This is a genomic window from Cognatishimia sp. SS12, from assembly GCF_028369055.1.
In the GTDB taxonomy this organism is placed as follows: domain Bacteria; phylum Pseudomonadota; class Alphaproteobacteria; order Rhodobacterales; family Rhodobacteraceae; genus Cognatishimia.
In genome coordinates this window covers 1-112952 of sequence record NZ_JAQNCZ010000006.1, presented here as the reverse complement: position 1 = coordinate 112952, position 112952 = coordinate 1, and the positions used below count along the sequence as shown (strand labels likewise).

General features: G+C 60.0%; 109 protein-coding genes (1 of these 109 running past the window's edge). 48 read left to right on the top strand and 61 right to left on the bottom strand.

Translation table 11 applies throughout. The features are described from left to right. Positions 1 to 1718, top strand: the 3' portion of a protein-coding gene (locus N6L24_RS13980) for an AAA family ATPase (protein WP_271845318.1). It extends 565 nt beyond the left edge of the window; the window shows 1718 of its 2283 coding nt (coding positions 566-2283); its start codon lies off the left edge, out of view; it ends in the stop codon at positions 1716 to 1718. A 7-nt stretch (positions 1719 to 1725) separates the two neighbouring features. Here the strand turns inward: N6L24_RS13980 and N6L24_RS13975 are convergent, their stop codons facing one another. From N6L24_RS13975 to N6L24_RS13945, 7 genes are all read right to left on the bottom strand, one after another. Beyond that, entirely contained in the window at positions 1726 to 2445 is a 720-nt protein-coding gene (locus N6L24_RS13975; protein ID WP_271845317.1) for a hypothetical protein, read from the bottom strand. Further along, a complete protein-coding gene (locus N6L24_RS13970; protein ID WP_271845316.1) occupies positions 2430 to 3209 on the bottom strand; it encodes a terminase large subunit domain-containing protein in 780 nt (259 codons plus the stop codon). Before N6L24_RS13970 ends, N6L24_RS13975 begins: the two co-directional genes overlap by 16 nt. Next, entirely contained in the window at positions 3199 to 3789 is a 591-nt protein-coding gene (locus N6L24_RS13965; protein ID WP_271845315.1) for a hypothetical protein, read from the bottom strand. Before N6L24_RS13965 ends, N6L24_RS13970 begins: the two co-directional genes overlap by 11 nt. Position 3790: 1 nt before the next feature. Beyond that, the gene (locus N6L24_RS13960) at positions 3791 to 4171 is read right to left on the bottom strand and encodes a hypothetical protein (RefSeq protein ID WP_271845314.1); all 381 of its coding nucleotides are present in this window, start codon (positions 4169 to 4171) and stop codon (positions 3791 to 3793) included. Further along, a complete protein-coding gene (locus N6L24_RS13955) occupies positions 4158 to 4760 on the bottom strand; it encodes a hypothetical protein (protein ID WP_271845313.1) in 603 nt (200 codons plus the stop codon). The genes N6L24_RS13960 and N6L24_RS13955 overlap by 14 nt, the downstream gene beginning before the upstream one ends. A gap of 519 nt (positions 4761 to 5279) precedes the next feature. Next, the gene (locus N6L24_RS13950) at positions 5280 to 5561 is read right to left on the bottom strand and encodes a hypothetical protein (protein ID WP_271845312.1); all 282 of its coding nucleotides are present in this window, start codon (positions 5559 to 5561) and stop codon (positions 5280 to 5282) included. A gap of 243 nt (positions 5562 to 5804) precedes the next feature. Next, positions 5805 to 6194 carry a MerR family transcriptional regulator gene (locus tag N6L24_RS13945; RefSeq protein WP_271845311.1) on the bottom strand — a complete coding sequence of 130 codons (390 nt, stop codon included), beginning with the start codon at positions 6192 to 6194 and terminating at the stop codon, positions 5805 to 5807. Positions 6195 to 6358: 164 nt separating this feature from the next. Here N6L24_RS13945 and N6L24_RS13940 point away from each other — a divergent pair, with 164 nt between their 5' ends. Together N6L24_RS13940 and N6L24_RS13935 are read left to right on the top strand one after the other, a co-directional pair. Continuing rightward, a complete protein-coding gene (locus tag N6L24_RS13940) occupies positions 6359 to 6607 on the top strand; it encodes a hypothetical protein (protein WP_271845310.1) in 249 nt (82 codons plus the stop codon). A gap of 7 nt (positions 6608 to 6614) precedes the next feature. Further along, entirely contained in the window at positions 6615 to 6830 is a 216-nt protein-coding gene (locus N6L24_RS13935) for a GDCCVxC domain-containing (seleno)protein (RefSeq protein WP_271845309.1), read from the top strand. A gap of 726 nt (positions 6831 to 7556) precedes the next feature. Here N6L24_RS13935 and N6L24_RS13930 read toward each other — a convergent pair. The 12 genes from N6L24_RS13930 to N6L24_RS13875 all read right to left on the bottom strand — a co-directional run bounded on the left by N6L24_RS13930 (position 7557) and on the right by N6L24_RS13875 (position 21605). Then, on the bottom strand, positions 7557 to 10016 hold the full coding sequence (locus tag N6L24_RS13930) for a TOTE conflict system archaeo-eukaryotic primase domain-containing protein (protein WP_271845308.1): 2460 nt from the start codon (positions 10014 to 10016) through the stop codon (positions 7557 to 7559). A gap of 106 nt (positions 10017 to 10122) precedes the next feature. Beyond that, a complete protein-coding gene (locus N6L24_RS13925) occupies positions 10123 to 10368 on the bottom strand; it encodes a helix-turn-helix transcriptional regulator (RefSeq protein ID WP_271845307.1) in 246 nt (81 codons plus the stop codon). A gap of 199 nt (positions 10369 to 10567) precedes the next feature. Continuing rightward, positions 10568 to 11779 (bottom strand): tyrosine-type recombinase/integrase, encoded by a 1212-nt coding sequence (locus tag N6L24_RS13920; protein WP_271845306.1) that lies wholly within the window; start codon positions 11777 to 11779, stop codon positions 10568 to 10570. Between the two features lie 300 nt (positions 11780 to 12079). Then, a complete protein-coding gene (locus N6L24_RS13915) occupies positions 12080 to 13009 on the bottom strand; it encodes a formylglycine-generating enzyme family protein (RefSeq protein WP_271845305.1) in 930 nt (309 codons plus the stop codon). 10 nt (positions 13010 to 13019) lie between these two features. Continuing rightward, on the bottom strand, positions 13020 to 15248 hold the full coding sequence (locus tag N6L24_RS13910) for an arylsulfatase (protein ID WP_271845304.1): 2229 nt from the start codon (positions 15246 to 15248) through the stop codon (positions 13020 to 13022). Between the two features lie 89 nt (positions 15249 to 15337). Next, positions 15338 to 16282, bottom strand: coding sequence for an ABC transporter substrate-binding protein (locus tag N6L24_RS13905; RefSeq protein WP_271845303.1), 945 nt, complete (start codon positions 16280 to 16282; stop codon positions 15338 to 15340). A 25-nt stretch (positions 16283 to 16307) separates the two neighbouring features. Next, on the bottom strand, positions 16308 to 17099 hold the full coding sequence (locus tag N6L24_RS13900; protein ID WP_271845302.1) for an ABC transporter ATP-binding protein: 792 nt from the start codon (positions 17097 to 17099) through the stop codon (positions 16308 to 16310). A 2-nt stretch (positions 17100 to 17101) separates the two neighbouring features. Further along, positions 17102 to 17932, bottom strand: a complete 831-nt coding sequence (locus tag N6L24_RS13895; protein ID WP_271845301.1) for an ABC transporter permease — start codon at positions 17930 to 17932, stop codon at positions 17102 to 17104. Between the two features lie 4 nt (positions 17933 to 17936). Further along, on the bottom strand, positions 17937 to 18653 hold the full coding sequence (locus tag N6L24_RS13890) for an ABC transporter permease (protein ID WP_271845300.1): 717 nt from the start codon (positions 18651 to 18653) through the stop codon (positions 17937 to 17939). 98 nt (positions 18654 to 18751) lie between these two features. After that, complete coding sequence (locus tag N6L24_RS13885) at positions 18752 to 19729, bottom strand: aldo/keto reductase (RefSeq protein WP_271845299.1); 978 nt, start codon at positions 19727 to 19729, stop codon at positions 18752 to 18754. A 23-nt stretch (positions 19730 to 19752) separates the two neighbouring features. After that, a complete protein-coding gene (locus tag N6L24_RS13880; RefSeq protein WP_271845298.1) occupies positions 19753 to 20868 on the bottom strand; it encodes a zinc-binding dehydrogenase in 1116 nt (371 codons plus the stop codon). 2 nt (positions 20869 to 20870) lie between these two features. Next, complete coding sequence (locus N6L24_RS13875) at positions 20871 to 21605, bottom strand: SDR family NAD(P)-dependent oxidoreductase (protein ID WP_271845297.1); 735 nt, start codon at positions 21603 to 21605, stop codon at positions 20871 to 20873. A 147-nt stretch (positions 21606 to 21752) separates the two neighbouring features. On the opposite strand from N6L24_RS13875, the gene N6L24_RS13870 reads away from it, so the two are divergent. Beyond that, positions 21753 to 22751, top strand: a complete 999-nt coding sequence (locus N6L24_RS13870; RefSeq protein WP_271845296.1) for an aldo/keto reductase — start codon at positions 21753 to 21755, stop codon at positions 22749 to 22751. Between the two features lie 27 nt (positions 22752 to 22778). Further along, a complete protein-coding gene (locus N6L24_RS13865) occupies positions 22779 to 23498 on the top strand; it encodes an alpha/beta fold hydrolase (protein ID WP_271845295.1) in 720 nt (239 codons plus the stop codon). On the opposite strand, the gene N6L24_RS13860 is transcribed toward N6L24_RS13865, so the two are convergent. After that, positions 23495 to 24016: a MarR family transcriptional regulator gene (locus tag N6L24_RS13860; protein ID WP_271845294.1), complete on the bottom strand. Its 522-nt coding sequence runs from the start codon at positions 24014 to 24016 to the stop codon at positions 23495 to 23497. The two genes, N6L24_RS13865 and N6L24_RS13860, sit on opposite strands and share 4 nt — an antisense overlap. Before the next feature lie 765 nt (positions 24017 to 24781). Between N6L24_RS13860 and N6L24_RS13855 the strand changes: the two genes are divergently transcribed. The 7 genes from N6L24_RS13855 (at position 24782) to N6L24_RS13825 (ending at position 32922) form a co-directional block, all read left to right on the top strand. Then, on the top strand, positions 24782 to 25795 hold the full coding sequence (locus tag N6L24_RS13855) for an ABC transporter substrate-binding protein (protein ID WP_271845293.1): 1014 nt from the start codon (positions 24782 to 24784) through the stop codon (positions 25793 to 25795). A 10-nt stretch (positions 25796 to 25805) separates the two neighbouring features. Further along, a complete protein-coding gene (locus tag N6L24_RS13850) occupies positions 25806 to 26618 on the top strand; it encodes an ATP-binding cassette domain-containing protein (RefSeq protein WP_271845292.1) in 813 nt (270 codons plus the stop codon). Further along, entirely contained in the window at positions 26608 to 27831 is a 1224-nt protein-coding gene (locus tag N6L24_RS13845; protein WP_271845291.1) for a sugar ABC transporter permease, read from the top strand. The genes N6L24_RS13850 and N6L24_RS13845 overlap by 11 nt, the downstream gene beginning before the upstream one ends. Positions 27832 to 27842: 11 nt before the next feature. After that, positions 27843 to 28292, top strand: coding sequence for a gluconate 2-dehydrogenase subunit 3 family protein (locus N6L24_RS13840; protein WP_271845290.1), 450 nt, complete (start codon positions 27843 to 27845; stop codon positions 28290 to 28292). Between the two features lie 22 nt (positions 28293 to 28314). Continuing rightward, complete coding sequence (locus N6L24_RS13835; RefSeq protein WP_271845289.1) at positions 28315 to 29934, top strand: GMC family oxidoreductase; 1620 nt, start codon at positions 28315 to 28317, stop codon at positions 29932 to 29934. Positions 29935 to 30212: 278 nt separating this feature from the next. Continuing rightward, on the top strand, positions 30213 to 31220 hold the full coding sequence (locus N6L24_RS13830) for a class 1 fructose-bisphosphatase (RefSeq protein WP_271845288.1): 1008 nt from the start codon (positions 30213 to 30215) through the stop codon (positions 31218 to 31220). A 73-nt stretch (positions 31221 to 31293) separates the two neighbouring features. Then, positions 31294 to 32922, top strand: coding sequence for an alpha-D-glucose phosphate-specific phosphoglucomutase (locus N6L24_RS13825; protein ID WP_271845287.1), 1629 nt, complete (start codon positions 31294 to 31296; stop codon positions 32920 to 32922). A gap of 5 nt (positions 32923 to 32927) precedes the next feature. Here N6L24_RS13825 and acnA read toward each other — a convergent pair whose 3' ends face one another. Next, positions 32928 to 35519, bottom strand: a complete 2592-nt coding sequence (gene acnA, locus N6L24_RS13820; RefSeq protein WP_271845286.1) for an aconitate hydratase AcnA — start codon at positions 35517 to 35519, stop codon at positions 32928 to 32930. Between the two features lie 101 nt (positions 35520 to 35620). Here acnA and N6L24_RS13815 point away from each other — a divergent pair, with 101 nt between their 5' ends. The 4 genes from N6L24_RS13815 to N6L24_RS13800 all read left to right on the top strand — a co-directional run bounded on the left by N6L24_RS13815 (position 35621) and on the right by N6L24_RS13800 (position 40546). Next, the gene (locus N6L24_RS13815; protein ID WP_271845285.1) at positions 35621 to 36286 is read left to right on the top strand and encodes an IclR family transcriptional regulator; all 666 of its coding nucleotides are present in this window, start codon (positions 35621 to 35623) and stop codon (positions 36284 to 36286) included. A gap of 104 nt (positions 36287 to 36390) precedes the next feature. Further along, positions 36391 to 37272, top strand: a complete 882-nt coding sequence (locus N6L24_RS13810; RefSeq protein WP_271845284.1) for an isocitrate lyase/PEP mutase family protein — start codon at positions 36391 to 36393, stop codon at positions 37270 to 37272. Positions 37273 to 37491: 219 nt separating this feature from the next. Further along, on the top strand, positions 37492 to 39627 hold the full coding sequence (locus tag N6L24_RS13805; RefSeq protein ID WP_271845283.1) for a glycosyltransferase: 2136 nt from the start codon (positions 37492 to 37494) through the stop codon (positions 39625 to 39627). A gap of 46 nt (positions 39628 to 39673) precedes the next feature. After that, entirely contained in the window at positions 39674 to 40546 is an 873-nt protein-coding gene (locus N6L24_RS13800; RefSeq protein ID WP_271845282.1) for a Stf0 family sulfotransferase, read from the top strand. On the opposite strand, the gene N6L24_RS13795 is transcribed toward N6L24_RS13800, so the two are convergent. Further along, complete coding sequence (locus tag N6L24_RS13795; RefSeq protein ID WP_271845281.1) at positions 40476 to 41276, bottom strand: ABC transporter permease; 801 nt, start codon at positions 41274 to 41276, stop codon at positions 40476 to 40478. The genes N6L24_RS13800 and N6L24_RS13795 overlap by 71 nt on opposite strands. Positions 41277 to 41374: 98 nt before the next feature. Between N6L24_RS13795 and N6L24_RS13790 the strand changes: the two genes are divergently transcribed. After that, positions 41375 to 42562, top strand: coding sequence for a capsule biosynthesis protein (locus N6L24_RS13790; RefSeq protein WP_271845280.1), 1188 nt, complete (start codon positions 41375 to 41377; stop codon positions 42560 to 42562). Positions 42563 to 42564: 2 nt separating this feature from the next. After that, positions 42565 to 43224, top strand: a complete 660-nt coding sequence (locus tag N6L24_RS13785) for an ABC transporter ATP-binding protein (protein ID WP_271845279.1) — start codon at positions 42565 to 42567, stop codon at positions 43222 to 43224. 7 nt (positions 43225 to 43231) lie between these two features. Here N6L24_RS13785 and N6L24_RS13780 read toward each other — a convergent pair whose 3' ends face one another. Next, positions 43232 to 44191, bottom strand: coding sequence for a glycosyltransferase (locus N6L24_RS13780; protein ID WP_271845278.1), 960 nt, complete (start codon positions 44189 to 44191; stop codon positions 43232 to 43234). A gap of 170 nt (positions 44192 to 44361) precedes the next feature. Between N6L24_RS13780 and N6L24_RS13775 the strand changes: the two genes are divergently transcribed. Next, the gene (locus N6L24_RS13775) at positions 44362 to 47022 is read left to right on the top strand and encodes a DUF4214 domain-containing protein (protein WP_271845277.1); all 2661 of its coding nucleotides are present in this window, start codon (positions 44362 to 44364) and stop codon (positions 47020 to 47022) included. Here the strand turns inward: N6L24_RS13775 and N6L24_RS13770 are convergent. Genes N6L24_RS13770 through gmd form a run of 3 tightly spaced genes read right to left on the bottom strand, consistent with a single transcriptional unit; the run spans position 47019 to position 51276 of the window. Beyond that, positions 47019 to 47771 (bottom strand): sulfotransferase family 2 domain-containing protein, encoded by a 753-nt coding sequence (locus tag N6L24_RS13770; RefSeq protein WP_271845276.1) that lies wholly within the window; start codon positions 47769 to 47771, stop codon positions 47019 to 47021. The genes N6L24_RS13775 and N6L24_RS13770 overlap by 4 nt on opposite strands. A gap of 2 nt (positions 47772 to 47773) precedes the next feature. After that, a complete protein-coding gene (locus N6L24_RS13765; RefSeq protein WP_271845275.1) occupies positions 47774 to 50257 on the bottom strand; it encodes a glycosyltransferase in 2484 nt (827 codons plus the stop codon). After that, positions 50257 to 51276: a GDP-mannose 4,6-dehydratase gene (gmd, locus tag N6L24_RS13760; RefSeq protein ID WP_271845274.1), complete on the bottom strand. Its 1020-nt coding sequence runs from the start codon at positions 51274 to 51276 to the stop codon at positions 50257 to 50259. The genes N6L24_RS13765 and gmd overlap by 1 nt, the downstream gene beginning before the upstream one ends. A gap of 182 nt (positions 51277 to 51458) precedes the next feature. On the opposite strand from gmd, the gene N6L24_RS13755 reads away from it, so the two are divergent. After that, positions 51459 to 51770: a helix-turn-helix domain-containing protein gene (locus N6L24_RS13755; protein WP_271845273.1), complete on the top strand. Its 312-nt coding sequence runs from the start codon at positions 51459 to 51461 to the stop codon at positions 51768 to 51770. Beyond that, positions 51763 to 53031, top strand: coding sequence for a type II toxin-antitoxin system HipA family toxin (locus tag N6L24_RS13750; RefSeq protein WP_271845272.1), 1269 nt, complete (start codon positions 51763 to 51765; stop codon positions 53029 to 53031). The genes N6L24_RS13755 and N6L24_RS13750 overlap by 8 nt, the downstream gene beginning before the upstream one ends. Here the strand turns inward: N6L24_RS13750 and N6L24_RS13745 are convergent. Next, positions 53028 to 53894 (bottom strand): LysR family transcriptional regulator, encoded by an 867-nt coding sequence (locus N6L24_RS13745; protein ID WP_271845271.1) that lies wholly within the window; start codon positions 53892 to 53894, stop codon positions 53028 to 53030. The two genes, N6L24_RS13750 and N6L24_RS13745, sit on opposite strands and share 4 nt — an antisense overlap. A 120-nt stretch (positions 53895 to 54014) precedes the next feature. On the opposite strand from N6L24_RS13745, the gene N6L24_RS13740 reads away from it, so the two are divergent. Both N6L24_RS13740 and N6L24_RS13735 read left to right on the top strand, forming a co-directional pair. After that, positions 54015 to 55091, top strand: coding sequence for an SMP-30/gluconolactonase/LRE family protein (locus N6L24_RS13740; protein ID WP_271845270.1), 1077 nt, complete (start codon positions 54015 to 54017; stop codon positions 55089 to 55091). 143 nt (positions 55092 to 55234) lie between these two features. Continuing rightward, positions 55235 to 56860: an MFS transporter gene (locus N6L24_RS13735; RefSeq protein WP_271845269.1), complete on the top strand. Its 1626-nt coding sequence runs from the start codon at positions 55235 to 55237 to the stop codon at positions 56858 to 56860. A 95-nt stretch (positions 56861 to 56955) separates the two neighbouring features. Here the strand turns inward: N6L24_RS13735 and N6L24_RS13730 are convergent, their stop codons facing one another. Next, positions 56956 to 57909 (bottom strand): tripartite tricarboxylate transporter substrate binding protein, encoded by a 954-nt coding sequence (locus N6L24_RS13730; protein ID WP_271845268.1) that lies wholly within the window; start codon positions 57907 to 57909, stop codon positions 56956 to 56958. Between the two features lie 198 nt (positions 57910 to 58107). Between N6L24_RS13730 and N6L24_RS13725 the strand changes: the two genes are divergently transcribed. Together N6L24_RS13725 and N6L24_RS13720 are read left to right on the top strand one after the other, a co-directional pair. Next, entirely contained in the window at positions 58108 to 58890 is a 783-nt protein-coding gene (locus N6L24_RS13725; protein ID WP_271845267.1) for an HpcH/HpaI aldolase family protein, read from the top strand. 6 nt (positions 58891 to 58896) lie between these two features. Beyond that, the gene (locus N6L24_RS13720) at positions 58897 to 59796 is read left to right on the top strand and encodes a hypothetical protein (protein ID WP_271845266.1); all 900 of its coding nucleotides are present in this window, start codon (positions 58897 to 58899) and stop codon (positions 59794 to 59796) included. On the opposite strand, the gene N6L24_RS13715 is transcribed toward N6L24_RS13720, so the two are convergent. Both N6L24_RS13715 and N6L24_RS13710 read right to left on the bottom strand, forming a co-directional pair. Further along, positions 59793 to 60719, bottom strand: coding sequence for an ABC transporter substrate binding protein (locus tag N6L24_RS13715; protein ID WP_271845265.1), 927 nt, complete (start codon positions 60717 to 60719; stop codon positions 59793 to 59795). The two genes, N6L24_RS13720 and N6L24_RS13715, sit on opposite strands and share 4 nt — an antisense overlap. Before the next feature lie 61 nt (positions 60720 to 60780). Then, positions 60781 to 61587 carry an IclR family transcriptional regulator domain-containing protein gene (locus N6L24_RS13710; RefSeq protein ID WP_271845264.1) on the bottom strand — a complete coding sequence of 269 codons (807 nt, stop codon included), beginning with the start codon at positions 61585 to 61587 and terminating at the stop codon, positions 60781 to 60783. 152 nt (positions 61588 to 61739) lie between these two features. On the opposite strand from N6L24_RS13710, the gene N6L24_RS13705 reads away from it, so the two are divergent. The 3 genes from N6L24_RS13705 (at position 61740) to N6L24_RS13695 (ending at position 64051) form a co-directional block, all read left to right on the top strand. Then, on the top strand, positions 61740 to 62681 hold the full coding sequence (locus N6L24_RS13705; protein WP_271845263.1) for a DUF6282 family protein: 942 nt from the start codon (positions 61740 to 61742) through the stop codon (positions 62679 to 62681). A gap of 65 nt (positions 62682 to 62746) precedes the next feature. Then, a complete protein-coding gene (locus N6L24_RS13700; protein ID WP_271845262.1) occupies positions 62747 to 63757 on the top strand; it encodes an NAD(P)H-quinone oxidoreductase in 1011 nt (336 codons plus the stop codon). Positions 63758 to 63901: 144 nt separating this feature from the next. Further along, positions 63902 to 64051, top strand: coding sequence for a hypothetical protein (locus N6L24_RS13695; RefSeq protein ID WP_271845261.1), 150 nt, complete (start codon positions 63902 to 63904; stop codon positions 64049 to 64051). Positions 64052 to 64136: 85 nt separating this feature from the next. Here the strand turns inward: N6L24_RS13695 and N6L24_RS13690 are convergent, their stop codons facing one another. From N6L24_RS13690 to N6L24_RS13680, 3 genes are all read right to left on the bottom strand, one after another. After that, entirely contained in the window at positions 64137 to 64622 is a 486-nt protein-coding gene (locus N6L24_RS13690; RefSeq protein WP_271845260.1) for an ImmA/IrrE family metallo-endopeptidase, read from the bottom strand. Continuing rightward, positions 64615 to 65037 (bottom strand): hypothetical protein, encoded by a 423-nt coding sequence (locus N6L24_RS13685; RefSeq protein ID WP_271845259.1) that lies wholly within the window; start codon positions 65035 to 65037, stop codon positions 64615 to 64617. Before N6L24_RS13685 ends, N6L24_RS13690 begins: the two co-directional genes overlap by 8 nt. A 73-nt stretch (positions 65038 to 65110) precedes the next feature. Further along, positions 65111 to 65866, bottom strand: a complete 756-nt coding sequence (locus tag N6L24_RS13680) for an IclR family transcriptional regulator (protein ID WP_271845258.1) — start codon at positions 65864 to 65866, stop codon at positions 65111 to 65113. Positions 65867 to 65993: 127 nt separating this feature from the next. On the opposite strand from N6L24_RS13680, the gene N6L24_RS13675 reads away from it, so the two are divergent. Together N6L24_RS13675 and N6L24_RS13670 are read left to right on the top strand one after the other, a co-directional pair. After that, positions 65994 to 67721: a thiamine pyrophosphate-requiring protein gene (locus tag N6L24_RS13675; RefSeq protein WP_271845257.1), complete on the top strand. Its 1728-nt coding sequence runs from the start codon at positions 65994 to 65996 to the stop codon at positions 67719 to 67721. Between the two features lie 71 nt (positions 67722 to 67792). Beyond that, complete coding sequence (locus tag N6L24_RS13670) at positions 67793 to 68770, top strand: helix-turn-helix domain-containing protein (RefSeq protein WP_271845256.1); 978 nt, start codon at positions 67793 to 67795, stop codon at positions 68768 to 68770. Here the strand turns inward: N6L24_RS13670 and N6L24_RS13665 are convergent. The 7 genes from N6L24_RS13665 to N6L24_RS13635 all read right to left on the bottom strand — a co-directional run bounded on the left by N6L24_RS13665 (position 68752) and on the right by N6L24_RS13635 (position 74932). After that, positions 68752 to 69474 carry an ABC transporter ATP-binding protein gene (locus N6L24_RS13665; RefSeq protein WP_271845255.1) on the bottom strand — a complete coding sequence of 241 codons (723 nt, stop codon included), beginning with the start codon at positions 69472 to 69474 and terminating at the stop codon, positions 68752 to 68754. The genes N6L24_RS13670 and N6L24_RS13665 overlap by 19 nt on opposite strands. Then, complete coding sequence (locus N6L24_RS13660; protein ID WP_271845254.1) at positions 69471 to 70181, bottom strand: ABC transporter ATP-binding protein; 711 nt, start codon at positions 70179 to 70181, stop codon at positions 69471 to 69473. The genes N6L24_RS13665 and N6L24_RS13660 overlap by 4 nt, the downstream gene beginning before the upstream one ends. Next, entirely contained in the window at positions 70181 to 71233 is a 1053-nt protein-coding gene (locus tag N6L24_RS13655) for a branched-chain amino acid ABC transporter permease (RefSeq protein WP_271845253.1), read from the bottom strand. The genes N6L24_RS13660 and N6L24_RS13655 overlap by 1 nt, the downstream gene beginning before the upstream one ends. Then, positions 71230 to 72099, bottom strand: a complete 870-nt coding sequence (locus N6L24_RS13650) for a branched-chain amino acid ABC transporter permease (RefSeq protein WP_271845252.1) — start codon at positions 72097 to 72099, stop codon at positions 71230 to 71232. Before N6L24_RS13650 ends, N6L24_RS13655 begins: the two co-directional genes overlap by 4 nt. A 66-nt stretch (positions 72100 to 72165) precedes the next feature. Beyond that, a complete protein-coding gene (locus tag N6L24_RS13645; RefSeq protein WP_271845251.1) occupies positions 72166 to 73422 on the bottom strand; it encodes an ABC transporter substrate-binding protein in 1257 nt (418 codons plus the stop codon). Positions 73423 to 73474: 52 nt separating this feature from the next. Further along, positions 73475 to 73870: a nuclear transport factor 2 family protein gene (locus N6L24_RS13640; protein WP_271845250.1), complete on the bottom strand. Its 396-nt coding sequence runs from the start codon at positions 73868 to 73870 to the stop codon at positions 73475 to 73477. A 171-nt stretch (positions 73871 to 74041) separates the two neighbouring features. After that, entirely contained in the window at positions 74042 to 74932 is an 891-nt protein-coding gene (locus N6L24_RS13635; RefSeq protein WP_271845249.1) for a LysR family transcriptional regulator, read from the bottom strand. A 113-nt stretch (positions 74933 to 75045) separates the two neighbouring features. Here N6L24_RS13635 and N6L24_RS13630 point away from each other — a divergent pair, with 113 nt between their 5' ends. Beyond that, the gene (locus tag N6L24_RS13630) at positions 75046 to 75675 is read left to right on the top strand and encodes a DsbA family protein (protein WP_271845248.1); all 630 of its coding nucleotides are present in this window, start codon (positions 75046 to 75048) and stop codon (positions 75673 to 75675) included. Positions 75676 to 75702: 27 nt separating this feature from the next. Then, entirely contained in the window at positions 75703 to 76560 is an 858-nt protein-coding gene (locus tag N6L24_RS13625) for an MBL fold metallo-hydrolase (protein ID WP_271845247.1), read from the top strand. Positions 76561 to 76618: 58 nt separating this feature from the next. Here the strand turns inward: N6L24_RS13625 and N6L24_RS13620 are convergent, their stop codons facing one another. Further along, entirely contained in the window at positions 76619 to 78205 is a 1587-nt protein-coding gene (locus tag N6L24_RS13620) for a GMC family oxidoreductase (protein ID WP_271845246.1), read from the bottom strand. A 226-nt stretch (positions 78206 to 78431) separates the two neighbouring features. Here N6L24_RS13620 and N6L24_RS13615 point away from each other — a divergent pair, with 226 nt between their 5' ends. Next, complete coding sequence (locus N6L24_RS13615) at positions 78432 to 79385, top strand: helix-turn-helix domain-containing protein (RefSeq protein ID WP_271845245.1); 954 nt, start codon at positions 78432 to 78434, stop codon at positions 79383 to 79385. 12 nt (positions 79386 to 79397) lie between these two features. On the opposite strand, the gene N6L24_RS13610 is transcribed toward N6L24_RS13615, so the two are convergent. From N6L24_RS13610 to N6L24_RS13590, 5 genes are all read right to left on the bottom strand, one after another. Further along, positions 79398 to 80798: a TRAP transporter large permease gene (locus tag N6L24_RS13610; RefSeq protein WP_271845244.1), complete on the bottom strand. Its 1401-nt coding sequence runs from the start codon at positions 80796 to 80798 to the stop codon at positions 79398 to 79400. Next, on the bottom strand, positions 80798 to 81442 hold the full coding sequence (locus N6L24_RS13605) for a TRAP transporter small permease subunit (protein ID WP_271845243.1): 645 nt from the start codon (positions 81440 to 81442) through the stop codon (positions 80798 to 80800). The genes N6L24_RS13610 and N6L24_RS13605 overlap by 1 nt, the downstream gene beginning before the upstream one ends. A gap of 93 nt (positions 81443 to 81535) precedes the next feature. Beyond that, complete coding sequence (locus N6L24_RS13600; RefSeq protein ID WP_271845242.1) at positions 81536 to 82546, bottom strand: C4-dicarboxylate TRAP transporter substrate-binding protein; 1011 nt, start codon at positions 82544 to 82546, stop codon at positions 81536 to 81538. Positions 82547 to 82656: 110 nt separating this feature from the next. Beyond that, positions 82657 to 83949: a sigma-54-dependent transcriptional regulator gene (locus N6L24_RS13595; RefSeq protein WP_271845241.1), complete on the bottom strand. Its 1293-nt coding sequence runs from the start codon at positions 83947 to 83949 to the stop codon at positions 82657 to 82659. Then, the gene (locus N6L24_RS13590) at positions 83946 to 85667 is read right to left on the bottom strand and encodes a sensor histidine kinase (RefSeq protein ID WP_271845240.1); all 1722 of its coding nucleotides are present in this window, start codon (positions 85665 to 85667) and stop codon (positions 83946 to 83948) included. Before N6L24_RS13590 ends, N6L24_RS13595 begins: the two co-directional genes overlap by 4 nt. Before the next feature lie 191 nt (positions 85668 to 85858). Between N6L24_RS13590 and N6L24_RS13585 the strand changes: the two genes are divergently transcribed. Beyond that, a complete protein-coding gene (locus tag N6L24_RS13585) occupies positions 85859 to 86341 on the top strand; it encodes a MarR family winged helix-turn-helix transcriptional regulator (protein WP_271845239.1) in 483 nt (160 codons plus the stop codon). A gap of 18 nt (positions 86342 to 86359) precedes the next feature. Here the strand turns inward: N6L24_RS13585 and N6L24_RS13580 are convergent, their stop codons facing one another. Genes N6L24_RS13580 through pobA form a run of 7 tightly spaced genes read right to left on the bottom strand, consistent with a single transcriptional unit; the run spans position 86360 to position 91941 of the window. Further along, positions 86360 to 87427 (bottom strand): 3-carboxy-cis,cis-muconate cycloisomerase, encoded by a 1068-nt coding sequence (locus N6L24_RS13580; RefSeq protein ID WP_271845238.1) that lies wholly within the window; start codon positions 87425 to 87427, stop codon positions 86360 to 86362. Positions 87428 to 87436: 9 nt separating this feature from the next. Beyond that, on the bottom strand, positions 87437 to 88291 hold the full coding sequence (locus N6L24_RS13575) for a 3-keto-5-aminohexanoate cleavage protein (protein WP_271845237.1): 855 nt from the start codon (positions 88289 to 88291) through the stop codon (positions 87437 to 87439). Then, entirely contained in the window at positions 88284 to 88889 is a 606-nt protein-coding gene (pcaG, locus tag N6L24_RS13570; protein WP_271845236.1) for a protocatechuate 3,4-dioxygenase subunit alpha, read from the bottom strand. The genes N6L24_RS13575 and pcaG overlap by 8 nt, the downstream gene beginning before the upstream one ends. Further along, positions 88889 to 89614, bottom strand: a complete 726-nt coding sequence (pcaH, locus tag N6L24_RS13565; protein WP_271845235.1) for a protocatechuate 3,4-dioxygenase subunit beta — start codon at positions 89612 to 89614, stop codon at positions 88889 to 88891. The genes pcaG and pcaH overlap by 1 nt, the downstream gene beginning before the upstream one ends. Further along, positions 89607 to 89990: a 4-carboxymuconolactone decarboxylase gene (gene pcaC / locus N6L24_RS13560; RefSeq protein WP_271845234.1), complete on the bottom strand. Its 384-nt coding sequence runs from the start codon at positions 89988 to 89990 to the stop codon at positions 89607 to 89609. The genes pcaH and pcaC overlap by 8 nt, the downstream gene beginning before the upstream one ends. After that, positions 89990 to 90772: a 3-oxoadipate enol-lactonase gene (pcaD, locus tag N6L24_RS13555; protein ID WP_271845233.1), complete on the bottom strand. Its 783-nt coding sequence runs from the start codon at positions 90770 to 90772 to the stop codon at positions 89990 to 89992. Before pcaD ends, pcaC begins: the two co-directional genes overlap by 1 nt. Beyond that, positions 90772 to 91941, bottom strand: a complete 1170-nt coding sequence (gene pobA / locus N6L24_RS13550) for a 4-hydroxybenzoate 3-monooxygenase (protein ID WP_271845232.1) — start codon at positions 91939 to 91941, stop codon at positions 90772 to 90774. Before pobA ends, pcaD begins: the two co-directional genes overlap by 1 nt. Before the next feature lie 90 nt (positions 91942 to 92031). On the opposite strand from pobA, the gene pcaQ reads away from it, so the two are divergent. Continuing rightward, positions 92032 to 92949, top strand: a complete 918-nt coding sequence (pcaQ, locus tag N6L24_RS13545; RefSeq protein ID WP_334312326.1) for a pca operon transcription factor PcaQ — start codon at positions 92032 to 92034, stop codon at positions 92947 to 92949. Between the two features lie 12 nt (positions 92950 to 92961). Here the strand turns inward: pcaQ and N6L24_RS13540 are convergent, their stop codons facing one another. Continuing rightward, entirely contained in the window at positions 92962 to 93816 is an 855-nt protein-coding gene (locus N6L24_RS13540; protein ID WP_271845231.1) for a helix-turn-helix domain-containing protein, read from the bottom strand. A gap of 146 nt (positions 93817 to 93962) precedes the next feature. Between N6L24_RS13540 and N6L24_RS13535 the strand changes: the two genes are divergently transcribed. From N6L24_RS13535 to N6L24_RS13505, 7 genes are all read left to right on the top strand, one after another. After that, a complete protein-coding gene (locus N6L24_RS13535; protein ID WP_271845230.1) occupies positions 93963 to 95201 on the top strand; it encodes an amino acid ABC transporter substrate-binding protein in 1239 nt (412 codons plus the stop codon). Positions 95202 to 95291: 90 nt separating this feature from the next. Then, the gene (locus N6L24_RS13530; protein ID WP_271845229.1) at positions 95292 to 96158 is read left to right on the top strand and encodes a branched-chain amino acid ABC transporter permease; all 867 of its coding nucleotides are present in this window, start codon (positions 95292 to 95294) and stop codon (positions 96156 to 96158) included. After that, positions 96158 to 97087, top strand: a complete 930-nt coding sequence (locus N6L24_RS13525) for a branched-chain amino acid ABC transporter permease (protein ID WP_271845228.1) — start codon at positions 96158 to 96160, stop codon at positions 97085 to 97087. The genes N6L24_RS13530 and N6L24_RS13525 overlap by 1 nt, the downstream gene beginning before the upstream one ends. Next, entirely contained in the window at positions 97084 to 97812 is a 729-nt protein-coding gene (locus N6L24_RS13520) for an ABC transporter ATP-binding protein (protein WP_271845227.1), read from the top strand. Before N6L24_RS13525 ends, N6L24_RS13520 begins: the two co-directional genes overlap by 4 nt. Beyond that, entirely contained in the window at positions 97805 to 98518 is a 714-nt protein-coding gene (locus N6L24_RS13515; RefSeq protein ID WP_271845226.1) for an ABC transporter ATP-binding protein, read from the top strand. The genes N6L24_RS13520 and N6L24_RS13515 overlap by 8 nt, the downstream gene beginning before the upstream one ends. A gap of 10 nt (positions 98519 to 98528) precedes the next feature. After that, positions 98529 to 99974: an aldehyde dehydrogenase gene (locus N6L24_RS13510; protein ID WP_271845225.1), complete on the top strand. Its 1446-nt coding sequence runs from the start codon at positions 98529 to 98531 to the stop codon at positions 99972 to 99974. Positions 99975 to 99996: 22 nt separating this feature from the next. Next, positions 99997 to 100764 (top strand): SDR family NAD(P)-dependent oxidoreductase, encoded by a 768-nt coding sequence (locus N6L24_RS13505; protein WP_271845224.1) that lies wholly within the window; start codon positions 99997 to 99999, stop codon positions 100762 to 100764. Positions 100765 to 100803: 39 nt separating this feature from the next. On the opposite strand, the gene N6L24_RS13500 is transcribed toward N6L24_RS13505, so the two are convergent. Beyond that, positions 100804 to 101928 (bottom strand): alpha-hydroxy acid oxidase, encoded by a 1125-nt coding sequence (locus N6L24_RS13500; protein ID WP_271845223.1) that lies wholly within the window; start codon positions 101926 to 101928, stop codon positions 100804 to 100806. A 283-nt stretch (positions 101929 to 102211) separates the two neighbouring features. Here N6L24_RS13500 and N6L24_RS13495 point away from each other — a divergent pair, with 283 nt between their 5' ends. Then, the gene (locus tag N6L24_RS13495; protein WP_271845222.1) at positions 102212 to 102745 is read left to right on the top strand and encodes a 2,4'-dihydroxyacetophenone dioxygenase family protein; all 534 of its coding nucleotides are present in this window, start codon (positions 102212 to 102214) and stop codon (positions 102743 to 102745) included. Between the two features lie 144 nt (positions 102746 to 102889). Continuing rightward, positions 102890 to 103870, top strand: coding sequence for a helix-turn-helix domain-containing protein (locus N6L24_RS13490; protein WP_271845221.1), 981 nt, complete (start codon positions 102890 to 102892; stop codon positions 103868 to 103870). A 16-nt stretch (positions 103871 to 103886) separates the two neighbouring features. On the opposite strand, the gene N6L24_RS13485 is transcribed toward N6L24_RS13490, so the two are convergent. From N6L24_RS13485 to N6L24_RS13465, 5 genes are all read right to left on the bottom strand, one after another. Next, positions 103887 to 104828, bottom strand: a complete 942-nt coding sequence (locus tag N6L24_RS13485) for a ketopantoate reductase family protein (protein ID WP_271845220.1) — start codon at positions 104826 to 104828, stop codon at positions 103887 to 103889. 10 nt (positions 104829 to 104838) lie between these two features. Continuing rightward, positions 104839 to 106191: a TRAP transporter large permease gene (locus N6L24_RS13480; RefSeq protein WP_271845219.1), complete on the bottom strand. Its 1353-nt coding sequence runs from the start codon at positions 106189 to 106191 to the stop codon at positions 104839 to 104841. Between the two features lie 3 nt (positions 106192 to 106194). Further along, entirely contained in the window at positions 106195 to 106716 is a 522-nt protein-coding gene (locus tag N6L24_RS13475; protein WP_271845218.1) for a TRAP transporter small permease, read from the bottom strand. 2 nt (positions 106717 to 106718) lie between these two features. Beyond that, positions 106719 to 107765, bottom strand: coding sequence for a TRAP transporter substrate-binding protein (locus N6L24_RS13470; protein WP_271845217.1), 1047 nt, complete (start codon positions 107763 to 107765; stop codon positions 106719 to 106721). Positions 107766 to 107947: 182 nt separating this feature from the next. After that, complete coding sequence (locus N6L24_RS13465) at positions 107948 to 108409, bottom strand: MarR family winged helix-turn-helix transcriptional regulator (protein ID WP_271845216.1); 462 nt, start codon at positions 108407 to 108409, stop codon at positions 107948 to 107950. A 136-nt stretch (positions 108410 to 108545) separates the two neighbouring features. On the opposite strand from N6L24_RS13465, the gene N6L24_RS13460 reads away from it, so the two are divergent. The 4 genes from N6L24_RS13460 to N6L24_RS13445 all read left to right on the top strand — a co-directional run bounded on the left by N6L24_RS13460 (position 108546) and on the right by N6L24_RS13445 (position 112590). Then, positions 108546 to 109802, top strand: coding sequence for a flavin-dependent oxidoreductase (locus N6L24_RS13460; protein ID WP_271845215.1), 1257 nt, complete (start codon positions 108546 to 108548; stop codon positions 109800 to 109802). Positions 109803 to 109829: 27 nt separating this feature from the next. Then, positions 109830 to 110150, top strand: a complete 321-nt coding sequence (locus tag N6L24_RS13455; protein ID WP_271845214.1) for an NIPSNAP family protein — start codon at positions 109830 to 109832, stop codon at positions 110148 to 110150. 161 nt (positions 110151 to 110311) lie between these two features. Further along, positions 110312 to 111529 carry an aromatic ring-hydroxylating oxygenase subunit alpha gene (locus N6L24_RS13450; RefSeq protein WP_271845213.1) on the top strand — a complete coding sequence of 406 codons (1218 nt, stop codon included), beginning with the start codon at positions 110312 to 110314 and terminating at the stop codon, positions 111527 to 111529. Then, positions 111526 to 112590, top strand: a complete 1065-nt coding sequence (locus N6L24_RS13445) for a hybrid-cluster NAD(P)-dependent oxidoreductase (protein WP_271845212.1) — start codon at positions 111526 to 111528, stop codon at positions 112588 to 112590. Before N6L24_RS13450 ends, N6L24_RS13445 begins: the two co-directional genes overlap by 4 nt. A gap of 9 nt (positions 112591 to 112599) precedes the next feature. Here the strand turns inward: N6L24_RS13445 and N6L24_RS13440 are convergent. Further along, a partial coding sequence (locus N6L24_RS13440) for a helix-turn-helix domain-containing protein (RefSeq protein WP_271845211.1) occupies positions 112600 to 112952 on the bottom strand: 353 nt, incomplete at its 5' end.

Genomic DNA, 112952 nt, shown 5'->3' with positions numbered 1-112952 from the left:
GATTGGCTGCGGCTCGCGCAGCCGATGCAATCCGGCAGCGTTCGGGATTTGCTCAATTAAGTTTGCCTGACTTCGACATTGAGGCAATCAATGACGTTCTTGGGCGGATGTTGGATGATCTACAATTAGACGCGGCAAATCAGGTTCGTGCTCACTTGGGATCATTGGCCGGCAATGGCGAAGCTTGGGTCTCTGAAGGTATGGCTCATACGGCAGCGGTTTCGCATGTAACTGGAAACGATACATGCCCGTTCTGCGCCCAAGATTTAGCCGGTTCGAGCCTTATCGCGCATTACCAAGCTTACTTTAGCGATGCCTACAAAGACCTAAAAGCAACAATCCGGAAAACTGGAATTGGTGTTCGGGACACCCACGGAGGTGATGTCCCCGCTGCATTTGAGCGCAGCATTCGCACCGCTGTGGAGACGCATGAGTTCTGGAAGGATTTTGCAGAGCTCCCCGAAATTTCGGTCGATACTGCTGCAATCTCTCGCGACTGGAAAGCAGCTCGAGAAGCAGTCTTGCAGACTTTGCGGGACAAAGCTGCATCGCCTTTGGAAGCGTTAGTTTTATCACCAGATACCGTGAGCGCGATCCAGACATATAGGCGCCGTATCCGCGAAATTACTGCGTTGTCAGATCAGCTTGTCGACTGCAATGAGGCGATTGATATCGTGAAAGAACAATCGGCAGCGGATGAAATCTCGGCCCTTCAAAATGATCTTGCCAAGCTGACAGCCCGCAAAGCTCGCTTTGAGCCTTCGGTAGTTGATCTCTGTGCCGAATACTTGAGCGAAAAAAGCGCCAAGTCGGCGACGGAAGGGCAACGAGACACAGCGCGGGCAGCGTTAGACAACTACCGCCAGCAGATTTTCCCGACTTATGAAGTCGCCATCAATGACTTCCTTTCGAGGTTCAATGCTTCATTCCGGTTAGGCAAACTGAAATCGGTCAATAGTCGCGCTGGATCATCTGCGTCCTATTGTGTCGTGATCAATCAGCAGGACGTGAATGTCACCGCTTCCAGCGGTCCGTCTTTTCGCAATACACTGAGTGCGGGTGATCGTAACACTTTAGCGCTGGCGTTTTTCTTCGCCTCACTGGATCAAGATCCTAATTTAGCACAGAAAATAGTGGTGATCGACGATCCGATGACGAGCCTCGACGAGCACCGTACACTCAGAACACGACAGGAAATGCGCAACCTATACTCGAAGGTAAAGCAAATGATCGTCCTCTCCCATTCCAAACCTTTCTTATGCGCGCTGTGGGAAGATGCTAGCACCAATGATCGTTCTGCTTATCGTCTTTCTCGGGCTGCTAGCGGCAGCGAAATTGTCGATTGGGACGTACGAAATGATAGCATTACCGAGCATGACAAGCGCTACGAACTGATTGCAGGATACGTTCAATCCGGCGGTGCAAATGTTGAGCGCAAGGTTGCTGAGGCGCTCAGGCCAGCACTGGAAGCTTTCATGCGGGTTGCATACCCAAGCGAGTTTCCGCCGGGGCAACTTCTGGGGCCATTCCTTGGTAGATGCGATCAAAGTCCGGGGGCAATCCTTTCAACGAACGATACAAATGAGCTAAGAGCTTTGAAGGATTATGCTAATCGGTTTCACCACGACGCTAACCCGGCTTGGGAAACGGAAACCATCAATGAAACCGAATTAACTGACTTCGCTGAACGTACAGTTCGGTTTATCTCAAGGCGCTGACATGATTTTAGCACCAACCTCGCAACGTACTGACAAGGATTTTCTGCGGCTTGAGGTATTGGGACGCGAATGCACCAACGATCAAGGCGATGCCGAGATCGCCGTGACCGGCGGCCGAACGTGACTGCGTGATGATCTGATTGCCAGCCGCCGTTGTGTGAACTGAAAACGAGGCGAGATCGGTTTCGATCTCGTCGCGCAGTGGCAGGTCGTGCGCGAACTTGATGTCGCCTGAGGCGAGCAGCACGGCTAGGTTTTCAATCATGAAAGTTTTGCCCGCGTTGACATAGCGAGAACTCTTTTTCGTCCAATCTTGTCCGCCCGTCATCTGCACCGCGTTGTGGCGGACGCCTTGGTCCCAGAGCATGTCCGATACGACCCGACCAATAGACGTGCCGTCGATGACAAGTTCCGACTTGCCGCCGAAGGGCGGGGCGTTGCGCACCTTGATCAGGTGGTCGACCACATCGACATAAGAAATACCACGAAACCGATCCGCATAGACGACTGTCCGCTGCCGTGGCCCAACGATCACCTTGCCGCTGTCCACAATCGGCAGCGCCTCGTCTTTGATCACGACGACCGCCGAATAGTCGTTCGCTTGCCCAAGGTCTGCTGCAACCCAATAGGTCGAAAATCCGGTAACGCGCTCTATTGCGGGGTCATTGTTGGTTTCGTTGATCACACGCCCGTCCGGCATGTAGGTCAGGTTTAGAGCTTCGGACATATTGCGCCCTCCTTGCTTGTCGCTTGTTCAATGATTGAAAGGTCGAAATACGCCTGACCGTCGGCCAGCATTTCGACCAAGATTTCCTGCCTGAATTTCGTCGCGGATAGCGTGCGGCGCATCCTTTCAACCTTCTCCGCCAGCCTCGGAATATCTGTCCCGCGCACGACGATGCGGTGGATGCCGTCACCGGGTTTTGCATCGAGGAACAACCGCGCGAAGTAGTTGTTCTTGCCAGCGGGCGTGCTGCTGAAAAACACCTGTCCGTTCTGCGTCAGCATCGGCAGTACAGACGAGATCAAGTCTTCGCCGCCACCTTCACCTTGAAGGAAGGCGCATTCGTCGATGATCAGCAGCGACACCGACGGATACCCACGGATTGTGTCCGACGTGGACGGCAGTGCGACAACGCGGGCACCATTCGACATTTCGAGTTCAGTCAGGGTCGATCTCGTGATGACCAAATCCGTACGCCGAAGTTGTTGCCCGATTTCGCGGGCAATGATCTTCGCCTGACGTTCCGCCGGTGCAACGCAGATGGTCAATGACTCAGGGACGTGCAATTCCTCGACGGCGCGCGCAGCGAGAACGGATGTCTTGCCCGCCTGCCTACCTACACGCAGTGCGATCTCGGACGACTGCGTTGTGAACGCCTCGATCTGCCACGGGTCAGGATCATGCCCGATCCAATGGGCGAGGCGCGCTGACGGGTTCAGATCGCGTTCGAGGCCAACGCACCAGTCATGTAGGGCGTCAAATGGCATCGCCGTTCTCCTGACTGACAGACAGAACATGGTGGCGCATCCGGCGCAGAAACGGTTCGCGGGCGTCGGGCACCTCATCGCAGACATCGCGGATGATTTGCTTGAGCGTGACCCATTCAGGTGACTCCGAAAGCGTGACCGACACAGACAGGTCAGTCGCCATCTTGCCGTGCATGGTCGCGATGTCGCGCAATACCTTGCGCAACCCCTCCATCGCGGCGAGCGCAAACCCGTCGTCTTCGTTTTCCTCGGCTTTGGTGATGAGCCGTTCGACCCGCCGCGCCAGTGACTCGTAGGTTCGAGCCACGTCCATGCGCTCGTCGTTCAGGATTTCGGTGTCAGCTTCGACCTTCTCAATCCGCGCATCGGCCAAGATCGCCCGCACCATTTCTTCGGTGATATGATCCTTGCGATATCGGGTGATCGTTTCAGGTGACAAGCCGATCCGGCGTGCTACTGCCGCCTTCGACATGCCTCCGGGCATGCCGTGTTCTCCGAGAACGATCTGCTTGATGATCGTCTTCTTCTCGGGGTGAATGTTGATCGTGTTGGGGCGACCGCTGCCCTTGTTGCCAGCCATTTCAGGACTCACCTTGAACTTCGGTTGAGGCGGGCAACGGTTCGCCCGTATCGTCGCCATACCAACGGATGCGGGCGCGGAGCGCCGCCCATTCCTCAACGGAGACATCGACCAGATGATCATGAACGCGATTTGCGAACTGTTCCCGCACGCCCGACCGCAGGAGGTCGTTGCGCAACTCTCCAAACCCGACGCCGCCAAGATGGAGCTTCATCATCTGGGCAAGCGTCGTGATAACGGCATCAAGCGGATTGCTTGACGGGTCGAACCGGTCAATTGAATCGACCATGACGCACGCGCCATCCGGTGTGACGTAGGCATGATCCAAGCCAAGCGCGACGTGGACCGCATATTGCAGGCAGGCGCGATCAGTGGGCGTCATGGGATTTCTCCATCAGCGCAAACTTCGTCTGCATATGCTGGGGCAATTCGTCCGGCTGATCCCATGAGACAGGCGTAAAACCGTCCTCACGAAGTTTCCGATACTGCGCCTGAAACTCGGACGATCCCATCATATCGCGGCGCACATAGGCGCGGCGTGTATCCTCGTCTTTGATAACCGTGGTGCGTGATGTTGCGGTGTCGGGACGGCCACGGCGATGTGCATCTTCGGGCGCATCCGGGTCGATGATTTGCAATGTCGCACCCGCTTTCTCGGCGGCCGCTTTGGCCTCGCGATACTTGTGCGGATCACGCGCCTCTGCGCGCGTCAGACTGTGGGTCGGGCCCGTTCCCTTGGGATACCAATTGCCGTCTGAACCCCGCTCTAAACCGAGCTTTTCCATCTCAGCGTCGGTCTTGCCATCAGGTTTGGTCGCGAGCTTGCGCTGCAGGTCTTTCTTTTCGTCCAAAATGCGGGTGTTGAAGTCGTGCAGGCCGTCGAGGCGTTTTGCCTGATCCGTCACCGTGGTGGTGAGGGTTTCGACCTGCTTGATGAGGGCTTGCAATGCAGCCGTGGTGTCGTCCGTCACGATCTCGTCCTTTCCAATAAATGAACGCGACGCTTTGGTGGGCGTCGCGCTCATCCGAATTGGATTAGACAGGAACGTCGCACACCGTTGCGTTCACATTCGAATTCAATGGGGCTGCCTCAGATCGCCGACCGGCAGAATTAGGTGGAGTGGGTTGTTTGGGCGGGTTTTTTAGGTACCGCCAGCGCGCGCGAATTGTCTCGACGGCTTGTGCGTGACGACTTCTGATCGCTGGCGTGCAGTCCGGTGAGATTGGAAAGTCGTCACCCTCCATCATGGCGCGAATGCGCTCAGCCAGAACATCGCCGTCCCAGCCGATCAAGCTGCATAGGTGATTGCGTTGCCGCGCGAGCGCACCCGTTCGATCCGTCAGGAAAGACATGGCCTGATCTTGGTCGGCCCGTCCTGTGAAGGATGAGGTTGCGTCTGTCCGAACGCTCATGAACAGGTCGCGGTATGCCTGCATAATGATTGCCGTCACAAGGGCCGCTTCGGGCGATTGTGGGCGTTCGCTCGGTATCATGCCCGGAGTTGTGAAACCACGTCGGTGATGCGCTGCCACGGGATCATGAACGTCCCGTCTCCGACCTTCACGACGCATCCACGGTCATTGGTCAGTACGGCGTAGGTGTCGCGGTATATGTTGCCTTGCCCGACGTTCAGTGTGGCGGCGATGTCGTCAGCCAAGTCGATGCCTTTGGGCACCTTGAGATCGAAGGTCGAGGCGTTGTTGGTGCCTTCAATCGTCACGGTGTCGTACTTGTCGATTGTGGCGCGCAGGGTCAGGTAGTGGGCGGGCATTTGGAACCTCTCTGTGTTGAGCGCGCACCCGGCAGGCAAGGCCGAAAGGAGGCAGCCCACTGGGTCACCGAGTGCGCGCGAGTGCGGCGCGTTTTCACCGGCACACCGCAAACCCAGCGACTATTGTGTATCACCTAGCTTTGGGGTGATGTTCCGAATAATTAGGTGGAGGGGTGGGGGATTTAGGTACTGACGATGCCAAATGGCAACCCGTGAATTTGGCAACGTAGGTCCAGACTACTTTTAGACCGCTCTTAGCTGGGAGAGCATTGGGCAAGAGACGTTCCCGCTGTCACAGTTGGCCGTAAGTTCAGTCAATGCCGCTTCCAAACGCCTAAGTTTTCTTATCTTTTCGCGTACATTGAGAACGTGGTGTTCGGCCAAGTCCTTAACGGATTGGCAATCCTCGCTATCGCCTTCGGACAGTCCAAGGAGCGTTTTCGCGTCGGCAAGCGGAAAACCCAAGTCACGGCACTTCTTTAGGAAGCAAAGCCGCCCAATATCGTGTGTGGAGTACATGCGTCGGTTATTTGATGCCCGCTCCGGCTTTGGCACGATCCCTTCACGTTCATAGTAGCGGATAGTTTCAATACCGACGCCGCTTTGTCGTGATGCTTCGCCAATCGCAAACATGTGAGATTTCCTACCTTGATCCTGTAGTCTGCTACAGGAGTTATAGATGATTGAACTGATGTGGCAACAATCACAACCCGAGGAATGAAATGCAGAAATACCTTAGCCTCAGTTACATAGGATCTCTGTCCGCGCTTGGCGTTGCGACGTGCTGTGTAATGCCCATGACAATGATGCTGCTAGGACTGGGCGGTAGCTGGTTAGCGATCTTTGGTAAGATTGCAGCAGCAAGCTTTTATGTGCTGGCGATTTCAACCGCACTTGTCGCGGTATCTTGGCTGGTGACTTATCAGCGCGGTTCATTGCCAAAGTTGAAATGGTGGCTTTGGGGAACGACCGCTATGACCGGATTGGCATGGGTTGTCGTGTTCAATGAGACCCGGATCAACGACTTCTTGATTATGCAGATGTGAGGCAAAGATGGACAAAACCGTAGTGCTTGAAAGCACGCTGACTTGCCCAAACTGTGGGCACAGCGAAACCGAAGAAATGCCAACAGATGCTTGCCAGTGGTTCTACGAGTGCAAGTCGTGCAACGCGGTGTTGAAGCCGTTGGAAGGTGACTGCTGTGTGTACTGCTCCTATGCCACGGTTCCGTGCCCGCCAATCCAGCTAGGTGATAGTTGTTGCGGGTAAGCGGAAAAGGTCAGTTTTAGCCTTCCGAGTCTGACCTTATCACTCACCAATTCGTCGGTGTTTGAAATAGCGTTTGAAACTTCCGCAGCAGTGCAGCCAAACCACTTGCTGCCATGACGCTGCTACCGGTAGCCCCACTGATATGGCATCAGTAGGACGGTAATTATCGGGCCAGTAGCGACCATCTCGCAACAAGCGGGCGGAGATTGCGACGGGAGATCACCCAGAGATGCCATGGCTCCCCCGCAACCCTTACAGGCAATGCAGCGATTACATGTGGTTTACTTTAGAGGGAAAAGTTAGTTGGTTGGTCGGCGACCGTATCCAACCAACCAACTAATGTTTTCAGACACCTACGCTGCCTTGTAATCCCTGCATTGCATGTATTTACCCTTGATTGCCTTCCTGCGGCGATCTACTTTGGCGGCAACTCGATCTTCGGTGGTCGGGGCAGGTTCGAATCCTGCGGCTGCGCTAGTTTTGGTCGCTCTTCTCAGCGTTCTACTAATTTTGAACGCAAATATAAGGAGGAACGCCATGATGAAATTGACTGAAGAAACGAAGTCCAAGTCCTGCGGAGCAAAGCGTGTACTGATGAAACTAACTATGAACTTAACCCATGTCTTCGAAACCATATGGGCGACGGGAGTTAGCGTAGCAGCAGCGATGGTTATCTCCACCCCGATCAATTCGTGCAGGGCGCAATAACGCCCTGCACATTCGCATCTAAGACACCATCGCAGTCAATTCCTCTGCGGTTGCCTCCGGTGGCGGGATCAACAGCCATTTCCTCGACTTTTTGTCGATCTGCCAACCTCGCTTCCGCAGTGAGGGCTTGAGCTGGTTTAACTCCCGGCTCAACGTGGCAGCTGTCTGCGGCAATCGACCAGAGTTGATGCCGAACGCCTCCGCTGACTGATGCATTTCCCCCAGAAGTTCCTGCGGCGTACCCCAAAACTTGCCTCTACGAATAATCGGCTCCTGCATGGCATTCAAAGCCTGCATCGTAGTTGAGTCATCGGCAGCTTCGTCCTGTGCGATGTCTTGTGCTTCGACCATCATCGCGATGAACCAGCCGGGTTCTTTTCCGAGAACGCGCGCTGTCGCCTCGCCAATGGCACCGAACTCGGCCAGTCGCACATTATCCGCGAACTCATGTGGGTCGATCTTAGGCAACAACTTCAACACTTCGACTACAAGGCCAACCGCTCCCATAAACATGCGCGGTGCGGTTTCGAATAGGCGTTGTTCGAACTCGGATTCGAGCATCCGTTTTTCTGGCTTTTCTAACTCGATCTCAACCATTCGCGAGATCAAGTCAGCAGCGTACTTCGACGGGTCGATGCCGTTCACAATAACAGGGCGACGCACCCAGATTGAAAACAAGTCACCGTTGGTAAACAACTGCCTCACCTCGAACCCCATGCCGGTGGTAATACCGCAGAGTGTGTCCGATAATTTCGTCAAGTCGGACATGTTTTCGAGAGTAAGAACGTAGTTGTGCCACGCGCGGATCAGTACATCGTCGGGCTTCTCACCGCCGGGTGCAACCATCGCAGAAACCGGGTCAATCAGAGACCGCAATACCCGCGTTGTCGATGTCTTTGCCGAGCCATATTCACCGATCAAGTTAACGATGGGAGATGGTGTGTCGGGGAAGAACATCTTCACGGCGCATGCCATAAAGACGACAAACTGGTCATCGTCCATGTTGACCATAGACCGAATGTCTTCAAGCGAGCCATCTGCCAGCGCTATCGGCAACTGACGCGAACGACGGAAGACAACTGCGCATTCGGTATCTCCTTCGATCAATTCAATGTCGTCGGCTGAGATCGCCAAGACACGGTCGTCAGCGTCGCAGAGATCGACGTAGATGCGGTCGCCCTTTCGAGCCACCCGTAGATGGACGTCTTCGACCGTTTCGTAGGCGTGCGCCCGAGCGATGCCCACGACTAGGTTGATCTGTTCCTGGCTGGGCGTAACACCGCTTGCATAAGCAGTGCGCCGCAGCCAATCCGCGAATTCTATCGAGTCGATCCGCATAATGCGCCGAGGGCCAACTCGAGCATATGCTGTGCCATCGGGATCGCGGAATAGTTTGAGTGATCCTACTACATCGTCGAGGATCACCTTCGTCTGATCCCCTTTGCGGTCGAGATGCACGTCGTCCGGTAAACCGCCCGAATACCCGCCCGCGCGCGCATATGCCCAGAACGGCGCCGAGCCGCACTTGCCCGACTTCGCGATGTCTGCCCACTTTTTGAGAACGTCTTTTTCGGAAACGAACCCGTCGGTTTCTTTGGAGTAGGTGAGCCAATGTTCGCGCCCATCTTCGCCGAATGCGCCGAAGATATTGAAACCCGCGTCGCTCCATTCCTTATAGCCGCCTCCGGGCCGCGCTTTTATGAATGCTAGCAATGCGGCATCTACGTCGATTGCCTTAGTGCGCTGACCGCCTTTTGGCCCTGACTTGCGCGGTTGTGCTTTGCGCAGAACGATCTCGCCGCCCTCATGGAATTGCATTGCACCTGTCTCGTCGATCTCCCTAGGCGTCAGCACAACGCTTTCGAGTGCCAGGGGCAACGCTACCACTGGCCGCTTACCACCCTTTGGTAATAGCTCGACATAGTGTTCCACCGTCGTGATGTCGGGTTTGTCAGGGAGTGGAACACGCTGCCAGATCTTGCCCGTGTCATGAAACATCCCTTTGCCTTGCCCATCGTCAGGCACAAATTTCTCGTGCGCCCATGGTGACTGACTCAGGATGCGGTTTGCGGCATCAAGCACGTCGCGCATCCGCGAACGGATGGTGTCCATTCGGGCAGCGTTCTCGAAGGCGACCCACAGATGATAACCCCTACCACCGCCAGACCGGACGACGAAGTAAGGCGTGCCCATATTGTTGAGCGCAGCAGCGATAAATCCTGCTCGCTTTCGCATAACGCTCGGCTCATATCTGCTGTCGTGGTCATCAAGGTCGAAAACGGCGAGATACGATTTGTCGTCTCCAATGTGCATGTTGACGCCGATAGGCTGAGTTCCGTTGAGATGAGCGCGGAGCACGTCATCTGTAATTTCGCCGTCGGTTGCAAAGTAGGCCTTCTTGCCGCCGCTTCGTTTCATCTTTGAATAGCCGGGACCGGCCAATTCAGTGATCTGCTTTAACTGCTGAATTTCGTCCATACCAAATCAGGTGGACCCGCATCATCGGTTTAGCGTAGCCAAAATCCCGTATATAAACGAGTTATTCCATCGACTTCGCGGTAACACCAAACCAATGGGGCGGGCCTTATGCCTGCCCCACTTTTTTAGATTGCGCCCATGCGATAACGTCGTCTCGGTCATACCGAACCGTTCTCTCCGACCAGTACATTGCAGGCGGGCTGTCTCCTGCCTGTTTCCGCATGTAGAATTGCCCTTCGGAAATCCCGAGGAATTCGCATACCTGCGGCGTGGTCATGATTTTGGGCGTTATGAGTTCCAACTCCAACGCTTCGATGCGCTCCTCGAGCGCGCGGATTGTCTGTACGGACATCGGCAACGAACCTCTCTGTCTGTCCAAATTCGAACAGTCGGGTTTCAGTTGCTACTGGCGACAATTTCCCCCTCAGCTTCGGGGGCATCGTCGCACGCGTCACCGAAGCATATGCTGTTGCCCCCGTCATGGGCGCGGCATTGACTGCCGCTGACGTTTCCGTCGGCGAAGATCAACGTAGTCAAACAGCCGCGCTGCATCAACCGGCGAAATTAGGTGTTGTTTTGATGCGTTCACTCATGACCGTTTCAACCATGTTTGGCGCGGACGTTCCAACGCGCGCCGTGTACTTCATCAGCATTTTCCCGTCGCCTTGGGTTGCCTTATCACCGCGCAAGTAGTGCATGACGTGGTCAGGCAGTAGCGCCTCGTTGCACGCCTCTTGAAAAAACTTGCGTGTGTCGTGAGGGCGGATCACCGCGACACGTTTGCCTTCGACCATTGCTTTGAGCGTGTCGAGACCATGGCCGCCACCGACGTACCCCGTCACGGAGTTGGCTGGAAACACCCACTCGCTATCCGAGTGTCGAACAGACAGCAGTGCGTTTGTCGCTATGTCGCCGATTGGCAATGCGCGGTTTCGCACACCCGATTTGAGCTTTGGAAAAACCAACTCTTTGCGTTGAAGGTCGACGAAACCGTGCCTGCCGTCCGCTTCCCAACGCAGTGAGCAAACGTCTTCTGAGCGAATGCCGGTGAACAACATCAGCAACCAAGCTGTGCCAAGGATGATGTTCTGTTCCCGTTTCTCCCAAATAGCTGCCCAAACAATTGAGAGGTCATCGGGATCAAGGTCGCGATGAATATCGCACAAGTCGTACCAAATCGGCGGGCGTTCATTTGCTTTCGGAACAGTGACGCCCTCGGCTGGGTTGCGAATGCTCAACCTATTGAAAGCGGAAGATAGCGCGACCCTGATGTGGCGCTTTGTGGCCGCTGAGTTATTGCCGCGACCTGTGTCGATGGCGTTGATGACTTTCTGGATCATGATGGTCGATACATCGGTCGGCGACTTATCGAGTATTTCTGATGCCCAACGTTCGAGTTTGCCTGTCATGTCTGCTTGATGCCGATCCGACATTTGGCTTGAAGCGCAATGGTGCATCCAAGCGTCGCGCACCGTTTTGATATCCGCCGACGCGCCATCCTTATGCATTTCGCCAAGCGCTTTGATCTTTGCGAATGCCTGCGCTGCCGTTGTGTCTGGAAAGGTGGCTTTTAATGCCTTCTGCTGTGACCGCCCATTCAGCCGACCTTTGAAGTACCAAGAGGCGCGGGTTTTGCCGACGCCCAAGTAAAAGCAGGGGTATTTGTCGCCATCATGAGCATACCAAGTGGTGCCCGCGTCGGGCTTGTTTCCTGCAACTTTACGCACTTGCGGAACGCTGTCGAAATTGATCGTCGGGGTCATGTCGGGCTCCGTTTTCAAACGCTTTTTCAAACGCACGACAACGCTTACATGGACTTTCCTGAGCTGTAAACCGGCTGATTATCGTTTTAAAAATCGCATAAATAGCTGAAATATATATCAAACTGAACTAACTTGAACCATCCTTATAAATCTATACTTCTGATTTGTAATCAGTAGGTCTGCGGTTCGAGTCCGTGTGGGGGCACCACTAACTTCCTGAAGTTACTATGTTTTGTTGATTGCGAGGCGTCGTCTGTCCGAACGTCCGAATCCGTCCGACTCGGAGGCGGAGCTGAGTGCCTAGGTGCTGGCATCAAGCGTCTTGATACAGCGGAATCCGAGGTGCGAGGTCGACGTATCCGAAGGTTGCGGGTGCCGTGCGGCGGGACGGTAGCGGCGGCAATAATTGTCTGCGCAGAGATGCGAGCCGCCTTTCATCACCCTCTCCAGATGGGGGGAGGATTGGTCCGGCGCCGCGCAGCAGGTCGCTCCCACGGACCCGGCGGCGCTTTGGAAGACATCTGTTGTCCATTCCCAGACATTGCCGATCATGTCATAGAGGCCAAAGCTGTTGGGCGGATAGGTTTGAATGGGCGATGTGCGCATAAACCCATCTGGGGAGGTGTTGTGCATGGGAAAGGCACCATGCCAGTAATTTGCCATCAATGCCCCGTTCGGTGCGCGGGTGTCGCCCCATGGATAGACGGTGTTTTCGCGACCGGCGCGGCAGGCGTATTCCCATTGCGCTTCGCTTGGAAGTGATTTTCCCGCCCACCCCGCATAGGCCAGCGCATCGCAATAGGCGATGTGCACAACCGGGTGGTCCTGCAGCCCGTCCAGAGTGCTGCCCGCTCCAGCCGGATGGCGCCACTGCGCGCCCCTCACATAGTGCCACCAAGAATTCGGCGCGAGCGCATCCAGCGAAGCTGGTGGCACAAAGACGAGCGATCCGGCGTGCAGCATTTCTGGCAGAATACCTGGGTAATCTTCGGCATTCGGGGGCCGCTCTGCCAAGGTGACATAGCCGGTGGCGCGCACAAATTCGGCGAACTGCCGATTTGTGACGGGCGCAGAGTCGATCAAGAACGGATCAACCTGCACCTCGCGCACCGGGGCCTCTTCCGGGTAGTGATCATTTGACCCCATGTTGAACGTGCCGCCGGGAACAAAAATCATGTCGTCAGCAAGCTCTGGCATTGCGATATCCGTTGGGGCGAGTGAGTGGGTCACACGCTGATCTTTATGTTGGGGCGAGTTTGATCGTCAAGCGCTCCACGCGCCCGGTAAAGCGGTCTGGCACTTGTTTCACCTCTATTAGGCCGGTGCCGAAACTGCGGCCGATGCCGATCCCTTCAGCCGGGAAAATATTGGGGATCGTGCGTTCTGCCCGGCCTTTGCCAACCACAGCGCCATCGACGCGCAAGACAACCGATATGCCGGAGCCGGGGGCCGCATCATCGGCGGTGATCTCTGCCGTGATGTGGTGGGTCCCTTCGGTCAACCTGCCTTCGGCGGTGATTTCAAAGATATCAAATTCAAAGGCACCCGCCTTATAGATGAAGCGCAGCTGGCCCTGCCTGCAAAACAGACCCCAACCGCCGAAAAAACCACCTTGGTTGATGATCACACCCTCGGCCGGTGTTGCCGTCAGCGTCACTTCGGCGTCTAGCGCCCAGGACCGTTTTTTCAGATCAGGAAAACCCTGATCCGGTATGCGGGTTTTGGTTTCGAAAAACTCAAACTCAGACCGCCCATTGGTGACATAAGGCCGCAAATCGCGGGTCATGCGCGGGCGCAAATCATTGTCCACGGGGTTGATGTTATGTGCGGCCGCGTAGGTTTCGAATTTCGCGCGCATCTCTTGCAGTTTCTCGGGGTGCTCTTGGGCCAGATCATCGGCCTGAGAATAATCGCGACTGAGATCGTAGAGCTCCCAATTGTAGTCGGCAACGCTGGGCGGGGGCTCCATGATCCATGGCAGTTTGCCGGGTGTGGTTGAGGCGATCCACCCATCTTCGTACCAGGCGCGATTGCCCACCATTTCGAAGTATTGGAACGTATGGCGCGAGGGGGCATCGGGCGCATCAAAGCTATAGGCAAAACTCGTGCCTTCCAGGGGCGACTGGTCAATGCCATCAACCTGCTCAGGCACATCGATGCCGATGATTTCATAAAGCGTCGAGGCCACATCAACGACATGCGAAAACTGTTGCCGCACGCCTCCGCGGTCTTTGATCCCCGCTGGCCAGGTCACGACCATGCCGTTGCGTGTGCCGCCAAAGTGCGACGCCACCTGCTTTGTCCATTGAAACGGCGTATTTGTGGCCCAGCCCCATCCGGTCGGGTAATTCTGGAACGTGGTTGGCCCGCCAAAATCTTCGAGACGGCTGTGCATATAAGACATCGGGATCGGACGCGGATTGAGCGTGTTCGCCAGCGACCCTTCCAGTTTGCCTTCGCCGCTGGCACCGTTGTCGCCCTGAATATAAAGGATCAGCGTATTGTCATATTGCCCGGTGCGCTTCAGCTCTTTGATAATCCGGCCGAGCTGATGTTCAAAATATGCAAGTTGCGCAGCAAAGCATTCCATCATCCGTGCCGCGACGTCTTTTGACTGATCATCAAGGCTGCTCCAAGCGGGGATCTCCTTGGGGCGCGGGGTCAGTTTGGTGTCGGGCGGTATCACGCCGAGCATTTTTTGGCGCGCGAAAATCTCTTCGCGCATGGCGTCCCAGCCCTGATCAAACTGGCCCTTGAACCGATCAATCCAGTCTTGCGGGGCGCGGTGCGGTGAATGCGCGGTGCCGGGTGCAAGATACAACAAGAACGGCGCATCCGGGGCTGCGATGCGCTGTGTGCGCAACCACTCAAGGGATTTGTCTGCAAGATCCCGATCCATGAAATAGTCTGGATCATCGGGTGTATCGAGCAGCGTGGTGTTCTCGACCAGTGCCGGGGCGTTCTGGTCGGCGGCCCCGCCATGGAAGCCATAAAAATAATCAAACCCCATGCCTGTCGGCCAGCGGTCAAACGGGCCTTGGGCGGTTAATTCCCAATCGGGTGTGTTGTGGTTTTTGCCGATGAAAGCGGTGCTGTAGCCGTTTTTCTTGAGCGTTTTGGCAAAGGGCGCGCAGCTGTCGGGAATGATGGAATCATACCCGGGTTCATCATAGCCAATATCAACCACCGAACCGGTGCCCACCGTGTGGTGATTGCGGCCGGTCAATAGCGCAGCGCGCGTTGAGGAACACATCGCTGTGGTGTGAAAACCGTTATAGCGCAGACCATCTTCGGCGAGCGCATCAAATGTGGGGGAGGGGACGGGGCCGCCGAAGGTACTGGAGGCCGCAAACCCAACATCATCGGTCATGATAATGAGGATATTGGGCGCGCCTGCAGGTGCGCGGGTCCGGTTGGAGGGGATAACCCCATACCGTGCGTTTGGTTCTGCTTTCTGTTGACCTGCCATTGTCGCCCATGCTCCGTCGTTAGTGTCTGCCCCTAGGGGGGCAAAAAACAGCAAGCGCAGGGCTGCGCTTGCTGAGTGTCATTCATGTCTCAGCGTGTTGGTGCGCCGGACCATACAAGTTCTTCCGCCGAAGGCGCACGTTTCAGCAGGCCGAATGTCACCATATCTTGGCCCAAACGTTCCAGCTGCTCGGTGACCAGATGGATGGTGGAGGGCACAACGCGGCGTTTGTCGATAAAGTCATGCGGCAGGCGCGTGTGCTTTTTGGTCGTTTCACGCACTTCCAGTTCGTTTTCATTGGCATAGGCATAGGCCCGTTCCAAAACGGAAATCAGCGTCTGGAGTTTATCGGCGTTCTCGTCAGCAAAGCGCTTGGTCGCCACATAGCTGATCGAGGGCAAGCCCACCATATGAGACGATGGTTCATCAATCGCACGGAAGTCCGGGTTCTCAAGTGCCAAACCATAGTACAATGACAGCGGAATGATCGCTTCGACATTACCGTTTTTCAGGTTTTCGATATGCGTATCATTGGGCAGGTTCTGGAACTCGATGTCGCCCTTTTCCATCCCATTGGCATACATGGAGCGCAGCATCATGATGGTGCCCTGACCCTGTGTGCCGAACATGCCGACACGTTTGCCCTTAAGGTCATTGACGGTGTGATACGGATCGCCGTCACGCACCACCAACCCACTGTTTGGAATTTCACTCGCAACCGTGGAACCGAACACGAATTGGATCGGAACACCGTTTGAAATCGCAGAGACACCGGGGATTGAGCCGGTGGCAGCAATGTCGATTTCGCCGGACAGCAAGCGGGCAATATCGTCTGAAGGGCGCGACCCGCGGATCAGTTCAACGTCAAGCCCGGCTTCTTTGAACCATCCTTTTTCTTGCGCGATCAGCAGGGGTTCAAATGAACCCACAGGCGCATAGGCAAGTTTAAAATCCTGCGCGGCGGCGACAATCGGCAGCGCCAGGGCGCTGATCACGCCGACAACGATGCCATTGATCATAGGTTTGAATTTCATCTTGGGTCTCCTCCTTGTTTATGGGCTAGGCGGCTTTTTTTAGTTTGATCTCGCCTAGAATACGGCTGCGATATTCTGCAAATCTCGTGTCAGCTTTGGTTTTGATCTGGTCGCGTTCCGGTCCCAGGTCGATCTCAACTGTGTCCACGACGGTGGCGGGTTTGCCGGACAGAACGATGACGCGATCGGACAAATAGACCGCCTCGTCGATGTCATGGGTGACGAGGACCACGCTGATCCCCATGGTGCGGCGCAGGTCCAAAATCAGGTCTTCCAGTTCAAAGCGCGTTTGCGCATCCAGTGACCCAAAGGGTTCATCCATCAAAAGGATACGTGCGTCATAGGCCAGCGCCCGCGCGATCGCGACACGTTGCTGCATGCCGCCTGAAAGTTCCCAGGGATACATGTCCCCGACATCCGGCAATCCAACGGCGGCCAGACATTGCTGCGCGCGCTCAAACCGTTCTTTGCGGGGCACGCCCTTGCCTTCCAGCGGCAAGGCCACATTGTCAGCAGAGCGCATCCAAGGCATCAGAGATCCGCGATAGTCCTGAAACACCAGGCCAATTTCTTCGAGCGGTTCGGTCACATGTTTCTCGCCCACACGCACGCCCCCCTCGCTGCAGGCCATGAGGCCAGACAAGCAGCGCAACAGCGTTGTTTTTCCGGCCCCCGATGGGCCGACGATGCAGACGAATTCACCGGGCTCGACCGTAATGTTCAGATTGTCGAGGATATGGGCCGCAGTGGCTCCTGACCCGTAGGTCTTTGACAGGTTTTCGACGACGAGCCGTTCAGCTGTTGGATGATTTGTCATTGTTATGTCCTCAAAAACGTTCTGGTCAGGCGACGCGGTGCAAGCCAGCGGCGCCGTGGGCGTGGGATTTCAAAGTACCAACCGAGCACCCGACGCTCGATCATCAGGAAACCCGCACTCAGCAGATAGCCGATGATGCCGACGAAAAAGGTGCCGGCCCAGGTTTCCGCAACCGCAAAGCGCTGGCTGGCGTCATTGATATAAAAGCCCAAACCTTTGTTTGCGGCGTAAAACTCTGTCACCATCATGATGGTGAGGCTCACCGCGAGCGCCAGTCGAATGCCCGCCATCAACTGCGGCAGGGAGGCCGGCAACAACACTTTGGTAAAGTAGACCCGCGGCGGCAACCTGAAGGCCTGGCAAGCATCGCGGATCGAGGGGCTCAGGCCGCGAATGCCGTCGATCACATTCAGCATGATGGGCCAGTTGCAGGCATAGGCGATCAAGATGATGCTGGGGATCGGGCCCGCGCCAAAGGCGACGATGACAATCGGAATGATGGCAACCGGCGGGATGGATCGAATGAAATTCACCAATGGCCAGACCGCTGAGCGCACACGTTCATTGGCACCGATCAAAATCCCCAGGCACACGGCCAAAAGGGTTGCGAAGGTGAGGCCGACCATCAGGTTAAGCAGGCTGATATAGGCCTGGGCAAAAAGCTCGCCGGATTTCAGACCCTCCCAGAGCATCTTCAGGATCTCGGAAAGGGGTGGAAAGAAGAAAGACGTGGATGATTTGGACGCAACATACCAGAGGATGAAGAGCCCAAGCGGCAGCCATGCCTGTTCAATGAGGGCGGGCAGCCGCGTTCGCGTAAGGAAAAAGCGCATCAAACTAAACCTCCCCTGAGCTTTGCAAATGCCAATTCAGCACCCGCTTTTCGAAGATGTCCGAGAACGCATTGACCGAAATACCCAAGATCCCGGCATAAACGGCGTAGGCAAAGGCGATGTCTGTTTCAAAATATCCGCGCGCAACGGACAGCTCGTGCCCCATGCCGCCCACGGGGCTGACAACGCCAATGCCAAAGGAAATCAGGATTGATTTCACGATGGCGATGCGCACGCCGGTGAAAATGAAGGGGCCCGCCGCCGGAAGCACAACGCGCCGAAACCTTAGAAACGGTGGCAGGCGATAGCATCTGACCGTGTCGCGGATGGTGCTTTCCAAGCGGCGCGCGCCATAAATGGCCTGGATGAGGATGGGGAAAAAGCAGGCGATTGATACCAGCGTGATGACCATTTTTGTTGTCGCCCCAAGCAGCAATAGCATGCCGGGGAACAGCGCAATCACCGGAAAGGACCTGCCAAAGTCGACAAGAAACCGTGTTGTGCGTTCAAGCGCAGGGACCATCCCGATGATCAGGCCCAGCACGATGCCGAGGACCGACGCGATACACAATCCGGCCAGCGCAGAACTGATCGTCAGCCAGACCGCTGGCAGGAATTCGGGGCGCCCCCAAAGTGTGAACATGGCCAAAAAGACATCTTGGACAGGGGGCAAAAGCGTCGGCTCGACCCACCCGGCTGTGGTGACAGCCCACCAAAACAACAGGGCCCCCATAAAGGTCAATATTTGCGCTCGACGGCGCGCGCTAACAAGCATGTTGCACCTCTTTGCTGGGGTGTGTGCGTGTGGTTCCGGTCATGTCATGGCCCCTTTGGGTCAACAACGCCCTGGTCTGCCCAAAGCGGTTCCAACGCCCCGCGCAGCTTGGCTTTCCCAATGCGGTCCACCAGCTCAACCGCCCGGAGCGCTTCGGCGAGATGCGCCGCTTTTGAGGCCCCAAACAGAGTGTTGACGATGTGATCATGCGTCATAGTGAACGCGATACAAAGCTGGGCGGGTGTCGTGCCAAATTCATCCGCAATGCGGCGCAGCGTCTTGGCCGAGGCCGCGATTTTTTCGCGGATGCCGCCCGGATCCTGGCCGATCATGCGATCAGAAGGCGCGTCTTTGACCAAGACCCCACCTTCCATGACATCAGAGGCCTGCAGTTTCAGACCGCGTTCGAACAACGCTTTGAAAGGGGCACCATCAACAATCGCGCGCCGCGCCGGGGAATACTTCAATTGCGCCATTGCTGGCGGATCGACGTTTTCGGCGGCGGCGATATCAAACAGCGCAGCAATGTTGCTGGCGGACCAATTGTTCACACCCCAAGCGCGAATAAGGCCACGTGATTTCAGATCCGCGACAGCCAGGACAAGATCTCGCATCTCAATTTGATTGTCGCGCACATCGCCCAACACAACGATGTCGGCATGATCCGTGCCGACGCGAAACAGCGCGCGCTCCAATTGCGGGCGAAAGCCTTGATCGTCGTCAAAGCCTTCAAGCCACAGTTTTTCAGAAAGAATATAATCCTCACGGCGCAACTTCGCCGCCCGCACGATGGCCGAGAAAATGATATCACTGGTCGGTATTTTTTGCGTGCGCTGGCCGTAGACCCCGATGTCGAACATATTCACGCCGGAGGCGAGGGCCTTCTGCACCATTGACACCGCTTCGTGAAAATCCATGCGATCATAGGTGTTCCATGAGCCCAGCGACAACGCCGGAATCTGAAACTCAGGCGCGACCAAAGTGTTCTTTGGGATCTGAATGCTGGTGGTAGTCATGTTCATTGCGTGTCTTTCTGGTCAGCGCTTTAGGGCAGTCGCGGGTCGATAACGGCTTTGATGGCGCGGTGTTCTGCCATTGCCAGGACGCTCTCTGCGGCGCCGCTCAGACCCACAGGTGCCTCAAAGAGTGAATCCCATGGCGCAGCCTCTGCATATTTTTCAAAGAAATTGATGGCGTTTTCATAGTCGGCGATGTCGCCATTCAGCGATCCGAGCACTGTCAGCTCTTTTCGCATGATCCCCCCCAACGGCACGGGGTAATCGGCCGGACCTGTCGCGCCGACAACCATGATTTTGCCGCGCTTGGCGGCCATTTGCACCGCCTCGCGGCCAATGGTTTTGGCACCGGCAAAATCAAACACATAGTCCGCGCCGCGTCCTTGCGTCATGTGCAAGACCTGCTCAGCGGCGCCGTCAGATCCGCCCGAGATATCAATGGTCTCATCGGCACCGAAGCGGCGCGCCATGGCCAGACGCTCTTCTGGCGCACCGATCGTTATGACGCGCCCGGCCCCAGAAATTTTCGCAACGGCCGTGGCAAATATGCCAAGGGCACCCGCCCCTTGCACGACAACGGTTGCCCCCGTGCAAAGGCCGCCCACGCGGTCAAAGGCGCGCAGGACGGTTTTGCCCGCGCAACACGCCATAGAAGCCCAGGTCGATTTGACCGCTGCCGGAATCCGCAGCTTGGCGGAGGCGGGTTTGACGTAGCAATACTGCGAAATGCCCGCCGCGGCATAAGGCGGCCTGTCGGCGCGCTGCTTGAATGAATAGCCGCGGTCTTCGCACAAGACAGGTTCGCGGTAAGACACGCAGCCCGCGCATTGGCCGCATGTCGATTCGGACCAGCCGATCCGATCACCCACGGACAGGGGGGTGCCATAAACGTCAGCTGCATCAGCACCCGTGGCCACAACTTCGCCCACCATTTCGTGCCCCAGCACCTGCGGCAGCATGTCTGGCATCCGCATCTTGCCGGACCAGATTTCGATGTCGGTGCCACAGAGGGTCGCGCAGACGATCTGCACGATCACCGCGCCGGGTTCGAGTGTGTCAGGCAGCGGCAAGGTCTGAACTTGCAGCGGTGCCCCAAATTCGGTCAGCACTGCGGCCTGTGTTTGGGTTGGTCTCACTTGGTCCATACTCATTTCAAAAGTTGCCCCCCATCAATGGTCAGGCTGGTGCCGGTAATGTGGCTAGCTGCCGCGCTCGCTAGAAAGAGGGCTGCAGGTGCGATTTGATCGACCTCGGCAATCGTCCCGAGCGGAATGCGCGCCTCCCAGGCGGCCCGCGCGTCGGGGTTTTCGACCAGACGCTGGGTCATTGGCGTGACAACGGGACCCGGCGCAATGGCATTGGCGCGGATGCCAAAGGGGGCCATTTCAATCGCGGTCGTGCGGGTGATGGCCTCAATCGCCGCCTTGCTGGCTTCGTAGTGGCCCATTTCTGGCGTCGGCTGACGGGCCCCAATTGAGGTGATATTGATGATTGTTCCCGCTTTGCGGGCCTGCATCTTGCGCCCAATGGCCTGCGTCACCGTCCAAGTGCCCAGAACGTTGACCGTGAGGGCCCGGCGCAAAACCTCAAGGTCAAGATCAACGACGCTGCCGCGCCCCCCGACGATGCCGGCATTATTGATCAGAACATCAACGCGCCCACTGTGTTCGAAGATGGCGCTGGCGGCCTCTTGGACAGAGGCTGCATCCGCAATATCCATCTGGACCGCGCGCCCGCCCAGAGCTTCGGCCACGGCATGTGCCGCGTCACCGTCAATGTCGGCCACAAAGACGAAATCGCCGTTCTGAGCGAAAGCAGTTGCAATTGATTTCCCGAGGCCGCTGGCAGCGCCAGTGACGACCACACATCGTTTGTCTGTCAAACCGATCCTCCCAATCAGTTTGGTGATGCGTGTACCGGCGAGGGGACACGCTTGCCCTTATGTTTGACAAAACTTTTTGTGTAGTCAATATTTATTTATATTGATAATTATCTACTATAAAAAATAGTGATTTGTTGGGGGGAGATCATGACCGAAAGCGATGTTGATCGTCGAAAACTCGATGCGACTGGCAATAAATATCCTTTGTTTTCATTGGGTTCATGGAACACTTGGGATCGGATGACGCCCGATAGCGCGGTTGAGCTGATCTGTCGCGCCCAAGCAGAAGGCTGCGCGTTTTTCGATGTCGCCCATTATAATATGGGTCCGCATTCTGAACATTCACAAACCGATATCTTGTTTGGAAATGCCTGGCGCGACAGCGGGCTGAAGCGTGAAGAGATTCAGCTTTGCGGCAAGCTTTGGCTTTGGAAGTATCCCGAGCTGAGCTTTCGTGAGCAAATCGAAACCAGTCTGGACCGGATTGGGACCGACCGGTTTGAAACGATTGTTCTGGGCGATTATTTTGAGCGGCTCGATATCCCCAGGGTCGTGACGGCGGTGAATGAATTGATTGCCGACGGGCTTGTTCAGTCATGGGGTATCAACAATTGGGTTCTGTCAGATACCCATGCGGCACTCGACTACGCGGCGCAAAGCGGGATGATTGGCCCGAGTTTTGCACAGCTCAAATACAGCCCTGTGCGCCGCTCGATGGCCGAAGGTGCCGGGTACGGCAGCCTGTTTGGATCCGGCAAATTGGCGCTTCAGGCGTCTGACTGTCTGGAAGGCGGTATCCTGGCGCTTAAGACGCCCAATCGCAAAATTGGTGCGGACCCCGGAGATATTCGCGCGCGCATTATTGCGGCCGCGCCCGAGATTGCGAAGGTCGCCCGCGACTTTGACGCGACCCCGGCGCAGGCGGTTCTGGCCTTTTGCTTGGCCAACCCGGCCACGGCTAATGTGTTATTCGGGGTCTCGCAGATGGCGCAACTCGAAGAGAACCTGGGCGCGCTGTCCCTGGCACGAACGCATGGCGCTGATATTCGCGCGCGCATGGCGCCATTTTGGCTCGACAAACATGTGCCCTCCGAAGGGCAGCGCGCCCGGCGACGCCCGCCCCAAGCAGATTTAATTACATATTAAGGAGGGAATGATCACATGGTCCCATTTATGCACCTTACCAGCACAGCGCCCGCGACAGAGGGCGGCGTTCCGATCGTATTTCTGCACGGCATGACCTCGTCCGGCGCGCGCGACTGGCCCGCGCAGCACTGGGCAGACATCTGCGTGCGCGGCGGACGCCCGGCGCATGTTTTTGACCTGCCTGCCCATGGGAACAGCGCAGAAGTCACCGCACCCGATGCGGTGTCGATAGAAAAAATTGTCGATCATGTGATTGCTTTGGCCGACGACGCGGGCGGCACAATCGATCTGGTCGGCTATTCGCTGGGGGCAAGATTGGCCTGGGCCTGCGCCGCGCGTCATCCTGCGAAAATCAGGCGGTTGGTTCTGGGCGGCATCAGCACGCGCGATCCGCTTGCGGTTGTGGATTATGAGGCGGCGCATCAGTTCATTGACACCGGGGTGACGCCTGCGGATCCTGTGACTGCGCGTATATCGGGCCTGGTTGCGGGCACTGACATGCCTCATTCTGTCTTGCATATGATGCAGGGCATCGGTGTCGATCGCTTTGATCCACAGGCGGAATCCCCAAAGGGAGAAACCTTGTTTGTCGCGGGGGAGGCTGATCCGATGTGCACACAGATCGAAGATCTCTGTGCGCTTGTGCCGGACAGCCAGCTTGTCAGGGTTCCGGGGGATCATCAGTCCGCCCTGAGAGCGCCTGAGTTCCAGCAAGCGGCTCTGCGCTTTTTGTCTGTGCAGGCTTAATCTGCGTTCTTGTCGCTCTCAGCAGTGTCGAGCAAAGCACGGTGCTGGTCAGGAAATTCGATCACGATTTTTAAAAGGCGGTGCAGTTCTTGAATGACGTCCTGATCAGTTTCCGCCGCGAGCAAGGTTGCCTTTTCTTCGATCTTTTGACCGATTTCAGCGCAGACCTCGCGCCCTTTCGGCGTCAGCGCGACGGGGGCGCGTCGTTTGTCGCGCTTGGCAACCAAACGCTTTGCGAGGCCGAGGTCGACCAACTCGCGCAAAACACGCGACACGTTTGGCGGCTGCATGAACGCCCGTTTGGACAGGACCTGCGGCTCGACCGAGGTTTCTTCGTAAAGGCTCCGCAAGATCCGCCATTGCGCCTCTGTGACCCCAGCATTTTTGAACAATGGGCGATAAAATTGCATCAACGCATCACGCGCGCGCAGCAGGCGGGCGGGCAGAGTTTCATTCAAAGGAACTCGTGGGGCCCAGTGTTTCACCAGGTCGTCATTGCCAAGGTCGTCTTCGGGCACCTGTTGCCTCGCTTGCCATTTCGATTTCTTGCCAACTTACGACGCCGCCCGAGTGACCACAATAACGAGTTGGCGTTTTGCCATTCGGTTGGGGCGTGGGCGCAAGCGACGAAACCCGCCTTGCCAGACGTTGGAATCGGCCAGAAGGAACTCGCGTGAGGCGTGCGTGATCCTCGCGCCAGCCACAGTAAAAGACCTTGTGCCCGCGAGTGGCATTCTCAACCCGTTCTGGAAATAAATGTCTGTAAATAAATAAGAATTTTTAAAGATCCGCGTGTCGAAAAAAAAGATGGACACAAAAAATGTAGTATGTTTAATTCATATTATGAATAAGTTGATCGACTGCCCGAATCAACTGAGGTGCCGCCTCTGAGAGCTTGCAGTCCATCAAAAATCAAAGCGTCCCGCGCCGCAGAAGTGCCGCAGGGCCGCGCGGAACACAGACACATGGGAGGCCGCAAGGCAGACAGAATATCATCCGAGGGACAAGAACGGTCGTCACTCTGAGCACCTCAGAGGGGTCTTTCCCACGGACATGAAATCGCTTGATGCGGCGCATTAGCCACGTGCCCAGGGCGAGATCTTATCGCGAATTCGACAGATGGGCGAATTACGTGATCTGCAGACTCTTTTTGATCTGCAACACAGTGAGCTTTGGAGGGCTCTACCCATCAAACAGATGCAAATTAAGCATCGAAACATCAGAAGGAGGAAATGATGTTTTCTAAAGTGACTAAATCCCTGCTTGCAGGGGGTGTAGCATCCATGGCTATTGCAGCCGCAACCACCACAGCTTCTGCAGATACAGTTGCCCTTTTGCTGCCTGAAAACGTGAATCCGCGTTGGGAGCAGCAAGATGCAGCCGCATTTGTTGAAAAGATGGCGGAAATTGCGCCTGATATCAAAGTCGAAGTCTTCAACGCCAATAACGACACATCCGTGCAGCAACGCCAGGCAGAGCAGGCGCTGACGCAGGGCGCGAAGGTGTTGGTTGTGATCCCGATCGACGGTGAAAGCTCTGCCATTATTGCAGACACAGCCGCCGAAGAAGGCGTTCCAACCATTGCCTATGACCGCATGATCAACTCCCCGAATACAAAGTTCTGGGTGCAGGCGGACATGTTCGCGACGGGTGCGGCGCAGGCGCAGCACGTTGTCGACAACACCAAGTCCGGCGATACGCTGGTGATGCTGAAAGGCTCTCCTACGGATCCGAACGCAGGTGTGATTGCGGCGGGGCAGATGTCTGTACTGCAGCCGCTGTTTGACTCTGGCGAGCGTGTGCTGGGCTATGAAAACTGGACCCCGGGTTGGGACCCTGCGATTGCCCGTCGCTCGATGGATCAGGCTCTGACGCAGCTGAACAACAATGTTCAGGGTGTTGTGTCGTCAAACGATGGGAACGCCGGTGCCGCAATTGCTTCGATGGAAGAGCAGGGCATGGCAGGCACTGTGCCGGTTTCCGGTCTGGACTGCACCATACAGGCACAGCAACTGATGCTGCTGGGCAAACAGACCCAGTGTGGCTGGCGTCCGTTGCATGAAATGGGTTGGGCCGCGGCAGAAGTTACGCTGCGTCTGATCAACGGTCAGGACACTTCTGATATCGCGACAGAAGTTGTGCAGAACGGCGTTGGTGCGGATGTCGCATTTGTGCCGGTCGACAGCTATTCAGCTGTGGGCGCGGAGGGCGTGTCTTATGTGATCGAAAACGATCCGACGGTCACGAAAGAGGCCGTGTGCCAAGGCGAAGCCGCAGCCACAGATTTCTGTAGCTAAGCACAGACCAATGACAATCGAAAAAATGATGGTGGGGCGTGATGCCCCACCACCGCATCTGAAAGTTGCGGGAATTAAGAAACGCTTTGGCGGAGTAGAAGCCCTGCGCGGTGTCGATTTTGAAGTCGCGCGTGGCGAAGTTATGGCCCTCGTTGGGGATAACGGTGCGGGCAAATCAACCCTGATGAAAGTTCTGGCAGGGGCTCATGTCGCGGACGAAGGCACCTTTTGGTTGGATGACCAGGAAGTGACCGTCAACAGCCCACATGATGCAGGCGGTTTGGGTATTCAGATTGTTTATCAGGACCTTGCACTTTGCGAGAACCTTGATGTGGCGGCTAATCTGTCACTGGGCGCAGAGCCGGTCAAACCCGGTTGGAAATTCTTGCCGCGATTCCTGAGGCCGATTGATGATCTGCGGATGGAGGTCAAAGCCCAGAAGGCGATTGATCGCCTTGAGGTGCGCACGCTGAAATCGGTGCGCGCGACGGTCGGCGGCCTGTCCGGTGGCCAGCGCCAAGCGATTGCGATTGCGCGGGCTGTGGGCGCAGAAAGCAGCGTTGTGATGTTGGATGAGCCGACCGCCGCGCTCGGCGTGGCCCAGACCCGGCAGGTTCTGAATGTGGTCAAACGCCTGCGCGAGACCAATCATGCCGTGGTTTATATCTCACACAACATGCGGGACATTTTTGAAATTGCGGATCGTATCTGCGTGATCCGTCACGGGGGCAATGTCGGCATCTGGAATACAAAAGACACCACGCCGGACGAGATCGTCGTTGCGATGACACGTGGTATAGATGAGGCAAAAAATGCAGTCTGAGGCTAAACTTACCTTCGTCGATCGTTTGCGCATCATGCGCGAAACCAAGTTCGGCGCCTTTGTCCCGGTATTGCTTGCGCTGGCAGCAATCTGGACATACTTCGGGCTTGCGGTCCCGCTTTTTGAATATTTCACCGATCCGTCAGTGGATGAGGTGCGTTTTGTCTTCCTTAGTCCGCGCAACATCTACAACCTGTTTATGCAATCCGCTGTGATTGCGACCCTCGCTGTGGGGATCACGATTGTTCTGTTGCTGGGTGACATTGACCTGTCTGCTGCCGCAACAGCCGGCGTTTGTGCTGCGCTTTTGGGCGTCATGGTGCTGGCGGGTGTGCCCGGCTGGCTGGCCTGCCTGATCGTCATGGGCGTTGGTGCCATCATGGGGGCGGCGCAGGGGCTGTTGGTGGCCTATGTCGGTATTCCTTCGTTCGTGGTGACGCTGGCGGGTCTGCTGGGCTATCAGGGCCTGATGCAGAAAATTCTGCCTACCGGCAATCTCAACGTCGGTGATCCGTTTGTTCGCGCGATTGCCCGCATTCTGATCCCTGATTTCTGGGGGCTGGTGATCGCGGCGCTGCTGGTTGTTTTCGTGGCGGCCATGGCCCTGCGGCGTCAGGCGCAGCGCAAGGCGCTGGGGCTAGAGCTCGACTCAACAACCGCGATCTGGGGCCAAGTTGCGTTTTTCGCGGTGCTGATCTTTGCCGGTGTCTTAACGATGAATGCCTATCGGTCGTTGCCGCTTTTGATCCTGCTCTTGATGGGTCTGACGGCCCTCATTGGCTGGATCACCACGTCAACGCCTTATGGTCGATCCCTCTTTGCGGTCGGCGGCAATAGCGAAAGCGCGCGCCGGGTGGGCATGGACGTCAAACGAATTCGTGTGTCGGCTTTTGCCTTGGTCGGGATTTTGGCCGCGATTGGTGGTATCTTTGGGGCATCCCGGTTTGGCTCTGTCTCATACACGGCGTTTGCGGGCGGCTCTCTCTTGCTGGAAAGCATTGGTGCTGCAGTGATCGGGGGCACGTCGCTCTTTGGCGGGCGCGGCTCTGTCTGGAATGCCATTTTGGGTGCGCTTGTTATCGGGTCGCTGGGCAATGGCCTTGATCTTTCAGGGGCCAGCGCTGCGGACAAATTGATGTTCTCAGGCGCTATTTTGCTGCTGGCTGTGGCGATTGATGCGCTGTCCCGTTCCGGCACTGGCACGGGTCGATAGGGAGTGTGACAATGTGGACGAAGGCGCAATCTGAACTGCTGAACGTCATTCTTGACCACCTCATTCCGCCGCGGGCCGATGGGTCGGCCCCCGGGGCGGGCGCGTTGGGGGTTGCCGAATTTCTCCCCACGGCAACCCCTTTCGCCGAAGATCCGGTTGGCACTGTCACCGCTGTTTTGGACCATGTGTCCAAAACAGCACCCGACTTCCTGAGCCAGAGCGCAGCAGCGCAGGTCGCGGTGCTCAAGGCGACGGAAGCCGCTGTCCCGGCACCCTTCGCCTGCCTCGTGCGCCTGACCTATATGGGCTATTACAGCCGCCCCGATACGCGACCGTATGTTGGTGTCGGGGCCCACCCGATCCATCCCGAAGGCTATCCTGTCCCGAGCGAAAGCGCCGAAAGCCTTGCCGAATTGACCGCTCCGGTCCGGCGGCGCGGACAAATCTACCGAAACGCCTAGGTGTTTTGAGAGAGGACGAAACATGAAAAATGAACCAGTAGACGTCTTGATCATCGGGGCGGGCGCATCAGGTGCGGCCATTGCATGGTCCCTGCTTGAAACACGCATGCGTATTCTGTGTCTGGAACAGGGCGGGCACCTGCAGGACAAGGATTTCCCCAGCCGGCGAGACGATTATGAACTGTCGCGCTACAGCTATTTTTCCGTCGATCCGAATGTGCGCGGCGCCAAAGAAGACTATCCGATCAACAACAGCGACAGTTGCATTGCGCCGGTGAATTGGAATGGGGTCGGTGGCTCCACCATGAATTTTCTGGGCCATTGGCCACGGATGAAGCCATCAGATTTCCGCGCGAAAACCCTGGATGGTGTCGCTGAGGATTGGCCCATTGATTATGCGACGCTTGAACCTTTCTATGAGGCCAATGATCGCAACACCGGCGTGTCGGGTTTGGGCGGCAACCCGGCTTATCCCGATTACACGCCGGACCTGCCGCCCATTCCCATCGGGACCCTGGGGCAGACCCTGGCCAAGGGCTTTAACGAAAAGGGCTGGCACTGGTGGCCGTCGGATGTTTCGATCCTCAGCCAGGACCATGACGGGCGGCAGAAATGCGTCAACGCAGGCACCTGTGATCTGGGCTGTGCGGCGGGGGCCAAGGGTGGCACGAATTTCACCTATTGGCCGATCCTTGAAAACGCCGGGGTCGAGTTGCGCACCCACGCGCGGGTTGCGGAAATTCTGGTGGATTCCGACACGGGGTTTGCCACCGGCGTTCTCTATTTTGACAAAGACGGGCAGCTGCATGAACAGCGGGCCGAGATGGTGGTTGTTGCCTGTAACGGCATTGGCACACCACGCTTGCTGCTCAATTCCAAGTCAAAGGCCTTTCCCGATGGTCTGGCCAATCGCTCTGGCCTTGTTGGCAAAAACCTGATGTTCCACCCGCTGACGGGTGTGGCGGGGGTCTTTGACAAACCGATGCGCGGGCACGAGGGGCCCATGGCCTGCTCGATCCTCAGTCAGGAGTTTTATGAATCCGATCCCGCGCGCGGGTTTGTGCGCGGCTACGGGTTGCATTCCGGTCGGTCGACAACGCCAATGACCTTTGCCCTGGGCGGCTATGGGATTGATAACCCGATCCCTTGGGGTCAGGAGCATCGGCGCATCATGGATGACGTCTACCCCTATCTGGCGGGGCTGACCGTGGTGACCGAAGATCTGCCCGAAGAGGTGAATTGCGTGACGCTTGATCCTGACCTCAAGGACAGTGACGGCATCCCTGCACCCAAAATCACCTATCGCCTGGGCGAGAACACCAAGAAAATGCTCAAGCACGGAGAAGAGAAAGCCAAAGAAGTGCTGCTGGCGGCGGGCGCAAAAGAAGTGCTCACCAAGGGCGATGACACAGTTTGGTGGCGCGCGGGCTGGCATCAGATGGGCACCTGCCGCATGGGCCATGATCCTGAGACTTCTGTGGTGAATGCCTGGGGGCGCAGCCATGATGTAAAGAACCTCTTTATTGTCGATGGCTCGATCTTTGTGACCTCTGCGGCGGTCAACCCGACTTCGACGATACAGGCCTTGGCGCTCTATATTGGCGATAGCATCAAGAACAACTTCGAAACGTTGTTCGATTAAATAAATCAAAACAGCATGTTATGGGATGCTCGCGCTGGTTGCCACCGCTAAAGCGATGAGGGCGGCACAGACCTTGCGTAGTGTAACGGTGCTGACGGCGCGGTCGCAGCGCCGGAGTCTGCATCTGCGCAAAATCTAAGCGGTTGCTGTCGTTTCGGTGGCAGCCGCAGCACGCTTGGGATCAGACATAAGAATGTCATGGCAATATGGTTGGCTCTGCCCGGCGGATGCCATAAACGCAGGGCATGACCGCACGTCAGCCGGCCAAAGGAAGACCCATGACCAAATCAGAGCACATCACGTTCCGCCAATTCATGCTGCAAGAGCATCGCCGCGTTGGCGTGACAAAAGACCTGATCTTTCTGCTCGAAGATATCGCCACCGCCTGTCGCATCATTTCGCACCAGATCCGCAGCGGCGCGTTTTCCGGCACGCTGGGCGCGACCGAAGACACAAATGTGCAAGGCGAAACGCAAAAGCAGCTTGATGTGATCGCCAATGATCAATTCATGCTGCATTGCGCCAATACCAGCCGTGTTGCGGCGCTGGTCTCAGAAGAGCTGGACAATGTGGTCTGGCAGAAAGACGCGCCGAAGAAAGGCGACTACATCGTCTATTTCGACCCGCTCGACGGGTCATCCAACCTTGAACTCAATATCTCGGTCGGCTCGATCTTTTCGATTGTCGAGCTTGAGGAGGATCTGTCCAGCACGGATGACGCTGCTGTATTGATTGCCGGGCAGAAACAGGTCTGCGCGGGCTATGCGCTTTATGGGCCGTCGACCTCACTTGTGGTGACGACGGGCGATGGGGTTAATGGCTTTACCCACCTCAATGGCACCGGGGAATTCTTGCTGACCTTCCCTAATATGACGGTGCCCGCCGCAACCAATGAATTTGCCATCAATGCCAGCCGCCAGAAATACTGGTACCCGCCGGTGGCCCGCTATGTCGATGAATGTCTGCACGGCAGTGACGGCCCGCGCGGCAAGAATTTCAACATGCGCTGGGTGGCCTCGATGGTGGCCGAAGTGCACCGCATTCTGACCCGGGGCGGGGTGTTCTTGTATCCCGTCGATACGCAGAACGCCGACATGGGCGGCCGTTTGCGCCTGCTGTATGAAGCAAACCCCATGGGGTTCATCATAGAACAGGCGGGCGGCAAAGCCTCTGTCGGTGGCAGCCGTATTCTGGACGTTGCGCCCAGCGATCTGCACCAGCGCGTACCTGTGCTGCTGGGGTCGTCCGAAGAGATTGATTTACTGGACGACTACCACAATTCTTAACCTACTAGGGCAGGGCCGGGGCGATGGCCCCGGATGTATTGACCCCCTGCCAGATGATGAGCAGGAGAGCCCAATGGCCAGCACCGAAACCTCGACCACGCCATTTGATGATCAGATCCCCGGCACCTCGGGGCTGCGCAAGAAAACCCGCGTGTTCATGCAGCCCGGGTATTTGGAAAATTTCGTTCAGGCGATTTTCGACGCCATTGGCGGGGCGCAGGGCAAACATTTTGTTGTCGGCGGGGATGGCCGGTTTTTTAACGCAGAGGCGATTCAGACCATTCTGAAAATCGCGGCGGCCAATGGCGCGGCGCAGGTGACGGTTGGGCAGGGCGGCTTGCTGTCGACCCCTGCGGCCTCTCATCTGATCCGCAAGCTTGGGGCCGATGGCGGGCTGATCCTATCCGCCAGTCACAACCCTGGCGGCATCGATGCGGACTTTGGCCTGAAATACAACATCGACAATGGCGGGCCAGCGCCAGAGGCGATCACCCGGAAAATCAGCGACAGTGCCGCCAGCCTCACCCGCTATCATATCGCGGAGGCCAAGGATGCGGATTTGGCGCAGATTGGCACCAGCGAGATCGCCGGAATGTTGCTGACGGTGGTCGACCCGGTTGACGATTACGCCGCTTTGATGGCCGAGCTGTTTGATTTTGACAAAATCCGCGCGCTGTTTGCGGGCGGGTTTTCCATGCGGTTTGATGCGATGCACGCTGTGACCGGCCCCTATGCGCGCCGCATTCTGGAAGAAGAGCTTGGCGCGGCCAGCGGCACGGTGATCAATGCCACGCCCTCGCCTGATTTTGGCGGTGGCCACCCGGATCCGAACCCGGTCTGGGCGCATGAGTTGATGAGCGAAATGATGTCAGATCGCGCCCCCGATTTTGGCGCCGCCTCTGATGGCGATGGGGATCGCAATATGATCGTGGGGCCCGGGCTGTTTGTGTCACCCTCAGACAGCCTTGCGGTGCTGGCGGCCAATGCGCATCTGGCCCCGGCCTACACGGCGGGCATTGCTGGGGTGGCGCGCTCTATGCCGACCTCGGCGGCGGTGGACCGCGTGGCCGAGAAATTGGGCGTCGCGCCATATGAAACGCCAACCGGGTGGAAGTTCTTTGGCAATCTGCTGGATGCGGGGCGCGTGACGCTCTGTGGCGAAGAAAGCGCTGGAACAGGCTCTGATCACGTACGCGAAAAAGATGGGCTTTGGGCGGTGCTGCTGTGGCTCAATATTCTGGCGGAGCGCGGCGAAAGCCTGCCGGCCATTATGCAGGATCATTGGCAGACCTTCGGGCGCGATTATTATGCGCGGCACGATTACGAGGCGCTGCCAAAACCCGTCGCCGAAGAGGTCATGTCGCAGCTGCGCGCGCGGCTTGGCGATTTGCCTGGCGAGAGTTTTGGGGCGCTCACGGTCAGTGCCGCGGATGAGTTTTCTTATGTCGATCCGGTGGATCAGTCGGAAAGCCATGCGCAGGGTCTGCGGGTCTATTTTGAGGGCGGCGCACGCGCCGTGCTGCGCCTGTCCGGCACCGGCACCGAAGGGGCGACCCTGCGGGTTTATTTGCAAAGCTACACGCCGGGGGATGGGGCGCTTAACCTTGATACCTCCGTCGCCCTTGCCCCGGTAGCGGCGGCCATTCATGCCATCGCCGGGTTGGCGCGCACCGGGCGCGACGCGCCCGATGTCATCACGTGATGTGATTACGCGGCCAAGAAATCGCGGAAGGCGCGCGGAAGCAGCCCGCCTGCCGCAAAAGTCGCGCGCTCTGCCGCATTGTAAAGCCGCAACTCAAGCGGGGTTTCTGTGGTGCTGCCATCCTCGCGGTGAATGATCAGCCGCGCGCTTTTCAGATCTTGGGCGAAATGAATGTCAAACTGCTCCGCCCCGGTCAGGCCAAGGATTTTGCGATCCACCCCGTCCGGGAAGCACAGCGGCGCGATGCCCATATTCACCAGATTTGAGCGGTGAATGCGTTCAAAGCTTTCGGCAATCACAGCCCGAATGCCTGCAAGCCAGGGCGCTTTGGCGGCGGTGTCGCGCGAGGAGCCGCACCCATATTCTTTGCCGCCGATGACCACCAGTTGCTGATCGCGCGCCTTGTAGGTTTCGATGGCCTCAAATACGCTGACCTCGCGGCCCTCGGGATAGAGGCAGGTCACGCTGCCTTCGCTGCCGGGCAGCATTTCGTTGCGCAGCCGGTAATTGGCAAAGCACGAGCGGATGATCACGTCTGAACAGCCGCGCCTTGTGCCAAATGAATTAAAATCAGCATGCGCCACACCTTGTGCCATCAAATACTGACCGGCGGCAGACTCGCGTGTGATGATGCCGGACGGGGAAATATGATCGGTCGTCACGCTATCGCCCAGAATGACCAGCGGGCGCAGCCCTGACAGCGGCTCGAGCGGCGCGGCTGTTGCTGTGATTGCGCGGATGAATGGTGGAAAGGACACATAGGTCGACGGCACCCAATCATAGCGGTCCGTGCTGGTCGGCAGGGCGGTCCAGCTGGGATTAACCGAGTCTATTTCAGCGTAATTGCGCTGAAACGCATCGGGCGTCACATGGGTCGTGATGATGTCGGCCACCTCTTCGGCCGTCGGCCAGAGGTCGGCCAGATAGACAGGTTGCCCGTCGCGATCATGGCCAAGCGGCGCGCCCGTCAGGTCGGTGTGAATGCTGCCCGCCAGCGCATAGGCAACCACATAGGGCGGGGCCGCGATCACGTTGCGGCCCGCAAGGGGGTGAATGCGCCCGGCGAAATTGCGATTGCCCGAAAGCACCGCGACCCCTTCGATATCCTGATCTTTGATCACCGCCTCATGCGCCGGGTGCAGCGGGCCTGACATGCCGTTGCAGGTCGAACAAGAGAAGGCGGCGATGTCAAACCCAAGGGCCGAGAGATCATCTTGCAGCCCGCTGCTTTCCAGGTATTTCGCCACCACGCGCGAGCCCGGGGCCAGCGAAGTTTTGACATGTGGCTTCACCGTCAGCCCCCGCGCGACAGCGTTGCGCGCCACGAGGCCAGCCAAGACCATATTGCGCGGATTGGCGGTATTGGTGCAGCTGGTGATTGCGGCAAGGATCACATCGCCATCACCCATATCGTGATCCATGCCCTCAACCGGCACGCGGCGGGCGCTGGCCTTGTCGTGGTTCGGCGCAAGCGTCGCCGCGGCAGCCCCAAGGTCAATGCGCTGTTCTGGCCGCGCGGGGCCCGCCACTGAGCGGCCAATTGCCGATAGATCGACAGAGATCACGGCGTCATATTCTATGGCGCTGGTGGCCCCGTCCGCCCAGAGGCCCTGCGTGCGGCAATAGGCTTCGGTGCGCGCCAGATGTTGGCCGCGCCCGGTCTCGCGCATATAGCGCAGCGTGTTGTCATCGACGGGGCAATTGACGATGGTACTGCCGTATTCCGGTGCCATATTTGCCAGCGTGGCGCGATCCGGGACTGACAGATTCGGATAGCCGGGGCCAAAGAGTTCCACGAACCTGTCAACCACGCCAAAGACCCGCAGCTTTTCGGCCAGCACCAGCGCGATATCGGTGGCCGTGATGTCATGGCTGGGGGTGCCGGTCAGCTCAACGCCGATCACTTCGGGCACATTCAGGGGCGAGGTTTCGCCAAAAAGCAAGGCTTCCGCCTCCAGCCCGCCGATCCCCCAGCCGAGACTGCCAAGCCCGTTGATCATGGTGGTATGGCTGTCGGTGCCCAGGCAGCTGTCGGGGGTCAACAACTGCGGGTTTTCGGCGGCGGGCAGGACAACCTGCCCGAGGTATTCCAAATTCACCTGATGGCAAATGCCGCCGCCGGGGGGCACAACACGCAAGTTCGGGAAGCGTGCCGCGCAGGCTTTGAGAAAGGCAAAGCGTTCGCGGTTGATTTCAAATTCCCGATCCATGTTCTTTTGAAGCGCAAAGCGGTCGGCCCAATGGTTGATCGACATGGCGTGATCAATGATCAGATCAACCGGCAGGCTCATGTCGACCGTTTCCGGGTCGCCGCCATGTGCGGCGATATGATCGCGCATCGCCATAATGTCGACCAGTGCCGGAATGCCGAGCATATCGTGCAGCAGCAGTCTCGCCGGGCGGAAAGGAATGGTGCCGCCGTCTCGCGCGGCCACAGTCAGCGCGGCTTCGCCGTGATCAGAATGACGCGCCGCGATTTCAGCCAACGCGCGCAACGCATAAGGCAGGCGCGCGCGCTGTGCGCCCAGCAGCGCGTCGATATCAATGGTCACAAAATCTGTGTTGGCGAGCGGTCTGGTGATGACGTTGCTATGCATTCGGGCCTCCGTGCGTTTCACGATGGCTAGACTTTCGTGGGCCAAGCGCGCAAGCTGGCGTTTGATTGATTTTACTAGAGAGAACGTAGGGGCCAGCGGTCATGGGGGCGAAACGGACAGAAAGCGTGGAGCGGGCGATGTCGATCCTATCGGCATTTTCGGCGCAAAAACCCACGATGTCACTGGCGGAGCTGGCCGAGGAAACCGGGCTGCACAAAAGCACGATCCTGCGCCTGACCACCAGCCTGGCGATTTACGGGTTTATTCAGCGCGACAGCGCAGGGATTTTCAGTGTGGGGCCTTCGGTCTGGCGGCTGGGCCTGATTTTCCGCCGTGAATTTGCCCGCCGCGAAGATGTGGCCCCGGCTCTGAGGCAACTTGTTGAATTTTCAGGGGAAACCGCGTCGTTCTACGTGCGTGCGGGCAATGATCGCGTGTGTCTTTATCGCGAAAACTCCCCCAATTTGCTACGCTTTCATGTGGAGGAAGGCATGCGGCTGAACCTGCGTACCGGCGCATCCGGGATGGTGCTGCGTCATTTCACAGGGGAGCCTTTGGCCGATCTGTCGGCGTTTAATCAGAATGGGACGGCGCAATCCATCGGCCAGACCAATCCGAATATTGCATCGGTTTCAACGCCCGTGTTTTCCGGGGGCGGCGATTTGCTTGGGGCGCTGACGGTATCGGGGCTGGTCAATCGGTTTGATGCAGAGGCGCGCGCCCGTGTGATCCCGTTGCTTGAAACCTTGGCCGCGGGTCTGGGATAAGATTTTGCAGAGGAGAACGTGCGCTCCCCCGTCTTGCGGCGGGTACGTGACCGGCGCTACCTATGCGGCAGCACGTCAGACCGCTTTTTGCGAAAGGATCCGCTATGTCCCAGATGATCAACAAGACATTCAAAGACCGCCTCGCCAAAGGCGGCGCTATTCTGATGCCCGGTGCCGCAAATGCGCTGGCAGCGCGGGTGATTGACGGGCTGGGGTTTGAGGCGATCTACCTTTCGGGCGCAGGGCTGACAAACACCTATTATGGCATGCCGGATCACGGCTTTGTGGCGCTGCCCGATCTGGTGCAGCATGTCAGTGCCATTCGAAATGTCACGGATCTGCCGTTGGTCGTGGATGCGGACACCGGGTTTGGCAACGCCGTCAACGTCCATCACAGCGTGCGCATGCTGGAAAATGCCGGGGCCAGCGCCATTCAGATCGAAGATCAGCGAATGCCCAAGAAATGTGGGCATTTTTCCGGTAAGGATGTGGTGGGTCTAAGCGAGGCGCGCAGCCGGATCAAAGCGGCGGTGGATGCGCGCAGGGATGAAAATTTTCTGATCGTGGCGCGCACGGATGCGCGGGCCACGCTGGGCATGAATGCCGCGATTGACCGCGCGGCCGCCTTTATCGAAGACGGCGCCGATATCACCTTTGTCGAAGCGCCGCAGGGCATGGATGAAATGCTTGCCATTCCAAGCCGCCTGCCCGGCGCGCCGCAGCTGATCAATCTGGTCGTGGGCGGCAAGACACCCATTGTGGATTTTGGCACGTTGGATCAGGCCGGTTTTGCCTTGGTGCTTTATGCCAATGTCGCCTTGCAAGGCGCGCTGCTGGGGATGCAGACGGCGCTGTCGAAATTGCAAGATCAGGGGCGTATGGATCTGGATGGCCCGTTGGCGAGTTTTGAGTTGCGCCAAAACAGCGTCAACAAAGGTCACTATGACGCGCTTGAAGCCGCCTATCGCCACGATGAGGAGAGCTGACGCAGCCGCGTTAACCAAAGCGCAGCACTCTGCCCCCTAGGGTCGATGGACCAATGGGTTTTGGGGGCGACGGATGCTGTGCAAATCTTTGCTTCATAGAAAAGGCGCGCTGTGATCAGACGCGTGTTTCGGCTGTATGGGCGTTACTGCGCGCAACACCGCAGCGCGGGAGCGCGCGCTTGGCTGTGGCCGGGGTTTGCGCTTCGGTTGGCGCGCGCGGTGCCGCAGATCTGGCGGGCACTATGTGGCCCGCAGGCTGGGCGCGCGGCGGCGCGGCGCGCTGTGCGCGATGCGCTTGGGCTGGCACCGGGGCATCTGGGCGACGTGCCAGAATTAGCACCGCTTGCCGATCAGCCACCGAAACCTGCACCGCCGCCCGCTGTGGTGATCCTGATGCCGGTCCACAATGCCTTTGTGGAAACAAAAGCCGCGCTCGACGCTTTGCTGCGGCACACGGAAGTGCCCTGGCATCTTGTGTTGGTGGAGGACGCATCAACAGAGGCATCTGTCCGGCCATACCTTCGCGTATGGTCGCAGCAGGTCAATCTTGGCCGCGCGAAATCGCTGGCCAGTGGACGGGTGACGCTGTTGGAAAACCCGCGCAATCTTGGGTTTGTCGGGGCGGTCAATCGCGGCTTGCGCGCGGCGCGGCGACAGGCGCAAGTGCTTCGTAGCCCCGCTGTGGTCTTGCTGAATTCAGATGCGCTGATGCCAAGGGGCTGGGCCAGCCGCCTGTTGGCCCCGCTGGCTGCCCGGACTGATGTCGCGAGCGTCACGCCGTTGTCAAACAATGCAGAAATCCTCAGCGTGCCCGCCATGTGTCAGTCGCAGCAAATGCCGCAAGACATGGCCAGCGCGCTTGATGACTGCGCGCAGAACCTGCCCGCTGGCCCGGCGGTGGCGCTGCCCACGGGTGTCGGGTTTTGCATGGCAATGTCTTGTGAATTTTTGGCGCGTATTCCGCAGCTGGATTGCGCGTTTGGGCGCGGATATGGCGAAGAGGTGGATTGGTGTCAGCGGGCGGCTGCCCTGGGGGGCGTGCACCTCGCGGCGCAGACTCTCTTTGTGTCCCATGCCGGTGGTGCCTCTTTCGAGCCGGCAGAGAAAGCGGCGGCGCTGGCGCGGGCGGGCCAGATATTGCAGCAGCGTTATCCGGGATTTGACACAGCGGTGCAGCAATTTTTGCGGCGCGATCCACTGGCGCGCCCGCGTATAACCTTGGCGCTGCGGTGGGCTGCCGAAACTGTCGCGGCGCGTGGATCTGGTGCTTTGCCCATCTATCTGGCGCATGCCTTGGGCGGCGGGGCCGAGATGGATTTGCAGCGGCGTATCGGTCAGCATGTCGCCCAAAACGGTGCGGCTGTGGTGGTGCGGGTCGGCACAGCGCGGGCCTGGCAGATCGAGGTGCATGGCGCCTTTGGCGCGTGCCGCGCAGCCACCGATGATCTGCGCCTGATCCGTCGCCTGCTTGCAGAGGCACCAAATCGCCGCCTGATCTATTCCTGCGGGGTTGGCGCGGCTGATGTCGCGGCGCTGCCGCGCGCCTTGCTGTCATTGCGCGGCGCCGGGGGGCTGGGCGTGTTGATCCATGATTACCTGCCGCTCAGCCCGTCTTATACCTTGCTTGGACCTGACGGGTGGTACAGGGGCGTCCCGGCAGATGAAAGCGGTGATCGTGCGCAGGGCTGCGGCGCGCTGCAGCCTGACGAATGGCGCGCCGCCTGGGGCGCTTTGCTGACTGCGGCGGATGCCATCGACGTCTTTTCCGAAAACAGTCGCGCGATTGTATCTCAGGCCTATCCGCATATCGCTGACAGGCTGCGGGTGGTGCCGCATGTTCCCTTGCAGCATATGCCTCGGTGCCCTACACCCGGTCCGGGCCAGCCGCGCAGGGTCGCGGTTCTGGGCAATATCAACCATCAAAAGGGCGCTGCATTGCTGCCCGCACTTTACAAAGGGCTGCGCGCCGCTGGTGTAGGGCTGGTCGTGATCGGGCAGGTCGATCCGGCGCAGCGATTGCCACGGCGGTTGCGTGTCCATGGGGCCTATGATCAGGCGGAGGTGCCAGATTTGGTCCGGCGCTATGGCATCACCGACTGGGTGATCCCCTCGATCTGGCCGGAAACTTTTTCTTTCACCACCCATGAGGCGCTGGCAACAGGCCTGCCGACCTATGCCTTTGATCTTGGCGCGCAGGGCGATGCGGTGCGCGCGATCTGGGGCACAGAACATGTGGCAGAATTGGGGGGCCATGTGACCGAAGCTGCCGCAAATTTGCAGCGAGTCATTCTGTCTGCATCGCAGGAAACCGCGCGTGACACCATGTGCCAAAGGAGCGGTTATGTTCGGGCGTGAGGTCTTTCGAAATGCAAATCCAATATCGCCCCCGCCGCAGGCAACTGTGCGTTTTCCGCCCGATGTGGACAAAGCGCAGTTCGCGGCACTGCTGCGGCAGCCACCGGCGCATCGGTGCTATGCGGTGTTTTTCACCGCGCGCAGCGGCTCTTCCTGGCTGACAGATGTCGCCGCGCGCAGCGGTGTGCTGGGGCTGCCGGACGAATGTTTCAACCCGCGGTTTGTGCCGAATATGGCGCAAAATCTGCACGCTGCCTCGCTGGATGACTATATGCTTGCGCTGCGGCGCCGACGCAATATCGCGGGGTGCTTTGGCTGCGAGCTGACCGCGCATCATCTGCGTGCCACCTTTGGCGGTGCCGCGACCTTCATGCGTTATTTTGACGGTGCAAAATTTATCTGGCTCCTGCGCGAAGACATCGTATTGCAGGGGGTTTCCTTGATGAAAATGCAGCAGACGCGCATTTCGCATTTGCCGCAAAGTTCTGCGCAGGCGATTGGTCATGCGGACAACACCGTGCGCTATGACGCTGCGGCGATCAAACGTTGGATAACCCACAGCTTTCAGGCCGAAGAGCGCACCGAAGCGCTGTTGGCCCGGTATGGGCTTGCGCCTCTGCGGCTGAGTTATGAGAAAATCACCCAGCTGCCTGAACAGGCTTTGGCGCAATATCTGGCGGATTACCTCGTGGCACCAAAGGTGCCGCCGCTCTCCGGGCGCTCTGCTCACAAACGGATCGCAACGGCGCTGAATACTGAATACGCCGCGCGGTTTCGGCAGGAAGAGGCGCAGTTTCTCAGGGGCATCACCCAGACGCGCTGGCGCTGGGTCCAGAAAGTCGCGCCGCTTAGCGCTGCAGCAGATCGCGATGAAAACGGGTCAAAAACACCAGCCCCGCCACCAGCGCAACGCCACTGATCAGCAGCACATAGATTGGCGAGACATATGCCGCGTCATAACTGGCATAAAACCCGCGCCGTACCAGCCCGACCACATGAATCAGCGGGTTCAATTCCAGCATGTCGCGATAGGGGCGCGGGATGTCTTCGGGCAAATAAAAAATGCCTGAGACGATAAAAAGCGGCCGCATCAGAACTGACCAGATCTGCTGCCACACCGGCCAGAGCGCAAAGAGCAGCGCATTCAACGTGCCAATCCCCATTGCCAAGCCAGCACATAAGGCCAAGGCTGTTGCCAGACTGCGCGTGTCCGGGATCACCCGCGGATCAAGCCAAAGCATGATGCCGCCAAACACCAGATAGGCCACCATGATCTGCGTTAGCCCATTCAGCAGCAGCCGAGCCAAGAGCGCATCACTGAACCGCACGCTTGGAAAGGCCAGCAAGGGTTTGGAATACATCAGCGCGGTCGCGATTTTGCCCGAGAGGCTGCTATAGGCCAGAAACGGCACCAGGCCGGTTGCGTAAAACATCGGGAAACTGACCCCCAGCGCTGGCGTCACAAAACCAATGGAAAACACCAAGGTCAAAAGCGTGATGCCCGCGACCGGTTCTAGGACCGCCCAGAGATACCCGCCCGGTGTCCGCCCATAGCTTGTCGCCATTTCGCGCAGCATCAAAGCGCCGACAACCCGCGCGCTCGCAAATTTGCGGGGACGCGCAGTGGGCACCAAAGGGGCAAGGGGCATAAGGGTGTCTTTCGTGACGCTCGGGCAGGGTCCCGCGCCATCTTTGGATAATCGAAAGAAATTAACGCCATCCTAGGGGAAATTTTGCGGAGGTGCCCTTGCCAGATCCCATTCCACATCCTTCAGCCCATCGATTGGCAGCGGTGCCTCAGGCGCGTCCACCGGCACGGCGCGCGCGCTGGCGGCGTCGGCATTTTGGCTTGGTGCTCAGCTTTCTGTCTTTGGTCATCATGCCCCTTGCCGTGGCGGCCTGGTATCTTTGGGCGCGCGCGGCGGATCAATATATTTCGGTAATGGGATTTTCTGTCCGCCATGAGGAGGCCGGCGGTGCCTTGGAATTTCTTGGCAGCAGCCTTGCCGGGCTGAGCGGTTCAAGTTCCAGCGATACTGATATCCTTTATGAATTCATGCAGAGCCAAAAACTGGTCGCTGATCTTGACGCCGCGCTTGACCTAAAGGCGCTCTGGTCCCGGCCCGCGCAGGATCCGGTCTTTGCCTTTGAACCCTCGGGCGCGATCGAGGACCTGCATGAGTACTGGCAGCGTATGGTGCGCATTTACTATGATCGGAGCGCCGGGCTGCTTGAGGTGCGGGTGCGCGCCTTTGACCCGTATGAGGCACAGCGCATTGCGCAGCATCTGAAAGCAGAAAGTGCGGCGATGATTAACGCGCTTAGTACCATAGCGCGTCAGGATGCCATCGCAGCGGCGGAACATGATTTGCAGATGATGAAGCGCCGGCTGACCGATGCCCGTCAGGCCGTGCTGATGTTTCGCAACCAGCATCAGTTGATTGACCCGGAGGCCGAGGTGCTGTCGCAGACCGAGCTGATCAGCGAATTGCAGGCAGAGCTGGCCGAGACTTTGATTGAAGTGGATCTGCTGAAAGAAACGGCGCGGGCTGGGGATTCGCGCATGGCCTCGGGCGCGCGGCGCGCTGAGGTCATTCGCGCCCGCATTGCGGCCGAGCGGCGCAAGCTGGGTCTGGGCGGGGCCGGCCCTGAGGGGGCCGCCGCCTTTGCGGCGCTGATCACGGAATATGAGCGTCTGGCCGTTGAGCGTGAATTTGCGGAAAGCACCTATGCAGCCGCGCTGGCGGCCTACGACATTGCCCTGGCGGATGCGCAACGGCAAAGCCGCTATCTCGCCGCTTATTTGCAGCCCACGCTGGCCGAAACCGCGCGCTATCCAGAACGCGGGCTCATCTTGGCCACGCTCGGCAGCCTGCTCTGCCTTGGGTGGGCGATTTTGGCGCTGGTGTCTTATGCTGTGCGGGACCGGCGCTGACCATGATCCGCCTTGTGAACCTCCACAAATCCTTCGCGACCGGCGGTGGGTCGCGCAAACACGTGGCGCAGGGCATCAATGCGGTGTTCCCCGCTGGCCAATCTGTGGCGCTTTTGGGGCGCAATGGCGCGGGCAAATCTACGCTGCTTGGGATGATCGCCGGGACAATTGCGCCGGATGCGGGCCGCATTGTCACGCGCGGCAGCGTCAGCTGGACCGTTGGCTTTGCGGGGACGTTTCACGGGGATCTGACCGGGGCGCAGAACGCGCGATTTGTTGCGCGTATCTATGGTGTGGACAGCGATGAAATGCTGAAATTTGCGGCCGATTTTGCGGACCTCGGCGCGCATTTTCATATGCCGCTGCGCAGCTATTCTGCGGGGATGAAGGCGCGGCTGGCCTTTGGGGTGTCCATGGCGGTGCCCTTTGATACCTATCTGGTGGACGAGGTCACCGCCGTCGGGGACGCCCGGTTTCGCGACAAGAGCGCAGCCTTGCTGAAAGCGCGCTTGACGCATGCGGGGGCAGTTGTTGTCAGCCATTCCATGGCGCAGCTGCGCGACCTCTGCAGCGCCGGCGCGGTCTTGGATCGGTGCAAATTGCATTATTATGAGGATATTGAGGCTGCGATTGCACACCACATGGCGGTGATGCAGCGCTAATGTCCCGCTAGAGCCGTCCGGTGAGCGCCGCAAGATAGACCAAAAGCGTTTCCGGACGGGATTGACGCCACGCACCGGCCTTATGCAGGGCCTGCACCTTGGCAAGCTTGCCCTTGGCGCTGCGCAGGGCTGCAACCGCTTGCCGCGCTTCGGGGCTGAGCATCGCGTCAAGACGGGACAGCAAATTGAGGTGCCCCGCCAGCCAAGTGCCATATTGACCGTTCAGGATTTGACCGGCGCGATGGGCTTTCGCCCGGACCCCGCGATTGGCTCCCACCAGATTTTGGGCATGCTGCCGGTAGCGCAACGTTGCCGCAGGATCGATCCGTACCGTGCCGCCGGCTGCGCTGATCAAGAGGTAAAGCCACCAATCATGAAAGCGAATTTCAGGCTGCGGGCCGACGCGGCGGATCAACGAAAGCGCCGCCGGGGTCAGCACCGCGCTGTGGCCGCTGACGACATTCTGCAACAGGGCATTGCCAAACCCTGTGCCGCGCCGCGGCGCAGAGGAGCGCCCGGTGATCGCCAGCGCGGCGTTGGTGTGCAGGCTTTGCGCGCCATAAATCGCCGGGCGCGCAGCCGGAACATCCGAAAGATTGGCCAAGGCTCGGCACAGTTTATCAGGGTGCCAAATGTCATCCTGATCGCAAAGCGCAATGTGCTGACGCGGCAGATCAGGATGGCACAGCAGAAACAGATAATTGGCAGCGGCCCCTTTTTGGGGCCCGTCGAGAATGCGCATTGGGTGCTGCCCTCGCCAGCGGTTGCCCCAAAGCTGCAAGATACGCAGAGTTTCATCGCTGGAGCCATCGTCACTGACCCAGATCTGCCAGTGCCGATGTCGCTGCGCGGCGAGCGAGGCAAGCTGCGCGTCCAAAAAGGCGGCACCATTATAGGTCCCCAGCAACAGTGTCACCGGGGTGTCTGAGGGCGATTGCGCGGTCTGCGTGATTGGATTGGGCTGCACGGTATTCTCCTGCCGCCATGCTGTTTGGTCTTGGTTAATAAAAAATGAGTCCGTCAAAAATTCCGAAAATTGGAAAGAAGGGGCGCAATTTCGCCGCAGTTTTTCCGCGTCGAATGCGCCTTTGTCCCAGATCTTTGTTGAAAGATTTGACGCAACTTGGGGGTTGGCGGATGACACGTTTTTCACATCAAGGCACTTATTTGGCGGGCGATCCAGATGACGAACTGGCGCTGCGCGATATCATTGCGATCGAAACCGCAGCCGGGCTGCGCATCTTTGCGGTCACGGGGCAGGGCGACAGTCTGGCGGCCTATGATCCGCTGGATGGCATGCGCCGCGTGGATGTCGAGAGTTTTGCGATCAGCGGCGGTCTGGGGGCCGGTCTGAAGTTGGCGCAGGCGCAAAATCTGGATGGCAATGGCGCAAGTGAGATTTTGCTGTTTGGTGGGGCAGGCATGGGGGTGCAGCGCTATGGCATCACCGACAGTGGCCGCATTGGCGCGCGTGATTTCCTGATTGATCCCTCAGATACCATTCTCTCGGCCACGGCCACCTATGTCGGCGGGCGCAATGTCGTCTTTACCACCGCCACCGACCGCGCCGGGCTGAGTGTTTGGCGCGAAAACAACAGCGGCACCATGGAGCGCACCGATACAGTGCCGATTGGTGCCAACAACGGCGGGCATGATCTGCTCGGGCTGGCGCAGATCACCCGGGGTGGGCAGGCCTATGTCATGGCGACGTCAACCGAAAGCGGCACGCTGAGTGTTTTTGCGCTGCAATCGGATGGCAGCCTGCGCATGACGGACCATTTGGAAACCGGCACTGATTTTTACATTGCCACCCCGAGCGCGCTGAGCACGGTTGCCATGGGCGGCACGGATTATGTGCTGATGACCGCCAGTGGCACCGGATCGCTGGTGGTGGCTGAATTTGCCGCCGATGGCACGTTGACGGTCACGGATCAGGTCAATGACAATTTGACCACCCGCTTTGGCGGGGCGGTGCATGTCCAAACCGTTGAGGTCGACGGCCATGTCTTTGTGGTGCTGGCAGGGGCGGATGACGGGCTGAGCCTGCTGCGTCTGTTGCCGGATGGCACGCTGTTGCATCATGACAGCATAGCCGATGACACCGCTATGGCGCTTAACGATATTGCCGCGCTGAGCGTGGTGGAAATTGACGGGCGCATCGAAGTGCTGGCGGCGGGCGAAGGCACGCAGGATGTCAGTCACCTGCGGGTATCGCCGGGCACGATGGGGGTGATTGAGGTGGATGGCGACACCCGCGACTCCCTCACCGGCACCAGCGGCGCGGATATTCTGGATGGCAACGGCGGCAGTGATACGCTGAATGGCGGTGCGGGCGATGATATTCTGATGGATGGGCGCGGCAGCGATCAGCTTTGGGGCGGCGACGGCGCGGATGTGTTCATCTTTGAGCGCGATGGGCAGAGCGATACGGTCATGGATTTTGAAGCTGGTGTCGATCGTCTGGACCTTTCGGGCTGGGGATATCTTTATTCCAGTGCCGCGCTCAGCTTTGATCCGCATTCAGATGGAGTGTTGATCAGCTATCGCGATGAGGTGCTGGATGTGCGCTCGCATGACGGGGCGATGTTGCGGGCGCGTGATTTCACCAATGCTGATCTCTTTGACCTCACCCATGTGGTGAATACGCTGCCGCAAGATTATACCGGCGTCTTCAACCGGATGTACGGGAGCGAGTTGGGTGACACGCTGAACGGGTCGGGTGCCGATGATCTGCTTTATGGTGAAACCATTCAGGCCGCAGGCTATGACGCGGTTTTGGGGCAGGTCTATCGCATTTATCAGGCCACGCTTGACCGCGCCCCGGATGTGAACGGGCACCTGAACTGGGCCAACCAGATGATGGATGGGCAGCAGACACTCGCCAGCGTCGCCTATGGTTTTGTGAACAGCGGCGAATTTCAGGCCACCTATGGCAACACCAGCAACGGTGAGTTTGTGACGCTGCTCTATAACAACGTGCTGGATCGCGCGCCGGATGCCACCGGGCTTGCCAATTGGACCGCGCGGCTGGACAGCGGCGCCATGAGCCGCGCGCAGGTGGTGGTTGGATTTTCCGAAAGCCCCGAATTTCGCGGCAATACCGAAATCGACAGCCTCGCCTTTAGCCGCGCGGGGTACCAAGCGGCCTGGACGGATGAGGTTTTTCGCCTCTACCAAGCGACCTTGGATCGCGCGCCGGATCTGACGGGGCTGACAAACTGGACCGGCCGTTTGGCAGATGGCATGCGCTTTGAGCAGGTGATTTCCGGTTTTGTGAACAGCCCGGAATTCAACGCCACCTATGGTGCCACCAGCAACAGCGATTTTGTCACTTTGCTTTACAACAATGTGCTTGAGCGCGCGCCGGATGCCACCGGGCTTGCCAATTGGACGGCCCGGCTTGAATCCGGGAGCCACAGCCGCACGCAGGTGGTGTATGGCTTTTCCGAAAGCGCCGAATTCAAACAGCGTAGCGCGCCGGATCTTGCGGCATATATGCTGGCGCAGGGTCAGGACGACCGGCTGTCTGCCGGGGCGGGGGACAACACACTATTTGGCGGCCGGCTGGCAGATACCTTTGTCTTCAACGCCACCGTTGATGGGCGCAGCATCGTGCTCGACATAGAGGCTTGGGACCGGGTGGAGTTGCAGCAATACAGCCAGAACAGCGCCTCAGAGATTGTCGATTCTCTGGTGCAGGTGGGCGATGATGTGGAGCTGACACAGGACGATATGACCATTGTTTTCCAGAACCGGACGCTGGATGCCTTTGACGAGGATATGTTTGTTCTGGTCTAAGCCGCGGCAAGCCATGCTGCACGTTTCTGAGCGGCGGCATAAAGCTGTTCGTCCCAATAGGTCAGCTCATGCATCAATGCCTGTGTCGCCGCGCATGGCATTTGGCGGGGCACAGGGCGCAGATGTGGGTTGCTTTCTGTCACCGCGCTCAGGGCCTGCTCGGGCTTGATCTCGTCAGGGGCGGTCTGGCCAAGGCAGCGCGCGATCTGCTGCAGGCTCCGCTCATAATTTTCCACAAATCCGATTGCGTCAAACCGCTCTAGGTTGGCGCAGGCCTCGGCAAATAGTTCTGCCATAGGCGGCATTGCTCGTCCGGGCAACTGCGGGTGATCCGAAAGATAGCGCGTCATTGCGTTGTCAACGCCGGGGTGGGCGCGCACGTGAGGATCCGCGAAATACCCGGCCAGTTCATGATCATGGGCAAACTGCGCCAAGGTCAGATTATGCGCAGCGATGAACTCTGCACGATGGGCGCGATGGAAGTGATAAAGCGACAACAGGCGGTCGCGCGGTTGCCGCAGAAAGGTGATCATCCGCCGCGGCCCCGGAATAAACTGCGTGGAATAGAAATCAAAATGCCCGGAAAAAACCTGCTTTTGCGCCAGGCTCATCATGCGCGATTGATAAAGACCATTGTGCCGCTCGGGGTGAAAGGCGGCGCGGGGATACCAGCGCAGCAGTTGGTGATGCAATGTGGTGCCGCCGCATTTGGGCAAATGCAGAAAGACAATCCGTGGTGTGCCTGGCATAATCACGACGCCTGCCGCGCGGCGCGCCCTTCTAGGATGTCCTGCAAACGGCTGGCATAGCGCGCGCCAATGGCTGCGGCGGAAAAATCGGCTTGAACAAGCTGCCAGGCGGCCTCTACCCGCTGCGCGCGCGCAGCGGCATCATCAAACACGCAGCGCATCTGCTTGGCGGCGTGGGCCACATCCGGCTCGGCCCACATCTGCCCGCGTTTGGTAAAGATATAGTCCCCTTCGGCGACAGGAATCAGACTGTGATCAACCAGAAACGCTGTTTCGGGTGTGCAGAATTCCAAATTGCCGGAATAGCCCGTGCAGATCACCGGCACCTTGAGGTTCATGGCTTCGATCATGCCAAAGCCCCAGCCTTCCGCGCGATGCAAAGAGACATAGCAATCCGATCCTTTCTTCAGGCGCAGCAGATCTTCGTAAGCCCAGGTTTCGTTGATCAAAGTGATGCGCCGATCCAAGCGGCACGCGGCATCAATCTGGCGCCACATACGCATTTGCACCGGGTCCAGCACGTGATCGCGATTCTGGGTTTTCAGGATCAGCCGCGCGTTGTCTGCGGTGGCAAAGGCCTGCTGAAAGGCGCGGATCACGGCGAGCGGGTTTTTGCGCTGCACAAAGGAATAGGAATCAAACACCGCCAGAAAGACAAACGCATCCGGCGCGATGGCGCAGCGGCGCTCAAGAAAACCGCGCGCCTCGCTGCGGGGCAGGGGGGCGGGGGCCTCAAAACACATGCCAACATTTGTGACCGGGATGTCGCAATGCGGGCGATAGATCGAAGTGCCAAAGGCGCTGGACACCCAGATTTCATCCAGCAGATCCATCCCCAGATCATGGCAGGGGGCGGGGCTGTCCAATTCCCAGAAAAAATAACCGATATTATAGGCCCCGCTCATCACGTCAGGGGCATAGGCAAAGGCCAGCGGAATGCTTTCAGCATTCAGATGCAGCAGATTGACCCGCGCGCGCTGAAAGCCCCCGTGCTGGGCCGCGCTGCTGAAGCCTTCGGGCGCGGGATTATCAAGGCCAAAATCGACGGCATTGACCGAAAATCCAGTCTGCGCCAACGCCTGTTGCGACAGGCGCGTCGCTTGGCCAAGGCCAGATGCTTTGCCAAGCGGACCAATCAGCTGCACATCTACGCTTGGACCGCTGGGCGAGGGCGCAGGCAGCGCCGCCGCATGCAGACGGTGCCCTTGCGCGCTGCGGGTCAAAAATTCACGGCGACCCAGATCAAAACCGCGATCCGCCAGCGCGGCGCGATAGCCAGCGCCGGTGATCTCGGGCGCGTCCTCCCACAGTGTGGTTGCAAATTCACTGAGCGGGCAGGCCCCGCTGTCATCGGCTGTCAGCGCAGCAGCAAGGCTTTGGGCGGGAAGATAACGCAGAATATCGGGCCGCCGCAGCGCTTGGATCATCAAAACAAAGGTCAGGGTCGCCCGGTCTGTGGCGCAGCTGGGGTCAAGACACTGCAGCGCGGGCATTTCGCGCAACATCAGATCCATGAAACTGCTCAGCGGGTAAATGTCGTCGCGGCGGCTGTGGTGGACGCGCGCCATATCGGCCGCCATATCGCCGGGGATCAGGCAATCCTCGACCATCAATGCGGGGGCCGCCTTGTGAACCCACCAGAACTGCTGCGCGAGCACAGTGGCCGGATCATTCAGATCAAGCGCCGCGCGCTGCGCGTGCGCGTTCATCAGGTGCCAAAACATGAACCGTGGCAGCTGTGCGGTCAGCCCACCGAGGATCACGGGCTGGTTGAGATAGGCAATTTCATCGGCGCTAAGCGGGACGCGCAAACCGCGGTCGCGCCCATAGCGGGTGATATACCAATAGAGGCAATGGGCACGGTCCTCGGCCAGGTCAATGTCATACGCCGCATCGCGGCGCAGGCGTTTGCGGGTAAAATCCGTATAGGCCGCGATCGGGACATGTTCTGCAGCATCAATGGCGGGCGAAACGGACCGTGATATCGCGGTATGGGCCGTCAACGCAGGCACCGGGCGGGGTGTTTCCTCGGTGTCGCGCAGGGCCATGACGGCGCTGCATGCTGGTGCCAAATGGTCGCGCAACACCTCAATCTTGGCTTGCGCCTCTAGCGCTGCAAAATCCGTGTGCACAGGCAGCGTCACGCGGCCAAGCAAATGCCCAGCCGCCGCGGTCGCGCCCCGCAGCAGACGCACTTCGAGGGGGCGGTTCTGCGCGGTAATGAGGGCGATATCCTCCGCGGTCAGCGGCAATTCAAACCCGCAATCGCCGCGCCCATAGCCCTGGTTGGCGACGTCACCGCGAAACTGGTTGGCAACCCCCGATGCCAGACAGCGCGGGCCCAGAAAAAGACCCACACGCAGCCCACCGCGTTGCCGGACCCGTGTGGCCACCCAGCCGCAGATTGCCGGGCCGTGCAGCCCATCGACATGACCACAATAGCGCAAAGCTTGCGCGCGCTGCCGGATATTTCGGGCCGCGCCCATCATGCGCGCAGCGCGTCAAAATCGGCCTGGGCCATCATGGCGGCCAAGGTCTTGACCGGCATTTTCGCATGCCAGCCGAGCGAGGATTTCGCTTTGCTTGCGTCGCCGATCAGCAGGTCAACTTCCGCAGGGCGGAAGAAATCCGGGTCCACCTCCAGAATGCGGCGGCCGGTCTTGCGCTCCACCGCCATTTCATTCAGCCCGCGCCCCATGAACTCCAGCTCCATATCCAGGGCTTCGGCGGCATAGCGCACAAACTCTCGGATCGGTGTGGTGACGCCGGTGGCGAGCACGTAATCATCCGGCTGATCTTGTTGCAGCATCAACCACATGCCGCGCACGTAATCCCCGGCATAGCCCCAGTCGCGCTGCACATCGAGATTGCCGAGTTTCAGAACCTCATTGCTGCCGCGCGCGATTTTGGCAAGGCCAAGAGTGATTTTGCGTGTCACAAATTCTTTGCCGCGCAGCGGGCTTTCGTGGTTAAACAGCACACCAGAGGAGGCATGCATGCCAAAACTTTCCCGATAGTTCATGGTGATGTAGTGGCCATAGGCCTTGGCAACGCCATAGGGGGAGCGCGGATAAAACGGTGTGGTTTCGCGCTGCGGCACCTCTTGCACCAGCCCAAACATTTCCGAGGTGGAGGCCTGATAAAAGCGCGTATTTGGATGATAGGTGCGCAGGCAATCCAAGATGCGCACGACGCCCATGCCATTGGCGTCACCCGTATAAATCGGCTGTTCCCAACTGGCCCCGACAAAACTTTGGGCAGCGAGGTTGTAAAACTCATCCACCGGGGTGTCGCGGATCACGCGGACAATATTGTTGATCTCGTTCAAATCAAAACTGTGCAACGTGACCTGATCTGCGATGCCAAGCGCGGCGAGCCGCGTGGTTTCGGGGTGTGAAATACGGCGCACCCCGCCGTGCACGCGGTAGCCCTTTTGCAAGAGCAGTTTTGCCAGATAGGCACCGTCCTGGCCTGTGATCCCGGTGATAAAGGCGGATTTTGTCATGTGGCATCCTTTTCAAAGCGGCAGCACGCCGGTTCGGTGGTGAATGCCCCACTGTAAAATCAGCTTTCTTAACAAAGTTCTCACCACGATTGCCGCGGCACAAAAACTGTGGCGGGCAGAATATTTGATAACGGCTCATATTTGATGCTATAAAGGCAGAAGTGCCAGTTATGGGATCGAATATGAGCCTTTTGCCCGAATTTTACACCGCCACAGATCTGCATCAGCGCGTCGCCGCCGCCGCCAAGGCACGGCGGCTCGCGATGAATATCACCCAAGCGGCGCTGGCGCAGCGGGCCGGGGTGTCGCTGGCGACGCTCAAGCGGTTTGAAAACGGCGGCACGGCCAGCTTTGCGACGGTCTTGGCGGTGGCGGAATCGCTGGACGCTCTGGCCGAATTTACCCGGCTGTTTCCTGCGCCAGAGGCGGCGACATTGGATGATCTGACCGCACCGCAGAGAGGGCGCAAACGCGCGCGGGGGCCGCATGATTGAGCGGCTGACAGTGTCGCTTGCGCCGGGCTATGGCGGGCAGGGGGCAGGGCAGGGGGACGGGCCGCAAGAGCGCGTGATCGGGCAGCTGGGGCGCGATCCGGCGCGGCGCGGCTTTGCCTTAGAATGGGATGCGGAGTTCGCCGCCGCGCCCCTGCCGATCTGGCCCGTTCACACCCGCCAGTACAGCGGCCTGCTGCGCGGGCCTGAAACCCGGCCCGGGGCCTTGCCGGGTCTGTTCGAAGACAGCCTGCCAGATGGCTGGGGGCGATTGCTGCTGGATCGCGAAATCAACGCCGCCGGGGCTTCGCGGGCGCAGCTTGATGATCTGCACCGGCTGGCCTTTGTGGGCACGCAGGGCATGGGCGCACTGAGCTATCGCCCCGTGACAGCCCCTCAGAGCGCCGCTGAGCTGGATCTGAGCTGGTTTGAAGGGGTGATTGGCCGGATTGACGATGAGACCGACCTGGAGGTGCTACAGCGGCTCAGGGTGATCAGCGGCGGCTCGCAGGGGGCGCGGCCGAAATTTGTCGCCCAGATCGGCCCGGATCAGCGCAGCCTGCGCGATCACCGCGCGCCCTGGCAAGAGGGCTGGACCCATGTGCTGATCAAGGGCCGCGGCAGCCTGGACCCCAAAGGCGCGATCGAGGCCGAGCTCGCCTATGGCGCGCTGATGCGGCGCGCCGGGATCGATTGCCAGCAGATGTTTAGTCTAAAAGGCAGTTTAGAGACGTTTTTTGCCACCCATCGGTTTGATCGCGATCAGGGCAGGCGGCGGCATATGGCCTCGGTCGCGGGGCTGCTGAACACCGGGTTGCAGCATGGTGTCTTTGATTATGTCGACCTGATGCGCCTGGCCAAAACCCTTTGTCTGAACAAGGCGCAGACCGCCGAAGAGCTGTTTCGCCGCATGGTGTTCAATGTGCGCGCGATCAGCCGCGATGATCACATCCGCAACCACGCCTTGCTGATGGACACGGCGGGACAGTGGCATCTGGCGCCGGCCTTTGATGTCACCTTTGATCCGGGGCCGGGGGGTGAACATTCCATGGCCGTCGCCGGGGAAGGGCGCGCGCCGGGGCAGGGGGCCTTTGCCACAGTGGCAGAGATCGGCGGGATCAAAGCCAAACGCCGCGATCAGATTATCGCAGAGGTGGATGCGGCGCTGGCGGACTGGCCGCAGGTGGCGCAGGAGCATGGCGTGCCAAAGCCGCTGCGCCAGACCATTGAGCGCGAGATCGCGGCTGCGCGCCGCTGGGCTTAATCTGCGCTGGCAAAACAGCTGAAGCAGAATTGCACAAAGGCATCCACTTTGCGCGAATCCTTCAAATGCGGCAGGCGCAGAGACGAAATCGGAGCCGCGCTGGCGGGCAGGGCGCCGGGCAGCACTTCGACCAATTGGCCTGTGGCCAGTTCCTGCGCCACCGCCAATTCGGATTTCAGCGCAATGCCCACCCCATGGGTGGCGGCATCGGTCAGTGTGTCGGAATTGGACACCACAACATGGATCTGCGGCATATGCGCCCCCAGCCCCCAATCGCGCTGCCAGGGCAGGCAGACGGCCTTGTGCTGCGCCAGATCGGCCAAGGCACCGGGTGTGCCCTGCTGTGCCAGATAGGCAGGCGCGGCGCAGAGAATACGCCGGTTGTCCGCCAATTTGCGCGACAGAAAGCTGCTGTCCGCCAATTTGCCAACCCGAATGGCGCAATCCTGCCGTTCCTCGGCCAGATTGACAAAGCGGTCCACCGCAAGAAATTCAAAGGTCAGCCCCGGCTCTGCCTGTTGCAACCTCGGCAGATTGGGCAGGATAAAGCGCGACAGGATCCAGGGGGCCATGGTGACGCGCAGATGCCCGCGCAGCTTGCCGCCATGGCTGCCGATGTTCAGCTCGGCGTCGGCCAATGTTTCCAGAATGGTTTCCACCTCGTTGAAAAACGCTTCCCCCTCAGTGCTGAGCGTCACCGTGCGGCTGGTGCGGTGAAACAGCGTCACCCCCAGATGTTTTTCCAGCTTGGTCAGCCGGTGGCTGACCGTGGCGGGGGACAGCCCCTGGCTGTTGGCGGCGGCGGTGATGCCGCCCCGCTGGGCGATGGCGACAAAGGTTTGCAGATCTTCGATGCTATACATGGGCAATCCCGGCAACCATTTGGTTTTTTCGAACGATGGTTTTGATATTCACCGTATTATGCATGAATTTATCAAATGATACACCTTTCGCACGACGACAATGTCGTAAGGGAGGAACCGATGTTCAAATCACTCGTAACCACAGCGCTGCTTGCAACGGGGCTGAGTTCACAGGCGTTTGCCGAAATTGAAACCTATGCCACATTCACTGCTGATATGCCGCCGGGCAACCTGGCGATTGCCCCCGATGGGCGCATGTTCATGTCTGTCCATGAGTTTTACGGCAAGGCGCTGCGCATTGTCGAAGTGATGCCTGATGGCTCGACCAAACCCTATCCCAATGCCGCCTGGTCCAATGCACCCGAAGGCGATGGCCCGGGGCTGAAAGGGGTGCTGGGGCTGCGGGCGGACCGCGAGGGCATTTTGTGGATGTTGGACGGTCAAGCTGAGGGGCAGACCGGCCGCATCGTGGGCTGGAACACCAATACAGAGACGCTGCACGCCATTTTTTACCTCGGGCAGCCAGCGACTTTGCCATCCAGCTTTCTGAACGACCTTGCCGTCGATCGTGAACATAACGCGATCTACATCACCGACACGGCCAATGCCGAAACCACCGCGCTGATTGTGCTGGATATGGACACGGGCCGCGCGCGCCGTGTGCTGGAGGCCTCGGCCTTCACGGTGCCGGAAGATACCGATATGGTGATCGACGGTAAGGTTGTTCACCTTGGCGGGGCACCGGCCAAGATCGGGGCCAACCCGATCACCATCGATCCGACCAATGAATGGGTCTATTTCGCCCCAATGACCGCCAGCGCCATGTACCGCGTGCGCACCACGGATCTGCTGGACGACAGCCTGTCTGAGGCCGAGTTGGCGGCGCGGGTGCAGCGATATGGCGACAAGCCGATTTCCGATGGCTCCACCGTGGATGCGGACGGCAATGTCTATATCACTTCGATCACCGAAGATGCGGTGGGCGTGACCAAAGCCGATGGCACCTATGAGATCCTCTATCAGGCCGACAATATGTCCTGGCCCGATGGCTTTGCGATGGGGCCGGATGGCTATGTCTATGTCACCATCAACGAGCTGCACCGCTCGCCGGTGCTGAACGGCGGCGAAGATGCCACCCAGGGCGAATTCAGCATCATGCGCTTCCCGGCGCTTGGCGGGGCGGTCTCTGGCCGCTGAGGCGGATCACCGCAGAGCGTATCGCACAGAGTTAGAAAGGCGCGCAGGATCTGCGCGCCTTTTTTGCGTCTGTTCTCTGCTGTACATTATCGGCGAGACTGGGTTGAATGCTGCAACCCCCATTGTCTGAGCCGGAGCTTTGGATGCACAGCGAACCTCAAAAATCCACATGGGCTGTGTTCCGGAACCAGGCCTTTCGCAATCTCTGGTTTGCCACGCTGGCCTCAAACTTTGGCGGCATTGTGCAGGCCGTGGGCGCGGCCTGGTTGATGACCTCGCTGACCACGTCGGAAAGCATGATTGCGCTGGTGCAATCCTCGGTGACATTGCCACTGATGATCTTTTCGCTGACGGCGGGGGTCTTTGCCGATAATTTTGACCGGCGCAGGATCATGCTCTGGGCGCAGGCCTTTATGTGCGTGGCTTCGGTCTGTCTGGCGGTCCTGGCCTTTAAGGGGCTGCTGACGCCTTGGCTGCTGCTGTCGTTCACGTTTCTGATTGGCTGCGGCACGGCGCTCAATAACCCGTCTTGGCAGGCCACGGTGGGGGATCTTGTGTCCAAGGCGGAATTGCCTGCGGCGGTGTCGATGAATTCGATGGGCTTTAACATGATGCGCAGCATCGGGCCCGCCGTCGGGGGGGCGATTGTGGCCTCATTCGGGGTGGCCGCCGCCTTTGCGATCAATGCCGCGAGTTATATTGCGATCATTTCCGCGCTCTTTGCCTGGAAATCAAAACCCAAGGCCAGCCGCCTGCCGCGCGAACAATTTGGCAGCGCCTTTGTGGCGGGCCTGCGCTATGTCGCGCTGTCGCCGAACCTGGTGCGCACCATGGTGCGGGGCAGTATTTTCGGGTTTTCCGCCATTGCGCTGCAGGCGCTGCTGCCGGTGATTGTGCGCGAGAATCTGGGTGGCACCTCGGTGATCTATGGCATCTTTCTGGGGGCTTTTGGGCTGGGGGCGGTGATTGGCGCCGTGTCCAGCAAACGCCTGCGCGAGCGGTTTGAGAATGAGGCGATCATTCGGCTAGGGTTCTGCGGCTATGCGCTGTGTTACGTGATTTCGGTCCTCGCACCGACGATGTTTGTTGCCGGGGCGGTCATGTTTTTGGCCGGGGCCTCCTGGGTGATGACCATGTCGCTGCTCAATACAACCATTCAGCTGTCAACGCCGCGCTGGGTGGTGGGGCGTGTTCTGGCGCTGCATCAGACCGGGACTTTCGGGGGCATGGCGGCCGGCAGCTGGATATGGGGCGCGCTGGCTGAGGCGGCGGGGATGCCGACGGCGCTCTTGGGGGCCGGGGTGGTGGTCTTGCTGGGGCTGGGGTTCGGGGTCTTGGCCCCACTGCCCAATCGCGCCGAGATGCGGCTGGATCCGGCGGGGCATTTTGTCGAACCTGAGCTGTCGCTGGATATCCGCCCACAAAGTGGGCCGGTGCTGGTGATGATTGATTTTAAGATCGACGAAGCGGATGTGCCGGAGTTTCTGGCGCTGATGGCGGAGCGGCGGCGCATGCGGATCCGTGACGGGGCCGGGCAATGGGCGCTGCTGCGCGATATGGAAGACCCGGATCAATGGACCGAAAGCTATCATGTGCCGACCTGGGTCGAATATATCCGCCACCATGAACGGCGCACCGAAGCGGATGGAGAAAATTTTGAAAAGCTGCACCGCCTGCATCGCGGCGACGCGCCGATCCGCGTGCACCGCATGATCGAGCGCCACTCCACCGCCGAGATCCACAGCACCCCGGGGCGACGCAAGGGGTGAGGTGACGTTGGGAGGATCCGAGCCTGCGGGTTCTGGTATCCGCGCACAAAAAACGGGGCACCCACAGGCGCCCCGCGTGGTCGATCTGTGTTGGGTCAGCTGCCAGAATCTGAGACGAGTTTCAATTTTTGCTCAGATTGCACATCCATGAAAGCTTTGAGATCGTTGCCTGTCATGGCTTCGGGGCCTGAGAAAAATTCGCTCACATAGGCGTTGAGCTTGCTTTCCGGGTCCATGACCACGGCCGAGATCGCCTCTGCCAGGGCCTCTTGTGCCTCTGTGGGCAGGCCTGCGGGGGCCATCAACAGGAACTTGCTGCTGAAGGTATAGGGCACATCAAAATCCGCAAGCAGCGGCGCGTCAGGGTCGCTTTTCAGCGGGGTGGATCCTGCTGATGCCAGATTGACCAGAACGCCCTGCTTAACAAGCGGTGCCTGAAAGCCTGCGACCCAAGCAAGGTCAAGATCGTCCCCGACCACGCCGTTCAGCCCGCCTTTGCCACCTTTGACGTTCACCACGGTCAGTTCGACACCATGCAGCGCCCCGATCATATAGCTGCCGTCCGCAAGGTTGGAGGATTGCGCGCCAATGGAAATATTCTCTCCGTTCTTCAGCGCTGCGATCACGTCGCCCAGATCGGCCCAGCCTCTGTCCGCTTTGGCGACAATGGCCATCTGCGCTTCGGTGACGGTCGACAGATAAGAGAAATCATCCAGCGTGTAGCCCGGATTCTCGGAGGCGTGGACATTGTAGACCAGGGGTTCGGACACGGTGAAGCCGATCGACAGCCCGTCTGCGGGCTCGTCCTTGAGCTGCGCCGCCATGGTGCCGCCGCCCATGCCCGGTACGTTCTGCGGAATAATCTCCCATCCGTTGCGGTCTTGCAGATCCTCCGCCAACAGGCGAGCCTGGGTGTCAACGCCGCCCCCCGCGCCAAAGCCAATCAGCAGCTTGATGGGACCGGATGGTTGCCAGTCCGCCGCCGCAAACGTCGTTGTCGTTGCCAACAGCCACGTCGCGAGCACCGATGTCATAACCGGATATTTCATGTTGTCTCCTCCTCAGGAACGTTGATGGGCCAGCGTCTTGGACCCGCACTCTGGCAGCAGCATCAGAAATACCGGGGTCTGCCGCAATTGCGAAGCTGGCGCATTCCGACTGGCGAAACGCCCGGTCAAACCAACTTACAACATCGCGCGCGCGGGCGATAACCCAATCAGTCGGTTGACTGCTGCGAGGAAACACATATGCCCCAAGACACGCCCCGGTTCGCGGACCACTTTCGAAACCGCCAGCCTCTCGTTGGTACATTTGTCAAAATGGCCAGCACGATGCCGACCGAAATTCTGGGCCTGAACGGCTATGATTTTGTGGTGGTGGACGAAGAACATGCGCCTTTGAACCGCGAAACGACCGACCGCATCCTCTTGGCCTGCCGGGCCGTGGGCATTGGTGGGCTCGTTCGGGTGCAAAGCGCGGATCCAGCGGCGATCCTGTCGGTGCTGGATTGCGGCGCGGATGGCGTGCTTGTCCCGCATATCAAAGATGCCGCTGATGCCGCCCTGATCGCGCAGGCCGCGCGGTATCGCCCCGGGCGGCGGGGCTATGCGGCGACCACGCGTGCCGGGGCCTTTGGCGGGCAGGGGATTGCGGCGCATATCGCCGAGCAGGACCACCGCGCCACGGTCATCGCGATGATCGAGGACCCCGAAGCGCTGGAAGATATCGAGGCGATTGTCGCGACCGAGGGGATTGACGGCGTGTTCATTGGCCGGGGCGATTTGACCGTGGCCTTTGGCGAAGATGCGCCCGGCAGCGCCCCTGTCCGGGCGGCCACCAGCAAGATTATCGCCGCCGCGCGGGCCGCAGGCAAAACCGTCAGCGCCATGGCCGGTTCGCCCGAAGATGCGCAGGCGCTGTTTCACGACGGCGTCACGACCTTTGTCGTCGGCTCGGACCAAACATTTCTGCGCACGGCGGCCATCGCCACATTGGCGGGCACGCGCGCCGCACTGAAACCGAAAGGCTGAATCGCAATGTATGATAAATCCGACCCCCGCGCGCAGCTGAGCCCAGCTGCAAAAGCCGGCAAACCCCCCACCGGGCTGGTGGCCGAGCATCAGATCGCCACCTTTTATGACAGCGCGCCGCAGATCGAGGATGCCAGTGGCAAGACATGGCTGCTGCGCGGCAAGAATTTCATCATCGCCTATTCCGAACTGGTGCCCGGCGCGCGGCTGTCGCGGGCAGATCAGCCGGATGAATATGTGCTGCTGTTGCCCGAAGGCGGCGCGGCTGTGAGTTTTGCGGGCACAACCACGCAAATCGCGGGCAATTCGATTGCCTTTCTGCCCCCCGGTGAGACCGAGATCACCTCGGATCAGGGCGGTGTGCTGATCCGCATGTTCACCTCAAAGGCCGCGGATTTGCTAGCCCAATGCGCCAATGCCGGGGCGTATCAGCGCCCGCGCAGCCATATGCCGGAGTTTCAGCCCCTGCCCACGCCGCCGGACGGGCATCGCGTGCGGCATTACACGCTGGATGTGCCCGCCAAAGAGGGCCGGTTTGGGCGTCTTTTTCGCTGCACAACCTTTATGCTGAATATCATCTACCCCTATCAGGGCCCGCGGGACACCACCAAGATGTCGCCGCATACCCATGACGATTTTGAGCAATGTTCGCTCTTGCTTGAGGGGGCGTATATGCATCACCTCAGATGGCCCTGGACGACCGATCTTTCTGATTGGAAAGAGGATGTGCATCTGAAAGTGGACGGGCCGTCTGCGCTGGTCATTCCGCCGCCCGTCATCCACACCAGCCGGGCCATCGGGGCAGGGCGCAATCAGCTTGTGGATGTGTTCTGCCCGCCGCGCGCCGATTTTAACGCCAAGCCAGGCTGGGTGCTGAATGCGGCGGATTATCCTTTGCCAGACTAAGGCAGCGGCGCGCCGATCACGCGGTCGGCCTCGTTGATGAAATACGCCGGCAGGCTAAGGTTCAGCTTGGCTGCATTGGTCAGGTTCAGCTCCATCGGGGCCTTGAGCCCGCGATCAAACGGCAAGCTGGCCACCGGCGTGCCCTGCAGGATCTGGTCAATCATACCCGCGACACTGTCCCAGCCTTTGGCGGCCGGATTGGACACCCGCACCAGCGCGCCGGCCTGCAAGATCGACATTTGGTTGCAACTGGCCGGGATGCCGTGGCTGAGTAGGCACGCGCCGATGGCTTTGCCGTTTCGGTTCAGCATTTCATGCGGCCCAACCACAATGCCCCGCGCCCCGCCGGCGATGAGGGTTTCCAATGTGGGCAGGATCTCGGCTTCTGCGGCGACCTTGCCGTGGTGCAGCGTGAGGCCCAGCAACTCTGCCGCCTGGGCAATCTCGGGCAGCGCATGGCGGGCCGGGCCATAGGTCGGATCATAAAAATAGCCGATATCACTGAGCGTCGGATCGGCGATTTTCAGCGCCCTGACCTTGGCGAGATTATGGTAGGGATCATAGGTAAAGCCGGTGAAATTGCCGCCCGGCTGCAGGTAGCTTTCTGCCAGCCCTTCCTGTAGCGGATAGGACGACCAGCACACCACCGGCGTCTGCGTGGTTTCGGTGGCGATTTTTGCGGCTTTGTTGGCGTTGGAAATAAACGAGCAGATGACATCGACGCCCGCGTCCACCATGGCCTGCGCCAGCGCCACGGTGCGCTCAAAGTCCCGGCCGCCATAGGCCTCGTGAAAGGTGACATTTTCGCCGTCGTGATAGCCATATCTTGCCAGCGTCTGCCGGACACGCTGCACCGCGCTGGTATCAAAGAACGGATCGTTTTCGTGAACGTAGTGCAGCAGCCCGATTTTGTGCCTCTTCATCGCGCTTTGTCCTCTCTTTGAATGGTCCAGATCCGGCGCGCGCGCCGCCCCCGAAACTTGGCTAGGAAGTTGGTTCGTCGCTCCGGGGTGTTCCCAGGGTTGCGGACAGCCGCTTGAGATCGGTGGTGATTTCACTGGCGGCGCGCTGCAGGTGGGGGACGATCTCGTCAGCGGCGCTCTTGGAGGAGTCATAGGCGCTTCGGAAATAGGTCATGCCGAGGCTGGCGGCCACCTCCCCCTCCGGGTCATATATCGGCACCCCAATGGTATCGGAATTCTTCGGCTCCACATGATCGAGCCGCGTGGCATATCCGGCGCGGCGAATGGACTCGACCAGATGGGCAAGCTGACTGGGCTCGCGGGCCATCTGGGCCTCTGGATCATCAGAACCGGCGAGCAGCCGCAGAATAAAGGCGCGCCGTTCGTCGGAGGCAAAGGCAAAATAGGCCAGCCCCAGGCCGCGCGTTAAGATCGGCAGCTTGCGCCCGACCGAGCTGTGGAAGGGCGAGATTGTGCTATTGGGAATGGTGGAAAAGCGGATGGTGACTTCGGTGCCGTCCAGCAGGGCAATCGCCACCGGCCATTTGTGCCGGCGTGTCAGGGCCACCGCCCAGGAGCGCCCGGCCTCGACAACCATCGGATCTTTCCAATAGCCGCTGGAGAGCGCCGCAACCTGCGCCGTGATCTGATACCCCCCCAGCCGCGAGTCGCCGTCAACCAGGCCAAGCTCTTCAAATGTTTGCAGAATTCGCACAATGGTCGGCTTGGGCAGCTGGGTTGCCGCATGCAGCTGCCGCACCGTTGTGATGGGCCGCCGGTTCAACTCGGCAAGGACGTTTATCGCCCGCTCAATGGCCCGAATACCCATGATGCACTGTTCCCCTTTGTCTGGTCCGCGCGTCCGGACCGTTTTGTCTGGCGAAACAACCTGATCTAAACATTGTCCAAATTGCCCGTCAAGCGGATGGTCAGCACAAAGGTCACAGCGACCATGCGCCCGCCAGGTTGATTGGAGAAAAGATGGGAAGCGAAGAAAACCGTAGCAAAGTCAGAGACCTGATCGCCGCAATTGACGACAGCCGTGTCGATGCGCTCATGCAGGGGGCCTTTGATCTGCATGTCCACTCCGGCCCCTCGATCATGGCGCGCCAGATCGACCATTTCCAGGCGGTAGAGCAAGCGGCGGCCGCGGGCATGAAGGGCATCCTGTTCAAGGACCACCACTATTCCGTGTCCCCCATTATCCCGATTATGGAGCGCCTTCTGGGCGATCTTGATGTGGCGATGTATGGCGGCTTGGTGCTCAATAATTCGACCGGCGGGTTTAACCCGCATGTGGTGGACTCGGTGCTCAAGCACGGCGCGAAAATCATCTGGATGCCCACCGCGCATTCGGCAAACCATATTCGGTCCAACTTCCGCAAATCGCGGCTGGCCTCCAACGTGGCCCTCAAAGAGCCCAAGATGCTGTCGGTTGTCGATGATCGTGGCGGCATCATCGATCCGGTGAAGGAGATCCTCGACAGCATTGCGGAATTTGATGCCATCCTGTCCTCGGGGCATCTGCATGTGTGGGAAATCTGGAAATTGTTCGAAGAGGCGAAATCCCGCGGGGTCAATCGCCTGATCGTCAACCATCCGATGTATGGGCTGCATTTCACCTATGACGACATCAAAGAGATCGCAGAAACTTTTGAAGCGCTGATCGAACAATCGGCATGTCTTTATATCGACAGCCGGTTCAACGTCTATGAACCCGAGCTGCTGGCCGAACATATCCGGGCCGCCGGTGTCGCGCATTCGTCGATCGGATCGGACCTGGGTCAGGTCGACAACCCCACGCCCGTCGAAGGTATGCGCCAGGCCATCAAACTGTGCCTTGCGCTCGGCTTCTCGGAGGATGAGGTCCGCATCATGGTGCGTGACAATCCTGCGAAATTGGTCGGCGCCTCGGTGGAATGACCGCCGCGCCGAAAGCCAGACCCTATGCCCCACACTGACAGCTGGACATCCCCATGGCAAACGCAATGACAGTCGTAGAATTCGAAGGCACCGGCGGCCCGGAGGTGCTCAGGCATGCGACGCGCCCGGTGCCAGAGTGCGGCGCGCATGATGTCGTGATCGAAGTGATCGCAGCGGCGGTCAATCGCCCGGACATTCAGCAACGCCGCGGGCTTTATCCGCCGCCCGCCGGCGCATCCGATCTGCCGGGGCTCGACGTGGCGGGTATTGTTGTGCAGGCCGGGCAGGATGTGGACACCCCCAAGGTGGGCGATGCGGTCTGCGCCTTGGCGAACGGCGGCGGATATGCCGAATATTGCGCCGTGCCCGCGCAGCAATGCATGCCGATCCCCCAGGGGTTTACCTATGCGCAGGCGGCCTCGCTGCCCGAGGTTTTCTTTACCGCCTGGAACAATGTGATGCTGCTGGGCCGTCTGGCACCAGGGGAAACATTGCTGGTGCAAGGCGGCACCAGCGGGGTTGGCATGGCGGCCATTCAGATGGCCATCGCGCTCCGGCAGGCCCGGGTTTTTGCCACGGCGGGCACCGAAGAAAAGCGCCAGATCTGCCGCGATTTCGGGGCGATCGAAGCCTTTGATTACCGCGCGGACTGGGATGCGCAGCTGCGCGCGCAACTGGGCGGGCAGGGGGTGGATGTGGTTCTGGACGGGCAGGCCGGGCCTTACACGCAAAAGCAGCTGGATCTGCTGGCCTATGACGGCCGGGTGGTTCTGATCGCCAGCCATCTTGGGGCCGAGGCCAATATCAACCTCAGACAGTTGGTGCGGCGCAGGCAAACGCTCTGCGGCTCCACGCTGCGCCCCCGAAGTGCCGATTACAAAGGGGCCATTGCCACCGCACTGGTCCGCGACATCTGGCCTTTGCTTGAGGCGGGCAAAATCAAAACGCGGCTGCATGAAACCGTCGCCTTTGACGACGTGCAATATGCCCATCGGATCCTCGATGAGAACCTGCAGATCGGCAAGGTCGTTCTCGCTGTCGACAGCGCGCGGGTCGAAACTGCGCCGCGCCCCTGAGCGGCGGCCCGTTCCGCAGCGCGAAACGGGCTGAAGAAGTGCTGTCCTGAGCGCGCGGGGCGCCCTTAGCGTTCATGTGGGACGGCGGCGGCGCAAGTTGCGGCCGCTTCGCTGAAACGCTGATCCCTGTTCGGAGGGGCGAGAATGGAAAGCTGGGCAATCGTGGCGGTCTGCGTCGGACTGGGGTGTTTGATCATCGCCAGCCTCTATGCCGTTGCCCGGCACCGCACCCACGCCGCACCGCCCGCCAAAGAGACGTCAGACGAAGAGAGCTTTGTTCCATTCTGGTTTTGACGGCCCCGAAGGTGCAGGCTGAGGACGAGAGCCTGAGAGGGTCAGATCAACGATCCGTTTTCTCATAATCAACATTATGTTGTTTTTAGGGGCGAATGCCGAGCGCCTTCAGTCTGATCTCCATCGCGGCGTGGGACACGTCGCAGAGATCTGCGAGTTCCGTGACATTGTCGCGGGCGGGGTCATACCTTGCTCGCAATATCCCGGCAGGCATCAGGAGATCGGCAGCAAATTTGTTGGCCTGCACTTCATGCGACGGGGCAAGCGGCCCATAGGGATTGTCGCGCCCGCTATCTGAGAACAACCGATCCAAGTGCTTTTTCCCGTCGAGCAGATCACGATGCAACAAGTAATGGCCCAGCTCGTGCGCTGCAGTGAACCGCTTGCGCTGCGGACCCTCGGTGGCATTGACGGTAACGGTGCAGAATGGATCTTCGTAGTGGATGCGTCCGGATTGGCCCGGCGCCATTGGTTCCTCTACATAGTCGATGCTCAGAGCGTCAAAGATTCCAATCACGTCAACCGGCAGACGGGACGCAAAGTCGTTGACCACTGACATTTCATCAATCATTGTCGCCCTCCCTATCCAGCGCCTGCATCATATCCTGAGTGCTATCGCTTGTGTCGGTTGTACCACCTTTTTGCTCTAGGTGTTTCATATATTCTGCGACCGTACGCCTCACAAGAGGGGGCGCGACATCTGCGATCTCGCGCTTGGCAACCCCTTCAGCAACGCGCGCGGCCTCTTCCTCCGCGCGGCTCATGGCGGCGCTTCGGATGAGGAAAAATCCGCTGACTGCGATCACGGCGAGAAAAATCTCGAGCACGGTGAGGGAAATCGACAGGCTGTCCATCTTTGGCAATTGGCCTGAGACATTCCAAAGCAGAGCGATCAAGAAGAGATTGAGCATGCCCAACCCACACGCGATGAGTAACCAGCAATTTTCAGCTTTGCTGAACCATGACCTGTCTTGTTTTTCCGGCATTTGCCCTCAATTTTGGCTGCTGCGAGACGGGATCTTAGGTTTGTAACTTGCCCCGACAATCCTTTCGACAGACCTAACACACCCCCAGTGCGGTGATCTCTGCGGCGGCTTGGCTGAGGCAGGCGCGGGCGCGGCTTTGCAGGGCGGCGTCAAACCGGCTCAGCATGCCAAAGGCGGACAGCGACAGGATCATCCGGCCCTGCGCATCAAACACCGGCACGGCGCAGGCCCCGATATTCTCTTCGTTTTCGCCGCTATTGGTGGCGCATTTTTGCGTAGCGATGCTGTCCAGCTCGGCGTCAAAGGTCGCAGCGTCGGTGATGGTGCGCGCGCTGTGGGGCACCAGCGCCAATTCTGCCAGATGGGCGGCGCGGGCGCGCGGCGCGGCAAAGGCCAGCCAGAGTTTGCCCTGCGCGCTGGCGTGCATCGGCAGGGTGGTGCCCACTTTGATATTCACCGAAATTGGCCGGGACGAGGACGCAACAGCCAGGCACTGCGGCCCCAGATCGGTAAAGCGGCAGGCCATCACCGATTCATTTAAGGTGCGTGCTGCCTGCTCGATGATCGGCTGCACCAAGGTGCCCAGTTGCAGCGATTGGTCGGCAATCCGCCCCAGATCGCGCATTTTCTGACTGAGGCAATAGCGTCCGCGCTGAAAGCTGATCAGCACCCCGGCCTCAACCAGCGTTGTCAGAAACCGATGCGCCGTGGCCGCGTTCATGGCCAGTTCAGAGGTGACAATCGCGGCGGTGATTTCAGGGCGCTCGGCGGTGAAAAGATCAAGGATCGCGACCCCTTTCAACAGGGATCCATTCAGGGGGGTGCTCATGGCGGAACCCTTCGGTCGGTGTTTGTCATTGACAAGGATAGGCAATTCTTTGCATTATTCAAGATATAAATCTCATTATTTGAGATAGCTGTATTTCACAATCACAGCGACATGCGAGGGAGGCACCATGTCCGAGACTTTCACCACTGCGCCAAGCGTGACCGCAGGAGGCGCATTTTTTGGCAAGCTCAAGGCCCTGGGCGTTGACTATGTCTTTGCCAATTCAGGTACGGATTTCCCGCCCATCATCGAAGGGTTCGTGGAGGCGACGCAGAAAAAGATCCCCCTGCCCGACCCGATCATCTGCCCGCATGAAAACGTCGCGATGGGCATGGCGCATGGCTATTATCAGCTGTCCGGCAAATTGCAGGCAGTGATGCTGCACACCAATGTGGGGCTGTCCAATGGGGCCACCGGGGCGATCAACGCCTGGTGTGATCAGATCCCGATGATCCTGATGTCTGGCCGCACCCCGGTGACGGAGCAGGCGCGCTTTGGCGCGCGCACGGTGCCCATTGGCTGGGGGCAGGAAATGTTCGACCAGACGGCCCTGGTGCGCGAATGCACCAAATGGGACTATGAGCTGCGCTTTCCCGAGCAGGTGGCCGAGCTGTTTGACCGCGCCTGGGCAATCGCCAATTCCACCCCCAAGGGGCCGGTTTATCTGTCCCTGCCGCGCGAGGTGCTTTGCGAGCAGACGCCGCTGAAGGGGCTGGATCAGCCCTCGGCCATGGCCCCGGTGATGGCCGCGCCGGAGCCTGCGGCGCTCAAGCAGGCGGCGGCGCTTTTAGCGGGGGCGAAAAACCCGGTGATCATCGCGCAGCGCGGCGCGGGCAGCGCCGAAGCCTTTGCTGCCCTGTCAGAATTTGTCGACCACTGGGCCCTGCCGCTGTCGCATTACTGGGCCAATCAGATCGCCATTCCGATGTCCCATCCGATGCATATCGGCTGGTCGCCCAACCGCTATCTGGAAGAGGCGGATGTGGTTCTGGTGTTAAATTCGCTCGCCCCTTGGATGCCCGATGCCGTGACCCTGCGGCCGGATGCCAAGGTGATCCAGCTGGGCCCGGACCCGCTGTTTGCCCGCACGCCGGTGCGCAATTTCCCGGCGCAGATCAGCCTGCTCGGTGAAACCGCCCCGACGCTTCTGGCGTTGATTGACGCGGTGAATGCCCAGCCACACGACGCAGCACACATCGCGGCGCGACGCGCGCGGGTGCAGGATGACGCCGCCGCCGACCGCGCCAAAGTTGTGGCCGCGGCCAAACGCGGCAGCGGCAGCCCGATGCAGAAAGACTGGGTCAGCCATTGCCTGGGCGCGGCGCTCAAGGGGCGCAAGGCCACCGTGTTTCACGAGCTGGGCTGCCCGCTGCCTGCTTTGGAACTGGACGCGCATCAAAGCTATTTCCAAGAGCCGCATGCCGGCGGGTTGGGCTGGGGCCTGCCAGCGGCGCTGGGGGCGCAGTTGGCCGATCGCGACCGGCTGGTGGTCGCGACCATGGGCGATGGCTCTTATATGTTTGCCAATCCGACCGCCTGTCATCAGGTCGCCGAGGCCTATGAACTGCCGGTGATTGTGCTGGTGCTCAACAACGAAGAATGGGGCGCGGTGCGCCATTCGGTGGAAGGGCTTTATAAAGGCGGGCAAGCGGCGCAGTCCAATGAGGTGCCGCTGACCTCGCTGCGGCCCAGCCCGGATTTCACCCGCACCGCCGCGGCCAGCCGCGCCTATACCGAAACCGTCAGCGATGGGGCGGATCTGCCCGATGCGTTGGCGCGGGCGATTGATGTGGCCACGCGGGAAAAACGTCAGGTGCTGCTGAATATCGCCATTGCGCGCACATCGCCGCACTAACGGGGCCGCCCCGCGGCGGCGGGGGGCAACAGATCATCGTGCCAGCGGCACGGTGCAACAGGGAGGGAAGGATGACTGATGTGTCTGTCACAATGCCAGACGCCAAGCCCCAGGAGGATTTCGGGGCCTTGGCGCGGCAGCTCTTTGGCAATATCCGGCAAAAGTTTTTGCAGGGCGACCGCAGCGGCGCCGTGCATATGTCCAGCGTGCCGGTGGGCGACTGCCAACTGACGATGATCAACGCTCCGGCGCCGCATGTGGTGATTGCCACCAAGGCGGTGCAAAGCAGTTTTGATCCCGACAGCATCAAGGTTCTGGTGCAGAAATCCGGGGTCTCGCGGTTTCATCACAACGGGCAGCGCTTCAAGCTTGGCCCCAATGCGGCGGTGATTTACGACCCGACGTTTCAATATTCGCTGGTCAATTACACGCCGGTGGATCAGGTGGTGTTGCAACTGCCCCGGCATCTGCTGGATGACCGCCAGCTGCGGCGGATTGCGGCGCCGATCTTCATGCCGGGCCATGGGTCCGAGTTTTCCAACACGCTGGCCAGCTTCATCTCCACCTCATCTACCACGGTGATGCAGCTGCCCCCGGCCCTGCGCAGCAGTCTGGGGGAGTCGCTGGCCACCTTTGCACAGGGCATCATCGGCGAGGCATTTCGCAGCGACATGGTGGCCAGCCTGCAAAGCGGATCTTTGATGCTGCTGCGCGAACGGGCCAAGGCCTATGTCGCCAAGCACCTGCAGGACCCGGATCTGACGGTGGAGGCGATAGCGCAGCGCATGGGCTGCTCGACCCGCTATCTGCACAAGGCGTTTGAAAGCGAATGCACGACGCTGCACCGCTATATCTGGGATCGTCGGCTGGAGTACAGCCACAGTCAGATCTTGTCTGACCGGGGCGGTACGATGACCATTTCCGAGATTGCCTTTCGCAGCGGTTTCAACTCCAGCCCGCATTTCAGCCGGGCGTTCAAACAGCGCTATGCGCTGACCCCCAATGAGGTGCGCGCCGGGCTGGCGCAGGCTCAGCCGGTCGCCAGATAGGCCGAATGTAGAATGCTGCTGTCGGCCAGCAGCTCTTTTGACGTGCCGGAAAACACCACGCGGCCGCGCTCCATCACATGGGCGTGCTCTGCAATCTTCAGCGCCAAAGTGGTGAATTGCTCGATCAGCAGGATGCCCATGCCCTCATTGGCCAGCTCTTGCAGGGTTTCCGCAAGGCGGCTGACGATGGTGGGCGCAAGGCCAAGCGAAAGCTCATCCACCAGCATGAATTTCGGCGCGCTGATCAGCGCCTGACCGATCAGCACCATCTGTTTCTGCCCGCCCGAGAGCGCCCCGGCCGGAATGGGCAGGCGGCTGCTGAGTTCGGGGAAAAGCGCCAAGACCCGATCCACGGCGGCATTGATGTGTTTGGCCGGCAGATGGCTGCCCGCGACGCGCAAATTGTCCAGCACGCTGAGCGTGGACAGAACATTATGCCCCTCAGGCACCAGCGCGACGCCCCTGCGCCGGATCGCATCCGCAGACAGGCCACTGATGGGCGTACCCTCCAGCAGCACCTGACCGGATTTGAGCGGGATCGCCCCCGCCGCCGCCAGAACCGTGCTGGATTTGCCCGCGCCATTCGCGCCGATCAGCGCGGTGATCTCGCCGGGCAGGAAGGACATTGAAATGTCATGCAGCACCGGCTTGCCGCCGCGCTCCACATAGAGGTTTTGAATGTCCAAGGCGGTCTGATCACTCATACGTCCACTCCCAGATAGGCGCGTTTCACGATGTCTTCGGCCAGCACGTCAGCGGTGGGGCCATAGGTCAGGAATTGGCCAAAATCCAGCACCAGCGTTTTGGAACACGTCGCTAGGATCAATTCGACGTCGTGGTCGATCAGAAGGATCTGCGGGCCAAATTCATCGGGGATCGCCAAAAGCGTTTCGCGCAGGGTTTCCCCTTCGGATTCGGTCATGCCCGCCCCCGGCTCGTCAAACAGCAAAAGGCGCGGCGCGCCGACAAGGCCGCGCGCGATTTCCAGCATGCGGCGCTGATAGAGGTTCAGCTCGGCACCCATGCGGTGCGCCTCGCGGTCCAGCCCGACGAAATGCAGCGCTTTGGAGACCTGCCGCCGGGCCTCGGCGCGGGCGACGCCAAGATGATCGAGCAGCGCCAGCACATTGTCATAGACACTCAGGTCCTCGACCACCTGTTCGGTCTGAAAACTGCGGCGCAGCCCCAGATCGACCCGCCGCACCGGGCTGAGCGACAGCAGGTCGGTGCCATCCACATCCACCCGCCCCGCCTTGGGGGTGATAAAGCCCGAGAGCACATTCAGCAGCGTGGTCTTACCCGCACCATTGGGGCCGATCAGCCCGCAGATCTTGGCATCCAGTTCGACGTTGAGATCGTCCAGCGGTTTGACCGCGCCAAATTGCACCGTCAGGTTTTCTATTCGGATCATCAGCTGTCCTCCTGCCGCGTCGCCTGCCTTGGCGGGGTTTTGCGGCCCAACAGCGCTTTTATGCGTGTGATCAGCCCGGAGATCTGCCCGGCAATGCCGCGCGGCGCGGTGATGATCGCATGCAAAAGCGCGGTGCCGTAAAAGACGATGGCGGCATAGCCGTTGATTTCAAAATCGGTCAGCAGGCTGGGCACGGCGCGCAGCAGCAGCCCGGCGATCAGCGCGCCATACCAATTGTAAACCCCGGCCACGACGCTGAGCGCAAAGAGCGACAGCGATTCAGAGGCGGCAAAGGCGCGCCCATCCAGCTGCCCGACGCTGCCTGCCAGCAGCGCGCCCCCGACCCCGGCCAGAAACCCAGCAAAGGCAAAGGCGATGATCTTATAGACGAGAAGGTTGACCCCAGCGCTCATCGCGGCGCGGTCATCCTTGCGGATCATGGCCCAGGCGCGCCCCGGTTTGGCCAGGCGCAGCCATTCTGCGGCCATAAAGCCCAGTGTGGCCCAGGCGGCGCAATAGATCAGATAGCGGGTGCTGTTCTGCGCCACGACGGGGCGCTCTAGCATCAGGCGCTGGATCGCATCGGCGCGCCCCAGCCAGCCCTGCCCGCCATCGGGAAAGCCGGTGGCCGAGATGACAACTTGATAGGCTCCGGCCAGCATCAGCGTGACCAGCGCCAGATAAAGCCCTTTGAGTTTCAGCGCAGGCGCGCCCCAGACCACACCGACCGCCGCGGCGACCACGCCGGCGAGCAGCACGTTCAACTCAAACGGCAACCCGGTGCCATGGCCCAGCCGCAGCATCGTCCAGCCGCCGACGCCGATCAGCGCAAACTGGCAGAGCGACACCAGCCCCAGCAGCCCATACAGCACGCCGATACCGCGTGCCGCGAGGGCAATGGCCAGCGCCGAGGTTAGGGTTGAAATCCAATAGGCATTGGCAGTGAAGGCGGCGATCAGCGTGAGGATCAGCATCACCACAGGAATTTCCCAGAGCGTGCGATAGCGGCCCGGCAGGATGATCAGCGCATCCGAAATTTTGGGTGGGGTCATGATCCGGACTTTCTAGGCAAAGAGGCAAGCGCCGCGGTGACAAGGATGGCCAGCAGCGCAATGGCAAAGGGGCTGACCGTGCGAAACGGCGCGATGGCGGGAAAGACGATCAGCATGGCTTCGGTGATGCCGATGGCCAACCCGGCGATCCCGGTCCAGAGCAGCGATTGCATGCCGCCCAGCAGCGCCGCCGCAATCGCGGGCACCACCAGAAAGGTCAGCTGCGCTGCCTTCAGGCCAATCAGATTGGCCAGCAACAGGCCGGTGACACCGGCGAAGACTCCGGCAATCATCCAGGCCAGAAATTCTACCCGCAGGACCGGCACGCCGAGAATGGCGCTTTGGTCGCGGTCATCTGACAGCGCGCGCATGTTCAGACCCAGCCGGGTGCGGCTGATCAAGAGGCTCAGCCCGATGATGGTGCCGCCCGCGACGGCCAGGGCAATGAGGCGCGTATAGGTCAGGCGCGCCCCAAAGAGCGAGATGGCCATACGGTCGGTCGGATATTGGATGCGGCGCGGGATTTCCCCCCAGATCAGCCCCATGACGCCCAGCACGATCAGGGCAAAGCCCAAGGTACCGACCGAGCGGATCACCGTTTCTCGATAGGCCAGCATCGGCGCGATCACGCGCCCATAGGCGCAGGACAGCAGCACCGAGGCCCCAATGCCCGCCAGCGCGGCCAGAACCAGCGGCACGTTCAGCGCCAGACATTCAAAGGTCACAAATGCGCCAAAGGCCCCAATGGCCCCAAAGGCGAAATTCAACACGCCAGAGGTGCGGTAAAGTAAAACCAGCCCCACGCCGGAAAGTGCATAGACAGCACCAATTCCGAGGCCGGACACGATAAATGGAAGCCAGTTCACGGCAGTCTCCTGTCTCGCTATTTGGGGCGGCCCGCCGAGGCGCGCCACCCCTGGGGAGGTGCAGTCTTAGTTGATACCAGCTGAGGCTTCGTAGGCGTGGATATCCGCCAGCTCAGGGTCTGCGCTGGGGCGGCAATCGCCGACGGTTTCCCAGACATCGCCCTGCACAACCGCCATGCGGGTGGTGTGGTTGGCGTTCTGACGCGGCTGGTCCTTGCCAATGTACCAGGTGGCGCAGAAGATATCGCTTTCAAAGCTGTTGACTTCGCTCAGCGCCGCTGTCACCGCGTCGCGGTTCATTGCGCTTGGGTCCAGCGCCAGCAATGTGTCCGTGACCACACGCGCCGCCAGATAGCCAGCTTGCGCAAAGGTGTCGCGCGGGGTGCTGTCATCGGCGTAGCTGTCCATGACCGCCAGCCAGTTCTGGTTGTCAGGCGCATCCGATTGCAGCGGGTTGAACTCCATATTCACATAAAAGCGCCCGTCCCAGTTGGACCCAAGCGTGACCGGCACGCTGAGATCATAGCCAGATGCAGCCGACAGCCAGTTATGGGACTGATCAAAGCCCTGTTCTTCGGCAGCGGTCAGCACCGGCAGCATGATGCCTTTGGGCAGCGAGAGCACGATGGAATCCGCGCCTGTGCTGATGGCTTGCAGCACCAGCGATGTGGCATCCAGCGAGGCCGGGTCAATCAGGATGGTATTGGCTTTCAGGCCGTTGGCTTCGCTCCATTGGGTGACGCCATCACAGGCCCATGCGCCGACATTGGGGATATTGGGGCCAATGCAGACCACGGATTTTGCACCGAGCACTTCGCCGGCGAATTCCGCAGCCGCTGTGGTGGAAATGCGCGGCCCGGCATTGGTGGCCGCGATATTGGAGGCGGCAAAGCATTCGCGCGGCACGCCGACGCCAGACACAGCCATGATATTGTTTTCAGAATACAGCCGCGCGTTGGCGGCGCATTCCATAAAGCTGGAGTTGCCCACCATGGCCAATGCGCCTTCGTCCTTGACGATCTTGGCGGCCAGCTGCGCGGCAATCTCGGGGTTCCATTGGTCATCGCCAACGATGTATTTGACCGGGCGGCCATGGATGCCGCCGTTTTCGTTGACGCAGTCAAAATAGGCTTCGGCGGCGCGCGCCGAGGTGCCAAAATCATCAGGACCCGTGCGGCCCACAATCGCGCCCAGAACAATCGGCTCGCCGCTTGCGGCCTGCCCGTTTGACACGCCGCATTGCAGATCTGCGGCCATGGCTTGCGAACTGAAGGCCAGGCTGCCAGCGACAAAGGCCCCGGCCAGAATTACTTTCGATTGCATATTATCTCCTCCTAAGACTATGCGGATCGCGCGCCCGATGGGCGCGCGCTGATCACGCCCTCATGGCTTGGTTGACCAAAAGCGTGTCGGTGAATTGTTCGAAGTTGACGACGGTCCCGTCCTTGAGATCCCAGACATGGGTCACGCGGGCGGACATGTGTTTGCCGGTTTGCCGGTAGGTGCCTGCATAGGTGCCGACGCCAACAATCGTCTCGCCACCATCAATCAGACGCTCAAGCGTAAAGCCAAACCCCTCCCAATCGCGGCCCAGCACCTCAAACACCCCGGCCACCACCGCCTCGGGGCCGATATAGGTGCCAGCGCAGGGAAAGCCGGCCATTTCGGTCCAGCGGGTCTGCGGGCCGAGCGGCGCGAGCATGGCCGCAAGATCACCGCGCGCCGAAGCATCGTAATGGGCCTTGATCATTTCATAGGGTGTCTGTGGCATGGCGCTCTCATTGGGGTGCACGGGCGGGCTGCGCAGCCGTCTGCGCGCCGCGCTGCCGTGGCGAAAACCGGGTTGACGATCACAATGCCAAGCTGCGCGCGCGCCGTCTTGCTCGAGCGGGAACTAATGCTTGTCTGTAGCAGAACATTGCCGCCGCAGCGGTGCCATCGCCTAGGATTTGAAGTGTTTCAGCGCCGCCTGCAGGAAAAGCTCGACCGCGCGCTGGCGGAATTTGACCGGCGGAAACACCGCATAGACACCGCCCGCGCGCAGGGTCCAATCGGGCAGCAGCCGCACCAGTGTGCCGCTGTCCAGCCCCTCCTGCACCAGATAATCCGGCAGGATCGCCACCCCGGCGCCCTGCTCTACCGCGCTGCGCAGCGCCGGGCCAACGTTCATGATCAGCCCGCTGCGCAGGGTCACGCTGCAGCGCCCCTCCGGGCCGGTGAACTGCCAGCGGTACGGATCGGCCAGCGCGCGGTTGGCGACAAAGGCCACTTTGGCCAGATCCCTGGGGTGGGTCACGTTCAGCTTCTGCGCCAAGGCGGGGGCGGCGACGATGGTTTCGGCAAAGTCAAACATCTTGCGCGCCACATTGCTGGAATCCTCCAGCCAGCCGACGCGAAAGGCGATGTCAAAGCGGTGTGAGACCGGGTCCAGCCTGTCATCGCTGAGGTAGAGATCCAGCTCGACCGCCGGGTAGCTTTTGGCAAAGTCGGCCACCAGCGGCGTGATCTGGGTCATGCCCAGATCCACCGGCGCGGTGATGCGCAGCTTGCCGCTGGGCACCTCTGCGCCACTGGCGATGGTCTCAAAGGCCTCATTGGCCTGGGCGACAATGGATTTGCAGCGTTCGTAAAACGCCAGGCCCGCATCGGTGGGCACCATATGGCGCGAATTGCGCACCAGAAGGCTGACGCCCAATTCTTCCTCAAGGGTTTTTAGCTGTTTGCTGACCACGGCCTTGCTGATGGCCAAGGCCTCGGCCGCGCCGGTGATCGAGCCGGTTTCCACCACGGCAATAAAATGCGCAAGCCGATTGAGGTTGTGACGTTTGACCATAGCCCCTCGTTAGCCAAAAGCGAACGAAGGATCAATATTGTTTGTCTTTTTTATACGAAACTCAGGGGCTAGGTATCGCGTTAGACACATGACCCAACGCACAGGAGGCTCTGATGCCGAATACGAAATTCATTGTCATCTATGACACCTATTGTGGCTGGTGCTATGGCGCGCATCCGGTTCTGGACGCGCTGGTCAATTCCGGCGCCGAGGTGGAAACCTATCACCGCTATCTGTTTCAGGGTTACAACGCCCACCGCATGGCTGATGGCTTTGGCGTACAGGCGGCGCGGATGGATGCCCGCATCGGGCAGATGTCCGGGCAGGAATTTTCTGAGGCCTATATGACCAATATTCTCGGCTCTAAAACCGAGGTGCTGGAATCCGGCCTGACCGCGCAGGCGGCGGCGCTGGCCCATGGCAAAGGCCCCAAAGTGGAACTGGCCGTCGCGGCGCGTCTGCAAAAGCTGCGCTATGTTGACGGCGTGTCGGCAACGGATCGCGACGCCATTGTGGCGGCGCTGATTGCCGAAGGGTTCTCTGAGGCGGACGCCGCGCGCATCGGCACTAAAGAGCTGGCCGCTGAGGCGGCTGCCCTGGCCGAGACCGCCGCAGACTATCTGGCCCAGGTCCACGCCGGCGGCGTGCCCACCATTTTGAAACTCACCGAAGAGGGGGCGCAGGTGATCTCGCCCACCGATTTCATGTCTAACCCGGCTGCCATTGTGAAACTGGCCGCCTGACCCAACCCAAACAAAGGAATTTCTGTTATGAAAATCTCTGCAATCGCTGCCGGCCTGATGCTGGCCTCCCCTGCCCTGGCCGCAGATCTGGACATCACCGTCTTTAACCCTGGCACCGCCAGCCTGTTCCCGGTGGTCTCCAGCATCATCGAAGGCCCAAGCGAGGTTATTCTGGTGGACGCGCAGTTCCAAACCAATGACGCGCAGACCCTGGTCGACATGATCAAAGCCACCGGCAAAGACCTGAAAGCGATCTACATCACCCACAAAGACCCCGATTTCTATTTTGGTCTCGACACCATTCTGGCGGCCTTCCCCGACACTCCGGTTTATGCGTCACCTGAAACCGTCAAAGGCATCAAAGCCTCTGCCGAAGCCAAGTTGCAGGTTTGGGGCCCGCGCCTGAAAGAAAACGCACCAGCGCGCACTGTTGTACCTGCACCGCTTGAAGGCGATCACCTGATGGTGGATGGCGAGCGTGTGAATGTGATTGGTCTGGACGGCCACGACCCCAAGCACACCTTTGTGCATGTGCCGTCTGAGGACACCGTGATTGCCTCGATCTCTGTCTTTAACAACCAGCACGTCTGGATGGCGGACTCCCAGACCGTTGAATCGCGCGACAACTGGCGCGCCACGCTGGAAACCATTCTGGATCTGAACGCTGAGCGTATCATTCCAGGTCACTTTGTGGGCGATGTGGCGCTTGATGACTCCGGCGTATATTTCACCCGTGATTACATCGCGCGTTTCGAAGGCGCCTCTGCGGCGGCCGAAGGCTCCGAAGAGCTGATTGCGGCGATGCAAGCGCTGTACCCTGATTTCGGCATGGGTGCCCTTGGCCTCAGCGCAAAAGTGGCTGAAGGCGAAGCAACCTGGCCATAAGCTGAGAGCGGTTTTCCCGGCGGGCGCGCGATGACCGCGCCACCGGGGCCAGCCTGATTTAAGAGCCGTCCGTGATAAAGCGGGCGGCTCTTTCTGCGATCATCATCACCGGCGCATTTGTATTGCCCGAGACCAGCAGCGGCATGACCGAGGCATCCGAAACGCGCAGCCCCGCCACCCCTTTGACGCGCAGCTTGTCATCGACCACGGCCATCTTATCGGTCTCAGGGCCCATTTTTGCCGTGCCTGAGGGGTGAAACACCGTCTTGGCCGTGTCGCGCACGTAATCACGCAGCGCCTCGTCCGAGGTTTCCACCCCCGGTTCCGGCAGCGCGCGGCGCGCGATCAGCTTGGCCAGCGCCGGGGCGTTCAGGATGTCGATGCCCTTTTTGACCCCGCGCACCAGCACCTCAAGATCCGCCGCATCCGCGAATGTGCCCGCGTCAAACAGCGCCGGGTCGCGGAAATCGGCAGAGCGCAGCTTGACCGAGCCGCGTGATTTGGGACGCAGGAAACAGGGGTTGATCGACAGGCCATGATCTGGGATCGGGTCGCGATCCACCCAGCCCACGAGACTGGGAATGACGTGGAATTGCACATCGGGCAGCCCGGCGTCTGACACATCCACAAAGCCGCCGGATTCCACCACATTTGAGGTCAGAAGCCCGGTTTTGAACAGCAGGTATTGCGCCATGTGCCGCGCCGCTGCCAGACCTTTGTCTTGCCGGAACATCGAAATTGGATCTTTGGCAACGCCCTGCACCGTGGTTTCGATGTGGTCCTGATAGTTCGCGCCCACGCCGGGCAGATCGGCCACCACCTCGATGCCATGTGATTTCAGATGCGCGGCATCGCCAATCCCCGAGAGCTGCAACAGTCGCGGCGTTTCCACCGCCCCCGCACAAAGGACAACCTCGCGCGCTGCGCCATAGCTTGTGCCATCTTCCAGCGTGACCCCGGTGGCGCGCGGGCCATCGGTGGTGATGCGCGCCACGCGGCGTTCGGTCAGGATCGTTAGGTTCTTGCGCGCCTCGGCCTTGCGCAGAAAGGCCTGCGCCGCCGACCATCTGCGCCCGTTGTGGGTGGTGGTCTGGTAAAAGCCCGCGCCGGTCTGATCCGCGCCGTTGAAATCGGGATTATAGGGGATGCCCACCTGCTGCGCGGCGCGCACGAACCCATGGGACAGCGGGTGATGAAAGCCTGCCTGCGCCACATGCAGCGGCCCGTCATTGCCGTGAAAATCGCCGGCGATTTCTAGGTTGTTCTCCAGATCGCGGAACACCGGCAAAACGTCGGCATAAGACCAGCCGCTGTTTCCGGCCTGCGCCCAGGCGTTGTAATCTTCGGCCTGGCCCCGGATATAGACCATGGCGTTGACCGAAGAGCCGCCGCCGATCACATGGCCCTGGATCACCACCGAGGGGCGATCATTCAGCGCTTGGGTGGGCTCACCGACATAGGCGACGATATCGCGGCCCTTTTCGATCACCTTGAAAAACGTCGAGGGGATATGGATGAACCGCGCGTCATCGCGCCGCCCGCTTTCGATCAGCAACACCCGGTTGGCCGGATCTTCCGAGAGGCGCGCGGCCAAAACACAGCCCGACGAGCCGCCGCCCACAACGATGAAATCAAATTGCTGCATGGGCTTATCCGCCCATCAAGGGCGGGCCAGCAGGCGCGCCATGCTGAGCGGGGAGATCTTGGCCTAGGTTCAACATGTCGCATTCCTGAAGTTGCAATATTTGATTAATATGTTAAGGAAAATAGCCCGTCGCATTCTTGGGGTCTGACGACGCCAATATTGGACAACCGCGACAGGGGATGGCGCGGCGCGGGAGGCGGCGGAATTGTCTGGGGAGGACTGACAATTGCTGACACAGTTGACGAGCTCCGAAATGCAGATTGACCAGTTCAATCAGGCTTTGTGCAAGGTGTTCGGGGCCTTTCAAACCGACGCGGCCGAAAGCCGCCAAACCGTGCGCGGGGCGGTGCATGCGGAAACACGCGCCGGGTTTGACGTCGCCCATATTGCCAATGATCTTCAGACCATTCGGCGCACCCAGGTCGAAATCCTGCGCGATCAGGGCACAAATATTTTTCTGATTGTGCAGGAAGAGGGCCAGACCCTGATGGCGCAGCGCAAGACCGTGCGCATTCTGCGCCCCGGCGATATGATCCTGATCGACAGCGCGGTACCTGCAGAGTTCACCTTTTTCGGCCGGCTGGGGCGGCAATTGTCGATCCACATGCCCCGCGCCGATCTGGTGGCGCGCATTGGCGATGTGGATTTCGCCGGTTGTCATCTGCCGCGTACCCACGCCATTACCCTCGCCATGCGCGCAACTCTGGCCAAGGCGTTTCAGGCCGAGACCAATGCGCACCAAAGCCAGTTTCTGCATGAGGTGCTGATCAATCTTGTCGGGGCCTGGGTGCACGAGGCGCAGGATCATCGCGTGGCGGATGTCGAGGCTGAGATCGGCCGCGCCAAGGTGCTGCAGATCGGCCTGGCCTATCTGGACCGCATGTTCAAAGACGGCAGCCTGACGATCCAGAAAGTGGCGGATGACCTCAAGGTCTCTATCCGCCAATTGCAACGCGCGTTTGAATTGATCGGGGTGACGCCCATTGATTACCTGCAGCAGCGGCGGCTGGAATACGCCTGCCAGCTTTTGCTGGATCGTAAATCAGGCAAGCTGGAGGCGTTGGTGTCCACCATTGCCTATCAGTCCGGGTTCAACGACGTCTCTTATTTCAACCGCCAGTTCCGCAAGCATTTTGGCTGCTCGCCCAGCCGCTATGGGCAGGATCGTCTGACCGCCTGAGCCCCTGCGCCTTCAGGCAAGACTCGGCAGCCAGAGGACAATCGCCGGGAAGGCGACCAGCAGGCCGATGGTGATGGCGTCGGCGATGAAAAACGGCATCACGCCTTTGAACACATCCTGCACCGACAGATCGTCGCGCACCCCGGCCACAACAAAGCAGTTCAGCCCGATGGGCGGGGTGATCAGGCAGAATTCGGCCATTTTCACCACCAGAATCCCAAACCAGATCGCGCACATCGGCCCGGACATGCCAAAGCTGCTGTCTGCCGCAGCGACAAGCTCGCCGCCATTCAGCGCCATGACCGCCGGGTAGACCACCGGCAATGTCAAAAGCAGCATGCCAATCGCATCCATGAACATGCCCAGCACCGCATAGGCCAGCAGGATGCAGATCAGGATCAGCATGGGCGACAGGGTCAGCGAGGTGATCCAGTCGCTGAAGGCTCCGGGCAGATCGGCAAAGCCGAGGAACCGCACATAGATCAACACCCCCCAGATGATGGTAAAGATCATCACCGACAGTTTGGCGGTTTCAATCAGCGCATCCCTGAGCTGCCCCCAGCGCATCCCCTGATAGAGCGCCATCAGAAAGACCACAAAAGCCCCGATGGCGCCGCCTTCGGTGGGCGTGCCCCAGGCATCGCCGCCAAAGGGGTTGTAGACAAAGCAGATTATGACCACGACCACAAAGACAATCGGCAACGCAGGCGGCAGGGCCACCAGACGCTCGCGCCAGGTAAAGCCGCGCACCGGCGGGCCAAAGCCTTTGATCGTCAGCGCCAGCCCGATGATGAGCAGCGCATAGATCAGCGCCGAAAATGCCCCGGGAATAAAGCCCGCCAACAAAAGCTTGCCCACGTCCTGCTCGACGATGATGGCATAGATCACCAGGATCGCCGAGGGCGGGATCAGCGAGGCCAGCGTGCCCCCCGCGGCCACAACGCCCGCAGCAAAGCGTTTGTCATAGCCGATCTTCAGCATCTCGGGGATGGCAATGCGCGCAAAGACCGCCGAGGTCGCCACCGAAGCACCCGACACGGCGGCAAAGCCTGCGGTGGCAAACACGGTCGAGACCGCCAGCCCGCCGGGCACCCAGGCGATCCAGCGTTTGGCCGCTTCAAACAGCGCTTTGGTCAGCCCGGCGTAGTAGGCCAGATAGCCGATCAGGATAAAGGTGGGGATCAGGCTCAGCGCCTGGCTGGAGACTTTGGAATGCGGCACCTGCCCGGCGGTTTTCACCGCCACGCTCAGCGCCCAGCCGAAATCCTCGGGGTCATAGCCCTTCTTGGACCAGAAAATCCAGATCAGCCCGATCATCCCGGCCAGCCCGGCGGCAAAGGCCACGCGCATGCCCAGAACCACCATCAGCAGCAGGCCGCCCGTCACCCAAAGGCCAATTTCAATGGGTTCCATCACTGTGCATCCTTGTCAGTTTCGGTGTCTGGCTGCAGCTGCTCTGCCTCCATCTGGGCCTGTTTGGCGGCATCGGCAATCAGCGGCACGGCGATGGCCTGCCCGGTGCGGATGGCCCGCAGATAGGCCCAGACCTGCAGGCACAGCCGCAGGCACAAGACCCCAAAGGCCACCGGGGCCAGCAATTTCGCCGGCCAGATCGGCAGGGCAATATCCATCGAGCTGTCGCGGCTCCACATCGGGGCGGCAAAGTCAAAGCTGCGCTGAAAATGCGCCCAGCTGCCCCAGACCAGCAGCAGCATCAGAACCAGCACCGCCAGGGTGGTGATCAGCTCAACGACATACAGCGGGCGCCCCCTCAGACGCCCGACCAGAATGTCCATGCGGATATGCCCGCCTTCGCGCATGACATAAGAGGCCCCCATAAAGGCGATCAGCGGCATGGCCTGCTCGATCCAGTCCACATAGCCGGGCAGCGGACTGTTAAACAGGTTGCGCCCGCTGACCGAGACCACCGCCAGCACCATCAGCCCAAAGACCGCGAGGCCACTGGCCAGTGCAAGCAAGCGCTCGAGCTTCAGAAAATTGCGGTCAATGCGGCTGAGGCGGCTGTCGTCAGACAGCACCATAGATGCGGTGGCCATAAGGATCCCTCCTGGACAATCAGCGCGGATCAATCGAGGCCACCCCCTGCCCTGTCACGGCAGGCGGGGCGGCCCCGTTTGGGTGCGCAGCGCTTAGTTGGTCTTTGCGATCATGCCGGTGACAAGATCGTAAAGCTCCTGCGCGGGCAGACCTGCGGCGGTGTTCGCCTCGATCCAGGCACTCGCGGCCGGACCGGCGGCGGCCTCTTTGAAGGCGGCGATTTCAGCATCCGAGAATGTCACCTGCGTGATGCCGCGCTCTTCCAGCGCCGGACCCCAGGCCGCCATGGTTGCGCCATTGTAATGCGACACGTAATGCTCCAGCGCCGCATCCACCGACGACAGCAGCGCGTCGCGGTGATCATCGCTCAGGTCTGCCAAGGCATCGGAGTTGACGACCACCGGGCAATTCACCGTGCCGGGGTTGAGGTTGGTGGTCCACCAGGTGGCATTTTCGATGGTGCCAAAGGACATATGCGCGTGGGGGGCAAAACTGACGGCTTTGACCACGCCGCTGTCCATCGCCTGACGCACTTCAGAAGCGGACATAGAGGTCGGCACAGCGCCCACCGCTTCCATCGCGGCACCAATGCCGCCGGTGGCGCGCACCGCCAGACCTTCAAAATCTGCCAGCGTTGATGGCGCGTCACCGACACCGGCGATATTGTACTGCGGCAGCGGCGACGGCATCAGCAGCGTGGCGTTCCAGCGCGCCAGATCAGCGACGGTGGCCGGATGTTCATAAACCGCCATCGACAATTCAATTTCCTGCTCCAGCGAGGAGACCCCGAGGAACGGCAGTTCCAGCACGGTGATCGACGGGTTCTTGTCACGGTGATAGCCCGCGCAGAACTGCGCCATCTCAAAGGCCCCGATCGAGATGCCATCCAGGTTCTCGCGGTTGTTGCTGAGGCCGCCATAGCTGATGTTCAGGGTGAATTCACCGCCGGTTTTTTCGCTGACCAGCTCGGCCAGTTTTTCGACATGTTCGGTAAAGGCGCGACGTTTGCCCCAAAGCGAGACATTCCATTCAGTGGCCATGGCTTCGCCGGCAAAGGCCACGGTGAGTGCGGCGACGGCCGCGCGGCTGAGATATTTGCTCATCTGTTTTCCTCCCAGAAACTCTGTGCCCGGAGTGAAGCAGATTTGCGCGCCATGGACCCATGAAGGAATTTGCGCGCCGCGCCGCGCGCGGCCTGCGGATTTCCGCAGGGCTAAAGCAGCGCGTCTTTGTCCAGACCCAGTTTGACGATTTTGTCGTTGAGTGTGCGCCGCCCAATGCCAAGCGCCAGCGCCACGTCATCCATGCGCCCGGCATGGGTCTGCAGCGCCCGCGCGATCAGCTGCCGTTCAAAACTGGCCACCGCCTCGCGCAGGCCGGGTTTGGTGGACTGGCCGAAAATCCCGCCGGGCATCACCTCGGCAAAGCCCTGACAACCCTGCCCCGCCATGATCACCCGCCGCTCCGCGACATTGCGCAATTCGCGCACATTGCCGGGCCAGTCATGGGCCAGAAGGGCGCGCAGGTCGTCGTCCTGCACCTCGGGGGATTTCAGCCCATAGCCCTGGGCAAATTGATCCAGAAAATGCGTGGCCAGCAGCGGCACATCTTCCAGCCGCTCCGCGAGCGGTGGCAATTGCAGCTGAAAGCCATCCAGCCGGAACAGCAGATCCTGGCGCAGCCGCCCCTGCTCGACGGCCTCTGCCGTGTCTTCATTGGTGGCCGAGAGCACCCGCAGATTGATCTGTTCGGGGGTGCCACGATCCGGGCTGAGCAGCTCGCCGCTTTCGATCAGGCGCAGCAGGCTGGCCTGCACATCCTGCGGGCAGGCGCAGATTTCATCCAGAAACAGCGTGCCGCCTGCGGCGCTGCGGGCGATCATTGGCAATTGCTCGGCGCTGAACTGGGCGGCGTTCACCGCAATGAAAGGCGCGCTGCAGCGCGGGGAAATATCATGCAAGGCCCGCGCCACCAGATCTTTGCCGGTGCCGGTTGCGCCCCGGATCAGCACGGCGGCGTCCTTGTCGGCAATCAATTGGATGGTGCCGCGCAGGCTTTGCATCGGCGGCGTCTGCCCGATCAAAACGCGATCCAGCCCGGCCAGCTGCCCCAGCCGCGCCCGCAGGCGCGCATTGCTTGCGCGCATCCGGTGCTGTTCGGCGGCATGGGCGAGGATGGTCAGCAGACGCCCCGGCTCATAGGGCTTTTCCACAAAGCTATAGGCACCATTGTTCATCGCCTGCACCGCCATGGGAATATCGCCATGGGCCGAGATCAGCACCACAGGCGGCGGGTTGGTGAGGCTGTCCAGCAGCTCAAGGCCGGACATCTCTGGCATGCAGACATCCGAGAGGATCACATCCGGCATGAACTGGGTGATCCAGCGCGCGGCCTCGGTGGCGCGGGACAGATCCTTGGCGACCCAGCCCTTGGCTTCGATCAGATCCACCAGCGAGCTGCGCAGCAGGCGGTCATCGTCGATGATCAACACGCGATAGTCGCTCATGAGGGGGTCTCTTCCTTTTGCTTTTCAAACACCGCGCGAAAGATCGCGCCGCCGCCGGGCCGGTCATCAGCCGTCAGAACGCCGCCATGATCCGAGATGATCCCGGCTGAAATCGTCAGCCCCAGCCCCATGCCCTTGCCGCTTTCGCGGCTGGTGGCAAAGGGTTCGCGCAGATCGTCCAATGTCTTGTCCCTAAGCCCATGGCCGGTGTCGGCGACCTCAATCCACAGCGTCGTCGCATCCTCGCCGATGGTAATATCGATCTGGCGCTGCGCCCCGCCTTCGACGGCATCCAGCGCATTGCGGACCAGATTTGTCACCACCTGCTCAAGGCGCATGCGGTTGCCCAGCAGCGTTGCCCCTGCCGGTCCCGGATCAAAATGGACCTGCGCGCCAAGCGTCTGGATGTTCGGCTCCAGCAGTTCCAGCGCCGTGCGGATCACATCCGCGCAGGCGACCTCTTCGAATTGATCCCGCCCCTTGCGCGAAAAGAATTTGAGCTGCCGCGTGATCTCTTCCATCCGCGCGACCAGCGTCTGCATCTTGCCGTTTAGCCGCGTGGCCCCATCCGACAGCTCTGCCGCCGCCAATTGGTTGCGCATCGCGGCAATCGGCTGGCCCAGCTCATGGGTCACGGAAGAGGCCAGCTGCCCCAGCGCCGCCAGACGCCCGGCCCGCTCCAGCTCTGCCTGGGTTTTTTTGAGCGAGCGTTCCGCCGCGCGCCGCTCTTCGATTTCCACCGCCAGTCGCGCATTGGCGGCGCGCAGCTGGCTTTCCTCGGATTCCGAGCGTGTCAGATCGCGCCGCACCTGCCGCGCCCGCCGCAGCTGCCACACAAACAGCAGCGCCCCCGCCGCCAGTACAAAGCTGCCGGTGCTCAGCCAGGCGCGGGTGCGCGCCACATCATCGGGCATGAGAAAATGCAGCGACCAGGAATTGGGCAGATCGCCGGTGCGCAGGTAAAGAAAATTTTCGCCGTCAATCGTGGCGGTCTGCCGCGTGTCATCCGGGCGCCAGCCCAGCGGGGTCAGCGGCTCATCCGCGAATTGCCGCGTGGCGGCCAGCGCGCGCTGGGTATTGGACGGTAGCGGGGCCAGCACGCGGTAGCGCCAGGCCGGGTTGGACGCCAAAAGCACAATGCCATTGGCATTGGAGAGCATGAAGCGCTCGCCCGAGGCCTGCCAGCCATCCTGCAGGCTGGCCAGATCCAGCTTGATGGCGATCACGCCGGTGGGGCTGCCCTCGGTCTGCACCGCCATGGCATAGAAATATCCCGGAATGCCGGTGGTGGCCCCGATGCCGTAAAACTCCCCCAGCTCCCCGCGCAGCGCGGCCTGAAAATAGGGGCGATAGCCATAGTTCTGCCCCAGAAAACTGCCTGCGGTCCCGGCGTTGGAGGCCGCGATGGTCAGCCCGGTCGCATCCATCAGATAGATCGCCTCGACCTCGGCGCTATGGGCAATGCGCCGCAGCCTTTGATTCAGCGTCTCTGGGTCCGCCCCGGCCAGCGTGCGCGTGACCACCGGATCCAGCGACAGCACAAAAGGCAGATGGGCAAAGCTTTCCAGCTCGGCCTGCACCGCGCTGCTATAGAGCGTGAGCCGCGCCTGCGCCTTTTCCAGCTCTTGGGTTTTGAACAGCAGATATGACCCCCAGAACAGCCCATAGGCCACAGCCGCAAATCCCGCGATGGCGGCAGCGCGCGTCAGCCACATCATCGGGGCCGCGCCGGTGTGAAAAGAAACACAGTCATGGCCAAGGTGTACGAACCGCGCCTGTAATTTGCAAATTCTACCGCGCGGCATGCAAATTGCCGCAGCACCGCCCTGCGAAGGTCTTGGGGCTTGAACAATCCCGCGAGACGGTCTTTTTTGGGCAAAGCGGCGCAGGCCGCAGCGAAGGATATGCGATGACGGCCCCGATTGTTTCAGATGATGATTTTGATGATTTTATCAATGTGCGCGCGCTGAAAATGGCGGTGAAGCTGCAATTGCTGATGCAGCGGCGGGCGCTGCGTCCGGCCCGTTTGCAATTGCAGGAATGGCGCATTCTGTTGTCGCTGGCGCGCCATGGCGATCAGCATCTGCGCGCCATCACCGAACGCGCGGCGCTGGATCCGGCCCATGCCAGCCGCACGGCGGCGCGCCTGCTGAAACGTGGGCTGATCCTGCGCAGTCAGGACCGGGCCGACAAGCGGCGGCACGTGCTGTCGCTGACCCCGGCGGGCATCGCCATGGTCGAGGAGATCTGGCCGACAGCCCAGGGGATCACCCAGGAATTCCGCGCCCTGTTTTCCGACCGCGAATTTCAGGATTTCAAAAGCCTTCTGGATCGCTCCATCGGTCTGGCCGACCAGCTGCTGGCGCAGACCGAACCCAACGTCCAGGGCTAATTCGAGGCTAATTCGGGGCTAAGGCGCGCGCGCGCCGATGTGCTGGATCGAGGTGCAGAGATCCTGCGCCAGCGTCAGCGCCCGCCCGCTTGCCATCATCATGCCCGGCAGGATCATCCATTCCAGCGCCCAAGCCGCGCCGGAGCGTTCTTGTTCATGCAGCAGGGCGTGGTGCAGCCCGGATATCTGCACCGCATTATAGCGCCCCAGCGTCACCAAAGTCTCGGCCTGCACCGGGTTCTGTTTGTGCGGCATCGCTGAGGAGCCGCCGCCAGCCGACAGTTGAACCTCGTCAATTCCCTGCTGCGCCATCAGGGTGATATCCTGCCCGATCTTGCCCAGATGCCCGCTGAGCGTGGCGAGCCAATGGCCCCAGTCAGCCAGCGCGCTGCGGGTGCTGTGCCAGGCGGCGTCGGGGGCCTTCAGGCCCAGATTGGCTGCCATATGCGTGGCGATGTCATCGGCTTTGCCCTGAAAACTGTCGCGGTTGCCCACCGGCCCGCCCAGTTGCAGCCGCGGCAGGGTGTCGGCAAGATCAGACAGGCGCTGCGCCAAGGGTGCCAGCGGCGCGGTCCAGGTCGCCAGCCGGTCGCCCACGGTGATTGGCAGGGCCAATTGCATCCGCGTGCGCCCCGTCATGGTGTTGCGCCCATGCTGCCGGTCCAGATCGGCCAAGGTGGCTTGCAGCGTGGTGATGCGCTGGCCCATCAGCTCCAGAACCGGCACCAGCGACAGCATCAGGCTGGTGTCCATCACATCCTGCGAGGTCATGCCGCGATGTAGCGCGCCCTGCAGCGGCTCTGGCAAAGCGGCGCGCAACTGCGCGATCAGCGCCGGGACAACCACGCCATCCTGCGCCATGCCCCGGGCCAGATCTGCCCCATCGGGCACAAACTGCGTGATCTGCTGCGCCGCCGCTTCGGCCAGATCAGATGGAACAAGCCCCACGGCGCCAAGCGCACGCGCATAGGCAGCTTCGGTGGCCAGCATATGGCTCAGCGTCGCCTCGGCGCTGAGCAGCGCTGCAATTTCGGCATCGCCAAACAGCGCCCCAAGCCAAGGGTGGGAAAAAACATCAGCGCTCATGTCACGACCCTAGCTTGCGGCGGCGCGCATCGGTACCCCTAGAATGTCGCGCGCTTCTTGCCAGGTGGCCACCGGGCGCTGGTATTTTTCGCAAAGCTCAGCCGCCCGCGCCACCAAAGCGGCATTGGAGGGGGCCAGGTGATCGCGGTCCAGGCGCACGTTGTCCTCAAGGCCGGTTCGGGTGTGCCCACCGGCGGCAATGGCCCATTCATTCACCGTCAGCTGATGGCGGCCAATGCCGGCGGCGCACCATTGCGCATCCGGGGTCAGACGGTTGACCGTCTTGATGTAATAGGCAAACACATCGCGATCCACCGGCATGGCGTTTTTCACCCCCATCACGAATTGCACATAAAGCGGGCCGGGAATGCGCCCGTCCTTATGCATGGCCGCCGCCTGATGAATATGGCTGAGGTCAAAGGCCTCGATCTCGGGTTTGATGTCATAGCGGCGCATTTCGCTGGCCAGCCAGTCCACCAGATCCGGCGGGTTTTCATAGACGCGGGTGGGGAAATTATTTGACCCGACAGACAGCGAGGCCATATCCGGCGCCAATGGCAGCATGCCGCCCCGCGCCTTGCCCGCGCCCGAGCGCCCGCCGGTGGACAGCTGCACGATCATGCCGGGGCAATGGCGGTGCAGCCCTTCCATCAGACGCGCGAACCGCTCTGGATCAGACGAGGGGGTTTCATCGGGATTGCGCACATGGCAATGCGCGATGCTGGCCCCGGCCTCAAAGGCCGCCTGGGTGCTTTCGATCTGTTCGTCGATGCTGATCGGCACCGCGGGGTTATGGGCCTTGGTCGGCAAAGAGCCGGTGATGGCCACGCAGATGATGCAGGGTTTGCTGGCAGGATCAGACATCAAAAAACACCGTTTCCTTATGGCCTTGCAGGCGGATGTCAAAGCGGTAGACGCCCTCGGACTCCTTTTGCGCAATCAGGGTGGGCACGCGGTTCTTATGCTCCATCCGCCCTAGCACCGGATCGGCGCTGTTGTCCTCATCGGGGAAATACATGCGGGTCTGCAAGCCGATGTTGATGCCGCGCGCGACCACCCAAAAGGTGATATTGGGCGCCTGCATGCGGCCATCCGGGAAAGGCACGGGGCCGGGTTTCACCGTCTCAAAGGCCCATTCGCCGGTGTCATAATCGCCGGCAAAACGGCCCCAGCCGGAAAAGTTGGGATCGCCCGCGCCGCGCGGATCGCCCGAGGTGAAAATCCCGTCGGCATCGGGCTGCCAGACCTCGACCAGTGCATCTTTCAGCGGTGTACCGGTGCCATCCCAGACCGCGCCCTTGATGGTGATCGGCTGCCCCTTGGCCCCCTCGCGGCGCATGACCGCGCCCAGATCTTCGGGGTACACGCCGTGGATGCCGGAAAAATTCGGCACGCAGCCGATATGCACATAGGGGCCTGCGGTCTGGCTGGGGCTTTCTTTTAATAGGTTGAGCTTTTGCATCAGTTGCCCTCCGGCCGGTTTTCAAACATGGTCGAGCGCCGCCCGCGCAGCACGATGTCAAATTTATAGGCGCGCGCATCCATCGGAATGGTATTGGCCATGTCCAGCGGCGCAATCAGCGTTTCGATGGCCTCGCGGCTGGGGATGGTATCAACAATCGGGCACTGCCAGATCAGCGGATCGCCTTCGAAATACATTTGGGTGATCAGGCGCTGGCCAAAGCCCGAGCCGAAGATCGAAAAATGGATATGCGCCGGGCGCCAGTCGTTCTGCCGGTTGGGCCAGGGATAGGGGCCGGGCTTGACGGTGCGAAAGCGATAGCCGCCCTCGGCGTCGGTGATGGTGCGCCCGCAGCCGCCGAAATTCGGATCGAGCGGCGCAAGGTAGCCTTCTTTCTTGTGCCGATAGCGCCCGCCGGCATTGGCCTGCCAGAATTCCACCAGGGCGCCGGGTACGCCGCGCCCGTTTTCATCCAGCACCCGTCCGTGCACGATGATGCGTTGCCCAATCGCGCTTTCGCCGGGTTGGGCAAAATTGTGGATCAGATCATTGTCCAGCTCGCCCAGAATATTGTGGCCAAAGACCGGGCCGGTCTGTTCGCTCAGCGTTGGGGGAAAGGAAATCAGCGCCTTGTTGGGCGATCTGACCACGCTGGTTTTGTAACTCGGCGTATAGGCGGGCGGATGCCAGCTGCGGTCCCGGGTAAAGTAATTGCCGTCACTCATTTGCGGCCTCCATCTCTTTATATGTCTGTTTGGCCAGTTTCAGCGCGTGGTTGGCGCGCGGCACCCCGGCGTAAATCGCCACATGCTGAAAGCTTTCCAGCACGTCCTGTTTGCTGGCCCCGGTGCGGGCCGTGGCGCGGATGTGCATGGGGATTTCATCAAAATTGCCCGTTGCCGCCAACAGCGCCAGCGTCAACATCGAACGTTCGCGGTCGCTGATCGCATCGCTGGCCCAAACCGTGCCCCAGGCGCTTTCGGTGATCAGCGCCTGAAACGGCAGGTCAAGATCGGTCTTGGCCGCCTCGGCGCGATCCACATGGGCGTCGCCCAAAATGCGCCGCCGCACCTGCATGCCCGCGGTATATTTGTCCGACATTAGGACACCTCCTGAATAAATGTGTTGAGGATTTCGGCCAAGGCCTCTGGCGCTTCGACGCTGGGCAGATGGCCGACATGTTCGATCAGTTTGAAATCTGCGCCGGGAATGGCCTCGGCCATGGCGCGGACGGTCTCTGGCGGGCTGGCGGCGTCCTGACCGCCCGCGATCACCAGAACCGGCAGATCCAGCTGGGCGGAAAGCGCGGTCAGATCGGCCCCGGCAATGGCAGAACAGCAGCCGATGTAGCCCTCGAGCGGGGTGCGGCTCAGCATGGTCTGCCACAGCGCCAGCTCGGGCGTGGCGCGGAAGGCCGCCGAGAACCAGCGCGCCATGACACCCTCGGCGATGCTGGCAAGGCCATCGGCCTTGATGGCTGCGATCCGGGCCTGCCAACTGGCGGCATCGCCGATTTTTGAGGCGGTGTTTGTCAGCACCAGCGCGCTCACCAAATCGGGGCGGCGCGCGGCCAGCGTCTGGGCCATCATGCCGCCGATGGAGCAGCCGACAAGAATGCAGTTGCGGATGCCACGCGCCTCCAGCAGCGCCTCGGTATCCGCCACCAGATCAGCCAGCGCATAGGGTGCAGGTGGGCAGGACGACAGCCCATGGCCGCGTTTGTCAAACCGCAGAACGCGCAGACCCGGCGCGAGATGCGGCAGCACCCCATCCCAAAGCCGCAGGTCCGTGCCCAGCGAGTTGATAAAGACCACTGGCGTGCCCGCGGCGTCGCCCGCTTCGCTCCAGTGCAAGTGGACGGATCCGGTTTCAAATACCTGCATCAATACGGCAGCCCCACATAATTTTCGGCCATGGCGGATTGGGCGGCAGCATTGCTGCGCAGAAAATCCAGCTCGGCGATCTGCATTTTGGTGTCAAACATGTTCTGGCCCGGGAACCGGTGCATCAGCGCGCTGAACCACCAGCTGAAGCGCTCGGCCTTCCAGACCCGCCTCAGCGCCTTTTCCGAATAGCGGTCGATGCCCTCGGTGCTGTTGTTTTCGTAAAAATCGCGCAGGCCATGATAAAGGTAATGCACATCCGAAGCGGCGGTGTTCAGCCCCTTGGCCCCGGTCGGCGGCACGATATGCGCCGCATCGCCGCATAAAAACAGCCGCCCCCAGCGCATCGGTTCGGTCACGAAAGAGCGCAGCGGCGCGATGGATTTTTCGATGCTTGGCCCCGTCACCAGACTGTCGGCAAATCGGCGGGGCAGGCGCAGCTTTAGTTCCTCCCAAAAGGCCTTGTCGGTCCAGTCCTCGGGATTGTCATAAAGCGAGCACTGAATGTAATAGCGGCTGAGGTTCGGGTTGCGCATGGAGCACAGCGCAAAGCCACGATCGGTGCTGGCATAGATCAGCTCATCGTGCACCGGGGGCGTTTCGCTGAGAATGCCCAGCCAGCCAAAGGGATAAACCTTTTCATATTCGCGGCGCAGATGGTCGGGGATGGTCTTGCGGCTGACCCCGTGAAAGCCGTCACATCCGGCGACAAAATCACAGTCGATCTGCCGCGGCTGCCCATTGACGCTATAACGCACAGAGGGGGCATCGGTATCTGCGCCGTGAATCTCGACATCCTCGACCTCAAATTCCAGCGGCGCGCCAGCGGCCTCGCGGGCGTCATAGAGATCGCGAGTGATTTCGGTCTGCCCATAAACCAGCACCGAGTGGCCGGCGCGCTGGGTGAAATCAAGCCGGAAGCTGTCTTCGCCATAGGCAATCAGGGCACCGTCATGGCGGATGGCCTCTCGATCCATTCGCTCGGCCACGCCCGCCTCGCGCATCAGCGCCGCAAGGCCGCGTTCCAGCACCCCGGCGCGAATGCGCGACAAGACATGGGCTTTGGTCTTGCGCTCCAGCACCACAGTGTCAATGCCGCGCCGATGCAGCAGCTGCCCCAAGAGCAACCCGGAGGGCCCGCCCCCGATAATCGCAACCTGTGTTTTCATGGCAGCCTCCCTTCCATCCAATTTGACTGATTGTTTTTGGCAAGTAAAATGACTAATTTTGCCGAATAGTTGCCAGAAAAGGAAAGTATCTTGGACCGCCGGATCAAATTGCGCCACCTGGAAAGCTTTGTGGAAATTGCCCGCGCGGGCAGCCTTAAGACGGCGGCGGAAAAGCTTTTCCTGACCCAGCCGGCGATCTCAAAATCGCTGAAGGAGCTGGAGGATATTCTGGGGGCGTCATTGATGCAGCGCAGCCGCGCCGGGGTGATGTTAACACGGCAGGGCGATATTTTCCTGCATTACGCGCAGATGGCGATGGCGAATTTGCAGCGCGGCTTTGACGGGATCGAGCAGGCCCATCTGGCGCAGCAGCGCCGCCTGACCATTGGTGCCCTGCCCTCGGTGGCGGCCTCGGTGATGCCCGAGGTGGTGGCCGAGTTTTCTGCCCTGGCCCCCGATGCGGTGCTGCGGATTGTCGATGGGCCGCACCCCTATTTGATGGACCGGCTGAAACTGGGCGAACTGGACGCGGTGATTGGCCGCCTTGGCGAGCCAAGCTCGATGGGGGGCGTCACCTTTACCCAGCTTTACAGTGACGAAGTGGCCTTTGTGGTGCGCGCGGGCCATCCGATCCTGACCGCCCCGGCGCTGCACCGTCTGGGCGAGTGGCAGGTGCTTTATCCGCCGCAGGGCGCGGCCATCCGATCCTCTGCCGACCGCTATCTGCTGAGCCACGGGATTGCAGAGTTTCCCAACCGCATTGAAACCGTCTCCGGGGCCTTTGGCCGGGTCTATACCCGCAAGACGGATGCGATCTGGGTGATCTCCAAAGGGGTGGTTGCCAATGAAATGGCCGATGGGCATCTGACCTGCCTGCCCTTTGACATGGGATTGACCAAAGGCCCTGTGGGGCTGATGACGCGGCCCGATGACGGCAGCTCGCCCTTGCAGCAAATGTTCAAGATCGCCATGGAGCGCGTGGTCAAACGCCAGGGGTTGACCGCCTGAGGGCCGCGCCGCTCAGGGCCAGGCCGCATAGGTCTGTGTGCTTTCTGCGGGGGTGTCCTCTTTGAAGCGCAGGCGGAACTGGCCGGGCGGCACATCGGTGTGGCGCTGAAAGAAGCGGTTGAAATAGGCCGCATCGCTGAAACCGAGCCGATAGGCGATTTCAGAGACCTGCAAATCGGATTCGATCAAAAGCCGCTTGGCGTCGCTGATGATCCGCTGCTGCACATAGCCATGCGGCGAATTGTTAATCGTGCGGCGCACAATCGCGTTCAGCCGGTCGCGCGAAACGCCCAGATGTTGGGCATAGCGGCTGACCGGCCAGTGATGATGCAGATGCAATTCGACCAGGGCAAAGAAATCATGCGCCACCTTGCGCGGTAGCCGCCCCGCCTTGCCCGGTGCCGGATTGGAGAGCCGCCATATGCGGATCAAAAGCAGCGACAGGCAATGATCCATCACCGCCTCGGCGCCAGTGTCATTCTGAAAAAGCTCATGTTCAATTTCGTCAAACAACGTCTGCAGTTTGCCAAGATCCGCCTTGCTGAGCGCGGGCGCAATGATGCGCTGGGAGATCGCGTAGCGCACATTGGATGAAATCGCCCCACTGGGGATCGCCCGCCCCAGCATCGCCTCGGGCACGCGCAGCAAAAACCCGCGCGCGCCGGCGGCAATGCGCAGGCGGGCCGCACTCAGCGAAGGGGCCCAGATCATGCAGGGGGCGGTCAGGGGGATCACTTCTTCGCCCGCCTCCAGCGCCGCAGAGCCTGAGGCCAGCACCACCAGATAAGAGCGCGCGCCCTGCAGCGAAAACTCAGATCGGGTGAGCGCGCTTTTCAACCGCTCAGCCTGAAGAACTTGGTTGTGCATGCTGCTCCGCCCCCTCAAAAACCCGTCAAATGTACAATCATTCCTTCAAAATGTCTATTATTTTGCCGGAATTCCCTCTCTAGGCTGAAGATCTGGCCCCGCAGATCGGAGAATCTGTGGCTGGCCGACATTTGGGAGGATGTTTTATGCGAACGAAATCATTCAAATCTGGCACCTGGATTGCGCGCGCTATGGGCGCGCTGGGTCTGGCCGCCACTGTCAGCGCAGGCGCGTTCACCGCCGTGCAGGCACAAGACCGCACATCGGTGCGGATCGGCTATGCGGTCTCGGCGACCGGCCCCAACGCGGGCGGTGCCAATATGACCGTGACGCCCAACTATGAGCTTTGGGTCAACGAAGTGAACGCCAAGGGCGGTCTGGCCCTGCCCGATGGCAGCCGCCTGCCGATCGAGGTTACGGCCTATGACGACCGCTCCTCTGCCGAAGAGGTGGTGCGCGCGGTGGAGCGTCTGGCCACACAGGACAAGGTCGATCTGATCCTGCCGCCCTGGGGCACCGGGTTTAACCTGGCGGTTGCCCCGCTGATGGCGCGCCATGGCTACCCGCATCTCGCCGGGGCCGCGGTGACGGACAAGGCCCCTGATTTTGTCAAACGCTGGGACACCAGCTTTTGGTTCATGGGCGGTGGTCATGACTATGCCACGGCGCTGGCCTCGGTGCTGCAATCGGCCAAGGCCGACGGCAAGATCAACAACAAGATCGCCATGATCTCGGTCGCCGATGGCTTTGGCATCGACCTGGTCAAAGCGGCGCGCCCCAGCTTTGAAGAGGCCGGCTTTGAGATCGAATATGACAAGAGCTTTCCACCCGGCACCTCGGATTTCTCCACGATCCTGAGCGAGGCCAAAGCCTCGGGCGCGGATACATTTGTGGCGTTTTCCTATCCGCCGCACACCTTTGCGCTGACCAAACAGGCGCAGGTCGCCAGCTATAATCCGTCGGTCTTCTACCTGGGTGTGGGCGCGGGCTTCCCGGTCTACAAGAATATCTCGGGTGGGCAGATGGAAGGCGTGATGAGCCTGGGCGGCATCGACCCTAACAACGCGGCAAACGCGGAATATCGCCAGCGCCACGAAGAGGTTCTGGGCCGCGCGCCGGATTACTGGGGCAGCGTGCTGATCTATGCAAGCCTGCAGATGCTGGAAGAGGCGATTGCCCGCGTTGGTCTGGATCGCGCCGCCATTGCCAAGGAACTGTCGACAGGCACGTTTGACACCGTGCTGGGCGAGACCAAGCTGGAAGACAATCAGCTGCGCAACATCTGGTGGGCGGGCCAGTGGCAGGATGGCGAATTTGTCGCCCTGTCCCCCGAAGACCGCGCCGGGGCCGGCACGGTACAATTGCCAAAACCCGCCTGGCAATAAGTCAGATCGGCGGTCGCGCGGCAGGATCCCCTGCCCCGCGATTGCCGCCGCTTCTGCGCTTTTCTCTATCCCTGAAAGCTTGAGAACTCGATGTTTGAACACCTTATAAACGGGTTGGTTCTGGGGGGCACCTATGCCCTGGTGGCCATGGGGCTGACGCTGCAATATGGCATCGCCCGCATCATGAACCTGTCCTTTGGCGACACGGTGATTGCCGCCGCCTTTGCCGCCTATGTTCTGTTCACCGCCCTTGGCCTCAGCCCGCTGCTGTCGCTGCTGATCGTGGTGCCCGCGGGCTTTGCCTTTTCCTACGGGATCTTTTCGCTGATCATGCGCCCGCTGGTGCGGCGCTCGGCCAATAGCGAGGCGCTGGAAGTGGATTCCATCCTCGCCACCTTTGGCCTCTTGTTTGTCATTCAGGGTGTGCTGCTGGTGCTCTTTGGCGGCAATTTCACCAGCTATTCCTATCTCAATGTGCCGGTGGACATCCTGGGCGCGGTGGTGGCGCTCAACCGGCTGAGCGCGCTGATCTTGGCGGCGGTTCTGGGCGGGGCGCTGGTGCTGCTCTTGATGCGCACCCGCTGGGGGCTGCGCATGCGCGCCGTCGCCATTTCGGCCAGCTCTGCGCCTTTGGTGGGGATCAATGTGATCCAGACATCACGCATGGCCTTTGCCATCGGCGGGGCGCTGGCGGCCTCGGGCGGGGTGGTGATTTCAATGTATCAGACCTTCACCGTAACCTCTGGCGTGGTCTTTACCATGAAGGCGCTGATCGTGGTGATCATGGGCGGCAAAGGCAGCCTGCCCGGCGCGTTGGCTGCCGGGTTGATCCTAGGCTTGGTCGAAACCTTCGTGGCGGCCTATATTGATCCGGGGCTGACCCTTGCCTCTACCTATCTGATTTTCTTGGCTTTGCTGCTCCTGCGCCCATCGGGCCTGTTTGGAAAGGCAAGCTGATGGGACCTCTTTCTATGAAACCCTTCCTCTTTGGGCTGCTGGTCATTGGCTTGCTGGCCTGGGCGCCGCTGGTGCTGAACGATTATGGCACCGGGCTGTTGCTGGGGCTGACCGGCTATGCGACGCTGGCCACCGCCTGGGCGATGTTTTCCGGGCCAACGCGCTATGTCTCTTTGGCAACCGTCGCGTTTTTTGGCATCGGTGCCTATACGGTGGCAGTGCTGAGCGAAACCCTGCCCTACCCGCTGGTGCTGGTCGTGGCGGCGCTGATCGGGCTGAGCGTATCGCTGGTCGTTGGTCTGGCCACCCTGCGCCTGGCCGGGGTCTATTTCGTGATCTTTTCCTTTGGTCTGGCTGAATTGGTGCGCCAGACCGTTACCTGGTATGAGGTCAATGTGACCGGCACCCTGGGGCGCTATATCTTTCTGCCGCTTGAAGCGCGCCATATCTATTGGCAGCTGCTGGCGCTTTTGGTGCTGACACTGCTGATCGGCATCTACATGCGCAAAAGCCGGATCTGGCTGGCGCTGGTGGCTGTGGGCGATGATGAGGTCGCCGCGCGCCACGCCGGGGTGGATGTCACGCGCACCAAACTGGCGCTCTTTGCGCTCAGCGCGACGATCATCACGCTGGTGGGGGCGATACAGGCCCCGCGCTGGACCTATGTTGAGCCGACCATTGTGTTTAACCCCACCATCTCTTTCCTGACGCTGGTGATGGCGCTTTTGGGCGGGGCCGGGAAACTCTGGGGGCCGATTGTGGGGGCGATCCCGCTGTTTCTGTTGTTTGAATGGCTATCGGCCAATTTCCCCAACCATTATTCGATTATTCTGGGCGGCATCTTTATCCTGATCGTATTTGCCGTGCCCAATGGCATTCTGGCGCGGTTGGAAACGCTGGGCCAGCGCCGGAAGGGAGAGGCGCAATGAGCGAGGTTCTCAAAGTCGATGGCGTCTCGCGCCGTTTTGGCGGGCTCTTGGCGGTCAATAATGTGTCCTTTGCGATTGAACCCGGGCAGATCGTCGGGCTGCTGGGGCCCAATGGCTCGGGCAAGACCACCATGCTCAACATGATCTCGGGGGCCTTGAAAGTCTCCGGCGGGCAGATTGCCTTTCAGGATCAGCTGGTAACCGGGCTGCCCGCGCATAAAATCGCCAAACGCGGCGTGGCGCGCACCTTTCAGCTGGTGCGCAGCCTGCCCTCGCTGACGCTGACCGAAAATGTGCTGATCTCGGCCGCCTATGGGCGCGAGCGCCTTTGGGGCGCGGCCGCCTTGGACAAGGTCGCCGAAAATCTGGCGCTGGTCGGGCTGGAGGGGCGCGGCGATGAGCCGGTGGCCGATCTGACCTATATTGACCTAAAGCGCATGGAGCTGGCCCGCGCCATGGTTGCGGATCCAAAACTCTTGCTGCTGGATGAATGGCTGGCGGGGCTCAACCCGGCTGAGCTGCAGATCGGGGTGGACCTGATCCGCAGATTGCAACAGCGCGGCATCACCATTCTGCTGGTGGAACATATCATGGATGCGGTGCGGGCCACCTGCGCGCGCTGCATTGTCATGAGCGCCGGCGCGGTCATCGCGGATGGGCCGACGGATCAGGCGCTGGCCGATCCCGAAGTGATCCGCGCCTATCTGGGAGATGACGATGCTTGAACTCAGCGATGTAACGGTAAAATACGGCCAGCATCTGGCGCTGGACAAAGTCTCTCTGCAGATTGCCAAGGGTGAAACCGTGGTGATCCTGGGGGCCAACGGCGCGGGCAAATCCTCGCTGCTGAAGGCCATCGCGGGGCTGGTGCCCTGCGCCGGGGCCGCGCAGATCACCCTGAACGGGCAGCCCCTGCGGGGCACCGCGCCGCATCTGATCACCGAGGCCGGCATTGCGCTGGTGCCCGAAGGGCGCGGGATCTTTGGCGATATGACGGTGGAAGAAAACCTGACCCTAGGCGCAAACCCGATCCGCGCGCGACAACGCGAGGCGGAGACGCTGGCGCTGATCTACGATCTGTTCCCCCGCCTTCAAGAGCGGCGAAAGCAGATCGCGCGCACCATGTCAGGCGGCGAGCAGCAGATGGTGGCGATTGGGCGGGCGCTGATGTCCAACCCCGATTTCCTGATGCTGGATGAACCAAGCTTGGGCCTCGCCCCGGTTGTGATCGGCGAAATGTTCAAGGCGCTGGCCAAGATCAAAACCACCGGCGTCGGGCTGTTGATGGTGGAACAGAACGTCAAGGCCAGCCTGAAGCTCGCCGACCGCGGCTATCTGATCGAAGCGGGCCGCATGTCCGCCTCGGCAGAGGCAGCGACATTATTAAATGATAAAGAAGTTCAAAGCGTCTTTCTGGGCGCGGTTGTTTAAGGAGAATGGCATGCTTGAATTATTGATAGGTGGGCGCAAAGTGCCGTCTTCGGATGGGGCGACATTTACCCGCAAGAACCCAATCACCGGCGAGGACGCCACCGTGGCCGCAGCGGCAACCATCGAAGACGCCATTGCGGCGGCGGATGCGGCAGCAGCGGCTTTCCCGGAATGGTCCGAAACTGGCCCGACCGAGCGCCGCGCCAAGCTGATGGCGGCAGCGGACTCGCTGCAGGCACGCAGCGATGACATCGTGCAGGCCATGGCCGAAGAAATCGGCGCCACCACCGCCTGGGCGATGTTCAACGTCAAACTGGCCGCCAATATGCTGCGCGAAGCCGCCGCTCTGACCACGCAGATCAAGGGCGAGGTCATCCCTTCGGACCGGCCCGGCAGTTTTGCCATGGGCATTCGCCAGCCGGTGGGTGTGGTGCTGGCCATTGCGCCCTGGAATGCGCCGGTCATTCTGGGGGTGCGCTCGATTGCGACACCTCTGGCCTGCGGCAATACAGTTGTGATGAAAACTTCGGAAATTTCGCCGCGCACGCACAGCCTGATTGTCGAAGCCATTCAGGACGCGGGCTTTCCGCCCGGCGTGCTGAACGCCATTTCCAACGCGCCCGAGGATGCGGCAGAGATCGTAGAAACGCTGATCGAGCATTCCGCCGTCCGCCGCACCAATTTCACCGGCTCCACCCGCGTGGGGCGCATCATTGCCAAGAAATCCGGCGAATGCCTGAAACCCGCGCTGCTGGAACTGGGAGGCAAAGCGCCGATGGTGGTGCTGGAGGACGCCGATATTGACGCCGCCGTCGCCGCAGCGGCCTTTGCGGCCTATATGAATCAGGGGCAGATCTGCATGTCCACCGAACGTCTGATTGTGGATGAAAAGATCGCGGATGAATTTGTCAGCAAATTGGCCGCCAAGGCCAAGACGCTCAAGGCGGGCGATCCGCGCGCGGGCAACACTCCGCTGGGCTGCGTTGTGGACGAAGCGGCGGCCAGCCGGATTTCTGCGCTGGTGCAGGATGCCGTCGACAAAGGCGCAACCCTTGCCGCAGGCGGGTCCGCCACCGGGGTGATCATGGACGCCACCCTTTTGGACAATGTCACCCCCGCCATGCGCATCTATGCCGAAGAAAGTTTTGGGCCGACCGCCTCAATCGTGCGCGTGCAAAGCGTGGACGAGGCCATTCGCGTCGCCAATGACACCCAATATGGCCTGTCCGCCAGCGTCTTTGGCCGCGACACCACCCGCGCGATGTCGGTCGCCAAACGCATTGAATCCGGCATTTGCCACATCAATGGCCCCACCGTGCACGACGAGGCGCAGATGCCCTTTGGCGGCATGAAAGATTCGGGCTATGGGCGCTTTGGCGGGACGGCGGTGCTGAATGAATTCACCGAATTGCGCTGGATCACCATCCAAGAGGGTGTCCCCCACTACCCGCTATGAGCAAGACAAAAGGAGAGACAGCATGGCGGCATTAAGCGGAAAAACCTGCGTCATCACCGGCGGGGCCGGCAGTTTGGGGATCGCAACCGCCAAGCTGTTCCATGCCGAAGGCGCCAATCTGGTGCTGGTCGATCTGGACATGACGGCGCTGCGCGATGCCGCAGAGGCCGCCTTTGGCACCGCGCTTGACAACGTGCTTTTGGTGGCGGCCGATGTCAGCGATGAGGCCGACGCCGCGCGCTATATCCGCGAGGCGGTGGACCGGTTCGGCGCGATTTCGGTCGTGTTCAGCAATGCGGGCAATTTTGGCGTTGTCGCCCCGATCACCGAATATCCGAGCGATGTCTTTGCCTCGGTCCTGCACGTGCATGTGCACGGGGCATTTCTGGCGGCAAAATATGCGGTGCCGCATATGGACAAAGGCGGCAGCATCATCATCACCTCAAGCGTGGCCGGAACCCGGGGTGATCCGGGCGTTTATGGCTATATCACCGCCAAACATGCGCAAACTGGATTGATGCGCTGCCTGTCCAAAGAGCTTGCGCCCAAGGGTATCCGGGTCAATTCGATCAACCCCGGCCCGATCGACAACAGTTTTCAAAAGAACGTTGAAATCGGGCTGGGCGAGGAAATTGGTCAGGACGGCACGGAATTTTTTGACAGTATCATCCCGATGGGTCGCCACGGCACCCCGGATGAAATTGCCCAAAGCGTGCTCTATCTCGCCTCTGATCAAAGCGCCTTTACCACCGGGATCACCCTGATGGTCGATGGCGGTATGAGCAGCTAAGACACCCCGCGGCCAAAACGCTGGCCGCGGGCAAAATTGTCAGAGAATTGGCCGCCCGGTCTGCACCATGGCATTGACCAATTCATCTTTCAGCATGGCAAAAACATTGTCGGCCCCCTGCGGCCCCTGCGCCGCCACCGCATAAAGAAACGGCCGCCCCAAAAAGACAAAATCCGCGCCCGCATTGCAGGCCTTTAGAATATCTTCGCCGCTGCGCACCCCGCCATCGACGGCCAAGGGATAGGCATCGCCAATCTGGCTACGGATCTCTTTGAGCGCATGCAATGTCGCCGGCGCCCCATCCAACTGGCGCCCGCCGTGGTTGGAGACAATGACCGCATCCACGCCAATTTCCATCGCTTTGGCTACATTTTCCGCAGCGCTGATGCCTTTGAGGATTAGCTTTTTGCGCCAGCGCTGACGAATTTTCTGCAACAAATCCCAATCCAGACGCCCCGAACTTTGCGAGGCCATCAATTCGGCCAAAGACGCCGTGCTGGCCCCCGGGTCGGCATATTGCGCCAGATTGGCAAAGCCCGGCACGCCGGTTTTCAACAGATTCAGCGCCCACTGCGGATGGGTCAGCACATCGGCGATCATGCGCGGGCCAATTTTCAGCGGCAATCCGAATTTATTGCGCAGATCGCGCCGCCGTTTGCCCGGCCGGGGCACATCCGCGGTGACAACCAATGTGTCATAACCTGCGGTTTCGGCGCGCAGGATCAGATCCTGCACAATCTCTTCGGAGCGGCCGACATACAATTGAAACCACCCCGAATTGGGCGCGATGGTTTTCAAATCCTCCAACGCGGCGGTCGAGGGTGTTGACGCCACATAAGGCGCGCCAAATTTTTCGGCGGCCGCGGCCAGATGCTGATCCATCCCCGCCCAGGCCAATCCGGCTAATCCCATCGGCGCCACCCCAAAGGGCAATTGCCAGTCTTGATCCAGAAAACGGCGTTTTGTGACAATCTCGCGATCGGTATTTTCCAAGGCAAAGGGCTGCAGCAGCTCATTCTGAAAGGCAGATGAATTGCGCCGCAGCCCGTTTTCCGCCCCCGCGCCGCCGTCGATGAAATCAAAGGCAAATTTCGGAACCCGCCGCTTGGCGCGGGCCCGGCTGTCGTCCACAGAGATCAATGCAGGGGGTCCAAACAGGCCCATTTTGACATTCCTTTTGCCTTGAAAATCATCAGTTCCATCGCGGGGATACCGCCGCATCACTATCGCCGAAACCGGCGTAAAATTCTATGTATTTATCAATAAAACAAGGGATTTAAGCAAAAATTCAGGCCCGCGCGCGCAGCGGCAGAAATTGGTCCGCGACAGACAAGAACCCTGTCAGTCTGCGACTAACCGGACCTGCGTTTTGCGAGTAGACTTGGCCCTGAAGGTGCACGCCCAAAAAGTCACGGGCGCACGCCCAGACATTATGGGAGGACCCAACATGAGCGACACAAACAAGGGTGAATTTTGGCGCGACCTGAAGCCGATCACCAAAGTCTTTCAACCGGACGCGCAGCCCGAAGTCTATCTGCCCAATGTCGCGGATGGCGATGATCGCTATTTCGTGCCCCTGACAGAAACGGTGTTCACCCGCCCCTTGTGGATTTCACCGCAGACCAACCGTTGGTGCGACATCCTGATGTCCAAAGGCCCCGGTCTGGTGAACCGGCATTATCACCCGCATGAGGTTTTTGCCTACACGATTTCCGGCAAATGGGGGTATCTGGAACATGACTGGATCGCCACGGCGGGGGATTTTGTCTATGAAACCCCGGGGGAGGGCCACACGCTGGTCGCCTATGAAAGCGATGAGCCGATGAAGGTCTGCTTTAACGTCACCGGCCCGCTGATTTGGCTGGACGAAGACGGCGAACCGGACGGATATTTTGACGTGCATATGTATCTGGAGGCAGCGCGCAAACATTATGACGCGGTGGGGATTGGCGCGGATTACGTCGACAGCCTCATTCGTTAAGGTCTTTGGTTCACTGCCCGTGCAGTTTTATGGTTTTTGCTTTAAAAACAAAAGGCTGCACGGCGTTGAAAATTTGACCTGCAGGGCCGGATTGGCCTAAACTTCCCTGATTGTCCGCGAATTCGCGATGTCAGGGAGGCACCGATGCAACACGAAACTTTCGCGCCGCTTTGCGTGCCAAAACAGGTTGCCCCCACGGCGGAAATCGACACCAAAGCGGTGCCCGCCCATGAGCGTATTGATTATTGGGAAGCGCGCTGCCGCAATAACATCGTCGGTTTCCAATGCTCAACCCTTTCTGAACAGGGGCTTGCCGCGCGCTATCGCCATTATCGCTTTGGCGCGCTGCAAATGACCGACATCCTCGGCAATGATCACGTGATTGATCGCACCCCAGCCCATGTGCGGCGACAGGAAAAAGATGCGATTTTCCTGATTGCGCTGGTCAAGGGCCCCGCCTTTATCAATCGGCAGAACCGCTGCGTCCTTGCGCAGTCCGGTGATCTCATTCTGTACGACACCAACACGCCTTATATGCACGGGTTTCCCGGCGACATGCGGCAGGTGATCTTTGAAATTCCCGGCGCGCCGTTCCGGAAACGCTTTGGTAATTGGGATCTGCGCGAGGCGCTGCGCCTGGATTCGACATTGGCGCACAGCAAAACAATTTGCCAAGACCTTTTCACCCTGAATTTTGACAGCCCCGCCGCCTCGGTTGAAACCCAGATCTGGGATGTTGTCGCCGCCGCCTATGATCTGGCCAACGGGCAAATGCGCACAGCCTATCAAAGCCAAATCTTCAAACGCATTCGGCGTTATATCACCGCCAATCTGGCGGATCCTGATCTGTCGCCCAGCAGCATCGCAACCGCATTGGGCATCAGCGTGCGGCAGCTAAACCGTTTGTTTTCAACGGAAATTCATTCGGTGCAACGCCACATCTATGCCGAACGCCTGCAAAGATGCAAAGACGAGCTGCTGCAGGATCACACAAATCCTGTCAGCATTTCAGACATTGCTTTTAAATGGGGCTTTAAAAGTCAGGCGCATTTTGCCCGCAAATTCCGCGAAGAATTTGGCGGCACGCCCAGTGAATTCAGGGCCGCCGCCCGGCAGGCCGCCTAGGCCGCGGCCGCTGCGTTCACGACTTGGACAAATGCGACGCCCGAAACGGCACCGCCGTCTCAAAAAGATGCACCAGACTGGCCAAAGTGCGGTTGACCGGCACCTGTAAACCCAGGCGTTCGCCCTGTGTGGCCACCGCCCCGTTCAGCGCGTCAATCTCGGTCCGGCGCCCGGCTTTTCGGTCCTGCAACATCGAGGGCTCATGCATCAGGTGATGGGCGCAGGCCTTGCTCATCAGCGCCTCAACCTTGGTCAAATCAGCGGGAATCGTCAGCGCGTTTGCAACCGAAATCGCCTCGCGTGCCACCTCAGAGGCCAGCGCGCGCGCCGGTTTGGAGACGCCAATTGCCCCCGGCGTGCCATCAGTCAGCGCACACAGCGCGTTCATCGCGCAATTAAACGCCGCTTTTTCCCAGATCGCGGCCTGAATCTGCGGATCAATCACCGCCTCAATGCCGCCGTGACGCAGGGCCTCGGCCATCTGATGCAGGATCGGCCTGTCTGTGCCATCCAGACTGTAAAACGCGGTTGCGGCCGGCCCGTGCGAGGCCACTTTGCCCGGCGCGATGAACTCCGCCGGGGTCATTGTCATCCCGAGCAGGATCTGCGCCGCCGGCAGGTGCTCTTGCAAACGCTCTGCGTTGCCGATGCCGTTTTGCAGGCTCAGCACATGCGCCGCGCCGATTTGCGGTGCGATCGCGCGCAATGCCGCCTCGGTGTGAAAGGTCTTGGTGAATAAAAGCACCAAATCCACCGGGCCTTTGAAGGCCTCTGGCCGCAGGGCGGGCAGAGAGATCACCTCTGCCCCCTCGTCCAGATCAACCTGCAATCCGCCTTCGTTGATCGCCGTCAGATGGGCGTCGTTGACGTCCAGCAGGGTCACATCCGCCCCGCCTTTGGCCAGGCGGGCCCCAAAGACAGAGCCCATGGCGCCCGCGCCGAGTACTGCGATTTTCATAAGCTGCCCCCTAACTGAGTACCCTGGGCAGCCAGAGCGTCAGCGCCGGGAAGGCGATCAAGACGACCACTCGCACGACCTCTGCGGCGAAAAACGGCATCACCCCAAGGAAGGTATCGCTCATCGGCACGTCCTTGGCCTGCGCGGAGATGATGAACACATTCATGCCCACCGGCGGGGTGATCAGCCCCAGCTCCACGACAATGAGCGCCAGAATACCAAACCAGATTTTCAGATCCTCTGTGTCCATGCCAAAGGGCGAGCTGTCCGCAGTGGCGAAATCGCCGCCATTCATTTCCACCAGAACTGGCCAGAAAAACGGGATCGCCAAAAGGATCATCGACAGGCTGTCCATGATGCAGCCCAGCAGAACCAGCGCGATCAGTAGCACCACAACCGTGGTCATGGGCGTTAATCCCGAATTGGCCATCCATTCCGCCATGGCCTGGGGCACCCCGCCCCGCGCCATAAAGATTTTCAGCAATTCAGCCCCCAGCAGGATCAGATAGATCATGCCCGCCGTGCGCGCGGTTTCCAGCAGGGCTTCGCGGGTGTTTTCCCAAGTGACCTGGCCTTTGAAAATACCGAACAGAAACACCATCACCACGCCCGCCGCGGCGGCTGGCGTCGGGTTGAAGAACCCCAGATAAATGCCGCCGATCACCACCGCAAAGACCACGCCCACCGGCAACACGCTGAGCGTGGCGCTGATGAATTCGGCGCGGCTGGCCGCCTCGCCCTTGGGGCCGGCCTCGGGTTTGATCAGAACATAGATGAAAATGGTGATGATAAAGAACACCACCGCAATCAGCCCCGGGATCAGCGCCGCCATGAACATCGTGACCACATTGGCCTCAACGATAATGGCATAGATGATCAGCACCACCGAAGGCGGGATCAGGATGCCCAGCACCCCGCCCGCGGCAATTGTGCCGGTGCTAAGGCGCGGCGAATATTTGTAACGGCGCAGCTCTGGCAGGGCGACGCGCCCCATGGTCGAGGCCGTCGCCAGCGAAGAGCCGCAGACCGCGCCAAAACCGGCGCAGGCCGCAATCGCCGACATGGCGACGCCGCCGCGCATCCAGCCCAGCCAGGCGTTGGCGGCCCGAAAGAGATCGGCGCTCAGACCCGTGCGCGAGGCAATCGCCCCCATCAGCACGAATAGCGGCACAACCGTCAGATCATAGGTCGAGAATTGCCCATAGGCCAAATCCTTGAGCTGGCTCAGAACGATGGCCGGACCGTTGAGAACCGCAATGCCCACCCCGCCAACGGCAATCATTGCGTAAGCGATCGGAATGCGAATGGCGATCAGGGCAATCAGAATGCCCAGCCCCGAAAGGCCAATTGTAATACTGTCCATAAATCAGGCTGCCCTATGCGTTCTAAAATCTTCCAGCGCATCCCTCAGGGTGATGAGAGAGGCCACAATCAACAGGGCCAGCGACACCAGCGCCGGCACAAAGGCATACCAGATCGGAATCGCCAGAATGCCCGTCACTTCGGTATATTCGCGGTAATCTTGTAGGCCCGCCGTCATGCGCCACAGCAGGATGCCCGCAAAGAGCACGGCAAAGATACCCGCCAGGATCGACATCATCGCGACCGATTTCGGCCCGGCCTTCATGGTGAAAATATCGGCTGAGACATTGGCCCCAACCAGTTGGCAATAGGGCAGAAAACAGAATGCGCCGATAGCAGCGCCCAATTCTGTCAGCTCAAAATCGCCAGAAAATGGCTTGTTGATGATCGCCCCGGTCAAGATCGAATAGGCATTGACCAGAACAACCGCAACAATGACAAAACCGCCGACCAGCGCCCAGCCGGTGATAATGCGGCGGGCGAGGCCAATTGGCCCCGCCCCCAGTTCACGTGACATCTCGGTCATATTTATTGCGACGCCATATTGGCCGTTACATGCTGTACCGCTGCATCATACAGCGCCTGACCGTCGATGCCTTTTGAAGTGGTTTCTTCGATCCAGCGTTCGACCACAGGAGCGGTTGCTGCCTCAAATTGGGCCCATTCCTCTTCGGTCAGCACGACGTGTTCGTTGCCGTTCTTGACCGCCAGTTCGATGCCAAAGGCTTCGGCGCCATCCCATTGCGCGCCAACCGCGCCATGCCAAGCTTCGTCAGAAGCTTCGATAAAGACTTGCTGAATATCCGCTGGCAAGCTGTTCCACTTGTCCTCGTTCATGATGACCGAGAATGTGGTGGTGCCCAGACGTTTGCCGCCCGGTCCTTCGATCTGATACTGGGTCTGCTCGTGGATCTTCAGCGGTGGGATGATCTCAAAGGGGATCATCGCGCCATCAACAACTTTCTTGGACAGGGCGACCGGGATTTCACCGACCGATGTCTGCACGGCGCTTGCGCCAAGCGCTTCGATGATCCAGCCGCCGGTGCGTGAAGGAATGCGGATTTTCTTACCCGCGAAATCCGCTGGCGTGCGCACGATTTCAGACGCCATGTGGAAGGCTTGGCCACCATGCACATGGTGGAACATTGGCACCACGCCTTTGAAATCTTCCTTGAGGTATTCGTCATACATCTGGAACATCGCGCGGTTCACCGCGCCGCTGTCGCCCTGATGCACGCCCGGCAGTTCAAAAACCTCGACCCGCGGGAAAGACCCGGTGGCATAGGAATTCACGATCCACGCCAGATCAACAACCCCGTCGCGCACCTGGCGCGGCAGTTGCGGCGGCTTGCCGCCCAGCGTCATGGAGGGGAAAATCTCGATGTTGACACGACCGTCTGTGGCCGCTTCGATTTTTTCGGCCCAAGGCGCAAGCATCTGCGTATGTGCGGGGGCTTTGGCGCTGAGAAAGTGGTGCAGTTTGAATTCAAATTCAGCTGCAGCCACTGTGGTTGCGGTTGTTGCAGCAACCGCAACACCCATGGCCAGCGCTAGCGTTTTATTGAAGATTGTCATTATTTCCTCCCTAATAACTCTCTGCGTCAGTATTGACGGATTTTGCCCTTTCACCAGATTTTTTGCTTGGACTTTTGCGACCCTCAGGCGGATTCAGGCCGGTTTTCAAAAAAATTTACCTTGTTAACTAACTCGGGCCCTCTGGGCGCGCTGCGAACCGGGAGATTGGGCCCGCGCGCGAATCAGGCAACCGGCAGGCCGACGATCTTTTTCAGGCACCGCAACAGCTGCGCTTTCTCCTCTGCGTTCAGCGCGGCGGTCAGCGTGGCCTCACTTGCGTGGATCTGGCCGCGCAGCTGCGCAAACCAGCGCTGGCCCGCTTCGGTCAGATGATAGCCCCGCTTGCGCCGATCCGGGGCCCCGGCCTGCGCCGAAATCAGCGCTTTCTCAAGCAGGGGTTTCAACGTGGTTGTGATCACCGAGGGGGCGGTGCCCATGGCCGCCGAAATATCGCGCTGCGCCACCCCCGGGTTCGAAGCGATCAGATCCAGCACCATGAATTGCAGCGCCGTCACATCCTGCCCCCGGAAGGTCTCGGCAAAACTGGCCTGTGACACATTGGAGGCATGGCGCAGCAGATGGCCGACCAGATCGTGCAAGCCCCCATAGTGCAGGTCAGGAAACTCTGGGCGCAGGGTGGACATGAGCGGCCTCAATCTAATTGTTTACATGATAAACGATTTTAGTTTACTATGTAAACAATACACCGAACCGGGGGAATGGCAATGCGCAGGCCCCTGCCCTGCAATTTGCCCCTTGGGGCCAGCGGATGAGACACCCATGACTGTATTGATTTCCGGCGCCGGCATCGCGGGCCTGACCCTCGGCCTAACCCTGCACGAGCTTGGCGTGCCCTTTCGCGTCTACGAAGCCGTGCGCGCGCTGCGCCCCTTGGGGGTTGGCATCAACCTGCAGCCCAATGCGGTGCGCGAGTTGCTGAACCTGGGGCTCGCCGATGAGCTGGAGACCATCGGCGTCAAAACCAAGGATTATGGATTCTATTCCAAACTGGGGCATGAAATCTGGACCGAACCGCGCGGCCTGCACGCCGGATACAAATGGCCACAATATTCGGTGCACCGTGGCCATCTGCAGATGATGCTCGCCCGCGTCCTGCAAGAGCGCGCCGGGCCAGACTGTTTGGTGACAGGGGCCAAGGCCAAGGGTTTTGACACCTCTGGCAGCGCCGCCACTTTGCATCTGGACGATGGGCGCCATGTCACCGGCACGCTGCTGATCGCGGCCGACGGCATTCATTCGACGCTGCGCCAGCAGATGTACCCCGATGAAGGGGCTCCGATCTGGGGCGGCGCCATCCTGTGGCGCGGCACGACGCAGGCCAAACCCTTTCTCAGCGGGGCCTCCATGGCGCTGATCGGCCATGACACGCAGCGCATTGTCGCCTATCCGATTTCCGCGCCCGACCCAGATACGGGTCTGGCCACGATCAACTGGATTGCCGAGCTGAAGGTTGACCCCAGCTCTGGCTGGCGCAAGGAGGATTGGAACCGCCCGGCGCAGCTGTCGGAATTTCTGCCCAAGTTCGAAAACTGGGACTTTGACTGGCTCAATGTGCCCGCGCTGATCCGGGGGGCGCAGCAGGTCTTTGAATATCCGATGGTGGATCGCGACCCGGTGGACAGCTGGACCCAGGGGCGCGTCACGCTGATGGGCGATGCCGCCCATCCGACCTATCCCGTGGGCTCAAACGGGGCCAGCCAGGCCATTGTCGACGCCCGGGTGATCGGGGCGCAGATGCTGACGCATGGGGTGACGCCAGAGGCGCTCTTGGCCTATGAAAATCTCATGCGGCCACGCACCCGCAATATCATTCTGGCCAACCGCGGCTCCGGCCCGGACGCCATCATGCAGCAGGTCGAGGATCTCTGCGGCGGGGCCTTTGACGACATCAATGACGTCATCCCGCATCAGACCCTGGCCGATCATGCCGATCGCTATAAGAAACTGGCCGGTTTTGACGCCGAAACGCTGAATGCACAGCCGCGCTGGATTCCGGCGGGGGCCAAATTGGCGTGAGCGCCGCAAACGGCAAAGGAGCCTGCAATGATCTATGAACTGCGCACTTACAGCTGCAAACTGGGCACGGTGCAGCGCCAGATCGCCTTTTATCGCGCCCACGGCATGGCGATCCAGACCCGGCATCTGGGGCAGCCGGTGGTGTTTGGCGCCCAAGAGTTCGGCGATGTGAACAGCTATGTGCACATTTGGCAGTTTGCCTCGCTGGCCGACCGCGACCAGAAACGCGCGGCTTTGCAACAGGACCCGGACTGGCAGGGCTTTCTGAAGAAAAGCGCTGAGGTCGATTACCTGACCGCGCAACACTCCACGATCCTGACCGCGCCGGATTTTATGCTGCCGGGCTAAAGCAGTCGCAAAAAATCATGGGCCAATGACGCCGGTTTTTTTGTGTTACATCCATCCGTGATCCCTCTAGGACTTTGAACAAGGGCGTGCCTGGCCATCGGCCACGGCCCGCGCCGCATTCAGGTTCCGGCCGCATCCGCAGCTTTAGCAAGGGTTTCACCATGACGCGCAGCATTTCCGAATTGATCGCCCAGCGACATCCCGATCACGCATTGGAACAGGCGTTTTTCAATGACCCTGACGTCTATGCCCATGATCTGGAAGCGATCTTCTACAAAGAGTGGCAATTCATCGGGCTCAGCTGCGAGCTGGAAAAACCCGGCAGTTTTCTGACCCATACCATCGGCGCTTATAAAATCGTTGTGGTGCGCGGCGTGGACAATGAAATCCGCGCTTTTCACAACAGCTGCCGCCACCGCGGCTCTGTCATCTGCAAAGCGGCCAAGGGCACAACGCCCAAACTGGTCTGCCCTTACCACCAATGGACCTATGAGCTGGACGGCTCGCTGTTGTGGGCGCGGGAAATGGGCGATGATTTTGACCCTAAGCAACACGGTCTCAAAACCATTCACACCCGCACGCTTGAGGGCATGATCTATATCTGCCTGGCTGAGACCCCGCCGGAGTTTGACAGTTTCGCCGAGACCGCGCGCCCGTATTTGGCGCCGCATGATCTGACCAATGCCAAGGTCGCGCATGAAACCACCATCGTTGAGAATGGCAACTGGAAGCTGGTCTGGCAGAACAACCGCGAATGTTACCACTGCGGGGCCAATCACCCGGCGCTTTGCCGCAGTTTCCCCGATGATCCGACCGTCACCAAACTGGAAGAAGACGGCGCCCCCACCCGCGTTGGCCTGCATTTTAACCGCTGCGAGGCGGCAGGTCTGCCGTCGAAATTTTTCCTGAGCGAGTCGATGCAATACCGTCTGGCGCGGATGCCACTGAAAGAAGGCGCGCTTAGCTTTACCCTCAGCGGGCAAGCCGCCTCGCGCCGCCCCTTGGGGAATGTGTCGCTGGCGGATGCCGGATCGCTGCTGAAATTCCACCTGCCGTCGACCTGGAACCATTTCCTGCCAGATCATGCGATTGTCTTCCGCATCACGCCTCTGGGGCCAAACCAGACCGAAGTCACCACCAAATGGCTGGTGCATAAAGACGCCGTGGAAGGGGTGGATTACGCCTTGGACGATCTGACCAAAGTCTGGCTGAGCACCAATGACGAGGACCGCCGCGTGGTCGAAGACAACCAGCTGGGCGTGAATTCCCCGGCCTATACCCCCGGTCCCTATTCGCCCACCTATGAGGCAGCGGTGATGCAGTTTGACGACTGGTATTGCACGGCTGTCACCGCGCATCTGAAGGCGGGCCAATCATGAACAAGACCGCCGAACTTTCGATCTGGTCAGATACTGACCTGCTGGAATGCGTTTCGATCATCCCCGAGGCCCCCAATGTCGCCACCTTTGTGTTTCGCGCCGCCTCGGGCGGGCTGTTCAATCACAATCCGGGGCAGTTCCTGACACTGGAAATCCCGCACCCGGACGGCGTGGTGCACCGCACCTATACCATCTCGTCCTCACCCTCGCGGCCACGGTCGATCTCGATCACCGCCAAGGCGCAGGCCGACAGTATTGGCACCCGCTGGATGCTGGACAATCTGCAACCCGGCATGCGTCTGAAGGCTATTGGGCCGGGCGGCAGCTTTTCCTATATCGACCATCCGGGGCCGAAATACCTCTTTATCTCGGCGGGCAGCGGCATCACTCCGATGATGTCGATGACCACCAGCATGTGGGATTCCGGCGAGGCACTGGACATTGTGTTCGTGAATTGCGCCCGCAAACCTTCGGAAATCCTGTTTCGCGACCGGCTGGAGCATATGGCCTCGCGCACGCCGGGCCTGAAGCTGCGCTTTATCGTCGAAGAAGAGGACCCCTACCAGCCCTGGACCGGCTTTCAAGGCCGGTTCAACCAGTTGATGCTGGGGCTGGTGGCCCCGGATTATCAGGATCGCACGGTCTTTTGCTGCGGGCCGGAACCTTTCATGAAATCGGTGCGCGAGGCCTTGGCCGGCTTTGGCTTTGACATGGCGCAGTACCATCAGGAAAGCTTTAGCGCGCCGGAGCCGACCGCGCAGCCCCCTGTGCCTGACACCCATGACAGCAGCAGCACTGGCGCGGTGCGGGTCACATTTGCGGCCTCGGACGTGACCGTTGATTCAGATGGCACCGAAACAATCCTCTCCGCCGCCCGCGGTGCCGGGCTCAACATCCCTTCGGGCTGCACCTTTGGCGTCTGCGGCACCTGCAAAACCAAAAAGCTCTCGGGCGAGGTGCATATGGTACACAATGGCGGCATTTCCCAGGATGACATCGACGATGATTATATCCTGGCCTGCTGCTCTACCCCTTTGGGCGCGGTGGTGGTGGATGTCTGATCCCCGCGCCTAAAGGCAGGCTTTCTGCTGGCGCAGCTGGCTGGGAGAGACGCCATAAAGCAGGCGATAGCGTTTGGCGAAATGGCTGGGTGAACTGAACCCGCAGGCCATGGCGATATCGATCAGCGGCATATTGGTGCGATGCAAGAGATCATGCGCCCGTTTCAGGCGCATGTCAGCGTAAAACCGACCCGGCGACTGGCTGAGATAGCGCCGGAACAGCCGCTCCAGCTGCCGCACCGAAACATGCACCAGCGCCGCCAATTCGCTGATGGTCAGCGGCACCTCCAGATTGTCCTCCATCGCGCGCACCACCGGCTGCAACTTGGGGTGCAACAGGCGCTTGCGCCCGTCGGTGGTGA

What these genes read in the sequence shown, in the direction of transcription:
- N6L24_RS13975 (WP_271845317.1), bottom strand. Translation starts at nt 2,445, where the DNA reads ATGTCCGAAGCTCTAAACCTGACCTACATGCCGGACGGGCGTGTGATC.
- N6L24_RS13970 (WP_271845316.1), bottom strand. Translation starts at nt 3,209, where the DNA reads ATGCCATTTGACGCCCTACATGACTGGTGCGTTGGCCTCGAACGCGAT.
- N6L24_RS13965 (WP_271845315.1), bottom strand. Translation starts at nt 3,789, where the DNA reads ATGGCTGGCAACAAGGGCAGCGGTCGCCCCAACACGATCAACATTCAC.
- N6L24_RS13960 (WP_271845314.1), bottom strand. Translation starts at nt 4,171, where the DNA reads ATGACGCCCACTGATCGCGCCTGCCTGCAATATGCGGTCCACGTCGCG.
- N6L24_RS13950 (WP_271845312.1), bottom strand. Translation starts at nt 5,561, where the DNA reads ATGCCCGCCCACTACCTGACCCTGCGCGCCACAATCGACAAGTACGAC.
- N6L24_RS13945 (WP_271845311.1), bottom strand. Translation starts at nt 6,194, where the DNA reads ATGTTTGCGATTGGCGAAGCATCACGACAAAGCGGCGTCGGTATTGAA.
- N6L24_RS13940 (WP_271845310.1), top strand. Translation starts at nt 6,359, where the DNA reads ATGACAATGATGCTGCTAGGACTGGGCGGTAGCTGGTTAGCGATCTTT.
- N6L24_RS13935 (WP_271845309.1), top strand. Translation starts at nt 6,615, where the DNA reads ATGGACAAAACCGTAGTGCTTGAAAGCACGCTGACTTGCCCAAACTGT.
- N6L24_RS13930 (WP_271845308.1), bottom strand. Translation starts at nt 10,016, where the DNA reads ATGGACGAAATTCAGCAGTTAAAGCAGATCACTGAATTGGCCGGTCCC.
- N6L24_RS13925 (WP_271845307.1), bottom strand. Translation starts at nt 10,368, where the DNA reads ATGTCCGTACAGACAATCCGCGCGCTCGAGGAGCGCATCGAAGCGTTG.
- N6L24_RS13920 (WP_271845306.1), bottom strand. Translation starts at nt 11,779, where the DNA reads ATGACCCCGACGATCAATTTCGACAGCGTTCCGCAAGTGCGTAAAGTT.
- N6L24_RS13910 (WP_271845304.1), bottom strand. Translation starts at nt 15,248, where the DNA reads ATGGCAGGTCAACAGAAAGCAGAACCAAACGCACGGTATGGGGTTATC.
- N6L24_RS13905 (WP_271845303.1), bottom strand. Translation starts at nt 16,282, where the DNA reads ATGAAATTCAAACCTATGATCAATGGCATCGTTGTCGGCGTGATCAGC.
- N6L24_RS13900 (WP_271845302.1), bottom strand. Translation starts at nt 17,099, where the DNA reads ATGACAAATCATCCAACAGCTGAACGGCTCGTCGTCGAAAACCTGTCA.
- N6L24_RS13895 (WP_271845301.1), bottom strand. Translation starts at nt 17,932, where the DNA reads ATGCGCTTTTTCCTTACGCGAACGCGGCTGCCCGCCCTCATTGAACAG.
- N6L24_RS13885 (WP_271845299.1), bottom strand. Translation starts at nt 19,729, where the DNA reads ATGAACATGACTACCACCAGCATTCAGATCCCAAAGAACACTTTGGTC.
- N6L24_RS13880 (WP_271845298.1), bottom strand. Translation starts at nt 20,868, where the DNA reads ATGGACCAAGTGAGACCAACCCAAACACAGGCCGCAGTGCTGACCGAA.
- N6L24_RS13870 (WP_271845296.1), top strand. Translation starts at nt 21,753, where the DNA reads ATGACCGAAAGCGATGTTGATCGTCGAAAACTCGATGCGACTGGCAAT.
- N6L24_RS13865 (WP_271845295.1), top strand. Translation starts at nt 22,779, where the DNA reads ATGCACCTTACCAGCACAGCGCCCGCGACAGAGGGCGGCGTTCCGATC.
- N6L24_RS13855 (WP_271845293.1), top strand. Translation starts at nt 24,782, where the DNA reads ATGGCTATTGCAGCCGCAACCACCACAGCTTCTGCAGATACAGTTGCC.
- N6L24_RS13850 (WP_271845292.1), top strand. Translation starts at nt 25,806, where the DNA reads ATGACAATCGAAAAAATGATGGTGGGGCGTGATGCCCCACCACCGCAT.
- N6L24_RS13845 (WP_271845291.1), top strand. Translation starts at nt 26,608, where the DNA reads ATGCAGTCTGAGGCTAAACTTACCTTCGTCGATCGTTTGCGCATCATG.
- N6L24_RS13840 (WP_271845290.1), top strand. Translation starts at nt 27,843, where the DNA reads ATGTGGACGAAGGCGCAATCTGAACTGCTGAACGTCATTCTTGACCAC.
- N6L24_RS13835 (WP_271845289.1), top strand. Translation starts at nt 28,315, where the DNA reads ATGAAAAATGAACCAGTAGACGTCTTGATCATCGGGGCGGGCGCATCA.
- N6L24_RS13830 (WP_271845288.1), top strand. Translation starts at nt 30,213, where the DNA reads ATGACCAAATCAGAGCACATCACGTTCCGCCAATTCATGCTGCAAGAG.
- N6L24_RS13825 (WP_271845287.1), top strand. Translation starts at nt 31,294, where the DNA reads ATGGCCAGCACCGAAACCTCGACCACGCCATTTGATGATCAGATCCCC.
- acnA (WP_271845286.1), bottom strand. Translation starts at nt 35,519, where the DNA reads ATGCATAGCAACGTCATCACCAGACCGCTCGCCAACACAGATTTTGTG.
- N6L24_RS13815 (WP_271845285.1), top strand. Translation starts at nt 35,621, where the DNA reads ATGGGGGCGAAACGGACAGAAAGCGTGGAGCGGGCGATGTCGATCCTA.
- N6L24_RS13810 (WP_271845284.1), top strand. Translation starts at nt 36,391, where the DNA reads ATGTCCCAGATGATCAACAAGACATTCAAAGACCGCCTCGCCAAAGGC.
- N6L24_RS13795 (WP_271845281.1), bottom strand. Translation starts at nt 41,276, where the DNA reads ATGCCCCTTGCCCCTTTGGTGCCCACTGCGCGTCCCCGCAAATTTGCG.
- N6L24_RS13785 (WP_271845279.1), top strand. Translation starts at nt 42,565, where the DNA reads ATGATCCGCCTTGTGAACCTCCACAAATCCTTCGCGACCGGCGGTGGG.
- N6L24_RS13775 (WP_271845277.1), top strand. Translation starts at nt 44,362, where the DNA reads ATGACACGTTTTTCACATCAAGGCACTTATTTGGCGGGCGATCCAGAT.
- N6L24_RS13770 (WP_271845276.1), bottom strand. Translation starts at nt 47,771, where the DNA reads ATGCCAGGCACACCACGGATTGTCTTTCTGCATTTGCCCAAATGCGGC.
- N6L24_RS13765 (WP_271845275.1), bottom strand. Translation starts at nt 50,257, where the DNA reads ATGGGCGCGGCCCGAAATATCCGGCAGCGCGCGCAAGCTTTGCGCTAT.
- gmd (WP_271845274.1), bottom strand. Translation starts at nt 51,276, where the DNA reads ATGACAAAATCCGCCTTTATCACCGGGATCACAGGCCAGGACGGTGCC.
- N6L24_RS13755 (WP_271845273.1), top strand. Translation starts at nt 51,459, where the DNA reads ATGAGCCTTTTGCCCGAATTTTACACCGCCACAGATCTGCATCAGCGC.
- N6L24_RS13750 (WP_271845272.1), top strand. Translation starts at nt 51,763, where the DNA reads ATGATTGAGCGGCTGACAGTGTCGCTTGCGCCGGGCTATGGCGGGCAG.
- N6L24_RS13745 (WP_271845271.1), bottom strand. Translation starts at nt 53,894, where the DNA reads ATGTATAGCATCGAAGATCTGCAAACCTTTGTCGCCATCGCCCAGCGG.
- N6L24_RS13740 (WP_271845270.1), top strand. Translation starts at nt 54,015, where the DNA reads ATGTTCAAATCACTCGTAACCACAGCGCTGCTTGCAACGGGGCTGAGT.
- N6L24_RS13735 (WP_271845269.1), top strand. Translation starts at nt 55,235, where the DNA reads ATGCACAGCGAACCTCAAAAATCCACATGGGCTGTGTTCCGGAACCAG.
- N6L24_RS13730 (WP_271845268.1), bottom strand. Translation starts at nt 57,909, where the DNA reads ATGAAATATCCGGTTATGACATCGGTGCTCGCGACGTGGCTGTTGGCA.
- N6L24_RS13725 (WP_271845267.1), top strand. Translation starts at nt 58,108, where the DNA reads ATGCCCCAAGACACGCCCCGGTTCGCGGACCACTTTCGAAACCGCCAG.
- N6L24_RS13720 (WP_271845266.1), top strand. Translation starts at nt 58,897, where the DNA reads ATGTATGATAAATCCGACCCCCGCGCGCAGCTGAGCCCAGCTGCAAAA.
- N6L24_RS13715 (WP_271845265.1), bottom strand. Translation starts at nt 60,719, where the DNA reads ATGAAGAGGCACAAAATCGGGCTGCTGCACTACGTTCACGAAAACGAT.
- N6L24_RS13710 (WP_271845264.1), bottom strand. Translation starts at nt 61,587, where the DNA reads ATGGGTATTCGGGCCATTGAGCGGGCGATAAACGTCCTTGCCGAGTTG.
- N6L24_RS13705 (WP_271845263.1), top strand. Translation starts at nt 61,740, where the DNA reads ATGGGAAGCGAAGAAAACCGTAGCAAAGTCAGAGACCTGATCGCCGCA.
- N6L24_RS13700 (WP_271845262.1), top strand. Translation starts at nt 62,747, where the DNA reads ATGACAGTCGTAGAATTCGAAGGCACCGGCGGCCCGGAGGTGCTCAGG.
- N6L24_RS13695 (WP_271845261.1), top strand. Translation starts at nt 63,902, where the DNA reads ATGGAAAGCTGGGCAATCGTGGCGGTCTGCGTCGGACTGGGGTGTTTG.
- N6L24_RS13690 (WP_271845260.1), bottom strand. Translation starts at nt 64,622, where the DNA reads ATGATTGATGAAATGTCAGTGGTCAACGACTTTGCGTCCCGTCTGCCG.
- N6L24_RS13685 (WP_271845259.1), bottom strand. Translation starts at nt 65,037, where the DNA reads ATGCCGGAAAAACAAGACAGGTCATGGTTCAGCAAAGCTGAAAATTGC.
- N6L24_RS13680 (WP_271845258.1), bottom strand. Translation starts at nt 65,866, where the DNA reads ATGAGCACCCCCCTGAATGGATCCCTGTTGAAAGGGGTCGCGATCCTT.
- N6L24_RS13675 (WP_271845257.1), top strand. Translation starts at nt 65,994, where the DNA reads ATGTCCGAGACTTTCACCACTGCGCCAAGCGTGACCGCAGGAGGCGCA.
- N6L24_RS13670 (WP_271845256.1), top strand. Translation starts at nt 67,793, where the DNA reads ATGACTGATGTGTCTGTCACAATGCCAGACGCCAAGCCCCAGGAGGAT.
- N6L24_RS13665 (WP_271845255.1), bottom strand. Translation starts at nt 69,474, where the DNA reads ATGAGTGATCAGACCGCCTTGGACATTCAAAACCTCTATGTGGAGCGC.
- N6L24_RS13660 (WP_271845254.1), bottom strand. Translation starts at nt 70,181, where the DNA reads ATGATCCGAATAGAAAACCTGACGGTGCAATTTGGCGCGGTCAAACCG.
- N6L24_RS13655 (WP_271845253.1), bottom strand. Translation starts at nt 71,233, where the DNA reads ATGACCCCACCCAAAATTTCGGATGCGCTGATCATCCTGCCGGGCCGC.
- N6L24_RS13645 (WP_271845251.1), bottom strand. Translation starts at nt 73,422, where the DNA reads ATGCAATCGAAAGTAATTCTGGCCGGGGCCTTTGTCGCTGGCAGCCTG.
- N6L24_RS13640 (WP_271845250.1), bottom strand. Translation starts at nt 73,870, where the DNA reads ATGCCACAGACACCCTATGAAATGATCAAGGCCCATTACGATGCTTCG.
- N6L24_RS13635 (WP_271845249.1), bottom strand. Translation starts at nt 74,932, where the DNA reads ATGGTCAAACGTCACAACCTCAATCGGCTTGCGCATTTTATTGCCGTG.
- N6L24_RS13630 (WP_271845248.1), top strand. Translation starts at nt 75,046, where the DNA reads ATGCCGAATACGAAATTCATTGTCATCTATGACACCTATTGTGGCTGG.
- N6L24_RS13625 (WP_271845247.1), top strand. Translation starts at nt 75,703, where the DNA reads ATGAAAATCTCTGCAATCGCTGCCGGCCTGATGCTGGCCTCCCCTGCC.
- N6L24_RS13620 (WP_271845246.1), bottom strand. Translation starts at nt 78,205, where the DNA reads ATGCAGCAATTTGATTTCATCGTTGTGGGCGGCGGCTCGTCGGGCTGT.
- N6L24_RS13610 (WP_271845244.1), bottom strand. Translation starts at nt 80,798, where the DNA reads ATGGAACCCATTGAAATTGGCCTTTGGGTGACGGGCGGCCTGCTGCTG.
- N6L24_RS13605 (WP_271845243.1), bottom strand. Translation starts at nt 81,442, where the DNA reads ATGGCCACCGCATCTATGGTGCTGTCTGACGACAGCCGCCTCAGCCGC.
- N6L24_RS13600 (WP_271845242.1), bottom strand. Translation starts at nt 82,546, where the DNA reads ATGAGCAAATATCTCAGCCGCGCGGCCGTCGCCGCACTCACCGTGGCC.
- N6L24_RS13595 (WP_271845241.1), bottom strand. Translation starts at nt 83,949, where the DNA reads ATGAGCGACTATCGCGTGTTGATCATCGACGATGACCGCCTGCTGCGC.
- N6L24_RS13590 (WP_271845240.1), bottom strand. Translation starts at nt 85,667, where the DNA reads ATGATGTGGCTGACGCGCGCTGCCGCCATCGCGGGATTTGCGGCTGTG.
- N6L24_RS13585 (WP_271845239.1), top strand. Translation starts at nt 85,859, where the DNA reads ATGACGGCCCCGATTGTTTCAGATGATGATTTTGATGATTTTATCAAT.
- N6L24_RS13580 (WP_271845238.1), bottom strand. Translation starts at nt 87,427, where the DNA reads ATGAGCGCTGATGTTTTTTCCCACCCTTGGCTTGGGGCGCTGTTTGGC.
- N6L24_RS13575 (WP_271845237.1), bottom strand. Translation starts at nt 88,291, where the DNA reads ATGTCTGATCCTGCCAGCAAACCCTGCATCATCTGCGTGGCCATCACC.
- pcaG (WP_271845236.1), bottom strand. Translation starts at nt 88,889, where the DNA reads ATGCAAAAGCTCAACCTATTAAAAGAAAGCCCCAGCCAGACCGCAGGC.
- pcaH (WP_271845235.1), bottom strand. Translation starts at nt 89,614, where the DNA reads ATGAGTGACGGCAATTACTTTACCCGGGACCGCAGCTGGCATCCGCCC.
- pcaC (WP_271845234.1), bottom strand. Translation starts at nt 89,990, where the DNA reads ATGTCGGACAAATATACCGCGGGCATGCAGGTGCGGCGGCGCATTTTG.
- pcaD (WP_271845233.1), bottom strand. Translation starts at nt 90,772, where the DNA reads ATGCAGGTATTTGAAACCGGATCCGTCCACTTGCACTGGAGCGAAGCG.
- pobA (WP_271845232.1), bottom strand. Translation starts at nt 91,941, where the DNA reads ATGAAAACACAGGTTGCGATTATCGGGGGCGGGCCCTCCGGGTTGCTC.
- N6L24_RS13540 (WP_271845231.1), bottom strand. Translation starts at nt 93,816, where the DNA reads ATGCACAACCAAGTTCTTCAGGCTGAGCGGTTGAAAAGCGCGCTCACC.
- N6L24_RS13535 (WP_271845230.1), top strand. Translation starts at nt 93,963, where the DNA reads ATGCGAACGAAATCATTCAAATCTGGCACCTGGATTGCGCGCGCTATG.
- N6L24_RS13530 (WP_271845229.1), top strand. Translation starts at nt 95,292, where the DNA reads ATGTTTGAACACCTTATAAACGGGTTGGTTCTGGGGGGCACCTATGCC.
- N6L24_RS13525 (WP_271845228.1), top strand. Translation starts at nt 96,158, where the DNA reads ATGGGACCTCTTTCTATGAAACCCTTCCTCTTTGGGCTGCTGGTCATT.
- N6L24_RS13520 (WP_271845227.1), top strand. Translation starts at nt 97,084, where the DNA reads ATGAGCGAGGTTCTCAAAGTCGATGGCGTCTCGCGCCGTTTTGGCGGG.
- N6L24_RS13515 (WP_271845226.1), top strand. Translation starts at nt 97,805, where the DNA reads ATGCTTGAACTCAGCGATGTAACGGTAAAATACGGCCAGCATCTGGCG.
- N6L24_RS13510 (WP_271845225.1), top strand. Translation starts at nt 98,529, where the DNA reads ATGCTTGAATTATTGATAGGTGGGCGCAAAGTGCCGTCTTCGGATGGG.
- N6L24_RS13505 (WP_271845224.1), top strand. Translation starts at nt 99,997, where the DNA reads ATGGCGGCATTAAGCGGAAAAACCTGCGTCATCACCGGCGGGGCCGGC.
- N6L24_RS13500 (WP_271845223.1), bottom strand. Translation starts at nt 101,928, where the DNA reads ATGGGCCTGTTTGGACCCCCTGCATTGATCTCTGTGGACGACAGCCGG.
- N6L24_RS13495 (WP_271845222.1), top strand. Translation starts at nt 102,212, where the DNA reads ATGAGCGACACAAACAAGGGTGAATTTTGGCGCGACCTGAAGCCGATC.
- N6L24_RS13490 (WP_271845221.1), top strand. Translation starts at nt 102,890, where the DNA reads ATGCAACACGAAACTTTCGCGCCGCTTTGCGTGCCAAAACAGGTTGCC.
- N6L24_RS13485 (WP_271845220.1), bottom strand. Translation starts at nt 104,828, where the DNA reads ATGAAAATCGCAGTACTCGGCGCGGGCGCCATGGGCTCTGTCTTTGGG.
- N6L24_RS13480 (WP_271845219.1), bottom strand. Translation starts at nt 106,191, where the DNA reads ATGGACAGTATTACAATTGGCCTTTCGGGGCTGGGCATTCTGATTGCC.
- N6L24_RS13475 (WP_271845218.1), bottom strand. Translation starts at nt 106,716, where the DNA reads ATGACCGAGATGTCACGTGAACTGGGGGCGGGGCCAATTGGCCTCGCC.
- N6L24_RS13470 (WP_271845217.1), bottom strand. Translation starts at nt 107,765, where the DNA reads ATGACAATCTTCAATAAAACGCTAGCGCTGGCCATGGGTGTTGCGGTT.
- N6L24_RS13465 (WP_271845216.1), bottom strand. Translation starts at nt 108,409, where the DNA reads ATGTCCACCCTGCGCCCAGAGTTTCCTGACCTGCACTATGGGGGCTTG.
- N6L24_RS13460 (WP_271845215.1), top strand. Translation starts at nt 108,546, where the DNA reads ATGACTGTATTGATTTCCGGCGCCGGCATCGCGGGCCTGACCCTCGGC.
- N6L24_RS13455 (WP_271845214.1), top strand. Translation starts at nt 109,830, where the DNA reads ATGATCTATGAACTGCGCACTTACAGCTGCAAACTGGGCACGGTGCAG.
- N6L24_RS13450 (WP_271845213.1), top strand. Translation starts at nt 110,312, where the DNA reads ATGACGCGCAGCATTTCCGAATTGATCGCCCAGCGACATCCCGATCAC.
- N6L24_RS13445 (WP_271845212.1), top strand. Translation starts at nt 111,526, where the DNA reads ATGAACAAGACCGCCGAACTTTCGATCTGGTCAGATACTGACCTGCTG.